This is a genomic window from Acidaminobacter sp. JC074, assembly GCF_022496765.1.
In the GTDB taxonomy this organism is placed as follows: Bacteria; Bacillota; Clostridia; order Peptostreptococcales; family Acidaminobacteraceae; genus JABXKX01.
Window position 1 is genome coordinate 1 of sequence record NZ_VANV01000008.1, and the last position, 115,343, is coordinate 115,343.

Annotated in this window: 102 protein-coding genes (1 of these 102 running past the window's edge); 87 read left to right on the top strand and 15 right to left on the bottom strand. The window is 35.3% G+C overall.

The window, feature by feature from the left end:
• Positions 1-295 precede the first annotated feature (295 nt).
• A complete protein-coding gene (locus tag EZV73_RS09450) occupies positions 296-1,504 on the bottom strand; it encodes an AAA family ATPase (protein ID WP_240840051.1) in 1,209 nt (402 codons plus the stop codon).
• Positions 1,505-1,514: 10 nt separating this feature from the next.
• Positions 1,515-3,392 carry a VWA domain-containing protein gene (locus EZV73_RS09455; RefSeq protein WP_240840052.1) on the bottom strand — a complete coding sequence of 626 codons (1,878 nt, stop codon included), beginning with the start codon at positions 3,390-3,392 and terminating at the stop codon, positions 1,515-1,517.
• 223 nt (positions 3,393-3,615) lie between these two features.
• On the opposite strand from EZV73_RS09455, the gene EZV73_RS09460 reads away from it, so the two are divergent.
• The 31 genes from EZV73_RS09460 to EZV73_RS09610 all read left to right on the top strand — a co-directional run bounded on the left by EZV73_RS09460 (position 3,616) and on the right by EZV73_RS09610 (position 37,115).
• Positions 3,616-4,443, top strand: coding sequence for a xanthine dehydrogenase family protein subunit M (locus EZV73_RS09460; RefSeq protein WP_240840053.1), 828 nt, complete (start codon positions 3,616-3,618; stop codon positions 4,441-4,443).
• Between the two features lie 11 nt (positions 4,444-4,454).
• Positions 4,455-4,922 (top strand): (2Fe-2S)-binding protein, encoded by a 468-nt coding sequence (locus tag EZV73_RS09465; RefSeq protein ID WP_240840054.1) that lies wholly within the window; start codon positions 4,455-4,457, stop codon positions 4,920-4,922.
• Between the two features lie 9 nt (positions 4,923-4,931).
• A complete protein-coding gene (locus EZV73_RS09470; protein WP_240840055.1) occupies positions 4,932-7,238 on the top strand; it encodes a xanthine dehydrogenase family protein molybdopterin-binding subunit in 2,307 nt (768 codons plus the stop codon).
• Positions 7,239-7,266: 28 nt separating this feature from the next.
• Positions 7,267-8,481 carry a uracil-xanthine permease family protein gene (locus EZV73_RS09475; RefSeq protein WP_240840056.1) on the top strand — a complete coding sequence of 405 codons (1,215 nt, stop codon included), beginning with the start codon at positions 7,267-7,269 and terminating at the stop codon, positions 8,479-8,481.
• A gap of 155 nt (positions 8,482-8,636) precedes the next feature.
• Positions 8,637-10,337, top strand: coding sequence for a PucR family transcriptional regulator (locus tag EZV73_RS09480; protein ID WP_240840057.1), 1,701 nt, complete (start codon positions 8,637-8,639; stop codon positions 10,335-10,337).
• Between the two features lie 10 nt (positions 10,338-10,347).
• Positions 10,348-11,232, top strand: a complete 885-nt coding sequence (locus EZV73_RS09485) for a DUF2877 domain-containing protein (RefSeq protein WP_240840058.1) — start codon at positions 10,348-10,350, stop codon at positions 11,230-11,232.
• Entirely contained in the window at positions 11,219-12,754 is a 1,536-nt protein-coding gene (gene fdrA, locus EZV73_RS09490; protein WP_240840059.1) for an acyl-CoA synthetase FdrA, read from the top strand. The genes EZV73_RS09485 and fdrA overlap by 14 nt, the downstream gene beginning before the upstream one ends.
• The gene (locus EZV73_RS09495; RefSeq protein WP_240840060.1) at positions 12,754-12,930 is read left to right on the top strand and encodes a fdrA domain protein; all 177 of its coding nucleotides are present in this window, start codon (positions 12,754-12,756) and stop codon (positions 12,928-12,930) included. Before fdrA ends, EZV73_RS09495 begins: the two co-directional genes overlap by 1 nt.
• 13 nt (positions 12,931-12,943) lie before the next feature.
• Complete coding sequence (locus EZV73_RS09500) at positions 12,944-14,206, top strand: DUF1116 domain-containing protein (protein ID WP_240840061.1); 1,263 nt, start codon at positions 12,944-12,946, stop codon at positions 14,204-14,206.
• 10 nt (positions 14,207-14,216) lie between these two features.
• Positions 14,217-15,011: a cyclase family protein gene (locus EZV73_RS09505; RefSeq protein WP_240840062.1), complete on the top strand. Its 795-nt coding sequence runs from the start codon at positions 14,217-14,219 to the stop codon at positions 15,009-15,011.
• 69 nt (positions 15,012-15,080) lie between these two features.
• The gene (locus EZV73_RS09510) at positions 15,081-16,262 is read left to right on the top strand and encodes a CaiB/BaiF CoA-transferase family protein (RefSeq protein WP_240840063.1); all 1,182 of its coding nucleotides are present in this window, start codon (positions 15,081-15,083) and stop codon (positions 16,260-16,262) included.
• Positions 16,262-17,080: an XdhC family protein gene (locus EZV73_RS09515; RefSeq protein WP_240840064.1), complete on the top strand. Its 819-nt coding sequence runs from the start codon at positions 16,262-16,264 to the stop codon at positions 17,078-17,080. The genes EZV73_RS09510 and EZV73_RS09515 overlap by 1 nt, the downstream gene beginning before the upstream one ends.
• A complete protein-coding gene (yqeB, locus tag EZV73_RS09520) occupies positions 17,081-17,887 on the top strand; it encodes a selenium-dependent molybdenum cofactor biosynthesis protein YqeB (RefSeq protein WP_240840065.1) in 807 nt (268 codons plus the stop codon).
• Positions 17,877-18,473, top strand: coding sequence for an NTP transferase domain-containing protein (locus EZV73_RS09525; protein WP_240840066.1), 597 nt, complete (start codon positions 17,877-17,879; stop codon positions 18,471-18,473). Before yqeB ends, EZV73_RS09525 begins: the two co-directional genes overlap by 11 nt.
• 77 nt (positions 18,474-18,550) lie before the next feature.
• Positions 18,551-19,954 (top strand): Spy/CpxP family protein refolding chaperone, encoded by a 1,404-nt coding sequence (locus EZV73_RS09530; RefSeq protein ID WP_240840067.1) that lies wholly within the window; start codon positions 18,551-18,553, stop codon positions 19,952-19,954.
• 54 nt (positions 19,955-20,008) lie between these two features.
• Positions 20,009-20,680, top strand: coding sequence for a response regulator transcription factor (locus EZV73_RS09535; protein WP_240840068.1), 672 nt, complete (start codon positions 20,009-20,011; stop codon positions 20,678-20,680).
• Positions 20,677-22,074 (top strand): HAMP domain-containing sensor histidine kinase, encoded by a 1,398-nt coding sequence (locus tag EZV73_RS09540; protein WP_240840069.1) that lies wholly within the window; start codon positions 20,677-20,679, stop codon positions 22,072-22,074. Before EZV73_RS09535 ends, EZV73_RS09540 begins: the two co-directional genes overlap by 4 nt.
• A 103-nt stretch (positions 22,075-22,177) precedes the next feature.
• The gene (locus EZV73_RS09545) at positions 22,178-23,431 is read left to right on the top strand and encodes a 4Fe-4S dicluster domain-containing protein (protein ID WP_240840070.1); all 1,254 of its coding nucleotides are present in this window, start codon (positions 22,178-22,180) and stop codon (positions 23,429-23,431) included.
• 1 nt (position 23,432) lies between these two features.
• Complete coding sequence (locus tag EZV73_RS09550) at positions 23,433-23,876, top strand: hypothetical protein (RefSeq protein WP_240840071.1); 444 nt, start codon at positions 23,433-23,435, stop codon at positions 23,874-23,876.
• Positions 23,877-23,948: 72 nt separating this feature from the next.
• Positions 23,949-24,206: a hypothetical protein gene (locus tag EZV73_RS09555; protein WP_240840072.1), complete on the top strand. Its 258-nt coding sequence runs from the start codon at positions 23,949-23,951 to the stop codon at positions 24,204-24,206.
• Positions 24,207-24,326: 120 nt separating this feature from the next.
• On the top strand, positions 24,327-25,142 hold the full coding sequence (locus tag EZV73_RS09560) for a PDC sensor domain-containing protein (RefSeq protein WP_240840073.1): 816 nt from the start codon (positions 24,327-24,329) through the stop codon (positions 25,140-25,142).
• Positions 25,143-25,277: 135 nt separating this feature from the next.
• Complete coding sequence (locus tag EZV73_RS09565; protein WP_240840074.1) at positions 25,278-26,837, top strand: diguanylate cyclase; 1,560 nt, start codon at positions 25,278-25,280, stop codon at positions 26,835-26,837.
• A gap of 118 nt (positions 26,838-26,955) precedes the next feature.
• Complete coding sequence (locus tag EZV73_RS09570) at positions 26,956-27,648, top strand: hypothetical protein (RefSeq protein ID WP_240840075.1); 693 nt, start codon at positions 26,956-26,958, stop codon at positions 27,646-27,648.
• Positions 27,649-27,650: 2 nt separating this feature from the next.
• Complete coding sequence (locus EZV73_RS09575) at positions 27,651-29,255, top strand: GH3 auxin-responsive promoter family protein (protein ID WP_240840076.1); 1,605 nt, start codon at positions 27,651-27,653, stop codon at positions 29,253-29,255.
• On the top strand, positions 29,252-30,583 hold the full coding sequence (locus EZV73_RS09580; RefSeq protein ID WP_240840077.1) for a radical SAM protein: 1,332 nt from the start codon (positions 29,252-29,254) through the stop codon (positions 30,581-30,583). Before EZV73_RS09575 ends, EZV73_RS09580 begins: the two co-directional genes overlap by 4 nt.
• Positions 30,580-31,869, top strand: a complete 1,290-nt coding sequence (locus EZV73_RS09585; RefSeq protein WP_240840078.1) for a radical SAM protein — start codon at positions 30,580-30,582, stop codon at positions 31,867-31,869. Before EZV73_RS09580 ends, EZV73_RS09585 begins: the two co-directional genes overlap by 4 nt.
• Positions 31,866-33,209 (top strand): radical SAM protein, encoded by a 1,344-nt coding sequence (locus EZV73_RS09590; RefSeq protein WP_240840079.1) that lies wholly within the window; start codon positions 31,866-31,868, stop codon positions 33,207-33,209. Before EZV73_RS09585 ends, EZV73_RS09590 begins: the two co-directional genes overlap by 4 nt.
• Positions 33,206-34,546: a radical SAM protein gene (locus EZV73_RS09595; protein ID WP_240840080.1), complete on the top strand. Its 1,341-nt coding sequence runs from the start codon at positions 33,206-33,208 to the stop codon at positions 34,544-34,546. The genes EZV73_RS09590 and EZV73_RS09595 overlap by 4 nt, the downstream gene beginning before the upstream one ends.
• The gene (locus EZV73_RS09600; RefSeq protein WP_240840081.1) at positions 34,530-35,636 is read left to right on the top strand and encodes a hypothetical protein; all 1,107 of its coding nucleotides are present in this window, start codon (positions 34,530-34,532) and stop codon (positions 35,634-35,636) included. The genes EZV73_RS09595 and EZV73_RS09600 overlap by 17 nt, the downstream gene beginning before the upstream one ends.
• Positions 35,637-35,723: 87 nt before the next feature.
• Positions 35,724-36,092: a GntR family transcriptional regulator gene (locus tag EZV73_RS09605; RefSeq protein WP_240840082.1), complete on the top strand. Its 369-nt coding sequence runs from the start codon at positions 35,724-35,726 to the stop codon at positions 36,090-36,092.
• A gap of 15 nt (positions 36,093-36,107) precedes the next feature.
• The gene (locus tag EZV73_RS09610) at positions 36,108-37,115 is read left to right on the top strand and encodes an aminotransferase class I/II-fold pyridoxal phosphate-dependent enzyme (RefSeq protein ID WP_240840235.1); all 1,008 of its coding nucleotides are present in this window, start codon (positions 36,108-36,110) and stop codon (positions 37,113-37,115) included.
• A gap of 117 nt (positions 37,116-37,232) precedes the next feature.
• On the opposite strand, the gene EZV73_RS09615 is transcribed toward EZV73_RS09610, so the two are convergent.
• The gene (locus tag EZV73_RS09615) at positions 37,233-37,925 is read right to left on the bottom strand and encodes a B3/4 domain-containing protein (protein ID WP_240840083.1); all 693 of its coding nucleotides are present in this window, start codon (positions 37,923-37,925) and stop codon (positions 37,233-37,235) included.
• A gap of 208 nt (positions 37,926-38,133) precedes the next feature.
• Between EZV73_RS09615 and EZV73_RS09620 the strand changes: the two genes are divergently transcribed.
• Positions 38,134-38,508, top strand: a complete 375-nt coding sequence (locus EZV73_RS09620) for a cupin domain-containing protein (RefSeq protein ID WP_240840084.1) — start codon at positions 38,134-38,136, stop codon at positions 38,506-38,508.
• A 374-nt stretch (positions 38,509-38,882) separates the two neighbouring features.
• The gene (locus EZV73_RS09625) at positions 38,883-39,782 is read left to right on the top strand and encodes an oxidoreductase (RefSeq protein ID WP_240840085.1); all 900 of its coding nucleotides are present in this window, start codon (positions 38,883-38,885) and stop codon (positions 39,780-39,782) included.
• Positions 39,783-39,796: 14 nt separating this feature from the next.
• Here the strand turns inward: EZV73_RS09625 and EZV73_RS09630 are convergent, their stop codons facing one another.
• Positions 39,797-40,636 (bottom strand): alpha/beta hydrolase fold domain-containing protein, encoded by an 840-nt coding sequence (locus EZV73_RS09630; protein ID WP_240840086.1) that lies wholly within the window; start codon positions 40,634-40,636, stop codon positions 39,797-39,799.
• 143 nt (positions 40,637-40,779) lie between these two features.
• Here EZV73_RS09630 and EZV73_RS28780 point away from each other — a divergent pair, with 143 nt between their 5' ends.
• The 21 genes from EZV73_RS28780 to EZV73_RS09735 all read left to right on the top strand — a co-directional run bounded on the left by EZV73_RS28780 (position 40,780) and on the right by EZV73_RS09735 (position 65,334).
• The gene (locus tag EZV73_RS28780) at positions 40,780-42,726 is read left to right on the top strand and encodes a sigma-54-dependent Fis family transcriptional regulator (RefSeq protein ID WP_305037112.1); all 1,947 of its coding nucleotides are present in this window, start codon (positions 40,780-40,782) and stop codon (positions 42,724-42,726) included.
• Positions 42,727-42,878: 152 nt separating this feature from the next.
• On the top strand, positions 42,879-44,126 hold the full coding sequence (locus EZV73_RS09640) for an MFS transporter (protein ID WP_240840087.1): 1,248 nt from the start codon (positions 42,879-42,881) through the stop codon (positions 44,124-44,126).
• A gap of 46 nt (positions 44,127-44,172) precedes the next feature.
• Complete coding sequence (locus tag EZV73_RS09645; RefSeq protein WP_240840088.1) at positions 44,173-45,504, top strand: amidohydrolase; 1,332 nt, start codon at positions 44,173-44,175, stop codon at positions 45,502-45,504.
• Positions 45,497-47,365 carry a S9 family peptidase gene (locus tag EZV73_RS28875; RefSeq protein WP_240840089.1) on the top strand — a complete coding sequence of 623 codons (1,869 nt, stop codon included), beginning with the start codon at positions 45,497-45,499 and terminating at the stop codon, positions 47,363-47,365. Before EZV73_RS09645 ends, EZV73_RS28875 begins: the two co-directional genes overlap by 8 nt.
• Before the next feature lie 61 nt (positions 47,366-47,426).
• The gene (locus tag EZV73_RS09655) at positions 47,427-47,693 is read left to right on the top strand and encodes a DUF1292 domain-containing protein (protein ID WP_240840090.1); all 267 of its coding nucleotides are present in this window, start codon (positions 47,427-47,429) and stop codon (positions 47,691-47,693) included.
• 210 nt (positions 47,694-47,903) lie between these two features.
• On the top strand, positions 47,904-49,541 hold the full coding sequence (locus EZV73_RS09660) for a sigma-54-dependent Fis family transcriptional regulator (protein WP_240840091.1): 1,638 nt from the start codon (positions 47,904-47,906) through the stop codon (positions 49,539-49,541).
• A 210-nt stretch (positions 49,542-49,751) separates the two neighbouring features.
• A complete protein-coding gene (hutH, locus tag EZV73_RS09665; RefSeq protein ID WP_240840092.1) occupies positions 49,752-51,305 on the top strand; it encodes a histidine ammonia-lyase in 1,554 nt (517 codons plus the stop codon).
• Between the two features lie 35 nt (positions 51,306-51,340).
• A complete protein-coding gene (locus EZV73_RS09670) occupies positions 51,341-52,939 on the top strand; it encodes a BCCT family transporter (protein WP_240840093.1) in 1,599 nt (532 codons plus the stop codon).
• Positions 52,940-53,884 (top strand): 4Fe-4S binding protein, encoded by a 945-nt coding sequence (locus tag EZV73_RS09675; RefSeq protein ID WP_240840094.1) that lies wholly within the window; start codon positions 52,940-52,942, stop codon positions 53,882-53,884.
• Between the two features lie 175 nt (positions 53,885-54,059).
• On the top strand, positions 54,060-54,593 hold the full coding sequence (locus EZV73_RS09680; protein ID WP_240840095.1) for a hypothetical protein: 534 nt from the start codon (positions 54,060-54,062) through the stop codon (positions 54,591-54,593).
• Between the two features lie 195 nt (positions 54,594-54,788).
• Positions 54,789-55,076: a hypothetical protein gene (locus tag EZV73_RS09685; RefSeq protein ID WP_240840096.1), complete on the top strand. Its 288-nt coding sequence runs from the start codon at positions 54,789-54,791 to the stop codon at positions 55,074-55,076.
• A 1-nt stretch (position 55,077) separates the two neighbouring features.
• Positions 55,078-55,827: a hypothetical protein gene (locus EZV73_RS09690; RefSeq protein WP_240840097.1), complete on the top strand. Its 750-nt coding sequence runs from the start codon at positions 55,078-55,080 to the stop codon at positions 55,825-55,827.
• Positions 55,828-55,947: 120 nt separating this feature from the next.
• Entirely contained in the window at positions 55,948-57,189 is a 1,242-nt protein-coding gene (locus EZV73_RS09695) for a DUF2807 domain-containing protein (RefSeq protein ID WP_240840098.1), read from the top strand.
• A 63-nt stretch (positions 57,190-57,252) separates the two neighbouring features.
• A complete protein-coding gene (locus EZV73_RS09700; RefSeq protein ID WP_240840099.1) occupies positions 57,253-57,972 on the top strand; it encodes a sigma factor in 720 nt (239 codons plus the stop codon).
• Entirely contained in the window at positions 57,965-59,545 is a 1,581-nt protein-coding gene (locus EZV73_RS09705; RefSeq protein WP_240840100.1) for an anti-sigma factor domain-containing protein, read from the top strand. The genes EZV73_RS09700 and EZV73_RS09705 overlap by 8 nt, the downstream gene beginning before the upstream one ends.
• Before the next feature lie 61 nt (positions 59,546-59,606).
• On the top strand, positions 59,607-59,924 hold the full coding sequence (locus tag EZV73_RS09710) for a hypothetical protein (RefSeq protein WP_240840101.1): 318 nt from the start codon (positions 59,607-59,609) through the stop codon (positions 59,922-59,924).
• 75 nt (positions 59,925-59,999) lie between these two features.
• Positions 60,000-60,152 (top strand): hypothetical protein, encoded by a 153-nt coding sequence (locus EZV73_RS09715; RefSeq protein WP_240840102.1) that lies wholly within the window; start codon positions 60,000-60,002, stop codon positions 60,150-60,152.
• Positions 60,153-60,298: 146 nt separating this feature from the next.
• A complete protein-coding gene (locus tag EZV73_RS09720) occupies positions 60,299-61,063 on the top strand; it encodes a MerR family transcriptional regulator (RefSeq protein WP_240840103.1) in 765 nt (254 codons plus the stop codon).
• Positions 61,064-61,159: 96 nt separating this feature from the next.
• On the top strand, positions 61,160-62,680 hold the full coding sequence (locus tag EZV73_RS09725; protein ID WP_240840104.1) for an HD-GYP domain-containing protein: 1,521 nt from the start codon (positions 61,160-61,162) through the stop codon (positions 62,678-62,680).
• Entirely contained in the window at positions 62,674-64,389 is a 1,716-nt protein-coding gene (locus EZV73_RS09730) for a methyl-accepting chemotaxis protein (RefSeq protein WP_240840105.1), read from the top strand. The genes EZV73_RS09725 and EZV73_RS09730 overlap by 7 nt, the downstream gene beginning before the upstream one ends.
• A 51-nt stretch (positions 64,390-64,440) precedes the next feature.
• On the top strand, positions 64,441-65,334 hold the full coding sequence (locus EZV73_RS09735) for a proline iminopeptidase-family hydrolase (protein ID WP_240840106.1): 894 nt from the start codon (positions 64,441-64,443) through the stop codon (positions 65,332-65,334).
• Between the two features lie 20 nt (positions 65,335-65,354).
• Here the strand turns inward: EZV73_RS09735 and EZV73_RS09740 are convergent, their stop codons facing one another.
• Positions 65,355-65,993, bottom strand: coding sequence for a hypothetical protein (locus EZV73_RS09740; RefSeq protein ID WP_240840107.1), 639 nt, complete (start codon positions 65,991-65,993; stop codon positions 65,355-65,357).
• 143 nt (positions 65,994-66,136) lie between these two features.
• Here EZV73_RS09740 and EZV73_RS09745 point away from each other — a divergent pair, with 143 nt between their 5' ends.
• The 3 genes from EZV73_RS09745 to EZV73_RS09755 are packed head-to-tail and all read left to right on the top strand — an operon-like array spanning position 66,137 to position 67,609.
• Complete coding sequence (locus EZV73_RS09745; protein ID WP_240840108.1) at positions 66,137-66,628, top strand: hypothetical protein; 492 nt, start codon at positions 66,137-66,139, stop codon at positions 66,626-66,628.
• Entirely contained in the window at positions 66,625-67,083 is a 459-nt protein-coding gene (locus tag EZV73_RS09750; RefSeq protein ID WP_240840109.1) for a hypothetical protein, read from the top strand. Before EZV73_RS09745 ends, EZV73_RS09750 begins: the two co-directional genes overlap by 4 nt.
• A gap of 1 nt (position 67,084) precedes the next feature.
• On the top strand, positions 67,085-67,609 hold the full coding sequence (locus tag EZV73_RS09755; protein ID WP_240840110.1) for a DUF402 domain-containing protein: 525 nt from the start codon (positions 67,085-67,087) through the stop codon (positions 67,607-67,609).
• A 14-nt stretch (positions 67,610-67,623) separates the two neighbouring features.
• On the opposite strand, the gene EZV73_RS28880 is transcribed toward EZV73_RS09755, so the two are convergent.
• The 4 genes from EZV73_RS28880 to EZV73_RS09775 form a co-directional block, all read right to left on the bottom strand.
• Complete coding sequence (locus EZV73_RS28880) at positions 67,624-68,352, bottom strand: response regulator (RefSeq protein ID WP_330637024.1); 729 nt, start codon at positions 68,350-68,352, stop codon at positions 67,624-67,626.
• Between the two features lie 2 nt (positions 68,353-68,354).
• Positions 68,355-70,676 carry a response regulator gene (locus EZV73_RS09765; RefSeq protein ID WP_240840111.1) on the bottom strand — a complete coding sequence of 774 codons (2,322 nt, stop codon included), beginning with the start codon at positions 70,674-70,676 and terminating at the stop codon, positions 68,355-68,357.
• Between the two features lie 121 nt (positions 70,677-70,797).
• Positions 70,798-72,480 (bottom strand): RnfABCDGE type electron transport complex subunit D, encoded by a 1,683-nt coding sequence (locus EZV73_RS09770; protein ID WP_240840112.1) that lies wholly within the window; start codon positions 72,478-72,480, stop codon positions 70,798-70,800.
• A complete protein-coding gene (locus EZV73_RS09775; protein ID WP_240840113.1) occupies positions 72,480-72,908 on the bottom strand; it encodes a CoA-binding protein in 429 nt (142 codons plus the stop codon). The genes EZV73_RS09770 and EZV73_RS09775 overlap by 1 nt, the downstream gene beginning before the upstream one ends.
• Before the next feature lie 171 nt (positions 72,909-73,079).
• Here EZV73_RS09775 and EZV73_RS09780 point away from each other — a divergent pair, with 171 nt between their 5' ends.
• The 13 genes from EZV73_RS09780 (at position 73,080) to pepI (ending at position 85,629) form a co-directional block, all read left to right on the top strand.
• The gene (locus EZV73_RS09780; RefSeq protein ID WP_240840114.1) at positions 73,080-76,739 is read left to right on the top strand and encodes a helix-turn-helix transcriptional regulator; all 3,660 of its coding nucleotides are present in this window, start codon (positions 73,080-73,082) and stop codon (positions 76,737-76,739) included.
• A 23-nt stretch (positions 76,740-76,762) separates the two neighbouring features.
• Positions 76,763-77,206: a GNAT family N-acetyltransferase gene (locus tag EZV73_RS09785; RefSeq protein ID WP_240840115.1), complete on the top strand. Its 444-nt coding sequence runs from the start codon at positions 76,763-76,765 to the stop codon at positions 77,204-77,206.
• Between the two features lie 949 nt (positions 77,207-78,155).
• On the top strand, positions 78,156-78,524 hold the full coding sequence (locus EZV73_RS09790; protein WP_240840116.1) for a hypothetical protein: 369 nt from the start codon (positions 78,156-78,158) through the stop codon (positions 78,522-78,524).
• A gap of 13 nt (positions 78,525-78,537) precedes the next feature.
• Positions 78,538-80,058, top strand: coding sequence for a hypothetical protein (locus EZV73_RS09795; RefSeq protein WP_240840117.1), 1,521 nt, complete (start codon positions 78,538-78,540; stop codon positions 80,056-80,058).
• A 275-nt stretch (positions 80,059-80,333) separates the two neighbouring features.
• Positions 80,334-80,720 (top strand): hypothetical protein, encoded by a 387-nt coding sequence (locus EZV73_RS09800; protein WP_240840118.1) that lies wholly within the window; start codon positions 80,334-80,336, stop codon positions 80,718-80,720.
• 25 nt (positions 80,721-80,745) lie between these two features.
• Positions 80,746-81,219 (top strand): hypothetical protein, encoded by a 474-nt coding sequence (locus tag EZV73_RS09805; RefSeq protein WP_240840119.1) that lies wholly within the window; start codon positions 80,746-80,748, stop codon positions 81,217-81,219.
• 113 nt (positions 81,220-81,332) lie between these two features.
• Complete coding sequence (locus EZV73_RS09810; protein WP_240840120.1) at positions 81,333-81,791, top strand: N-acetyltransferase; 459 nt, start codon at positions 81,333-81,335, stop codon at positions 81,789-81,791.
• 35 nt (positions 81,792-81,826) lie between these two features.
• Positions 81,827-82,375 carry an AAA family ATPase gene (locus EZV73_RS09815; RefSeq protein WP_240840121.1) on the top strand — a complete coding sequence of 183 codons (549 nt, stop codon included), beginning with the start codon at positions 81,827-81,829 and terminating at the stop codon, positions 82,373-82,375.
• The gene (locus EZV73_RS09820; RefSeq protein ID WP_240840122.1) at positions 82,366-82,806 is read left to right on the top strand and encodes an NUDIX domain-containing protein; all 441 of its coding nucleotides are present in this window, start codon (positions 82,366-82,368) and stop codon (positions 82,804-82,806) included. Before EZV73_RS09815 ends, EZV73_RS09820 begins: the two co-directional genes overlap by 10 nt.
• Before the next feature lie 11 nt (positions 82,807-82,817).
• A complete protein-coding gene (locus EZV73_RS09825) occupies positions 82,818-83,624 on the top strand; it encodes a bifunctional 2-polyprenyl-6-hydroxyphenol methylase/3-demethylubiquinol 3-O-methyltransferase UbiG (protein ID WP_240840123.1) in 807 nt (268 codons plus the stop codon).
• A 10-nt stretch (positions 83,625-83,634) separates the two neighbouring features.
• Entirely contained in the window at positions 83,635-84,393 is a 759-nt protein-coding gene (locus EZV73_RS09830; RefSeq protein ID WP_240840124.1) for a class I SAM-dependent methyltransferase, read from the top strand.
• Between the two features lie 21 nt (positions 84,394-84,414).
• Positions 84,415-84,714, top strand: a complete 300-nt coding sequence (locus EZV73_RS09835; RefSeq protein ID WP_240840125.1) for a hypothetical protein — start codon at positions 84,415-84,417, stop codon at positions 84,712-84,714.
• A 27-nt stretch (positions 84,715-84,741) separates the two neighbouring features.
• Positions 84,742-85,629 (top strand): proline iminopeptidase, encoded by an 888-nt coding sequence (gene pepI, locus EZV73_RS09840; protein WP_240840126.1) that lies wholly within the window; start codon positions 84,742-84,744, stop codon positions 85,627-85,629.
• A 30-nt stretch (positions 85,630-85,659) separates the two neighbouring features.
• On the opposite strand, the gene EZV73_RS09845 is transcribed toward pepI, so the two are convergent.
• From EZV73_RS09845 to EZV73_RS09855, 3 genes are all read right to left on the bottom strand, one after another.
• Positions 85,660-86,169, bottom strand: a complete 510-nt coding sequence (locus EZV73_RS09845; protein ID WP_240840127.1) for a hypothetical protein — start codon at positions 86,167-86,169, stop codon at positions 85,660-85,662.
• A gap of 147 nt (positions 86,170-86,316) precedes the next feature.
• The gene (locus EZV73_RS09850; protein ID WP_240840128.1) at positions 86,317-87,231 is read right to left on the bottom strand and encodes an NAD-dependent epimerase/dehydratase family protein; all 915 of its coding nucleotides are present in this window, start codon (positions 87,229-87,231) and stop codon (positions 86,317-86,319) included.
• Between the two features lie 9 nt (positions 87,232-87,240).
• Complete coding sequence (locus EZV73_RS09855) at positions 87,241-88,635, bottom strand: aminotransferase class V-fold PLP-dependent enzyme (RefSeq protein ID WP_240840129.1); 1,395 nt, start codon at positions 88,633-88,635, stop codon at positions 87,241-87,243.
• An 87-nt stretch (positions 88,636-88,722) separates the two neighbouring features.
• Between EZV73_RS09855 and EZV73_RS09860 the strand changes: the two genes are divergently transcribed.
• The 11 genes from EZV73_RS09860 to EZV73_RS09910 all read left to right on the top strand — a co-directional run bounded on the left by EZV73_RS09860 (position 88,723) and on the right by EZV73_RS09910 (position 103,012).
• Positions 88,723-90,111: a PLP-dependent aminotransferase family protein gene (locus EZV73_RS09860; protein ID WP_240840130.1), complete on the top strand. Its 1,389-nt coding sequence runs from the start codon at positions 88,723-88,725 to the stop codon at positions 90,109-90,111.
• Between the two features lie 32 nt (positions 90,112-90,143).
• Positions 90,144-91,121 carry a YafY family protein gene (locus EZV73_RS09865; RefSeq protein ID WP_240840131.1) on the top strand — a complete coding sequence of 326 codons (978 nt, stop codon included), beginning with the start codon at positions 90,144-90,146 and terminating at the stop codon, positions 91,119-91,121.
• A gap of 119 nt (positions 91,122-91,240) precedes the next feature.
• Entirely contained in the window at positions 91,241-92,881 is a 1,641-nt protein-coding gene (locus tag EZV73_RS09870; protein ID WP_240840132.1) for an AAA family ATPase, read from the top strand.
• Positions 92,878-94,761 (top strand): S-layer homology domain-containing protein, encoded by a 1,884-nt coding sequence (locus EZV73_RS09875; RefSeq protein WP_240840133.1) that lies wholly within the window; start codon positions 92,878-92,880, stop codon positions 94,759-94,761. Before EZV73_RS09870 ends, EZV73_RS09875 begins: the two co-directional genes overlap by 4 nt.
• Complete coding sequence (locus EZV73_RS09880) at positions 94,754-95,179, top strand: hypothetical protein (RefSeq protein WP_240840134.1); 426 nt, start codon at positions 94,754-94,756, stop codon at positions 95,177-95,179. Before EZV73_RS09875 ends, EZV73_RS09880 begins: the two co-directional genes overlap by 8 nt.
• A 6-nt stretch (positions 95,180-95,185) precedes the next feature.
• Entirely contained in the window at positions 95,186-96,181 is a 996-nt protein-coding gene (locus EZV73_RS09885; RefSeq protein WP_240840135.1) for a DnaA/Hda family protein, read from the top strand.
• Positions 96,182-96,348: 167 nt separating this feature from the next.
• Positions 96,349-97,827: a hypothetical protein gene (locus EZV73_RS09890; protein ID WP_240840136.1), complete on the top strand. Its 1,479-nt coding sequence runs from the start codon at positions 96,349-96,351 to the stop codon at positions 97,825-97,827.
• Positions 97,828-97,871: 44 nt separating this feature from the next.
• On the top strand, positions 97,872-98,627 hold the full coding sequence (locus tag EZV73_RS09895) for a gamma-glutamyl-gamma-aminobutyrate hydrolase family protein (RefSeq protein WP_240840137.1): 756 nt from the start codon (positions 97,872-97,874) through the stop codon (positions 98,625-98,627).
• A gap of 58 nt (positions 98,628-98,685) precedes the next feature.
• Positions 98,686-99,147: a GNAT family N-acetyltransferase gene (locus EZV73_RS09900; protein WP_240840138.1), complete on the top strand. Its 462-nt coding sequence runs from the start codon at positions 98,686-98,688 to the stop codon at positions 99,145-99,147.
• A 269-nt stretch (positions 99,148-99,416) separates the two neighbouring features.
• Entirely contained in the window at positions 99,417-101,225 is a 1,809-nt protein-coding gene (locus EZV73_RS09905) for an ABC transporter ATP-binding protein (RefSeq protein WP_240840139.1), read from the top strand.
• Positions 101,225-103,012: an ABC transporter ATP-binding protein gene (locus EZV73_RS09910; protein WP_240840140.1), complete on the top strand. Its 1,788-nt coding sequence runs from the start codon at positions 101,225-101,227 to the stop codon at positions 103,010-103,012. The genes EZV73_RS09905 and EZV73_RS09910 overlap by 1 nt, the downstream gene beginning before the upstream one ends.
• A gap of 35 nt (positions 103,013-103,047) precedes the next feature.
• Here EZV73_RS09910 and EZV73_RS09915 read toward each other — a convergent pair whose 3' ends face one another.
• Positions 103,048-103,497 (bottom strand): SRPBCC family protein, encoded by a 450-nt coding sequence (locus EZV73_RS09915; protein ID WP_240840141.1) that lies wholly within the window; start codon positions 103,495-103,497, stop codon positions 103,048-103,050.
• A gap of 10 nt (positions 103,498-103,507) precedes the next feature.
• The gene (locus EZV73_RS09920; RefSeq protein ID WP_240840142.1) at positions 103,508-103,912 is read right to left on the bottom strand and encodes a DUF1801 domain-containing protein; all 405 of its coding nucleotides are present in this window, start codon (positions 103,910-103,912) and stop codon (positions 103,508-103,510) included.
• A 136-nt stretch (positions 103,913-104,048) separates the two neighbouring features.
• Here EZV73_RS09920 and hcp point away from each other — a divergent pair, with 136 nt between their 5' ends.
• The 5 genes from hcp (at position 104,049) to EZV73_RS09945 (ending at position 112,193) form a co-directional block, all read left to right on the top strand.
• Positions 104,049-105,674 (top strand): hydroxylamine reductase, encoded by a 1,626-nt coding sequence (gene hcp / locus EZV73_RS09925; protein ID WP_240840143.1) that lies wholly within the window; start codon positions 104,049-104,051, stop codon positions 105,672-105,674.
• A gap of 344 nt (positions 105,675-106,018) precedes the next feature.
• Complete coding sequence (locus EZV73_RS09930) at positions 106,019-109,831, top strand: CHASE3 domain-containing protein (protein WP_240840144.1); 3,813 nt, start codon at positions 106,019-106,021, stop codon at positions 109,829-109,831.
• Complete coding sequence (locus EZV73_RS09935) at positions 109,831-110,679, top strand: protein-glutamate O-methyltransferase CheR (RefSeq protein WP_240840145.1); 849 nt, start codon at positions 109,831-109,833, stop codon at positions 110,677-110,679. The genes EZV73_RS09930 and EZV73_RS09935 overlap by 1 nt, the downstream gene beginning before the upstream one ends.
• Positions 110,672-111,244, top strand: a complete 573-nt coding sequence (locus tag EZV73_RS09940) for a chemotaxis protein CheB (protein ID WP_240840146.1) — start codon at positions 110,672-110,674, stop codon at positions 111,242-111,244. The genes EZV73_RS09935 and EZV73_RS09940 overlap by 8 nt, the downstream gene beginning before the upstream one ends.
• Complete coding sequence (locus EZV73_RS09945) at positions 111,225-112,193, top strand: diguanylate cyclase (protein WP_240840147.1); 969 nt, start codon at positions 111,225-111,227, stop codon at positions 112,191-112,193. Before EZV73_RS09940 ends, EZV73_RS09945 begins: the two co-directional genes overlap by 20 nt.
• A gap of 38 nt (positions 112,194-112,231) precedes the next feature.
• Here EZV73_RS09945 and EZV73_RS09950 read toward each other — a convergent pair whose 3' ends face one another.
• Positions 112,232-113,518, bottom strand: a complete 1,287-nt coding sequence (locus tag EZV73_RS09950) for a DUF4317 domain-containing protein (protein WP_240840148.1) — start codon at positions 113,516-113,518, stop codon at positions 112,232-112,234.
• A 551-nt stretch (positions 113,519-114,069) separates the two neighbouring features.
• On the opposite strand from EZV73_RS09950, the gene EZV73_RS09955 reads away from it, so the two are divergent.
• Positions 114,070-115,343, top strand: partial view of a hypothetical protein gene (locus EZV73_RS09955; protein ID WP_240840149.1) — the 5' portion only. The gene runs 631 nt beyond the window's last position; 1,274 of the gene's 1,905 nt are visible here — the first part of the coding sequence; it begins with the start codon at positions 114,070-114,072; its stop codon lies beyond the right edge, outside the window.

Here is a 115,343-nt window from a genome sequence, read left to right on the forward strand (position 1 = left end):
CCCCGAGTCAGAGGTTTCAATTCAAGTTAAAGATACTAATCATGATACCAATACGACTAGTTACGATATTAGCTATAAGCTTAATGATAATGATGAACTAGTTCTAATTGTATCGATAGATTAAACATTTAAATGATATTCCATGGGTTCTCCCTAATTATACATTTCCATATTTTAACTGTTTGATTTTAAATAAACAAATGAAAAAATCAGTGGTCAATAAATGATCACTGATCTAAATTAAATAAATTTACACACTTTACTTGACAAACCCATAATTGTTATTTGAAGAAAACTAGGTGAGTGCTAGTCTTTCACTAGATAGTCTGTTGTAGGATAACTCGATGTGTTTTTTAACATTTGATATATCTTCGTATCTTTCAAAGTTTGGATATTCAAGTTCGATTTTTTCTATAAGCTTTACGACATTGTAAATGGCTTGTTCATAGATTTTGTCGATGTCGAAATCGAAGAACTCACTTTGATTGTTGATGTTTCTTTCAAGTTCTTCATCTATGGAATCCATGAGTTTTTCATATTGCTTGGCATGGATTCTAGGTAAGTCCATTTTTTCTATTATCAAATCTTTCACATGGATAATGTCTTCTTCCTTTTGCCAAAGGGTATACTGTAAAGCTTTTAAATCGTCTGTTATGCAATATTGTCTTTGGTTTAAGAGGGCATGGGCTTTGACCATATTTCTAGAGAGCTTCAACCTTCTTGGAGAAATAAAGATATGATACTTGTTTTCAAGTGTTTCTGCAATATCAATCATAAGTTTGGCTATATTTTGACTTAAAGTGATTTCACTCAAATGGTCTTGTATATAAGTGATATCTTCTAAAGAAATCTGAACATCAGGACCCTGATGATCTTCTTGTAAAATCATTTTAAGTTTGTTGTCTGGATCTTTAAGAGGTTCAACCAAGACTCTAGATAGAAAACGATCATGTAAGGCCTGAAGTTTTATATCAGTTTCTTCAACGTCTAGATCATCGATTTGTTTTGGAAAGAAGTTTGTATCTGCCATGAAGAATCTGAGTTTGGTTTTTACAGTATCCGTTCCGTTTTTAAATTCACCTTCGTTTAAGATGGTTAAAAGTCCTGAATTGGCAACTTGGTCATTGACTCTGTAAAACTCAGAACAAAATGCAATGATGGCATCTGGTAGAAAGCCTTTGTAATGACGTTTTATGATGCCATGTTTCTTAAAGTAGTCAATGTCTGGTGCACCGAATACATTATTAGGTGAGATATCAGAGCCCATTTGCACATGGAAATATGGGGTGCCTTGACTACCTGTAAAATCAATAGCATCGACAACGGTTCTGAGGATTTCTGATTTGGCAATCCCTGGTTGACCAAGAGCAATCATATTGGTTCTTGATATCATGGATAGGAGGATACAGAGTGAAAAATCTTCAACTTCATAATAGTGTTTGTTAATAAAATCGTATAGTGCTGTCATCTTTTGGCTGATGGTGTTTAACTTATCTTGGTTCATAAAACCTCCCTTATATTAAAGAGTATAACATTCTTTTAGTCGTCTTGTTCCAATTGTTAAAATCCCTATCATGAATTTCTAGGATCTCATCAGAAATATGAGCGATATCACCATAATCATGGTAGGTATGTGAATGCATGATCATGGTGTATAATTTAAAGTCTCTTGATTTTTTAGTTCTTAAAAACTTGTCCTTAAAGGACTGTCTGATCTCACACTGACCATCTGTAATAAAGAGGATGTCTGATTTCTTGTGTTTGTCCATATTGATGTAATCAATGGCCTTAGAAAGTGGCTTTTCAAAGTCTGTGCCACCGCATATAAAGGTATCCATAATGTCTAGTACGTCATCAGCTGTAATATGTTTTGGGTTGATCTCTTTGATATAAAGTGGTTCTGAAGCGGATGCAAACTGAATGATGACCATATGTCTCTTTTGTATTTTAGCGATCTCCATGATCGCGATGATATGGCTTTTGGTCTCTTCGATTTTAATGCCTTCCATTGAACCTGAGCCATCGTAGCATAAGATGATAGGACCCTTTCTTTTATCAAACTTGTTGATGAGTTCTATGGTCAAGAGGTCGTCTTTTAAGTAGCGGTCATAAAAATCATTTTCAAACGCTTCGATTTCTAGTGCTAGAGAAATGTATTCATCATCTATCAAAAGATCAATCTTATTTGAAGCAGTCACCTTATCAATGGGGATGGCATGTTTCTTTCTTTTCCTATACTGCATCTGTCTTGCAAAACTTTTATTTTTTCCAACCTTGTTTATAAATGAGACAAAGTCAGGTTTTTTATAACGTTTGTAAAGTTTGATCACTTGATCAAATGATAGGGTATTCATGGACTTCTTATGAATACCCAGTGTCTTAGTGGTCTCCTCAAACTGATCGACTTGGTTCATGGCCTTGTGTATGATGCGGTCTAGCTTTAGTTCTTTGAACAAATCACTTTTCATTTTCTGGTAGTCTTGTTCACTGATCCTGCCGGTTTTATAAGTATCTACAGGTGTATGTCCATATATCTGACCACTTTTATGGTCTAGTTGATAAGCTTCTGTATGGATAAGCTCATCGTCCTTACTGACTTGGTTATCAGAGTAGGACATATGGCTTTCTTTTTTATCATTTTCTATTTCAGACTGATACTGACCTTTTTTAAAGTTGTTAGCTTTTGTTAAAAGCTGTTTGTTCATATATGAAGAGAATCTTTTTTCCATCTCTTCTTTGATCTGACCATGTTCGATGGATTCTGCATTTGAATCCTGATAATCGTCTTGTTCTGTAGGATCGTCTAGTTTATCTAAAAGATCATCAAAAGATTTCGGAGACTGGTTTAAAGCCTTTGAAACAGATTTTGAAAAATCAGAGTCGTCACCATAATCAAGCAGTCTATTTATTTCCTTGACCAGGTCGGCTCTATTTGCTTCTTTGACATTTTCCTTATTAAGCAGTTTATCTAAAAGATCTTTTTCTTTTTCAGTTAAGACTGCATCTAAGTTATTTTCTTCATGTTCTTGAATGAGTTTTGTAATATCATCAATGATGGATTTACCTCTTATGGATTCAAAAAGGTTATCTAAAATAAGTTTCAGACAAAGATATGTATTTGTTATAGAACCAGCTGTTCTGAGTCTTATCCGGTCTACTTGTCTTAACTTTATAAGTTCTAAGATAAGTTCCAAATGAAAGTTCGAATGTTTTGGTTTATCTATAAGGAGGACATGCTTAAAAAGCATAAAGTTCAAGTCTTTAAGCAGCTCTGAGAAGTCATCAAAATGATGGTAGCCTTCCTCTAAATATCTTTGTAAATAGACAGACTCATCAATGACTTCATTTATCCTTAGTTGGTCTAGTAAGTTGTGTTTGATATAGGTTGTCATTTCATCCTCCATCTACTTTATACCCAAAAAAAATGATCTATAGTATTATTTTTGCTCATAATGTTTATAGAGGCATTGTTTGTGGGTAACAAATGAATGGCAGAATTAAAGGAAATATTTATTTTCTAATAACAAACAGACAATTTATATTTCATATTATAATTAAATTGTATAAAAATAACGGAAAATTCTGAATATTGTATATGGATAAAGGAGTGAGTCGATGAACGTTTTTGAATATCATGCCCCAAAGAGTTTAAAAGAAGCAGTAGATTACCTATTAGAAAAAGGCGAGAATACCATGATTCTCAATGGTGGTACTGATTTAATTGTTCGAATGCGTGATTGTCATATCAAGCCAGACTATGTGATGGACATTAAAAAGATCGATGGCCTTACAGACATTAAGTTTGAAAATGGCAAGGTTTTTATAGGGGCTTGCGTGACTTTAAACGACTTAGGCTTGCATCCTAGAATTCAAAAGTCTTATCCATACCTTGCTCAGGCTGCTTTATCAATTGGTTCTAGACAGGTAAGAAATAGAGCCACATGTATCGGAAACATATGTAATGCTTCACCTTTAGCAGATACAGCAACACCACTTTTATCGTTAGATGCCAAGGTTCATATTTATTCTAAATCAGGTGAAAGAGATGTCGCTCTATCAGATTTCTTTGTATTTGTTAGAAAGACTATTTTAAAACATGGTGAAATTGTAACAGGCATTACCTTTGATGATGTAAAGTCTTTAGGTATATTTACAAAGGTATCTAGAAGAAAAGAAGTAGACCTGTCAACAGTTTGTGCAACTGTAATTAAAACAGATGATACCTATGCCATTTCATGTGGTGCTGTGGCGCCTACACCCATTCGATTACATGAAACAGAAGCACTTTTGAATAGTAAAGAACTAACGGAGGAACTGATTAAAGAAGCGAGTGAACATGCTTATCATGAAGTCACACCAATTAGTGATATTAGGGCAACAGAGGACTACAGAAGAGAAATGGTAAAAGTACTCTTGAAACATTCTTTGAATGAGTGGTTATAGGAGGAGAGATTATGAAGACATTAATAACATTTACCCTGAATGGTGAAGAAATAGAATATGCAGTTGACAACCATAAGACTCTTTTAAAGATGATCAGAGAGGATTTTGATTTAACAGGGGCCAAAGAAGGCTGCGGTGCAGGTGAGTGTGGTGCATGTACCATCATCATTGATGGTCAAGCTGTCAATGCTTGTTTGATCTTAGCAGTGGAAGTTGATGGCTGTGAAGTGACAACCATCGAAGGACTGGCAAAAGACGGTGAACTTCACCCACTTCAAGTATCCTTTATAGAAAATGCAGCCTTACAGTGTGGTTATTGTACACCAGGCATGATTATGACTGCAAAAGTATTGTTGGATGAAAATCCTCATCCTACTGAAGAAGAAATCAAAGAAGGCATCAGCGGCAACTTGTGTAGATGTACAGGCTATAAAAAAATAATTGAAGCCATACAGTTTGTTGCTGATCAGAATGAGTAGGAGGTGGCTATGAAATTTGTAGGAAAAAGTGTGAAACGTGTAGATGGCATCAAGAAGGTAACAGGTGCTCTAAAATATGTAGATGATATCAAACTGTCAAGAATGCTTTATGCTGCAGTTGCAAGGAGCCCTCATGCTCATGCTAAAATTCTAAACATCAATGTAGATAAGGCCCTGGCCTTAAAAGGTGTAAGAGATGTTATAACAGGTGATGCCTATAAAAAAAGAGGCGGCTTGTATCTTGAAGATAAAAACTTCTTAGCTGTTGGTAAGGCAAGGTATTTAGGCGAAGCAGTAGCTGCTGTACTGGCTGACTCTGAGGAACTGGCTAAACATGCGGCTGAACTGGTTGAAGTGGAATATGAAGTACTACCGGCTGTTACCAACGCCATAGAAGCCATGAAACCTGGGGCACCACTTGTTCATCCAGACCTTGGTGATTATTACTGGGTACCTGTCTTTATGCCTAAACCAGGCAGTAACATTTCAAATCACTATACCTTAAGAAAAGGCAATGCACCTGAGGCCTTTAAAGAGGCTGACTTTGTCGTGGAAAACAAGTTTTTTGTTCCTCATGTACAGCATGCGCCAATAGAAACACATACAGCTATCGCACAGATGGACTTAGATGGCGTTTGTACAGTATGGGCATCGTGTCAGTCGCCATATGCAGTTAGACAGGCTTTGTCGGAAGCTTTTGACATACCCCTTAACAAGCTGAGGGTTTTATCGCCAGCAGTTGGTGGTGGCTTTGGATCTAAGGCGGGTACAACTTTAGAAGGCATCATTATACCTCTTGCCATGAAACATCCAGGTAGACCTATAAAGCTGACTTACTCCCGTGAAGATGAGTTCCAAAATGCCTATGTAAGACAAGGTCTCCATGCAAGTATTAAAACAGGCGTTAACAAAGAAGGGAAGATCATTGCCGTCCAGAATGAGTTTGTATGGGATGGGGGTGCTTATAACGAGTATGGCGTAAATATAGCAAAAGCAGCTGGTTATGCTTCTGCAGGACCATACGATATAGATAATGTTTGGACAGATTCATATTGTGTTTATACCAATCATCCAGTAGGTGGCCCTTATAGAGGCTTTGGTATGTGCGAAATGCATTTTGGTATAGAGCAAAATATGGACATGATCGCTAAAAAACTAGGCATTTCTCCTGTAGATATCAGAAGAATCAACGGTATGAAACCAGGTGGTACAACTGCTACTGGAGAAGTAGTAGATGTGTCGGGTTTACAGGAATGTTTAGAGCAGGTTGTTAAAGACATTGATTTTGGTAAAAAATCTGTAAGTGATAAGCCACATAAGGTCATCGGTAAAGGGATAGCTTGTGGATGGAAAGCGCCATCTATGCCTAATAACGCTGCATCATCAGCTGTTATAAAGCTTAATGAAGATGGATCGGCTCATTTACTTGTATCCGCACAAGATATTGGTCAGGGGTCTGATACAGTTATGACCCAGATTGCTGCAGAAGTCTTGTCTATATCACCGGAAAAGATCACCATTAAAACAGGCGATACAGACCATACACCATATGAGTGGCAGACGGTTGCTTCTAGAATTACTTATTCAGCAGGACGTGCAGTTTATGAAGCGGCTATGGATGCTATGAATCAACTTCTAGAACTTTCTCAAATCAAGCTAGGTATTTATAAGAGGGACCTAGAGTTGAGAGACGGTTACATTGTTTCAAAAATATATCCTGATAAAAAAGTCTCGATAGCTGAACTGGCTCTTGGTCTTACCATGGAAGATGGTTCTGGTATTCACGGACCAATCATTGGTAGAGGCTCTTTTATACCACCGAATATTAGAAATGCTGACAAGAAAACAGGTCTTGGAGATCATCCAGTTGTATTCTGGACATACGGTGTTCAAGGTGTAGAAGTAGAAGTAGATACGGATTCTGGCCAAGTTAGGGTCTTAAGGGTTGCCTCATGTTTTGATGTGGGTAAGGTTATGAATCCTCAACTTCTTGAAGGTCAAATAGAAGGGGCTATCGTTCAGGGCATGGGTACTGCCTTATTTGAGGAACTTATTTTAATAGATGGTAAAGTTATGAATCCTTCTTTTGTAGATTATAAGATTCCGACAGCAGAGGATATGCCTGAAATGATCATTAAGTTTGTAGAAAATCCTGAGGAAACAGGTCCATTTGGTGCCAGAGGTGTTGCAGAACCTGCTATGGTACCATCAGCTCCAGCAATTGCGAATGCCATTTATGATGCGATTGGTGTTCGTTTAAATACAATGCCTTTAACAGCTGAAAAAGTTTTAAATGCCATAAAGTTGAAGGAATAGGTGTGCATCGTTAGGTAAGGAGGGGTTTATGGAAAAGAACACAAATGCTGTAGTTAACGCCAGAGAACTTGGTTTGGCCAAAATGTCTACACTTGGTTTACAGCATGCATTTACAATGTTTGGTGCAACAGTTCTTGTACCGATCATTACAGGCTTAGATGTTTCTGTATCGCTTTTATTAGCTGGTATAGGTACATTGATTTTCCACTTGATTACTAAAGGAAAAGTGCCTGCATTTCTAGGGTCGTCATTTGCATTTATTGCCCCAATACTCGCTGTTGCTGAAAGTCATGGTTTGGCTTATGCAAGAGGTGGTATTGTAGTGGCAGGTCTTATTTATCTGATTTTAGCTGGCCTGATGCAAATATTTGGTACTGAAAAAGTTATTAAGTTTTTCCCACCAGTTGTAACAGGACCTATCATCATCGTTATTGGTCTAAAGCTTGCACCAGTTGCTGTCGGCATGGCTTCTGAAAACTGGGCGCTTGCACTTATTGCATTTGCAGTTGTTACAGCGATCAGTGTTTTTGCTAAAGGTTTTTTAAAGGTTATTCCAGTTATAGTTGGCTTGATTGTTACATATATTGTGGCTGTCATCTTTGGACAAGTAGACTTCACTGCTGTTAAAGATGCCGCATGGATCGGTCTTCCAGCGATAGAACTTGCAAAGTTTGACTTAGGTGCTATCTTAACTGTTGCCCCTATCGCACTTGCTACAATGGTAGAGCATGTGGGTGACGTTATTGCCATTGGTGCGACAGTTGATAAAAATTTTATGGAAGATCCAGGCTTGACTAGAACCTTGACAGGTGATGGTGTTGCGACTGCAATTTCAGCTATGTTTGGTGGACCTGCAAATACAACTTACTCAGAAAATACAGGTGTTTTAGCACTTACAAGAGTATGGGATCCAGTTGTTATGAGAATTGCTGCAGTATTTGCAATCTTACTTGGCTTTATTCCTAAACTAGGTGCGATTATTTCATCTATTCCTGGTCCTATTATCGGTGGTATTTCAATCATCTTATTTGGTATGATTGCATCTATTGGTGCTAGAACTTTGGTTGAAAACAAGGTGGACTTTAACAAGTCTAGAAACTTAATCATCACAGCAACAATTGTTGTACTAGGTCTAGGCGGGGCAGTATTTCCAATCGAGATTGGTGAATTCTTTGTTCAAATAGAAGGTATGGCTTTAGCGGCTATCGCTGGTATTATTTTGAATGTGGTATTACCTGAATAAAACAAGATCACAGAATCTATTGATAGATTCTGTGATGCTTTTGTAATTATATAACAACAAAACATAAAATATGATTAATTTCTTTGTAATTGGATACTAATAAACTGAAAAGTAAATTGTCGAAATATTCAGTATAATTAACTTAGGGGTGAATCATGCATACAAGTGTTGGTATTAAATTAAGTGAAATCATGTCAATGGAATACTTTAATCAGCTGACCATATTAGGTGGTCAGAGAGGACTTGATAATTACATTTCCAAAGTCAATGTAATGGAAGTGCCTGATATTATCAACTGGGTTAGACCAGGCGAGTTTTTGCTGACGACTGCCTATTCCATCAGAGATGATATTGATAAGTTAAATGACTTGATACCGACCATGAAAGAAATTGGTGTGTCTGGTCTTGGCATTAAAACCAAACGTTACGTAGACTCGCTTCCTGAAAGTGTTCTACAAACAGCCAATGCCTATGATTTTCCGCTGGTATCCATACCTATAGACATGTCTTTTGGTGATATTATTTCAAATGTCTTAACAAGTGTTGTTAACAAGCAGATGGATCTTTTGGTTCAAATTGATGAGTTTAATACCCGGCTAAAAGAAATTATGCTCAGAGGTGGCGAGTTAGAAGATATCGGAAAGATGATTCAATCTATTGTACATGCGCCTGTAGCCATTGTAGAGGAGATTTTTAAAGACTATGTCATATTGACAGACCAGTATGAAGATCAGTTTACAAGCATTGTTGAAAAACTGATCAAGAGACAGACTTTTAAGATGAAGTATTTAAAAGGAGATTCTGGTATAGAAGCAGACCAGGATATCATAAGGAATCAAACTGTTAAAAGAATGATGATTCCAATTTATTCAGATGGTGTATCTTATGGTTACGTCATTATATGGGACATTGATGAAAATATCCCTGAACGGGCCTTGATGATCATAGAAGCGGCGACATCTCTTATTGCTCTTTATTCATCTAAAAAGTTATCCATTTATGAAAATGAAAACAAACACAAGGTAGATTTTATAGAAGAACTCTTGTCTTCTGATGAAAGCCAACAAGCAAGGGCAGCTGAAAAGGCGGCTTATTTCAACTTTAACTTGTCTGATTCCTATGGCGTCTTAATGGTATCTTTAGATAAGGCTTATACAGACCTAGTCAGAACACCAAACAACACAGAAATGTTAAAGCAGCTTAATTCAAAACTTATATCTGTTGTAGAAAGAGTCCATCGCTTTTACAAAGGCAAAATGATTTATGCCAATAAGTCGGACAGAGTGGTCTTCTTAATTGGCTTTGACAAGGAAAATGATGAAATCACCATGAAGAAAGCCATGTCATCATTAGGCAGTGAACTGCTTGACTTCGCTAGACTTGAAAACTTGAACAAAAAGATATCCTTAGGACTCGGTAGAGTCTACAGAGATTACAGATACCTGCATAAATCTTATAGAGAAGCCCAAAGAGCCATCCACCAGTTAAGTCTAAAAGGCAACAAGCATATGATGCACTTTGATGATTTAGGGATTTATAGAATCTTATCCAATGCAGAAGTACTGCCAGATATCAAGCAGTTTTTCATAGAAGTGCTAGGTCCAATTGTTTTATATGATAGAGAAAAGGATGCAGAACTGCTCGCAACTTTAAAGATGTATTATGCATGTGGACAAAACCTAAAGAAGGTGTCAGAGGAGCTTTTTACCCATTACAATACAATCATCTATAGGATGCAGAGGATTAAAGAAATAGGAAACATTGACTTTTCTAATCCAGATGAATCACTGAATGTACATATGGCACTTAAAATGTTAGATGTCATTTCAATAGACCAATTGGATTTTGACAATTAAGGAGAAAAATATGATAGATAGAATGACAAAATGCCTTTATAGATATTTAGATGAACATGAAAATCTCTCAGGTGTCGTCCATTCTGTCTTCGAGAATGCCTTCAACATACTAGATGAAAATGACCGGCTGATTGGCATTATATCTCATGATAAGGACTTAGGCCCTATGAGTATGCAGTTTACTGAAGATAAGTTTTCTAAAATTGTACAAGGTGAAAAGGTACGTTTTCACCAGGGGCAATTAGAAGTTGATACAAGTTACTTTAGGTATGAAAATCTTGAGCTTGTTGATTTAAGTCTATCAAGGTATGAACTGACAGATATAAAACAGAAGTTAAAGGATCTAGAGAACTTGATCATAAACAGGGGATCTAGTGAAGGCATTTCAGGTTTGATCTACTATTTCTCAGATGAATTAAGTTTTACAGATGTTTCATTAAATGAGTACAGTGACTTTATTAAAGAACGGTTGATTCTTCTAATAGAATCCATACAAGATGAGGACTGGGATTTGTTTTTATCCATCATTCCAAAGGTTATAGGTTTTGGTCCAGGTTTAACACCATCTACAGATGACTTCTTATCGGGTATTATCACCATCATATTCTGTTTAAGTCTCGTGACGGATGACATGCTTAAGAAGATATTTCATGCCTGTAAAAACCGCACAACTAAGATCAGTGAGGAAATGCTTTATCATGCAGTTCACGGGCATGTATCAGAATCCTATAAGGAGTTTATAGAAGAATTATTTGATGATGAAAATGATGATATTTTACCTGAAGTAACAAGTGTTTTAAATGTGGGTTCTACTTCAGGCACAGATTTTCTTTTCGGTGTCTATATGATGGCATCTTTAATGATAAAAAAGGAGGCAAATAATGATCAAATATGATATTCGAAAGAATGCGTATTATGATTCTGTAACTTTAATGCTTATTTCTAAGGAAGTAAAAAACATTGAAGGGGTGACAGAAGCCCTGGTGGGTATGGGGACAGACTTAAACAAGGAGTTAACAGTCAATCTTAAGTTAAATAACGATGATTTAGATAAGATTTCTGTCAATGACTTTTACATAGCGGCTGAGGTAGATTCAGATGAAACCATGCAAGCAGTCATAGACAAAGTTAATGAGCTTTTGTCTAAGAAGAAGGCGGAATCAGGCTCTGTTTATCAGCCGGTATCATTAAAGATGGCACTTGAAATGAAAGATGATCTCAATCTAGCCATTGTATCAATTCCTGGCAAGTATGCTGAAGAAGAGGTTCATAAGCTTTTAGACAATGATTTGCATGTTATGTTGTTTTCAGACAATGTCAGCATTGAAGCAGAAGTGGCCTTAAAGAAAAAGGCAGTAGGAAAGGGCCTTTTAATGATGGGACCTGACTGTGGTACAGCTATTATCAATGGTGTGCCATTGGCCTTCGCTAATGTTGTTAAAAGAGGCGGCATCGGTATTGTTGGTGCATCAGGTACAGGTACTCAAGAAGTGACTTGCTTAATTGATCAACTAGGAGCGGGTGTCTCTCAAGTCATTGGTACAGGTGGTAGAGATCTTAAATCTCAGGTAGGTGGACTGATGATGATTCAGGCCATGAAGGCTTTGATGGATGACCCTATGACTGAGGTAATCACCTTGATATCAAAACCGCCTGCGCCTCAGGTAGCTGCCCAGATACTTGAAATGGTTAAAGAGACGGATAAGCCGGTTGTTGTAGATTTTATAGGTGGCGATCAAAAGGCAATTTTATATGCTGGCGCTTATCCTTGTTCAACCTTAGAAGAAGCGGCAAGAAAGTCCGTGGCTCTTTTAAGAAAAGAAGGTGCAGAGGACTTTATTGGTTTTGATACACATGAAAATGAAATAGGAAATTGGATCGAAAAAGGCTTAAACGACTTAAGCGATAAGCAAGTCAATTTACGTGGCTTATACACAGGGGGGACCCTAGCAGATGAAGCCATGAAAATACTAGGCGGAAAGATTTATTCTAACATTCCTCTAATTGAAGCCTATCGATTAGAAGATTTGAATGATTTAAAGGGGCATGTTGTTTTAGATTTAGGTGAAGACCAGTTTACGGTGGGTAGACCTCATCCAATGATTGATCCATCTACTAGAAATGATCACTTCATAAGTGATGTAGATGAAACAACAGCTGTGATTTTATTAGATGTGGTCTTAGGTTATGGTTCTCATGAAAATCCTGCTAAGGAGGTAGCGGATTCTGTAAGAAAACTTAAAGAAAGACTGGGATTAAATTTCTTTATTGTCTCTTCTGTGACAGGTACGGTAGACGATCCGCAGGGTTTAAATGAATCTAGAAAGACCCTAGAGGATGAAGGTATCATTGTTATGCCGTCTAATGCTCAGGCTGTAAGACTGGTAAAAATGTTTATGGAAAAGGGAGGCTTCTAATGAATAAAATAAATGAACTTTTTAACAAGAAGCTTAAAATCCTCAATATGGGCTTAGAATCATTCCATAAGGATTTAGAAAGTCAGAAGGTTGAATCACTACATATGAACTGGCGGCCTGTAGCTGGTGGTGATGAGAAAATGAGACGTCTTTTAGACCGTCTAAAATCAAAGTAAAGGAGATGAAATAGTGCAAGAATTAATTAGTAAAGCGAATAAGAAAGCTCTGGATTATCTCCAGAAAGCTGAGCCAACACTTGTGGGACTCGGACTTGCCATTGATGATATTCCTGGCATGGAGAAGAAAATGATACTTCATGCCGGTCCACCTATCAAGTGGGAAAATATGAGTGGTCCTTTAAAAGGGGCTGTTATAGGTGGCTTGATATATGAAGGTCTTGCAAAAGACGAGGATGAAGCTAGAAAACTGGCTAGCTCTGGTGATATAAAATTTGAACCATGTCATCACCATTCGACTGTAGGACCTATGGCAGGTGTTGTAACAGCATCTATGCCAGTATGGATTATAAAAAATAAGGCATTTGATAATTTGGCCTATTGTACTTTAAATGAGGGCCTTGGAAAAGTACTTCGTTATGGTGCATTTTCTTCAGAAGTTATCGAGCGACTGAAGTGGATGGAAAGCGTACTGGCGCCAGTACTCAAAGCGTCACTTAATCTAAGTGGTGAAATTGATTTGAAATCTATGATTGCTCAAATCGTGCAGATGGGAGATGAAGGTCATAACAGAAACAAGGCCGGGACATCACTTTTTATTAGAGAAATAGCACCTTATGTGGTCATGACTGATTTTTCTAATGAAGACAAGTCACAGGTACTGAAGTTTATGAACTCTAATGATCATTTCTTCTTAAACTTAAGCATGCCGGCTTGTAAATCTGCATTAGATCCGATTGCAAACATACCTTACTCAACCATTGTATCTATAATGGCAAGAAACGGTACGGAATTTGGTATCAAGGTGTCAGGTTTAGGAGACAGATGGTTTACAGCTCCTGCTGAAATTATAGACGGCCTCTTCTTCCCTGGATACGGCATGGAAGATGCCAATCCTGATATTGGTGATTCAGTTATCACTGAAACATCAGGTATCGGTGGATTTGCTATGGCGACTGCACCAGCTATTGTTCAGTTTGTCGGTGGTACACCACAAGATGCTATTATGTATACCACAAGCATGTATGAAATCACTGAAGACGAGTCAAATATCTATAAGATGCCTACCATGAACTTTAGGGGAACACCAACGGGTATAGATATTATGAAGGTCATTGAAACGCAAATACTACCAATCATCAATACAGGAATTGCCCATAAGGATCCAGGTGTTGGACAAGTTGGTGCAGGTATTGTAAGACCACCAATGAAATGTTTCGAAGATGCTCTTGAAGCCTTTGTTGAGAAGATGGCAGAAGAGGGATTAATTAAATAAGGAGGAATATATGAATTTCTGGAAAAACATTAAGATGTACGATTTAACTCAAAATACGAGTATTTTGACACCACCATGGCCAACTTACGAGCCACTTCAAGTTAAGTTCTTTAAGAGATTGTCACCTAATGGGGCCAATGGTCAGTTGATTACAACTTCCAACCATATTGGTACGCATTTAGATGGTCCTCTACACTTTGATACATCAGGTAGAGACATTGCATCACTTGAACTTGAAAAACTGTGTGGACCAGGCGTTGTTGTAGATTTATCTGATATTGCAGAAGATTTCTCTATTTATACACCTCAAGACATCATGGACCGTGTTGAAGTTAAAAAAGGCGATATCTTAATTATCAATACCGGCTATCATAAGTATGGTTGGGATCAACCGGAAGCTGATGAAAGAAGATACATGCTTCGTCATCCAGGTCCATCAATGGACTTCCCGCAGTGGTGCAAGGATATGGAAATCTCTTGGATTGGTGTAGATTGTGGTTCAGCAGACCATCCTATGAATACAAAAATAAGAGACTGGGAACCTAGAGAAGCAGAAGCTTGTGATGCTTATATGAGAGAAAAATACGGCAAAGGTTTAAATGAAATTTACGAATGGCCAAAAACTTATCAAGCTATGCATATTCATGTATTCCCACAACCAGATGAGATTATCCATGCAGAGAATGTGGGTGGTCAAATAGATGAGATTCTAAATAAGAGACTGATAATTGGTTGTTTCCCATGGAAATTCCAAGATGGGGAGTCTGCATTCTGTAGAATCGTTGCATTTGAAGAACAAGAGTAATTATGTGCTCACCCTGTGGGTGAGCCTTATTTTTAAATCGACTTTCATACTTTGTACAAGGAGGCATTTATGGGACCATTAGAAGGATTGAAAATATTAGACTTAACCAGGGTACTTGCAGGACCTTACTGTACCATGATACTGGGGGATCTAGGGGCAGATATTGTTAAAGTGGAGATACCAGAAAAGGGTGATGATTCTAGACATTTTGGTCCTTATCAAAATGGTGAGTCTGCTTATTTTATGAGTCTCAATAGAAATAAACGTTCCATGACCTTAAACTTAAAGACTGAAAAGGGCAAAGAACTCCTTAGGGCCTTTGTAAAGAAAGTAGATGTTATTGTTGAGAACTTCAGACCGGGTACTATGGAGAAACTAGGACTTGGATATGATGAACTCAAAAAAATCAATCCTAAGCTTATCTACGCTGCAGCATCAGGTTTTGGACATTCAGGTCCATATAGTAAAAAACCTGCTTATGATGGTGTGGTTCAGGCCATGGGTGGCATTATGTCCATCACAGGTCAAAAGGATGGTGAGCCAACAAGGGTAGGTCCATCTATTGGTGATATAGCAGCCGGCATGTTTACGGCTATCGGTGTTTTGGCAGCACTTAACTATAAGAATGAAACAGGTATTGGTCAGAAAGTCGATGTTGCTATGCTTGATTGCCAGGTGGCTATGCTGGAAAATGCCATTGCCCGTTATGTGGTCACCAAAGAGGTACCAAAACCAGCTGGTAACAGACATACATCCATTGTGCCTTTTGAACCTTTTGATACTAAGGATTCAAAAATAGTAGTTGCAGTAGGCAATGATGCTTTATGGAGAAAGTTTTGTCAAGTAACTGGTCTTGAGATTGTGGATGATGAAAGATTTAAGTCAAATCCAGATAGGAACAAGAATTACGAGGCACTAAGGCCTATTATAGCTGATTTGATGTTAAGTAAGACCACAAAGGAGTGGCAGGTCATTTTAGATGAAGCAGGCGTACCTAATGGCCCGATCAACTATGTGGATAAGGTTCTGGAAAATGAACAAGTCATAGCAAGAGAGATGATTGTAGATGTAGACCACCCTGTAGCTGGCAAGCTCCAGGTACCTGGGGTTGTTGTCAAGTTAAGTGAAACGCCTGGTCAAATCTTAACACCTGCTCCTCTACTAGGCCAACATACACATGAACTTTTAAAAGAATACTTTGAGTTTAGCGATGAAGAAATAAACAAGATGATTGAAGAAGGTGTTTTGTAATGATGGATCAAATCTTAATAAAAAAGCTAGGTAAATATTTAGAAGACCATAATGAGGTTGCCCTTGTGACGGTAACCTCCAAAGCTGGTTCAAGTCCAAGAGATACTGGTTCCATGATGATTGTTGATAAGTCAGGCAACTTACTAGATGGCACCATTGGTGGTGGCGGTATTGAAGAACAAGCCAAAAAAGATGCTGCCAAATGTCTGAAACACAACCTGTCAAAGAGCTTTCACTATGAACTGACTTTAAAAGACACAAAAGATTCACTGCATATGGCATGTGGGGGTGTTATGGAAGTCTTTGTAAAGGTCTTTAAAAACCGTGACCAGCTGATTATTTTCGGCGGTGGTCATATTGGTCTTGATTTATGTGACTTCGGTAAAAGATTGGGTTATGAAGTGACTGTTCTTGATGAAAGAAAAGACTATGCCAATACAGAGCGGTTCCCAAATGCAGATAGGGTACTTGCAGGTAAGTTAGATGACTTGATGAAGGAAGTGACCATTGATGAAAAAACATCAGTTGTGATTGTGACCCATGGTCATGAACATGATTTAGATGCCATGAGACTGGTTGTAGGAAAAGGTGCCAGATATGTAGGGACCATTGGCAGTCATTCTAAAATAAGACATTGTTTTTCTGTCTTGTTAGAAGAGGGCACTTCTCAAGAGGACATTGATAAAATCTATGGACCGATTGGTATAGATATTGGTGGTGAAACACCTTCTGAGATTGCCTTATCTATTATGGCAGAAATACAGGCGGTTAAGTTTCATAAAAAGGCTTTGTTCTTAAAAGACACTTTGGAGGCTTAGATGAAGTATAAGGTTCTTGTCAGAGGTGGAGGCGACCTTGCAAGTGCAGTTATTCAAAAATTTTATCGTACGGGTTTTAATCTTGTGGTTTCTGAACTCCCTACACCGATTGTTGTTAGAAGAACAGTCTCTTTTTGTAATGCTGTTTATGAGGGAACCTTTAGTGTAGAAGGTATCAAAGCGGTTCATATAGAGTCTTGTGATGAAATCGATAAGTGCCATCAAGAAGGTTCTATTCCTGTGCTTACAGTTGATGAGGCACTTATTAAAGAAGCTTTTCAGCCTCATATTTTTGTTGATGCGACACTATCAAAAAAACAGGTTGACTACCATATTGGAGATTATCAAATTATGATTGGTCTTGGACCTGAAATTGAAGCAGGTGTTAATGTGGACACAGTTATTGAAACCTGTAGGGGTCATGATTTAGGCCGATTGATTACAAATGGCTTTGCAAAGAAAAACACCTCTATTCCAGGCTTTATAGATGGTTATGCAAAGGAAAGAGTGTTAAGAGCACCATGTTCAGGAAAGGTAGAAAGTAAATATGAAATAGGTGACTCTGTTTCTAAAGGTGATAGGATTATGACCATTGACGGTCAGCCTGTTTATGCTAAGATAGATGGCATCATTCGAGGACTGATTCATCCAAGTATCACGGCTACTAAGGGGCTTAAGGTTGGTGATGTAGATCCAAGAGGAAAGCTTGACTACTGTTATTCAATCAGTGACAAAGGCAGAAATATTGCAGGTGCAGTCTTAGAGGCTGTTATGATACTTTTAGAGAGGAAGCCTTATGAAGGTTGATGGTATTATTTTAGCAGCTGGCCTTTCTAGTAGAATGGTAGACAATAAGCTCTTATTAGCTTTTAGGGAGTCTTTTATCATCAGACACATAGTTATGGTCCTACTTGAATCGAATCTAGATAGGCTAGTTATAGTGACTGGTAGAGATGAAGATAAAGTAAAACATACACTTGAAGGATTACCAGTAGAGTTTGTCCATAATAAGGATTATAAAACAGGTCAAAGTTCTTCGGTTTCACTGGGTGTCAAACACTTAAAAGACAGCCAGGCAATCATGTTTTTTATGGGAGATCAACCACTTATAAAAGCTGAAATAATCAATGATATGATAGGATCTTTTCTAATAAGTGATAAGAGCATTCTTGTACCTTATTATCATGAAAAAAGAGGTAATCCTGTTATATTTCAATCTAAATGGTTTGACAAGTTAATGGACTTATCTGGAGATTATGGCGGCAGGTATATCATTAAAGCTCACCCTGAAGAGCTAGAGAAGTATATAATAAAAGAAAAACATTTCTTCTTAGATGTAGATACTAAAGAGAACTATGCTTTTCTTCAAGCATTAGAAAAATCATCGGATTAACTGGTGATTTTATTTTTTCTCACATTCGTCTCACATTGGTCCTTCATAATGGACTTAACAGATGAAAGGAGAGTAGTATGAAAAGTATATTTATGATAGGTATGGCAGTAGCACTTTTATCAAGTAGCTTTTACTGGAATGAACCAAAGATCGATGAGAACTCTGGTGATGTGAACTACATATCAAGCGCTTCTATTGATGGCGTAGATAAACCACCTAGAGATGAAAGTAAGCCAGGCGATAAAGATAAGAGACCACCAAGAAGAGAGGATGAAAACAAACCGCCTAGAAAAGAAGGTGAGCATAAACCACCTAAAGAAGGGGATAAAGAAAACATGCCTTTAGAAAATGACGGCCAGCCTAAGTATTCTATAGAGCAAGCTGTTTCTGACAATGCTCAGTTAAACACCATAGCCTTTAGTGGTCTTGCCTATTTAACAGGAACACAGGGAGCTGATAGTTTTTTACCGCCAGGCAAAGTAGCTGATTTCTTTGGATTTCAATATATGAGAGATGTAGACATAGCAGGTTATGGACACAACACAACATTTCTAACCAAAGCAGCCATGAATGTCTTAAGTATCCTAAATGAGGATCAACTTGAAAGTCTTAAGGTCTTGGCGAATGAACAGTTTGAGCTTTATGAGGATTATGGTTATGGTCGCTTAACCATCATAGATGCTTTTAGAAAGACTTTGAGTGGTAGTGAATTAGATGTAGATGCTGTATCAGCCTATTCTGGCGACTTGTTTGAAATTGATGGACAGCTTTCTTATCATAGGGCTCAAGTACTAGGAGAAATAGTGAGATCTTTTAGTGATGATCAAAAGGCTTATTTAGAAGCCATGGCATTTGATGATTCTTCTACATGGCCTGAGATTGACGAAGAAGGTATTTTAGATAAGAGATCCATGAGTCACTTAGAACACGTAGCGGTTATGACATATGCCAGTGAACTTTTTTCATGGTACAAGGGTTCTTTAGAAGCGGACAGCTATTTCTGTCCTGAAAGACATGGGACTTACTTTGGTGGCTTTTACATGAAAGATTATCCAGCCATGAACAATCCGGACTATTTCATTTCTACAAGCCTTACTGGCAACAGTGGCAAGGAGTTCTTAGAAATTCTAAATGACAATCAAAGACAACTTATTGAAAGTATTATTGAGGAACAAAGGAATGAGATGAATAGGATTGTTGAAATCAGAGGACAAGTATCGAGACTGTTAAGGGATTTTATGATAAAAGATGATGTGGATGAAGCTGAAGTTATGGCCTTGATGGAAGAATACGGGCAAGTAGAAGGTAGGCTATCGTCTTTATATGCTGAAAGATTTGCAGCAGTAAGTGAGAGTTTAACTGAAGATCAGTTTGATGCCCTTTATACATTAAGAAACCAATATGTATTTCCTGATGGTGATTATTTGTACTCTCAGCCAATAGAGTCATACAATGCTGATGGTTCATCTTTATTAAAGTAGGATTATAAGTCATTATTTCTGGTATACTTATATTATAAATAGAAAGGTGATTGAATGGCTAAGATACTATATGCTGAAGATGAAATGAAATACAGAAGACTTATTGAACTATTTCTAAGAGGGGAGGGTCATGACGTCATGACCGCCCCAAATGGTCAAGAGCTTTTGGACCTGTATTCAAAACACCCAGATACTGATATGATCATATTAGATGTTATGATGCCTGTTTTAGACGGCTTAGAGACCTTAAAGATTATAAGGACTTATTCATCAGTACCGATCTTAATGTTAACGGCTCTGGGACAAGTCCAAGATGAAGTGACTGGTTTGAAGATTGGTGCGGATGACTATATCTCAAAACCCTTTTCCAATGAAAAACTCATTGCAAGGGTGACAGCGCTTCTAAGAAGAAATAAGATAAAAGAGTTAAAGAGACTAGAAGATGGAAACCTTGCTTTTTCAGATCCTAATTATACAGTGACATATGGTAGTCTTTCTATTGTACTGACACAAAAGGAATATCATTTGTTTAAAGTTTTAGTCCTTAATAAGAATCAGGTAATGGAAAGAGACAGTCTTTTAGACAAGGTATGGGGTTATGCTTATGAAGGTGACCCAAGGACCTTAGATACCCATATTAAAAGTTTGAGAAACAAGTTAGGTAAGATGGCCAAACAGATTGTTACCGTCAGAGGCAAGGGCTACTACTATAGGAGTGAACTATGAAGATCAAATCAAAACTCATTATCATCATGTTTACTATCATAGTCAGCTTTTTAGGTATCCTGCTTTTACTTAATAGATTTTTTTTAGAAGACTATTATGTTTTATCTATTCGAGATGATTTTGAAAGTGATGTTAAAGCCATTAAAGAGATTGACCAAGATGACAAGCGCCTGGCTTATTTAAAAGAACAGAATAATCTTAAGGGCTACAAGTACCAGATTGCAAATGATAAGGGCAAGGTCATATTGTCTTCTGTGCCTGAGTTTAGAGCAAACCAAGACATGAGACTACCCAACAGTCAAGTCGATTATATACGAAAGAACAAGGCCCTGCTTGATGATGGGGTTATGACTTATTTTATCATGGAACATGAGGATGATATCAACAGGCAGGTTTTGTCCTATAGCAAGCTTTCAAAAGATAGGTTCCTTATTATTTCAAACCAACTAAGGCATGTAAGATCAAGTGCTCATGTGGCAATTGAGTTCTTTATGATGACTGGCTTACTGGTATCTTTGGTCATTTTGGTAATCACATTCTTCTTATCGAAAAAAATTGTCGATCCAATTCTGATGATCAACAGAGAAACTAAAAAGCTATCAGAACTGAACTTCGATATAGATGTCCATCTTGATTCAAAGGATGAACTTGGACAGCTTTCAAATAGCATTCAAATTGTGGCGGCTGCACTTGATGAAAAAATTACAGCACTTAATTTGGCAAATGATCGCCTTAAAAATGACATGGTTCACCAAAGACAGTTCTTGGCCAGTATAGCACACGAGTTTAAGTCGCCAATTGGTATAATTAAAGGTTATACGGAAAGTGTAAAACTCAAGTATTATAAATCTGATGATGAGATGCAGACCTTTCTTAACTATGTACTAGAGGAATCAGACCAGCTGACAGGTCTTGTTGAAGATATTGTAGATCTAGCAAAGCTGGACAAAAGAGATTTTGTCCTAGACATGCAAACCATTAACTTAAAAAAGCTTCTTGAAAAGGAAGTTAACAAATACAAACACCTTTTTGATGATAAGGACATTGAAGTTATTTCAAGCTTAGATAATCTTGAAATACAAGGTGATATAAAGAGGCTTGAACAAATCATTGATAATCTTCTTTCTAATGCATATCACTATACAAAGCCACAAGGTCAAATCTATGTGAACCTCCATAAGGGACTTGTCATAAAGAACACTTGTGATGTTATTGAAAAAGATAAGCTAGACCTTCTGACCAATCCTTTTTATAGGTTAGAGGCATCTAGGAGTAAGGAGACCGGTGGACATGGTCTGGGTTTATCCATTGTTGATGGCTTGGTTAAAGCCCACCATGGAGATATGGAACTGGACTATGATGGAAATATGTTCATCGTCAAAGTAAACTTCTAAATGACAGCTCTTAGGGGCTGTTTTGTTTTAGTGGAGACGAATAATTGGCCATAAGTTTGGGTAAGTATAGATAAAATGTAGAAAAATTAACAAAGGAGATTTTATGTCACATGTAACTGCAAAAAAGTCTTATCAAGATCTTGTTGGTCGTTTGAACAAGTACCCTCAAGGTGCACCGCCATCTGAAAGTCTCTATCAGATTTTAGAACTTTTATTTTCTGAAAGAGAAGCCAAGCTAGTTGCACAACTGCCTATCAGACCTTTTGAAATAAAAAAGGCAGCCAAGATCTGGTCCATGCCATTTGGTCAAGCGGCTGACATTTTAGAGGAACTGGCAAGTCGAGCTGTTCTACTTGATATCTATAAAGAGGGTAAAGTCTTTTACGTTTTACCACCACCCATGGCAGGTTTCTTTGAGTTTTCAATGATGAGAACAGGAGGAAAACCTGACCGTCAAGCATTAGGGAAACTATATTACGAGTATTTAAACGTAGAAGAGGATTTTGTTAAAGAGCTTTTTACTGGTACAGATACCAACATGGTAAGGGCCTTTTGCAATGAAAGTGTGATAAAGACTGATGAGACAGTTTCCATACTTGATTTTGAAAAAGCTTCTCATTTTATTAAAACTTCCGAACATATGGGAATAAGTATGTGTTACTGTCGTCATAAGATGAGTCATATGGATAAGGCTTGTGACGCGCCTATGGATATATGTATGACATTTGGTGTTGTTGCAGATTCACTGATCAGACATGGTCATGCCAGACGTGTAGATTCAGTGGAAGGGATGGAGCTATTACACCAGGCCTATGAAAATGACCTGGTTCAGTGTGGAGAAAACTTTAAGAAGAATATTTCCTTTATTTGTAACTGCTGCGGTTGCTGTTGTGAAGCTTTACTGGCAGCAAAAAGATTTGGCAATTTACATCCTGTTGAGACATCTCGCTTTATCGCACATGTTGAAGATTCCTGTAAAAACTGCGGCAAATGTGAATCTATATGTCCTGTAGATGCTATAGAAGTTAAAGATGGAAGAACTCAAGTAATCGAAGAACTTTGCTTGGGATGTGGTGTTTGTGTTAAGCATTGTCATTTTGAAAGCCTTTCATTTAATGAAAGAGAAAAAAGAATCATCACACCTGAAAACTCAGTACATAGGGCTGTTTTGATGGCTATAGAAAAAGGTAAACTTCAAAATCTTATTTTTGAAAATCAGGCCATGTATTCTCATAGGGCTATGGCTGCTATTTTATCAGCTATTTTAAAACTTTCACCAGTTAAAAGAGCCATGGCATCTGAACAGATGAAATCTGTTTACTTGGTAAAAATACTTGAAAGGTTGGGTTATAACTAAGATGAAAAGGTTAATGATACTGGTTTTATGTATCATGCTGATAGCATGTCAACAAGAAGTAGTTGAGGTAAAAGATGTAGACTTTAATGGTCTCGATGACTTTATACAAGCACTTGACCAGGCTGAGATTGACTATGAATCTTCTGATGCCATTTCTGACTTGCTAAGAGGAGACAATGTTAACTACCAGATCTATCATGGACAGATCCTTCAGATTTATGTCTATGACGATATAGAGGTCTTAGAAGAAGATGCCAATTCTATCAGTCCAAATGGTTCTACCATAACGCTTGTAGATGATGATGCGACTCAGTCTACTTCAATTTCATGGGTAGAAAAACCTCACTTTTTCCTTTATAAAAACCTTATCATTTTGTATGCAGGAAGCCACCAGGAAACACTTTCTTTTCTGGATGACATTAAAGACGCAAAACTTAATAATTAATTAAGACATTCAAAACATCTTTATGCTAAAATATACCAGAAATGATGATTCTAAAGGGCATGGGGTGATAAAATGAAATTTATATTGATTGTGATTTTAGTTGTTATTAATTTTCCACTCTACAAAAGAGTATTTAATTTTATGTTTGAGTCAATGGAAGACTTTAACGAAAGCCTGAGATATGTCTTTACACCAGATATTTTTTCCTTATTTAAAGGGGAGTACATGAGAGACTATTTAGGCGAACTTAAAATAGGGATGTTTTTAATGATTTGTGGTGTCCTAGTATTTCTTGAGTACTATCTAATCTCATTATTATTTGGATTTTAGAACCTCTCTTACATAAGAATGAGAGGTTTTCTTATTTGCTTTGTAGTACGTCTATGAAGTTAATAGATTTCAAGATAAACTATATGTAGGATATTTGCTTATATATCAATGGGAGGGTTCATGAAGAAACTGGCTTTACTAATGTCTGTGATAATCTTAGTCCTTGGTGGCATAAACATTAAAATGAATATGGATAAGAACCACAGACAAGTGGAAAAGGAAAATACCCAAACCTTAAATCGGTTTGTTGCCAGCATGGACATGATTGAAAGTCGTGCAAAAGAGCTTGTTGACCTAGCATCAGAAGAAGAGGCAGTCAAATTATACTTAGATGGCAACTTTAGCAGAGAGGAAATTGTTGAGACGCTTAGTCTTTATGAAGAAGATGGGTCAGTTGATTTTATATATTATGCCAATATTCAAGATGAGATAATCTCTGTACCTCATTTTGATCCACCATCAGATTACAAGCCTACGACTAGAGGCTGGTATAAGATGGCCATGGCATCTTTAGATGTCATCATAACAGATATTTACATTGATGCTTTTACTGGTGATAAAATCATGACTCTTGCAAAAGCGCTTAATGATGAATCGGTCCTTGGTTTAGATTATAATTTAAAGGCCTTAGATGATACCATTTTAACACTGGAAAACGTTCAGATATTTAATAGTGACGGTTCTAGGGTGATTGAAGAGTTCACAAGTGTACCCATGGATGTGGAAGTAGATGATTTTGATCAAGGTATATTTGAGACAGAGCATTACAAGTATTACAAGGCTTCGGCAAAGATATCTGACAAAGTGTTAGTTTATGGCGTTGATAAGATAAGTCAAGAAAAGCTTTTGACATCGAGTACGGTTCAAAGGACAATTGTTTTTCTTCTACTGAGTAGTTTTGTTTATTTGGTTTTAAGTAAAATTGCAAAAACATAAAATATTATGTATCCTATTTCAGGATGCATTTTTTTGTAATCACGATTGATAGTTTTAAGATAAAAACACTTTGCCATGAATTTACTTTTGAATCGCTGGATGATAAAATAGATTATAGAGATTAAAGGGGGATACATGTTAAAAAAGAATCATAAGTCGTTTTACTTATTGGTTATTTTTATTTTGCTTTTAAGTAATGTTGTTTCCGTTATGCATATAAGGTTTGTAAAGAAACAGGAGTTCATTGAAACCAGTGAACAGTATGTTCAGCAAACAACATCCATGTTGGCTTTTTGGATAGAAGATCAAATAAGAATTGTAGAGCAAGTTGCTTCAGATGACAGGATTGTCTCATTATGCCTTGATCCTGAAGATGAAGTCAAGCAGGTACTTGCAGAGCGTTTCTTAAAAGATTTACACGGCAAGTATCCTTATTATGAAAATCTTCCAGTTAGCATTATGTTAGATGAAACCATCACTAGAGAAGTTGATGGTGAGCTAGTAGAAATTGCTAATGGGCATTTTCTAGTAGACACTGTAAATGGAGAAACCGTTGGTAAGGGGGGACCTGAATACTCTTATATTAGAGAGATTATGAAGGGGAAGCCTTATTATGTAAGTGAAATATATAGGTCCATATGGAGAGAAAATCCTATATTTGTTATCAGTGCACCTGTTCAAGTTGAAGATGAACTTAAGGGAATTGCCTTTGTTTCGCCGCAAATGGATTACTTTACTGAGATATTTGTAGATCCATTAACACTGGGAAAGACCGGCTATATGTTTTTAGTGGATTCTTCAGGAGCTACCATTGCTCATAATAATAGAGACCTGATTCTATCGGATGCTGGTGATAGCAAAGAGACTGTAGACAATATTGTTTCTAAAATAGAATCTGGTGAGAACTTCTTTGAAGCAAAGTATAATGATACTAAAAAATATTACTATGGTATGAAACTGAATATTAACTCTGATAACAGTGAAAATGATATGTATATTGTTTTTACTCAAGAAAAAGTGGAAATCTATAGGAGTGTTCATGGCTTTGCCTTGGCGTCTTTAATAGTCATCTTGATTGCATCTATGCTGATTTATCGTTTGTTTTCATTATGGAGTCAGTACCAATATCAAAAGTTACGTGAACAGCACTTAATTGATGCCAATAATAATCTTGAAATTGAAGTCAAAAAGAGAACACGAGAGCTTGAAGATATGACCAAACGTGATTCCATGACCAGACTTTATAATCATGCCTATATCTATGAATACTTGAATCAAAAGCTAGAAGGTGCGGTCCAGTCTAAGAATATAGTTGTTGCTATATTAGACATAGATGACTTTAAGGCCATCAATGACAGTCATGGTCATCAGATAGGAGATGAGGTCATCAAGTCGGTATCTGATGTCTTGATGTCGAGTTTAAGAGGTCATGATTTGATAGGCAGATACGGTGGAGAAGAGTTTCTTGTTGTCTTATGTGACTTAGACTTTAACCAGTGTTTAAATATCTTTGAACGCATCAGAAAAGACATTCATGCTAAGACCTTTGATGAAATAGACCATCATATCTCTGTTTCTATAGGTATGAGTAAGTGGCAGGGAGAAAGTGCGACAGATCTTATCAAACGTGCAGATAAGATGATGTATAAAGCCAAGTTCTTTGGTAAAAACCAGATTGTTCATGATAATATTTAATAATAGCCAGCTGTCAGATGACAGTTGGCTTTTTAAGATTTAATGTTAAGTTAATTGTGGTCAGATTTTATTAATGATACTATAAATATATAGATAATTTTATTTCAAAGGAAAGACTATGGATATTATAAATATAAAAGTAAAAGACGTAAAACAAGCACTAAAGGATGACATGTTTCGCTTGATGAGTACTTATTATGACAACCTATCTAAGATGCAGTTTGATAAAGATTTAAGTAACAAAGACCATGTAATCATCATGGTTGAAGGCGGTCTCGTTAGAGGATTTACGACCATAGAACATCTTCATCTAAAGATTGAAGACAAGGAGATTCTTGGAGTGTTTTCAGGCAATACCATTATGGACTTATCCATACCACCTAGCTTGCACTTGCAGCAAGCTTTCGTCAGGTATATAGAAGACCTAAAGAAGACATCTGACAAGGCCTTATACTGGTTTTTAATATGTAAGGGCTATAAAACCTACAGGTACTTAAATGTTTACTGTAAAAAGTACTACCCTAGTTATATGGCAAAAACGCCTGAAATGGAACAAAAGATAATGGATGCTTATGCAAAGTTTAAGTATCCTGACAACTACGATCTTCATACTGGTATCATCAAACACGATGACAGTATGGACTATCTGAAAGATGATGTTGCGCCTATTACAGAGAGACTGTTAAGAAAGCCTGAAGTTGCCTATTTTGCAAAGAAAAATCCGGGACATATACATGGAGATGAGCTGGTCTGTTTGGCAAGCTTTTCTGACGATAATTTAAAGCCAGGTTACTACAGGGCCTTGAGGTAATTATGATTGCTAACAGATTGATAAAGTTATCCAACTTAAAAGCTTTTAAAAGTTTTGTAAAGGACAGTCATAATCCAATGTTTCATCAAGAAAAATACTTGATGGCTCTTATTAGGTCAAACGAATCAACTGACTTTGGAAAATTACATGATTTTTCTTCTCTTAAGGGAATAAAGGACTTTCAAAAGCATGTCCCTATTTTAGATTACGAGGATCACCAACCCTACATTCAAAAGCATATGGATGACAGGTGTCAGGCCTTGGTTAATGAGACCATAGACTTGTTTGAGTTGTCGTCAGGTTCAACGTCTGCTTCTAAGTATATTCCTTATACAAGTGGTCTTCAGTCTGATTTTATGGCAGGCATAAAACCTTGGTTGTATGATTTATACCACCACTATCCAAAACTGATGAAGGGTAAGGCCTACTGGTCTGTTTCACCTATTGCAAGTGAAAGAACATTTACAAAATCAGGTATTCCTGTTGGTTTTCAAGATGATACAGGTTACTTTGACTGGGTACAAAAACATCTTTTTAATAGACTCTTTATCGTACCAAGTGATATTAAGTTTATATCTGATATTGGGGATTTTAGATATATAACCATGTTCTATTTGATAAGAGAAGAAAAACTGTCTTTGATTTCTGTCTGGAATCCTACATTTTTAGAGAACTTACTAAAGACTTTTTTAACTTATAAGAATCAAATCATTGAAGATATAAATCAGGGCTCTATCAGGCCACCTAATGGATCTAAACTTCCAAAATCTATGCTAAAGATAAAGGCAAAAGAGAAGAGAGCTAAGACAATAGAAAGTCTTTTAAACGATTCTGAGACTTGTGTTTTTCATAAGATTTGGCCTGGTCTTGAAATCATTTCTTGTTGGGACCAGGGGAACTCAAAAGGTGCTTGTGATAGACTTAATCAATATTTTTTGGATGTGACCATACAAGGTAAGGGACTACTGGCAACAGAAGGCATAGCCTCTTTTCCCCTACATAAGATTGGTTGCGTAGTCAGTTATAAATCGCACTTCTTTGAGTTTATGGACTTAGAAAGTGATGACATAAAGCTTTTAGATGAATTAGAAGATGGTAAGTCATATAAGCTTATCATGACAACAAGAGGGGGGCTTTATAGGTATCAACTCCATGATATCGTTAAAGTAGATGGTTTTTACAATCAAGTCCCTTGTATTGTCTTTATGGGGAAGTCTTCTAATGTTTCGGACTTTTTTGGAGAAAAAATCAATGAAATGCATGTAAAAAGCATTTTAGAGGAAATGAAGCTTGATGATTCTTTCTCATTCTTAGCGCCAATCGAGGATGAGACTTTCTACTATACCTTGTTTACAAATAAAAGTGTATCACCTCAAATCTTTGAGGCTCAACTTAGAAAGAACTTTCACTATGACTATGCCAGAAATCTAGGTCAACTAGATAGGCTCAGAGTTTTTAAGCTTTCTGGTGATTATGAGAAAGCTTACTACGATTTTTTAGTGAAGAAAAAGCAGATGAAACTAGGAGATATTAAGTTTCAAACCCTTATTAATATCACAGGCATTGAACAAGCCTTTCAAGGCGATTATATGAAGGATGATTTATGAAGATAGCAATCATTTCACCAGCAGGTGCCATGCACCGTTATACGGGGTCATTTAAAAAGCCCATACATTACGCACCTTTAACCTTGACGACCATAGCAGGTATTTTGTCAAAATATGATATTGAAACTCAGATATACGATGAGACCATTGAAGCTATACCTAAGGATATTGAAGCAGATATGATCATCATTACTGTTATAACAGGTACGGCGCCAAGATCCTATGCCTACGGTGACTATTACAGGTCAAGGGGCATCAAGGTGGTTATGGGTGGGGTTCATCCATCTATTTTACCTCAAGAGGCAAAAGCCCATTGCGACAGTGTTTTAATCGGTTTAGGTGAAGTCGTGATCCCTAAGATGTTGATTGATTTTAAAAACAAGGATCTAAAGGCCTTTTATAAAGATGATAGAAGTCAGCCTTGGTCATTTTCTTTACCGGATAGGACTTTACTTCCCAAAAAGAAGTACATCACTAATTCTTCATTAGAAGCCAGTCGAGGCTGTACAAATGATTGTTCCTTTTGTGCTGTTAACGCCATGCATGACAAACACTATTATACAAAAGACTTAAAAGTATTGGTTGAGGAAATAGAAGCTTTAGACACCAAAGGCATCCTCTTTGTTGATGTTAATTTAGTAGCAGATAGAGACTTTGCAATCAGGCTTTTTAAGGCCTTGATTCCGCTTAAAAAGTGGTGGTTTGGTTTGGTGACAGCTGATGTCTGCAATGATGATGAGCTTTTTAACCTCATGGTGAAAAGCGGTTGTAAAGGTCTATTGATAGGCTTTGAATCGATTTCCGAAAAAGGCCTTCAAACCATCAACAAGTATAAGAATCATGTGACCGATTATTCTGAGTTGATGAAAAAGATGCACAGTCATGGCATCTCCATCAATGGCACTTTTGTTTTTGGTACGGACGAGGACAAGTTAGATGTCTTTGATAGGACTGTTGAGATGGTTCAAAAGCTTAAGATTGATTTGCCTAGGTACTCAATTTTAACGCCTTTTCCAGGAACAAAACTTTATGACCAATTATTAAGTGAAAATAGAATTACAGATGACAACTGGGCCATGTTCGATGTTCAGCATGTGGTACATCAACCTAAACATATGACTAGAGATCAGTTGACCGAAGGTTTTATTAAAGCCTGGCGAGATACTTATTCGAACTCAGGCATCATTAAGAGGATTTTTAGACCAAGCATCTTGTTTCCCCTAGCTGTGATGACCAATCAAGCCTACAGGCATTACGCTGATAGACTTGAGACCTTTGACAGGAATCGAATGATTGATAACTCAGATATATTGAGGTGGTCAGAGTGAAAATAACATTTGTAGAAGTAGCTATGGGTGGAAAAAAGTCATCTGATGCTATGGAACCTTTGGCTTTTGCTGTACTAAAAGGTCTTACTCCAAATGATATTTCTTTAGACTTTATAGATGAACGATTAGAATCATTACCTGAAAGTATAGATAGTGATTGGCTGATTTTTTCAGCCAACTCCTTTACCATAAAAAGAGCCTATTCACTTATTAGAAAGTTTAGGTCTAAAGGGATAAAGACGGGTATCGGTGGTGTCCATGTGACCTTGATACCTGAAGAGGCTGGCATATATGCTGATACTGTGTTTATAGGTGATGCCGAAGAAGTTTACAAGTCTTTTATACATGATCTTAAGAATGATTGTGTGAAAGCATATTATAAAAGTGATACTTATCCAGACATATCAAGAACCTACTTTGATGAGACCATATTTGATGGTAAAAAATACGCATCCATTACGCCTGTTCAGTACTCTAGAGGGTGTAAGTTTTCATGTGATTTTTGCTCTATTCACGCCTTGTATAAAGATTCACGACGCTATAGAGATCTGAATCTATTGGTAGAGGAAATCAAAAGAAGGAAGTTAAAGATAATCTTCTTTGTTGATGACAATCTCTTTATGGAAAAGTCCAAAACTCTAGAGCTTCTAAAGGCTATAAAACCTTTAAAGGTCAAGTGGGTCTGTCAAATTTCTATAGATGTTGGCATGGACATGGAACTTTTAAAGAGGATGTCTGAAGCTGGTTGTATGGCTGTTTTAATAGGCTTTGAAACCACCAATATCCTAAGCCTTAAGCAGATGAATAAAGGCATTAACATCAAACATGACAACTATGAGAAAATTATTAAGAACATAAAATCACATGGACTAATGGTTTATGGCACCTTTGTTATTGGCTATGATGGGGATACAAAAGAAACCTTTGACCAGCTCTTAAAGTTTGCAATTGATAATAAGCTTATGCTCGCCAACTTTAATCCTTTGATACCAACTGTGGCTACACCACTTTATAAACGATTAGAAGATGAAGGCAGACTTCTTTATGACAAGTGGTGGTTAGAAAAAGACTATAAGTATGGTGACACTGTATTTATTCCTAAGAACATGACACCAGATGAACTAAGAGATGGTTGTTTCAAAATTAGAGAAGCATTTAATACTTATAAAAGCATCAATGAACGGTTGATAAAAGAGCCTGTGAATTTAAGAAACATGGGTATATATCTTGCAGCCAATCTGATATCAAGGCGTGAGATAAAGAAAAAGCAAGGAAGAATTTTATGAAGTTAACCCTAATAAAACCCAATATGGGCAGGATGATGACTGGTTCTTATGTGGATGAAGGCCGGATGGAACCATTACAAATTGGTATACTGGCTGCACTTACACCTTCAGATGTGGAAGTGGTCTTTTATGATGACAGGATGGAAGACATTCCTTTTGAGGACCAGACAGATTTAGTGGCTATTACGGTAGAGACCTTTACTGCTAAAAGAGCTTATGAAATTGCTGCAATTTACAGAGAAAAGAAGGTACCTGTTGTCATTGGCGGTATGCATCCAACACTTTTGCCTGAAGAAGCAATGAGGTATGCAGATGCCATTATGACAGGTGATGCAGAAAATGTTTGGACGCTTATGATTGAAGATGCAAAGTCAGGCCTTTTAAAGAAACACTATAAAGGTGACTTTTCTTGTAAACCTCAAAAGAATGTTTTTCCAAGAAGGGACTTGTTTGAAAACAAGGGCTATCTACCCATTTCCTTGATGCAGTTTTCAAGAGGGTGTACAAATGGTTGTCATTTCTGTGCAACCAGCGTTTATTTCAACAAGACCCACCATTGTAGGGATATTCAAGCAGTTGTAGATGAGATTAAAAGTCAGAAGTTAAAGCTTGTCTTTTTTGTAGATGACAACATTGTTTCAGATCATGAAAGAGCCAAAGACTTGTTTAGGGCCTTGATACCACTAAAAATAAAATGGGTCAGCCAGGCGAGTATCGATATGACGGAAGATGAAGAGCTTATGAGACTTATGATGAAATCAGGCTGCCTTGGTAATGTCATTGGCTTTGAATCTATCAAGGCAGAAACCTTGTCTGGTATGAACAAGGGCCATAACATTGGTGAGAACTTTGATGCTTATAAAGGCCAACTACAAATCCTGAGAAAGTACGGTCATCAAACATGGGCAGCCTTTACAATTGGACACGATGAGGATACCTTAGATAGCATTTATGAAACACTAAAGTTTGCTAAGAAAAATAAGTTTGCCTTTGCTGCTTTTAATGTTTTGATGCCCTATCCATCTACTAAACTCTATGAGGATTTAAAGAGTCAAAACAGACTGCTTTATGATGGTAACTGGTGGCTACATGATGACTTTAGATTTAATCATGCACCTTATATGCCACAAAACATGACAAGTGACGACTTAACTCAGATTGGTTTTGAATGCCGAAAATCATTTAATTCAATTACTTCTATCATCTATAGGGCAACAGATTTAAAGACAAATATGAGAACACCTTATAAGTTCATCACTTATCTGATATACAATCCTTTGTTTAGAAAAGAAGTTTATAAAAAGCAGTCCATGATACTTGGAAATGGAGAGAAATCGTGAAAATAACATATATACTGCCGGCCATTGGTAAGAAAAAAGGCCAGAAGTACATCAAGACATGGCGTCTAATGGAACCTTTAGTTATCTCAACCTTAAAAGCAATGACGCCTGACGATATAGAAACTGAGTTTTTTGATGACCGTATGGAGTTAATTGATTATGACACAAAGACCGATTTGGTTATCATCAGTGTGGAAATGTATACATCTAATAGGGCTTATAAGATTGCCCATGAGTTTAGAAAAAGAGGGATAAGAGTAGTTGGTGGCGGCTATCATCCTACTTTAATGCCTGAAGAATCCTTAAAGCACTTTGACTGTGTTGTACAGGGTAATGCTGAAGGATTTTGGCATGAACTCTTAGAAGATGCAAAAAACAATCAATTGAAGAAAACCTATCAAGGATCCAATGGTTTTAAAAAAGGTTTATACCCGGACCGGTCTATTTATGGTGATAAAAAGTATTCTATACTCGGTCTTGTAGAAACAGGCAGAGGGTGTGTTTTTAATTGTGAATTTTGTACCATCACATCAGCTTATGAAAAAAAATACTACAGACGGTCAGTTGAAGATGTTGTAGAAGACATCAAGCAGTCTGGTAAGAAGTATTTCTTCTTTGTAGATGATAATATTGTTGCTGATGAAGACTATGCCATTGAGCTTTTTAAAGCCTTGATACCTCTAAAGATTAAATGGTCGGGACAAGGTTCTCTTACCATGGCTAGAAATGACCGTCTCCTTGAAGTCATGAAAGCATCTGGCTGTATGGTTATCCTTATAGGTTATGAATCTATGAACGTAGACAACCTGATTCAGATGGGTAAACAATGGACTGTCAGCATGGGAGAAAGAGACCTACTGACAGAAAAAATACATTCATATGGTATAGGCATTTATGCGACCTTTGTTTTTGGTAATGAAGGGGACTCCCATGAGGTCTTTGAGGAGAGCTTGGCCTTTTCCATGAAACACAAGTTTTTCTTTGTTGCATTTAACCACCTGCTACCTTTTCCAGGTACTAGGTTACATGACAGACTTATCAGAGAAAATAAGCTGCACGACAATGAATGGTGGCTAAAGGATGGTTATAAATATGGTGATATTCCTTATGAGCCGGTAGGTTATACACCCGAGGAATTATCCGATAAGTGTGCAGACTTAAGAAGACGATTCTTTCATATAGGCTCTATCTTAAAAAGAAGCATAGAAGCTTTTAAAAGACAGCCATCACTTTTTATTCTTTTTGTTTTTTTATCTCAGAACTTAAACTTAAGAAGAGAAGTGGATGAAAAACTGAGATTACCGGTAGGATGTGGTTTAGATGAAATCCCGAAATAAATTATATTACTTTGTAGATGCTGAAAAAAGTGACGATAAAGACATACTGGAAATACTTGAAGAAGCAGATTTTTCAGGAGACATTAGCATCATCTATACAAGAAGACCATCTGCAATTTCATCTTTTGAAAGAGAAGGCAATGCTGTTAAAGTCCTTCTTTGTAAAAGGTCGGATACACATGAGTTGGTTGGATTTGGTGTATGTGCAATAAGAGATTTTTATATGTCAAAAAAAGTTCAGCCTGTTGCCTATTTATCAGGCCTAAGGATTAAGAAATCATACAGAAAGAAGTTTATACCAATTACTAAAGCCTATGAATTTATGGGAGACTATATAAAAGATCAAGGTGTTAAATGGGTCTATACCACTGTCTTAGAAGAAAACACTCAAGTCATTAAAATGTTTTCAAAAAGACGTAAGTCCATGCCCTATTATAAGCCGATTGGTAACTATACCGTTTACAGTCCCACGACGCGGCTAAAGAGAATCAAGAGTCCTTATCAAATGAGGCCTGTAAAAGAAAGTGAGCTTGATAAACTTGTAGACTTCTTAAAGGCTCAAGGCAAAGAGAGTGATTTTTACCCTCGTATAGGACTAGAGGACTTAAGAGGTGAGACTTATTTAAATATTGATTATAAGAAATTTTACATTGTACTTGATTCGGACCAGATTATTGCATGCGGCTACCTTGGTGACAGACATGAAGACAAGCAGCACATCCTTCATGAGTACTCAAGTAGATACAAACTTCTTAAAGTTCTATCTCCTTTACTCGTTTATTTAGGCTATCCAAAGCTGCCTAAGGAAGGTTCTGTTTTAAAGTATTATAATTTAGCCTTTTTAAGGGTAAAAAACAATGATGAACATGTGATGGATTATTTTATCAGAGAACTTGCCCATCATAATAAGGCTTATGATTATTTCCTTCTTGGCATGATGGCTGATGCACCACTTAGTCATATTATGAAGAAGGTCTCAAAAGTGACCTATAAGTCTAGAGTTTATTCTGTTGACTATGAAAAATCTGAAGAAAGTGAAGATAAAGAGAAAACACTAAAAGATATGCATATAGAATGTGGTTTGCTGTAGATGGCATAATAAGTAATTATTATATATTTTTTTTAGTAAAGAAGATAGAACGATAAAATTTATGAAAGGGGCTAAATTCTAACTTATATGTATTTAAAAATCGATAGAGACAGTAAAGTCTCGTTAAAAAAGCAAATATACTCACAGATTAAGACAATGATTTTAAATGGTATTTTAAAACCTGATACAAAATTAATTGCTTCAAGAAAATTAGCTGAGGATTTAAAAGTGTCTAGGAATAGTGTCATAGAAGCTTACGATATGTTATGTTCTGAAGGGTATGCGAGAAGTGTTGTAGGCTCTGGCGTTTATGTAAATGTGTGGGTTAAGTTTGACAGACAGCAGATGAAAGAATCTGATATTAATCTTGAAGATGCTGAAGATTTTGGATATGATATTAGCTTTCGTCCAGGCTTGCCTTCATTAGAGCATTTTCCGGAACATAAATGGTTATAGTGTTATAAGGATGCAATTTTAAATCGAGAGCCTTCCGATCTTGCTTATGGTAATCATTCTGGACATGTTAAGTTAAGAAAAACACTTTCTGAATATTTGTATAGGACCAGAGGGATTGTCTGTCATGAGGACCAAATAATTATAACATCTGGTGTTGTACCAGGTCTGTTCCTATTGATACAATATTTCAGTAGATTATCAGGAAGTATTATTGTGGAGGATCCGGTCAACAATGTTGTTCGAGATATGTTAAGAATCAATGGGGTAAAAACAATACATCATCCTGTAGATAATCAAGGTATTGATCCTACAACATTACCTATGGATTCTGAGATTTCTAGTATTTTATTAACTCCTTCACATCAGTATCCAATGGGAGGCTCGCTATCTATTTCTAGACGTATACAATTAGTGAATTATGCAAGGGAAAGAAATTGCTATATTATAGAAGACGATTATGACAGTGATTTTAGATATACTAACTCTCCAGTTGAATCGATTCATGAACTTGATCCAGAAAGAGTTATATATATAAGCTCTTTCAGTAAGAATTTTATACCGAGTTTAAGGCTGGGGTATATGGTTCTTCCGACAAGTTTGGTTTCCAATATACATTATAGTAAAAGATTTGTTAATATTCACAGCCCAACTTTTGAACAGCTCGCTATGGAAAAGTTTATATCAAACGGTTATTTAGAACAATATTTAAATAAGATGAAAAAGAAGTACATTAAGAGACAGCATGTGTTGATTAAATGCTTAAAGAAAAGCTTTGGTAAACAAGTAGAAATTATTGGAGGTGAAACAGGTTTACATCTTGTAGTTTGTTTTAAGGGAGTAAGATTCACATCTAAATTGATTGAGAAGATTAAAGGCAGAGGTGTTTATATTGTGCCTGTAAGTCAGTATTCAGTCTTTCCTGAAAATCATAAATCTCAATTGATACTTGGATATGGTAATTTGGATGAGAATCAGATAAGTGAAGGTATTTCAATCATAAAATCTGTATTAAAATCTTCATAATTCTTATGTTTTAACTAATGTCTGGGGATTACAATCTACTTAACAGCAGTTGATAAAAAAACATACTGGTTAATAAAGCAACCAGTATGTGCAAATTTTTGCTTAATTGAAAAAGAATTATGTGATTATGCATTCTTTATTTTTTATATTTAGCATGTTTGTTTCGCTAATGCCTCCAAGTTCATTACAAATTAGATTTTCGAGTTCATCTAACGCAAGGAGAAAATCTTCTTTTCGATTTATATCTAATAATTCGAGGTATAATAGAACATTTGTTGTCTTATTTGTTATTTTTGTCCTATCAGACTCGCGCCATAACCAGCTTCTAACTACAGCACCATGGTTGTCCTTGTATATGAGTTCATCTGGTCTTGGTGGTTTGTTATTGGTATCACCTAAGGCGATAAATTCTTCTATCCCTGATGCAAACATTAAAGAGTAATCTCCTTCAATTTTATCTTTGTCTGCTCCACCACATGGAAAAATGTAGTTTAGAGATATCGAGTTGTAGATATCAACAGCAGGATTGATGCTTTTTATTTCCTGCCCCTTAGAGACTCTGTTAACAAGTGAGTAGATGGAAGATTTTACACCTTTTTTTCGTTTAAACTTTTTCATAGCATCTTGATATATTTCAATATTTTGATTGATTTGACTGTTTTCAGCCAAATTGTTCCTTAGACGACAACACGCCTTTTCTAGTAGGTCTTCTCTTCCTTTGTCCATATTGGTGATGTTACGAACAGATAGAATGCCAATATGTAGATTTGGAAACAAATCGAATACCCTATCTTCTATCATAAATTTCATTTTTACCTCCTTTTGTCAACTGTATTTAGATGTATTGTTGTTATGTTACCTTTAAATTTCCTCAAAAGAAAGGACCAATAAACGTAAACATATATGGAACCAAAGTAAGAATTGGTACAGAGAATATACTAAATAATTGGACCTTGAGTAATCCAATCGTTGTTATTAAAATTATAGTAAGTAAATTGTTAAATACCTAGGAGGCAAAATGAAAAAATATGATTATAATCAACAAATGAATATCAAATATGATTATCTGGAAAAAATTACTATAAAGAATATAGTAGAAGAAAATACAGATAAATGGTTTAATCAATCCTTATGTGAAGTAAATTCTTCTGTTTTGCGTTTGGGCATATTTGAAGGTGAATATCATATGCACAAGCATGAAGATGATGATGAAGTTTTTTTTGTGTTAGAAGGCACTATGATCTTAGAAACAGAAAAGAAGATTTTCACCTTAAATCAGTACGAAGGCTGTTGTGTACCAAAGGGAACGATGCACCGCCCAATTGTAGCTGAGGGGAAGGCTGTTGTGCTAATGATTGAAAACAAAGGTATTGATCCAATAGGAACAGAGTAAGAATCTTTGCTTATGCCGAAAATCAATAATTAAATGACTAAAAGGAAACCCATGAGGTTTCCTTTTAACGTGTAATAAATGACAGGAAGCATTATTAATATAATCTCGATAGATTGACAGTTATAGATAAATAGAAAGTAAGGTATGTATAAATAACTGCCTAATGCTCCTTGATCGACACTATTATTATAGATTTTTATAGTTATAGGTTACATAACATTTTGTATCTTCTTAGTTTTATATAGTCAGACATAATACTTACTCACTTTCTTAAAACTGAGTAATTTCAATGCCTTTCGTTGACAGACTTTGGCCTGCTATCTATACTGAGTTTAGAAGTTACTCATGTGTATAGTTATAATTTGGAGGATCAAATGGCAGAGAAATGGACTGTAGAAAATATACCTGATCTTAGAGGAAAAGTTGCTATAGTGACAGGTGGCAATAAGGGACTTGGCTTTTTATGTGTTAAGGAACTGAGTAAAAAGGGAGCTAGTGTTGTTATAGCATGTAGAAGTAAAAAGCTAGGTTTAGATGCAAAAAAGAAAATTCAGAGTGAAGTCAATCATGCAAAGATTCAAGTGATGGAATTAGATCTATTAAATGACCAAATCATAGAGACCTTTGCAAAATCTTTTATAGATAAGTATGACCGACTAGATATACTCCTAAACAATGCAGGTGTTGTTAACCTAAACCAGCTTAGGAGAACAAAAGATGGACAAGAAATGCATATGGCAACCAATCATTTGGGACATTTTAAACTGACTGGCCTATTGATACCTGTCATTGAAAAAACTGAGGATGCTAGAGTTGTGACGGTTTCTAGCGGTGCTTACAGAAGTGGTGTTATTGATTTTAATGATTTTGAGTGGAGAAAGAGATCTTATAACCGTGGTAAGGCTTATGGTGATTCTAAGTTAGCCAATATCTTGTTTATGAGAGAACTTCAGTACCGATTTAATAGAGCTGGTATCAATGCTGTATCGGTATCAGCACATCCGGGATTAACTGGTACAGACAGACAACAAACCATTGGTATAGGTGGTGGTTTTAGTAAGATGATTGCTTCACCAGTCGAAGTAGGAGTTGCACCACTTTTAAGAGCAGCTACTGAAAAAAACATTGAAGGTGGCAAGTTATTCGGCCCTAAGAGATTTATATGGGGGCCTCCAGTAGCTCAGCAGATTAAGGGACTAGGAATGGACGATGGCTTAAGCAAGGAATTGTGGAAGTATACAGAAAATCTCTTAGCATTTAAATACAGCATATAAAAAATACCTAACTCTTATGAGTTAGGTATATCTTTTAGGAATTTTATGATTTCTGTAAATGTATCATCAGCAGTTTGTAGTCCCATGTTTGTAAACAAGATATAGTCATGGAACATGTTTTTACCTTCTATGTATAGGCAGTTTTCTTTGTTTAAGCGTTTCGAAAGTTTTCTTAGATCAGGTGTAAAAAGTTCTTCATCTCCAGATATCAACATGATGTTTTCGAGTGCTTCACAATCACCATAAGTTGGGCTGACCATATAATGAGTGGTCTCTTTGTCATTTGCCCATCTCTGGCCGATTTCGATTAGGGTTTCTCTATTTAATACAAAGTCCAGTGATTCCAAATGTGAAATCTCAGGTGTAGACATGGTTACATCGACCCAAGGTGACATAAGAATTGTCTTCTTTGGAAGAGGCTTATTGTTTAACTTTTGATGTAAGTGACAGCCTAGAGCTAAACCTCCACCTGCTGAATCACCGATTAGAATGTAGTTTTCAAACTGATCTAAGTATTTAAGTACTTTTTCATAAGCGACTTCATGATTCTCATCTGGTAGGAGTGGGTAGTCTAGTAAGACAACAGGAGACTTTATTATATTGGATAATGAATGACAGAATTTAAAGTGTAGTGGGTTTAGTCCGTGTAAGTATGCACCACCATGTAAATAGATGACAGGCGTAGAGTTGTATTTATTTCTATTGATGTAATACACAATCATATCACCGAAATTACTTTTATCTGCGCCGGTTATGATATGTCTTCCATGTACTGAATGACCGTTAAGTTCTCTATGGATCCTTTTAGACGAAAGTGGACCACTTTCCTTGAACCATCTTTTTATGAATTCCATTAAAATGCCTCCGTTCGCTATATACTAGCATAATGTATGCTGATACTCAAGTTTAAAGTAGCTACAAAGATTTTTTTAATAAGTTTCATTTGCTTAAAACATTTAAATCTTGTACAATGGTTGTGTTTTGAGAGGAGTTAGGTTTGAAGAAAATTGTAATTGTCACAGATTTTTTAGGACAGATGTATTATGAACTTTTAAGTAATATTAGAGACGTCTTAGGAGATAGGGTACTTATTGAGAACTGTACCATAGAATCTATGAAAGAAAATGAGAAAATCTCTGGTGATCTAATTTTAGTTATGCTTGAAAAGAGACTATCTAAACTTGCTGGTCGTATTGAAAATCCAGACAATGTTATTGTGGTATCTAGAACCATCAAGAAAGAAAATGCTGTTGGCATATTTGACATACCGGAAAATGAACCTGTTCTTGTTGTAAATGACTACTATGAAACAGCCCTTCAGATGACAACTTTATTTTATAAGTGGAAACTGAGAAACTTAAAACTCATTACTTATAAGGAAAGTGAAAGTTATAAAGACGTTAAGTATGCCATTGTATCTTGTCTTACAGAACTGGTGCCGAGCCATATAAAAAACATAGTAGATGTTGGTGTCAGATGTTTAGATACTGCTACTTTAATTACAATTATCAACAAACTTGGCTTTCATGATAGCCAGGTTCACCAAAATCTCCTCAAATATATCAACAAGATTGTGACCATAGAAGAAGGTATTTCTAAGCAATATAAGGACCTTTACTTTGAATCAGAAAGACTTAACTCTGTACTTGAAAAATCAAGTGACGGTATTTTAGTTATCAATAATAAATGGGACGTTTTATTATCAAATGATAAGGCAAAAGATGTATTTTCATGTCATATCCATGATGGTCATGTGAATGATACCTTTAAAGATGCCTTTGAACATATGTTATCAAATGGAGATCTTGATCATGAAGTCATATCTTTTGATCAGTCCTACCTTATGGTATCTGTCAAAACCTTGATGACAGATGAAAAGACTTGGGAAAAACTTTTGATTTTTAATGACATCACTTATCTCAGGAAGTTAGAGCAAACGGTTAGTAAAAAGTTGATGTCTACAGGACTTAAGGCCAAGTATCATTTTTCAGATATTATTCATAAGTCTTCTGTAATGGTCTCTTGTCTTGAAACTGCAAGGCTTTTTGCGGCGTCGGATAAGACAATTCTTATACATGGAGAATCTGGGACTGGTAAGGAGCTTCTTGCCCAGTCCATTCACAATGCTTCAAATAGAAAGAGTCAGCCTTTTGTTGCTATTAACTGTGCAGCATTACCAGAGACACTTCTTGAAAGTGAGCTCTTCGGCTATGATCCAGGTGCTTTTACAGGTGCCAACAAACAAGGGAAGTCCGGTTTATTTGAACAAGCTCATAATGGCACCATCTTACTCGACGAAATTGGTGATATGCCATATGCTTTACAAGCAAGGCTTTTGCGTGTCATTCAAGAAAGACAGGTCATGCGTATTGGAAGTGACCGGGTGATAGATATAGATGTTAGAATCATTGCATCAACAAATAAGAACTTGATGGATGAGGTGAACAAACATAATTTTAGAGAAGACCTTTATTATCGATTGGATGTTCTGCCTCTGATAGTACCACCCCTTAGAGATAGAAAAGAAGATATTATCCCAATTTTTATGAGTTTGATATCTGAGTCTTTTATCCATGATTCTGTAAAAGAAGCACTAGTTGATTATGATTGGCGAGGTAATATTCGTGAGCTGAGAAATGTTTCAGAATACTACTCTATCATGAAAAATACCAAGAGACCACTTCCGGCTCATTTTTATCTTAAAGTGAGTGAAAAGAGTCTAGAAGAAAGTCTTCTGTCTTTGATTATTGAACAGACAAGAACCTCTGGTGGTGTAGGAAGAAGCAAACTCACTAAGCTTTTGAATGAGTCTGGTGTGGAGATTTCTGAATACAAGTTAAGAAAAACACTTGAGTCACTGAGTCATAGAGGTCTTATAGAAAAGGGCCTAGGTAGAGCTGGTTGTAAAGCCAGTCAAGAGGCGATGAAAAAACTGGATGAATAATTGGATGTTTATTTTATAGGGTCATCCAATTGAATATGATAAAAGATTAGAATGGCTATTTTTAGCCATTTTTTATTTTGGCACGGCTTTTGCTCTATAGACAGACGTAAAATTCTCGAGAAAACAAAATGAATTAGGAAAAGGGGTAAAACGTGAAAAAATTTAACAAGAATTGGGTAACTTTATTGATACTTGCCTTAGCAGGTGGTTTGGTATATAAAATACCGTATTTAAAGTATTCATACTATGATGCATTAGTAGAGGCATTGAATGTAGACAACACACAACTGGGTGTACTGGTAAGTGCATTTGGTATTTCATCAATGATCTGCTACTTCCCAGGTGGATGGATTGCCGATAGATTTAGTCCAAAATCGCTATTATCATTTAACTTTATTGCACTGGGTGTATTAGGACTTCTATATTCAAGATTCCCATCATATAATGTCGTTTTAGGTATCCATATTCTTTATGGTGCAATCATCTGTTTAACTTACTGGTCAGTAGCTATCAAGGCAGTGAGAATGTTATCAACTGGTGGCGATATTGGTAAGATGTTTGGTTTCTGGGAAGGCGGCAAGCAAATCTCTGGCTTGATCATCTCATATTCTGCTTTAGCTATATTTGCCAAGTTCAATGAGGCAAAACTTGGTATTTCTATGATTATTGTTATCTATTCTGTGGTATTAATATCTGTAGGTGTTGCTTTAATGTTTATGCTAAAAGATGTTGGTAAAGGTGAGAAAACAGCAGTTAAAATCAAAGATTTATTTACAATCATTGCTGATCCTAGAGCTTGGTTATTTGGTTTATTAATCTTTACAGCTTATCACTTCCACATCGGTTTAAACATGATCACACCATACTTAACAAAGCAGTTCGGATTATCGACAACAATGGCATCAGGTATTTCTATGTTTGTGCTTTATGTTGTTGGTTTTATGGGTGCAGCGACTGCTGGTATCTTAGTTGATAAGTTTGCATCGACTTTAAAGGTTTTAAGAACATTGATGATCTTTGCAATTTTATCATTAGTTATTTATATTTTAGTACCTGCAAAACCACAATTCTTATTTATCGTTATCGGTATGTGGGCTGTTGCACAATTCATCAACTTCTCTATTAGAGGGGTATACTTCTCATCACTTAAGGACATGGGTGTTGGTGTAGAAAAAACTGGTTTATTTATCGGTTTTGCATCATTCGTTGGATTTATTCCAGATACCTATTTCCACATTGTAACTGGTGGTTTACTGGATAAATTCCCAGGAGATTTAGGATTCAAATATATCTTTATCTACATGTTGGTGATGACAATCATTTGTTTCGCAGCTATAACAAGATTACTTAAGAAGTATGGTTCAAACAAGGAAGAGACAGTAGAGAAACTGTCAGCATAAATATCAGGCATCTGTCTTTGGACGGATGCCTATTAAAGGATTAGATATGAGTTTAGATAAAAAAATGATGGCTTATATAGAGTCATCTAAAAAAGAGATTGAGGCAATTGCAAATGACTTGTACAATAGGCCTGAAGCAGGATTTAAGGAGTTTGAAACGCAGGCATACTTAGAGAACTATCTTGATAAGATGCAGATTCCTTATGAAACCTTTGAAGGTATGACAGGGGTTAAAGTGACTTTGAGTTCTGGAAAAGATGGCCCTTCAGTTGCCTTGATTGCAGAACTAGACGCTGTAATATGTCCTCAACATAAAGACAGTGCAGAGACTGGCGCTGTGCATGCATGTGGGCATAACATCATGATGTCAGATGTATTGTTTGTCATTGATTTGTTTATCAGACTTGATGTAATGAAAGAACTGACTGGAAATGTACACTTCTTATTTGTACCGGCTGAAGAGTACTTGGAAATGGATTATAGACAGTCTTTAATAAAAGATGGCATCATTAAGTATCCTACGGGAAAAGCGGAATGCATAAGTAGAGGTATTTTTGATGATGTTGATATTTCTGTTATGATTCATGCCATATCTCACGACAAGAAAATTTGTCTAGAGGGCGGATCTAATGGTTTTGTAGCTAAGAAGGCAATTTTTACTGGCAAGGCATCTCATGCAGCGTCAGCACCTGAAAAAGGTAAGAATGCCTTGTATGCAGCTAATTTAGGTTTGACTGCCATTAACGCTATTAGAGAGACTTTTGTTAATTCCGGCAATATAAGGGTACATCCTGTTATCCATACCAACCAACAGGCGGTTAATGTGATTCCTTCAGAAGTGGTTGTAGAAACTTTTGTCAGAGCCAACTCTGTGGAGACAGTACTTGATACCAACTTAAAAGTTGATCGTGCCTTAATAGGCTCTGCCTATGCAATCGATTGTGATATTAGGATAGAGAACACACCTGGTATGTTGCCACTTACTATGAACAAGGGACTGACAGATTTAGGGGAATCTGTAGGACATTTGATTGTAGGAAATGATGTTACTCATCTAGTGCCAAGTTCGGGTTCAACGGACCTTGGTGATGTATCATCCTTGATGCCAGCTATTGAGACATGTATCGGTTGTATAAAAGGTGGCTTACACAGTCCAGACTATGAAGTTATAGACAAGGAGACAGCTTACGTTTTTGCAACTCAATATCTTGCCTTAATGGCATATGAGTTATTAAAGGACCAGGCAAGTCTTGCTAAGCAGATCATAGAAGAATACGAACCTGTTTTTAAGACAAAAAAAGACTATTTTGATTTCTTAGATTCCATGTTTTCAAATAAAACTTATAAAGCTGATATTTTAGGGGGAACATGTGGTTAAAATAGATGATTTTATAAAGTATAAGTCTTTTTCAAGTCTTAAATACCATCCGACTGGTACATATGCGGTGGCAAGAGTCCATCAAGCTCAATTAGAAAGCAACAATTACTTTCATGATTTGATTAAGGTTTATCCAAACGGGGACTATGAACTTTTAACGGATAGACATGATATAGTAGACTTCTTATTTTATGAAGATGATCTGGTATACGCTATAAGAGAAGGTGAAGTGACCAAGTTCTTTAATTTAGATGGTAATCTAGTCTTCTCATTCGATGAATCTGTGAGTAACTTGTGTGTGATAGACAAATCGCATCTTCTTTATATGACTGAGGCCAAACATAAAGAAGAAAAATTAGATGGTGATTATGAGATATTCGAAGAAATTCCATTTTGGGCAAATGGCGGCTCTTTTGGTTATGGCATGAAAATCTTAAAGTTATATGACCTTAAAACACATGAAAGTAGAGTTATTTCTAGACAAGGTGAATATGTAGAGTCATTTAAGTACGACCAGGCCAGCAGGTCTGTTGTCATAAGATTCATGCCTTTTAAAGGCGTACTTGAAACTAGAAATGATCTACTTATATATGATTTGGTAAAAAAGACTTATACAGAAATCTTAAAGCCAAATAATTTTATATTCTCTTTTGCAGAAATTATAGAAGGTAAGCTTATTGTTGCAGGTAGTGATTGTAAGCTATATGGAGAAAATGAAAACCATAAGATATACAGTATCAATCTGTCTAATGCCACTTGGACACTTTTAACACCAGATCTTAAGTTCAGTCTTTGGAATTCGGTGATTTCTGATTGTAGACATGGTGGTGTTGATACATTTAAATCCCATAAGGATGCCTTATATTTCATAACGACTCAAGGTGGTTCTTCTTACTTGAATAGGGTGGATTTAAAAGGCAATCATACATGCTTTGAGACACCTAAGGGATCCATTGATGCCTATGCTATATCTGAAAACATTATGACAATTGGCATGCATGATTATGATTTACAGGACTTTTATTTATTGACTGAAGACTCTTATAAGAAGCTGACTTCAATTAATGATAAAGCAAGAAGAGCTCAAACTGAGAAAGTGTCCTTTGTATATGATGAGGACTTATCTATTGATGGTTATTTGGTAAAACCAAAAGATTATGATCCATCTAAGACTTACCCAGGCATTTTGAGTATTCATGGGGGACCAAAGAGCGCTTTTGGTGATGTATATAATCATGAAATTCAGTATTTGGCCAGTCAAGGTTATATTGTTTTTTATTGTAATCCAAGAGGATCTAATGGAAAAGACGATGCTTTTTCTGATATCAGAGGTAAGTTTGGTACCATCGATTATCAAGATATTTTAAAGTTCACGGATACTGTTTTAAAGGTTTGTCCAGCCATTGATGAAAATAGATTAGGGGTCATGGGAGGCTCTTATGGTGGTTTTATGACCAATTGGATAGTTGGTAAAACTGATAAGTTTAAAACAGCTATATCTCAAAGATGTATTTCAAACTGGATCACCATGTATGGTGTATCGGATATAGGCTACCATTGGACGGAGTATCAAAATGGTGCAACGCCATTTAATGATTACGAGAAGCTTTGGCATCATTCGCCTATGAAATATGCTGATAAAATCAAGACGCCGATTCTTTTTATTCATTCTGAAAAAGACTACAGATGTCATTATGTAGAGTCCATGCAGATGTTTACTGCTGTTAAAAAAAATGGTGTAGACACAAGATTTTGTTTGATCAAAGATGAAAATCATGAACTGTCTAGATCGGGTAAACCAAAAGAGAGACTTGTAAGATTAAGTGAAATTTCAAATTGGTTAGATAAATACTTAAAATAGACTAACATGTGGATGAGATAGTGTTATAATAGACATGAACAAATCAATGTTAGGAGAAAATATGAGTAAAGATTATGAAGAAGAATATGATGTTGTGTCATTAAACTTACAGGATGGTTCAGTATTAGAATGTCCGGTATTAGATGTATTTGAAGTGGATGGTAAAGAGTATATTGCACTGCTTCATCCAAAGGATGATGTGGCTATGTTGTATGGCTATCTCGACAATGAAGATGGCACAATTGAAGTAACTGATATTATCAGTGATGAAGAATTTGATAAAGTAAGTAAGTTGTTTGATAAGAGAATGGCAGAACTTAACGGCTAGAACGTAGATTATTCTACGTTCTTTTTAAATGTGAATCTAAAATAATATTGGTTTGAGAATCATTTTACTTATAAGTAAATAAAGATGTGTTATAATTACGATTTTATTTATAAGTGAAAAACTTGCATTGTTTGAAAAGGTCGGATAAACTTATGCTAAACTTAATGGTGGCAGAAGCATTAAAAGTTTTGTTGTAATAAAGGTGAGGATATGATTATTAACGATTTGATATTGGAGTTAGACGATGACAATAAAGTGGTGGACTGTATTGTTAATGACCAAAGTTTAGACAAAAGAAGGCTCAAGTTTGAAGGTAAACTACTTGATCTGGATTATGTTAAGAAAAAGGGGTTATATGAGCTTTTTAACATGACCTATTACTATGAAATCAACATCCTAAAGGGCGTCTCATATGTATTTTTTTCTAAGCAGGTGATAGAGTCCGTGATGACAAAACAGGCCCTAGAGACCATTGATGTAGGCATACAGATTTATAATAAGCAGGGCTATAATTTATATTTAAACCAAGTGTCTGAGCAGATGAGTGGCATAGAAAAAGAGGACTTTGTTGGCACCCACCTTGTAGATTTATACAACCTAGATGAGGACTTTTCTACTGTTTTGACTACCATTCGAACAGGTAGGCCGACAATGGATAGATGTGATTACTTTGAAACCAGGGACCATAAGGCTTTGGTTACCATCAACTCAGGTTTTCCTACATACTATGAAGATGAGCTGATAGGGGTTGTTTTAACTGAAAACTCCATAGATACCATCAACAAACAGGCTCATAAAAAACTTTATTTAAACGAATACCTGCAAAGCAAGCATACATCTTTTGAAAAGAGTAAGTACTTTCAGTTCAAAGATATTATTTATCAATCAAAGTCTATGGAGAAGACCATCAATGTGGCTAAGAAGGTTTCTATGACTTCTTCATCTATTTTAATTTACGGGGATACAGGTACAGGTAAAGAGCTTTTGGCCCAGAGTATTCATTCCTTCTCCTATGGAAATGATAGACCTTTTATAGCGGTTAACTGTGCAGCTATTCCTGAAAGTCTGGCAGAAAGCTTGTTCTTTGGCGTGGTTAAGGGGGCTTATACGGGCAGCGAGAATTCAGAAGGTTTCTTTTCTCAAGCTAATGGTGGTACCTTGTTTCTAGATGAAGTCAACTCAATGTCATTAAATATGCAGTCCAAGCTTTTAAGAACACTTCAAAATAAAACCTATAGAAAGATTGGCTCTCAAAAGGAATATCCCTTTGAAGCGCGTATCATAACTGCTTCTAATGATGATTTGAGTAAGTTAATAGAAACCAAACTATTTAGATCAGATTTTTATTACCGTATTTCAACCATAACACTTGATTTGCCAAACCTACCAGAAAGAAAGGATGATATTCCTCTATTAACGGAACACTTTATTTCTAAGTTTAACAAGAAGTATATGAAGCGTGTAGATGGTGTAAGCCTTAGGGTACAATCTGTCTTGATGAACTACCACTGGGTGGGTAATATTAGAGAACTTGAAAATGTTATAGAATATGCCTTTGCCTTGATACCAGACCATACAGAGATTATTGAGTTTGATCATTTGCCAGCTTATATACAGATGCATACCAATCATTTGATGGATAAGCCTATTGAGATCATTAAGAAGTATCAAGAACCTGTTGATTTTGGAGCTCCTTTAGGGACAACACTGGGGGCATATGAGAAGTGGCTGCTTTTGAATCATTTAGATATCAACAATTGGAATATATCAAAAACAGCAGAAATTTTAAATTTAAGAAGACAAAGTTTACAATATCGAATAAAAAAATATGACTTAAGTAAGAATTAGTGCAAAATGATTTTGCGATTCTTATAAGAGGGTCATAAATAAGTGAATAAATGCCAAATGAGTTTGCAGTAGGTGCAAACTCATTTGGCGTTTCTTGTTTTTGAAGGCTTTATATTGTATGAATTATCTGAAAATATGGGCAAAACGTTGAATTATCGTCAAAAATAATGGCACGCGATTTGCATATAGTATTTACGAGGGGGAAATAGAATGAATTTAAAACTATCATGTCCTAGTGAAATCAAACAAGTTGTACTAGGACCGGAAATAAAAATAGAACATGTCATAGCAGTTGCAAGGTACAAGGCTGAAATATCATTTTCTGATGATTTTATAAAGCGTGTGACACATGCCAGAAAGATTGTAGAAGAATTAGCCGGTGGTGAAACACCCATATACGGTATCAATACTGGACTGGGGGAAAACTGGAAAAGAAAGATTTCTAAAGAGGATAGAGAAATAGTTCAAAGAAACAACTTATTATCACATGCCTGTTCTTTAGGAGAGCCATGTAGTAAGGATCAAGTTAGGGCTATGATGTTTGTTATGATTCAGCATCTGGGTATGGGGCATTCTGGTATTCGTTTAGAAACTTTAGAAGTCTTAAAAGCACTTTTAAACAAAGATATCATACCATATGTACCTAGACATGGTTCGGTTGGTTATCTGTGTTTAGAAGCTCATATAGGTTTGGTACTTATTGGAGAAGGAAAGGCCTATGTAGATGGCAAGCTGTATCCTGCTAAAGAAGCTCTTGAATTGAAAGGTTTAGAAGCGACCGTGATTTCTAGTAAAGAGGGTTTGTCTCTTACTTCTGGGACAACATCTGTTACAGCCTTTACAGCCTTGGGCTTGTACGATGCTTTGATTCTAGCTCAAACAGCTGATCTTGTAGGCGCCATGTCTCTTGAAGTTTTAAAGGGAACTGTTATGGCTATGGATGAAAGACTGATGGCACAAAGGCCACATGAAGACCAAGCCAATACAGCTTATAACATCAGAACCATCCTTGAAGATAGTGAAATTATCAAACATTATGAAAATCACAGAGTACAAGATGCCTTGTCATTAAGGTCTATGCCGCAACTGCATGGGGCAGCAAAAAAGGTTTTAAAAGATGCCTTGGTGACTTTGGAAATAGAACTGAACTCGTCAGTAGACAATCCGCTTGTCTTTGATGAAGACGGTGTGGGCTTTGCATTGATGGGATGTAATGCAGACGGGTCTTATCTTGGTATTGCAGCGGACGCTTGCGTCATAGCTGTGGCAAACTTGATGAAGATGTCAGAAAGAAGATTAGACAGACTGGTCAATCCACTTATAAACGAACTGCCAGCCTTCTTAAACTCTAACCCAGGTCTTAATAATGGCCTGATGATACCGCAGTATACAGCGGCTGGTATTATGGGACAAATTAAGATTTTAACCCACCCGGCAAGTGTAGATAACTTTGTAACATGTGCCAATCAAGAAGATTATGTCAGCATGGGTTATAACTGTGCAAAGAAGTTAGTAGAAGTTACAGATCTTGCCAAGTACATTTTATCAACAGAGCTTTTCAATGCCTGCCAGGGTCAAGATTTTTATACAGATATAAAACCTGCATCAGCTACCAAACATGTTAGAGACAAGGTAAGAGAAGTCGCACCATTTGTACATGACGACTCTAATATGAGTCCTTACATAGAAGCCATTGCAGTTCAAATTAAGGAAAGAGTTATTATGAAAACACTTGAGGAGGTGACGAATCAACTAAAGTTTTAGCACTTATAGGTTATAATAGTATTTGAGGGGGAAAAATGAAAAAATTAAGATTAAGTATGATCAGTGTACCAATTATCATTTTCGTTGGTGTTATTATTGCAAGTATGATTAATGCAGATGTTGCAACATCTTCTATCACCAATGTTTATCTTTGGATGGCATCACAATTTGGTTGGTTTGCACAACTTGCATGTTTTATATTCTTAGTATCAGTAATGGTTATTGCATTTTCAAAAGTTGGACGTATTAAGTTTGGTGGCAGGGATGCTAAACCAGAGTTGTCAACCTGGGCTTATTTTACCATAGCACTTTGTGCAGGTATTGGTACAGGCATCATGTTCTGGGGACCTATTGAGCCACTTTATTTCTCACAAGCATTACCTGAAGGTGTTAACTTAGTGCCGGGTTCACCGGAAGCGATTCAGTTTGCTATGAACAAGGCCTTTATGCACTGGACATTCACACCATATGCATTGTACGTACTGTGCGGTTTTGGTATTGCCTATGCTATGTATAATATGAAGCTGCCACAAGCGGTATCATCTGGTATGGCACTTCTATTTGGTGAAAAGTTCTTAGAAAGTAAATGGAGAACAGTTGTAGATGCCATTGCCTTAACAGCTATTTGTTCTGGTTTAGCAGGTGGTTTAGCAAATGGTCTTATTCAACTAGGTGCAGGTTTAGAAATGATTTCTGGCATCCAGTCGGGACCAGCAATCTGGATTATGTTTGCAGTCGTTATTACAACTATTTATACGATTTCATCAGCTTCAGGTTTACAAAAGGGGATCAAATGGTTATCAGATAAAAATGCATGGATCTTTATTGTATTCTTGTTGATTACATTGTTCTCTGGTCCTACTAAGTTCCTAATGGAACTGACAGTGAATTCATTTGGTGGTTATTTAAATAATTTTGTATCGTCATCAATATTCTTAGCACCAGGTACTTCGGATATGTGGGTTGAATGGTGGGATACTTTCTACTTAGCAGACTGGTTGTCATTCTCACCAGTGATTGGTTTATTCTTAGCTAGAATCTCTTATGGTAGAACAATCAGAGAATTTGTACTAATCAACTTAATTGCACCTGCCATGTTTGGTGTATTATGGTTTGGTGTGTTCGGTGGCTTTGCTATCAACTTAATGGAGTCAGGTACATTTGACATGTTCTCTTATATGACAACAGTAGGATTTGATGGTGTTATGCTGAAATTGGCTGAGTTCTTGCCACTGGGTCAGATTATTCAACCACTTATTATTGTAACAGTTATGCTTTCATACATTACAATGGCTGACTCTATGACATCTTCAATATCTTTAATGTCTTTAAAAGACAATATTGGTGTTAAAGAAGCGCCACTTCTTGTAAAGGTATTCTGGGGCTCATTAATGGGTGCTTTAGCAGTTATCTTTGTTACAGCAGGTGGTATCAATGGTATGAAGACTCTACTTGCAATTTCAGGTTTCCCTGTACTTATTATCATGTGTTTCTTGTTTGCAGGTATCATCAAGCGACTGGTCATTGATAAAAACTACAGCATGGACGAAGTTGTGGAGCCTAAGCCAATTGGTTTAAAAGACAAGAACTTAGATAAGGTCATTATGACTGAGACTGAAATAAAAGAGGCTTAAATGAACTTTTTAGAGTTATTTGAGATTCCAAGTGAAGGAAAGATTTTAGAAAACATGATCGTCACAGATTATGAGAAAGATATCCTCATGAAAATGGAGAAGAAATCACTTGACGAAGATCAATTATTAAAGATTATAGAGGATGTTTTAAAGGATTATAACATAGAGATTTCACCTAAAAGACTCCTCATGGACATGTATAAAAGGGCCAATATCAACAAGGTGTCAGAGGATGTATATACATGTTCTAGCCTTTATACCAGACTGGCTTACTTTGCTCAGTATGAGCAAGACCTTTGGAAAAGGGTACCTGAAAAAATCAGACAAGATATCGATAAATGGTATGTCAAGAAATATGCTGATGGGGCACTTCCAAGACTTAAGGAAATTCAAGAAGGTAAAAGAGAGCTTATAGAAAACGCCTACTTTTATACTTTGGATGAAACCTTAGAACTAATAGACAGTCTCGATAAAGACATTTATGTCGTACCTTGCAACTGCAGGTCCATTCAAATGACTTGTGACAAGCATGTTAATACCTGTATGTTGTTTGAATACGACATCAACTCAGAGTACGACAGAGGTAGAGGAAAGGTTATTTCAAAAGAGGAGGCAAAGGCCATAGCCATAAAGGCAGATAAAAATGGCTTAATGCATACGTCTGAAGAAGCTCATGCCATTTGTCATTGTTGCGGAGACTGCTGTTATCCTATCAGAGCCTCAGAAGTTATAGGTACAAGAGGCATATGGCCCAAAAGAAGATATGATATAAGTTTTAATGAAGACAAATGTATTTCATGTAAGAAGTGTACAAAAATCTGTAACTTTGATGCTTTTGTATATGAAGACAGTCAGATCAAGTTTGATCCAGACAAGTGTTTTGGATGTACTATCTGTGAAAGCAATTGTCCAACTGAAGCTATTTCAATTCATAAAATAAAGTGACTTACTTTATTTACTTACAGTGATAAGAGACCATTTTTAATAAGATGGTCTCTTATCATATCCTTTTGTAGGATGTAACTTTCATAATGTATGAATTTTATCGATTTGCATAAATGATGCGAAAGTACCATATTATGGTGTATAATGAAATAGAGTGAAAAGATAAAGAGGTAAGATGAAAATGAGAATAAGTAAATCGATTGTTATTACAGCTATGGCAGTAATGGCAGTTTTTCTTGCTATAGCTTTATTTGAAGGTTATAAGTTTAGGTCCACCCAAGTTGAAGCTGCTCAGTATGCCATTACAAAAATATCTGAAACATCTGAAGTAGTCAGCCATCTGAGATATAACTGGGATGAAATGAGTGAAAGAGAGAGGCTTGAGGATATATACCGTATAGAGTCAATGATTGAGTCTACAGATGCTGTTTTGTCAATTATGCAGCTAAATACGCCCATCACCTACAGGTATAAGGCGACCTTTAGAATCTTTAGAGACCAGGCTTTTGATCAAGATCAAGAAGACGTCATTGTATTTTTAGACAAGCTGTTAAATGATTTTAGATCTGTAGAATCTTATGCAGCTGAAAATAATGTGATTCCCATGAGTCAAAAACAGTTTGACGATGATTTAAATGAGCTTTTAACAGCAATGGAAATCATCAATAAGTCAGAGCCTTGGGAATCTGTTTCAGGAGGACTGGATTAAAGGGAAATGAAGAAGGTAATAACAACATATATTCTTACATTTATAGTATTATTTTTACTCTGTTTATTATATGAATGCACTACAACATATCATCCTTCATTTGGATTTGACTTAAGTTTAATTATCAAACATTTTTCTACTTTATACTCAGCTCGGTACATCTTATATGGCATAGCATCTCTATTTGGTGCATGGATGCTTACATATATTTACGAGGCCCAAAATGATTGGTTAAAGAAGCATACATGGATACGTGTGAAAATTAGTGAGAAAAAGAAAGGTCATGCTTATTCAATAAGTCCTAGAGGTAGTGGTTCTACAGTTTTCTATTTTACACTCATTGCTTATAATGATCTTGGTGAAAGATTGCCTCTTGCTTGTACATCCTTGGAATATGGCTTAATCGATGTTGGTGAAGTTGTGGATGTAGCTGTTAGAAAAAATAGAATACTTGACTTTAGACGTGTCAATGGAGGGCAATAAGTTGAAAAAGGTACTACTATATGTTTTTATAAGTCTAATGGTAATTGCTTTATATGCCTGTGACGAAGGCGGACCAGAAAATCATATTATAGATCTTTTAAATGATGAAGAGTTAAACACTTTTTCAGAGCAAGATATTGCCATACGTCTAGAAGTAGAAGAAATTTTATTAAGACGACTTCTAATAGATTATGATACATTCAGAATAGCCTATAAGGAATTTCTTATTTATAAAGATGACCCTGATCACTTCCATGCTGGTGCATATATTTTAAGAAGTATTCCCTACGATGAGCTTTTGCTAGCAGATTTCATCGGACTGAATGTAAAAGAAATGAGAAAGCTTTTAGAAGAAGAAACAGATATGAAGAGATATTTTAGAATCTTAAACATGGATTCTGATATTGCATTTACTCTTTCTGTTACAGGCATCTATGAAGGTTATGATAAAGATGAGTCATATGTTTATGTGACTGTTGAAAAGGAGACACAGACAATATTATATGCATATACCTATAAGTATCATTTTAAAGAAGTAGATGGTATGAAAAAGATTTTACAAAAGAATTACATAGCCAATCATTTTTATGATAAGGATGGTTCAGATCAAACCAATAAGGAACCAATCTATTATTATAAAAGAACAGATCAAGGTATAAAAGAAGAACCCATTCAATATGACTACATCATTGACATGAACCACTTTTTAGAAAAGTATTATGACTATGACATAACACCATTTGTTTATTAAAAAACACATTTTCAGGATGTGTTTATTTTTTTTCAAAAAGTTTTTAAAAAGGGGACACAAAAAAATATAAAGGTCCGCATACTATAGTGAAGGTTAACACGACAGATAAAGGAGCGTAAGATGAAAAAAACAATTTCTAGAGTAATGGTCATTATGTTGGTCATCATGAATGTATTTGTAACAGGCGTATTTGCAGATGAGAATGAGCTCATTGTAAAAGACTTTGATTTAGATGGATTTGATAGCATCCTAGTAGAAGATGCTTTTGAAGTTTCTGTTAATCAAGGAGATGCTTACGAAGTAAAGGTCTCATATACAGAGTCTGTAGAAGAAAAACTTGATATTAGAGTAGATGGTGATACTCTTATATTAGGTATTAAGGACAATCAATCGGTCATGAATGCAGAATATAAAGCTGAGGTTATCTTACCAGATTTAGAGGATTTAACACTGAGATATGCATCTAGTGTAAGTGGTGAAATGACTGTTGATTCTTTAAATATTGATTTAAGTAATGCCAGTGAAGTAAGTCTCGAAGGTGCTGCTAACGAAGTGAAAATCAATGCGACTAATGCAAGTACAGTTGAAATGGAAGATTTTGAAGCAAAGAATGCAGAAGTCATCAGTAAACGTGCATCACATGTTCAACTGAGTGTTCTTGATCAAATAGAAGTTCAAGCTGAAAGTGCATCTTCAGTAGAAATCTATGGTAATCCAGAAGTAAAAACATCAGAAAGTGATATTTCTAGTTCGATTGACTTTGATCTAGAAGAGGATGAAGATTTTGACGAAGATGATTATGACTTTGATGAAGACGAAGACTTTGACGAAGATGATTATGACTTCGATGAAGATGATTATGACTTCGATGAAGATGAAGACTATGACGAGGACGATTATGATTTCGATGAAGATGAAGACTATGACGAAGATGATTATGATTTCGATGAAGATGAAGACTATGACGAAGATGATCATGACTTCGATGAAGATGAAGACTATGACGAAGATGATTATGACTTCGATGAAGATGAAGACTATGACGAAGATGATTATGACTTCGATGAAGATGAAGACTATGACGAAGATGATTATGATTTCGATGAAGATGAAGACTATGACGAAGATGATTATGATTTCGACGAAGACGAAGACTTTGATGAAGATGAATATGATTTCGACGAAGACTTTGACTTCGATGAGGACTTGAATAGTTACTTTGATGATAGTATGCTTGAAGAAGCATATGGTGAATACGCTGAAGAGGTAGAAGAAGCTATGGTAAAATTAGAAGAAGCCATGCAAGAGCTTGAAGCCTTAATGATTCAGCTAAATGATGTATTTTATAATTTAATGGACTAAGAACAAGACATTACTGTATAAGGCTATACAGTTTTTGTCGTTTAATAAATCAGGGTGTGTTATATGAAGATAGTAGCATTTAAGACAAAGAATAAGAGCATAGAAGATCGACTAATTCGTATAAAAAATGACGATAAACTAGAAAGAGAGTTGTTCATAGAAGAATACATTCCTTTTGTCGTGAAAGTAACAGCCAGGTTTTTAGGTGGTTATGTTGATCTGCATAATAGTGATGAATATTCAGTTGCCTTACTAGCATTTAATGAGGCTATTAACAAGTATGAATTGAATAAAGGCTCCTTTATCAACTTTGCATCACTAGTCATCAACAACCGTTTAAAAGATTATAAAATAAGTAATAAGAAACACTTTTCTAATGTACCAATTGATGAAAAAGTGATGAATGATGGCGGTTTAATTGAAAAAAGTGATTTTACAGAAAGACTGGATATAAAAAATGAGATTGAGCTCTTTACTGTAAAGCTTAATGCCTTCAACATTCAGATGACGGATTTGGTTGCAGAATCACCTAAACATCAGAAAACGAGGGTAAGGTCGGTAAAGATGGCCAAGTATATCATTGATGTAGAAGAGTTAAAGGCTAATTTCTATAGATTGAAACGTCTGCCTGTTTTAATACTGTCAAAGGCCTTTAAGGTAGCTGTTAAAACAATAAAGAGAAGTAGAAAGTTTACAATTGCGACCACCATCGTTTTAGACAGTGACCTGCAGTTGATTAAATCGAGGGTCTTACAGATTGAAAGAGGTGAAGAGGATGTATAAAGGAATCGTATTTGAAGTGAATACTGACTTTATTCTTGTTCACTGTGATGATGGTCGGTATTTAAAACTTAGAAAAAGAGGACAAGTCAGTGTTGGATCATACATTGCCTTTTTTGAAGAAGACATTATAAAACCTAGAAGTAGAAGGTATGTCGCTGTTAGTATAGCGGCTATTCTAATCATAGCATTAATTGTACAGCCATTTATGCTACCTACAAAAGAGGTTTATGCCATTGTATCATTAGACAATGTGTCAAGTGTTGAGTATGCAGTAGATGAAAAAGGTATTGTTGTAGATGTGAAACCTTTAAACCCACAAGGTGAGTTGATTATTGAGAAACGCTTTGTAGGCATGCTTATAAATGATGTTATCAAGACTTCTATCGATAAATCAGTAGAGCAAGGTTTTATCAAGGATAAGGCAAATGATATCTTAATTTCTGAGACTATAGTTGCTAATGGAAAAGTAGATTATCTTGTAGATGAGAAGGCACTATCAGTGATTAAATCTGATGAAAGTATTGGTAATCTGTATCTTGTAAGAACCACTGAAGAGCTTCTAGATAAAGCAGATGATGAAAAAGTGTCGGCTGGTAAAATGTATTTGGCTTCGGAAATTGCCAATCGAACTGAAGAGACTGTTAATGAGCTTCTTGAAAAATCTGTAGATGAACTGATTGAGAATGTAGAAAATTCTTTAGATGAGTTAGAGGAAATGAATGAAGTTCAAGAAGAGGTCATAGAAACCATAGAAGGTGTTCATGAGGAACTTGATCAACTTGTGGTTAGATATCCATATATGCAGGGAACTGTTGATGAAGTAAGACAAGAACTAGATATTGTTGGTGGTTCAATAGAAGACATTGAATTACCTGATTTAAAGGATATGATAGATGAAATTGAACAGTCAATTATTGAAGAAATAGATGCCTATGAAGAAGAAGATTTTGACGAAGACGATGATGAAGAGTATTTTGCCGAGGATGATGAAGACTTTAGCGAGGATGAGGACTTTGATGAAGACGAAGACTTTGATGATGACTTTGACATAGACGAAGAATTTGACCAAGATTACTTTGATCAGTTAGAAGAAGAACTGATGACATTTGAAGAAGCCTTGATAGAGGAACTCGAACAAGAAAACTTTGATATTGAGAACTTTGACATAGAAGACTTTTTAGGTCAATTTGAATTTGAAGTCTTAGATGTAGAGCTTTTAACTGAAGAGATCAGCTCAGAAATGATGGATGTGGAAACTTTTATTGAAGATCTTTATGAGGCACTTTATGAAGATGACTTCTTAGAAGATTTTGACTCTGAAGACTTGGATGCGGATGCCTTTAGGGGTGAACTTGAAAGTGAAATTGAAGAACTTGAAGTTACTATAAGAGAGCTTGAAGAGGAAATAGATGATTTAAAAGAAGAAGCTGATTCTTTAGAAGATGAGCATTTGGATGCGCACAATAAAATCATTATTGAAATGGAAGAACTTATTGAAGCCATTGATTTTGAACTAGAAGCCTTAGAGGAGCTACTTGAAGAGATTGAAGCAGAAAGTGAAGAGGAGGAGTAAGATCTACTTGAATGTAGATTAAAAGTGCACAAAATGGGTATATATAGTAAGAGGTGATTTTATGGATGTTAAGTTAGATCAAAGTTTAATTGACTACATGCATCATCATCGCCATAATGCTATCACTTTGTCAGTGGTAAAAGACATGATTAATTTCCATAATGTGGTATATACAAAATATCCATTGATTAATTACAAAATGCCTAAACACTTAGAACAATATGATGAATATCAGGTTGGCGATATTTCAGTGTATGTTTCAAAAGAAGCAGATGTAGAGGGCGAAACCATCGAATTTCATGATAAGAAAAAATGGGGACGTCATAAGTGTTACGTTGAAGGCATCAGATTTGATAAAATCGATCCATTCACACATTAAACTGGTGACATACCAGTTTTTTCTTTTGTTTACTTTTGTATCATTTGGGTATACATTTTAAAAGGAGTGATGACCATGACACTAGAAGTTAAAGACATGATGAAAACCTTAGAAGAGTATGAAGGACAACATACAAATTTTATCGGCAATAGACATGAGGATGATGAATCGCTCGATAAAGTAATTCATGATTTTCTTATAAAAGAAGCGAAAAAACAGTTGATGTAACAGTAAAGATCCTTGAAGTCTCAGGGGTCTTTTCTTTATATCCATATACTTATTTTATCAGGAATTATAAGCACTTTTGTTTCATATAAAATTGTAAAGAATTATGTCATTTTATATACTATTTTGTGAGTGAAAGAGAGGGCTATATGAGGAGTAATGAGGATTTGACAATTGGAGAATTGGCAAAAATGAATGATGTATCCACACATCAAATCAGGTTTTATGAGGAGAAAGGCATTTTAAAGCCTGCTTATATTGATGACAATGGATACAGGAAGTACAATTTAGATTCTATGTATCAAATGTCGCATGTTATGATGTTAAGGGAAATGAATATTTCTGTTGGAAAAATAAGAGAAGCTATGGAAAAGGATACATCTATTTACATTGATGAAATCGAGAAAAGCATACTTGGATTGAAGAGACAAATTAGAGAACTCGAGGAAAAAGTTGTTTTTACTGAATCAACGCTTGAGGCAATCATCGAGCTAAGAGATTCTGTAGATACTTATAGTGAAGTATATTATGAACAGAGCCAGTACGGTGCAATCGTTACCTATACTGTGGATGAGTGGCCTACGCCTAAAGAAGTCTATGAAGGCTACGTGACAAATGGGCTAATAGGTTACAAACATCCTTTAACAACTTTTGTACTAGATAGAACCTTATATTTATCTATCAAGAACTTTAGTTCAGATATAACCTTAACGAAAGAAGAAGGAAGATATCTCAAACATGTTGTCGTAATTTCTGATTTTAGCGAGTTGACTGAGGTTGTAAATGATTATCTTACCTATGCATATGAGAATGGTTATAAGCTATGCAAACAGATGGTTATAAGAGAAGAGTGTTGCAACACCTATATAGATAATCACATATATGTCATGATTATCGAGGCTAAAATAATATAGAGGCTTGACCTTAGACCCACTAGAAGGTGTATTCTTTAATGTGTTTTAAAACTGCTTAATGTAAGCAGTTTTTTTAATGACATTTTGGGAGGATATATGAGATATAGGACGGTACCGATGATTTTATTTGGCTTAGTGTGTGTCATAGTTACATCGTATGTTATTTTAACCTTTGAATTTAAATCAATTCTAAAAGAAACAGATGAATCTATGATTGAAATGCAAGCTAAACTCGAACTGCAACGTGTGAAGTTTGCAATAGAAAAACACAGAAAGATGTTGGATGATTTGATTCATGATTATGCTGTATGGGATAGTTTCTATCTAGCTTTGAAACATAATAATGGTAAATGGGTTAGAAAAACAGTTAAGAATGTTTTTGATTACAATGAGGATATAGCCTATGTAAGAGCAATTTCTACAGATGGTATGAACTACTTGCTTTCTAATCTTAATGATGATGATACTTCAAAGTTAGATATCAGTGTAGATAAGTTGATCGAAGAAGAAGCGGGTGATAAGTACATCGAGATAAATGAGGAACTCTATTACATTCGTATCAAGAAGGTTACAGATGAAAGAGAAATGAGATCAAGTGGCAATCTAGTAATCATCAGTAAGATGAAAGTTGAACCATCTATGAATTTCTTGGACTTAGGTGACAATGAACTCAAGTATAACTATGAGATTGAAGATGGCTTACTCATAAGCAGGATTTATTTGAATGAGGATATTGCCTTTAAGTCCGAGTCGAGTATAGAAGGCTTTATGAAAATAAGTCATGGCATGGTTATAAGACTGATTTCCTTGACATTTGTATTGGCTACTTTTATCCTTGGACTTTTTCTTTTTATCTTACTAAAGGCAAATAAGGCAATGAAGGTTTCAATGACTTATTTAGAAATGGTTATCAATGAGGAAGAAATAAAAGTCCTAGATGATATGAACAATGAAGAGGTCCATTGTTTCTTAAACAATATAAAAAGAATTTCAGAGAAAATACAGGACAAAATTAATCTGATCAAGAAGCAAAACAGTGATACTTTGAGTCTCTTGGTCAAGGCCATAGAAGCCAAGGATGCTTATACATGTGGTCATTCTGAAAGGGTCATGTTGCTTTCTATGACCATTGCAAGGCATTTGGATAATGTGAATCATGAAGCCTTAACCCAAGCGGCTCTATTACATGATATAGGAAAAATCGCCATTGGAGATGCCATATTAAGAAAGGCTTCTAGGCTGACTGATGAAGAGTACAGTCATATTCAAACTCATCCAAAAAGAGGGTCAGATATTCTTTCTGTATCGGATTCTTTGGGCTTTGTATCAAGAATTATTGTTGAGCATCATGAAAGATATGACGGTCAGGGCTATCCTGAAGGTCGTTTAGGTGATCAAATATGCATTGAAGCTAGAATCATCGCTGTCGCTGATGCTTTCGATGCAATGGTCTCAGACAGACCATACAGAAAAGGTATGACCTTTGATAAGGCTTTTGAAATCATTCTTGATGAGAAAGGCAAGCAGTTTGATTCAAATATAGTAGAAGAATTTATAGTAAAAAAAGCAGAGATGAAAGAAATAATAAACAAGTTTAAGGTGGGAGTAATATGTTAAAGAAAATTAAAACTCAATTAGTATTGGTACTGGTAATTACAAATCTTATAGGAATATTGACCATTGCTTTGGTTTCATATAATAGAAATCATGATTTAATTGTAAATGAGTCAAGAGAAAAGGCAAAATCTATTGTAGACCATGCCGTTCAGGTCATTGATTCAGAAATGGTGAAAAACTTATCTAGTCCTCAAGATATGAATCTTGAAGCCTATAGGCTTTTGGGGGCTGAGCTTAACAGCATCAGAACAATTGGTTCAGCCAAGTACCTTTATATCATGAGAAAAAAGGATGGCCAGTTTGAGTATATTATTGAAGCTTCGGATTATAATAGTGATGAACCGACATTACTTGGCTCAGTTGAATCAGAAATCTATGAAGGCTTTGAGCTTGCAAGCGCTGGAAATCATTTTGTTGAAGAAGATATGTCAGAATCGGAGTATGGTATTTTAATAAGTGCTTATGCACCGATTCTAGATAAGAATAATCAAGTAATAGCATTTGTTGGTGTAGATTATGACATGACGAAGGTCTATAATAATTTCCGTGAAACAGCTAAAGAAATATACCTGATTGGATTCATTTTAGTTGCACTTCTTATTTTTGTTGGTCAAGTGGTTGCTGGAAAGATTGCTAATCCGATTATTTCCTTATCTCAAAAAGCTAAGCAGGTATCAGATTATGACTATAGTTTAATTGAAAATACACAAAAAACTATTTCTGAAGAAATGGGCAATCTGCACGAAGATTTTCATACAATGATTGATAGAAACAGAGAAATGATTACAGATGTAAAACAGCTTACAAATGATGTGAACCATGTTGTAGGAGATATGCAAGCTGTGTCAAAGGAGTCGCTGCAACATAGTGAAAATGTATATGATTACGTAGAACAATTCTCTGTTGGCATCACTCAGCAGACTGAAAATAGTGAAGAAGCACTTACTAAAATGACGGATTTAGACAAGGAATTAGAGATACTTGCAGATCAAATTAACCTTGTTTCAGATAGAATGAAAGCCATAGAAGAGACATGTTCAAATGGATTTGAGACTGTCACGCTTCTTAATGATAAGTATAAGAACTATTATGGATTTAGTCATGAAATGTACGATGAGATGATTAGGCTAAAGAAGGTATCTGAAAAGATGGACCAGGTTGTCTTATGGAACAAGGATATATTTAAGAAGATTAAAATGCTGTCTCTTAATGCAACCATTGAAGCTGCTAAGGCTGGTGAAGCAGGAGCAGGATTTGCCGTTGTTGCATCTGAAATAGGTGCTTTATCTCAGCAGTCATCACAAGCGACCAATGAGATCTCTACCTACATCAATGAGTTATTGGATAGTATTTTACAAGTAGATATGAAAATGACAAGTCAGTCGAACTTGACGGATTCCATTTCTAGTGGTATTTCAAATAGTCAATCACTTTTTTCTGGCATATCAAGTAGTATTCTTGAACTAAAGGGTGACTTCCATGCTTTGAATAAAAAGACAAGTGACATGGGCCATTTGAAAAAGGAGACTTACGACATCATTTCAAATACAACAGCAACAATTCAAAACTTGTCTTCTCTAACTGAAGAGGTATGGGAGGCAACGGATGAACAAGTTAAGATTGTGACGCGTATTCAAAATCATATTGGTCATTTAAATCAAAAGAGTGATGAACTCTCTGAAACAGTTAGTGTTTATAAAATCAACTAGGTGCTTGAATCTCTCCTTTCTGGGTAGGTTAAAAATGAGAGGAGAGATATTATGCTTGATCAGGAAAGGTTTGTAGAAATTGAAGCCTTGGGCGAAAAATTAAAGGTGTGGACGAAGAAATTTGGTGACAATGAAAAGTTAAAGGTTCTTATGTTACATGGAGGACCTGGTGGTTCGTGTGAAGGTTTTGAAAACTTTATTGAGCCATTTGAAAAAGCAGGTTTTGAGTTTTATTTTTACAATCAGTTGGGTTCATATTTAAGTGATGATCCAGGAGATGTTAAGTACTGGACCTTTGACCGATTTGTTGATGAAGTGGAACAAGTGAGGAAGGCTTTAAACTTAACAAAAGATAACTTCATACTCTTTGGACATTCATGGGGCGGTATGCTTGCGATGGAATATGCCTTGAAGTATCAGGACAGAATAAAAGGATTGGTTTTATCTAGTATGGTGGCGTCAATACCTGATTACAATAGGTATGAAAGAGAAGTTTTAGCGCCAAAACTCGGACCTGATTTCTTAAGTGAAATTACTAAACTTGAGGAAAAGAAGGATTTTGGAGACCGTTACAATGAACTTATCATGCCCTTTTATGAGAGCTTTGTTTTAAGGATACCACAGGCTAAATGGCCAGAACCTATTCTTAGAATGGTCGATCATTTGAATCATCAAGTCTATAATTATATGAATGGTCCTAGTGAGTTTGGCTGTATAGGTACATTTAAGGATTGGGATGTAAAAAACAGACTAAAAGAGATTGCAGTACCAACATTGGTGATTGGTGCTAAGTACAATACCATGAATCCGGACGAAACAAAGTGGATGGCAGATGAAGTTTCGAATGGACACTATCTATTTTGTCCTAATGGCAGTCATATGTGCCACTGGGATGACTCAGATAATTACTTTGATGGTTTGGTTAATTTCATAAATACATTATAAAAAATCTCGTAAGAGATTTTTTATTTGCGTTTACCTAGTTCAGTTTCTATAAATCCAGGCAAATAGTTAGGTGTACAATTTTTAGGTACTTTTTCATCTTTATAAAGACCATTTTTTTTGCCAAGTTCAATGCACTTATCTCTGTACTTTTCCTCAAATACACCAATCCAACCAGCAGTGAAGTTCATGGTCCACTGTACTTCAGGTGTTTCTGTAGCCATTTCTTTTTCAAGAGCTTCCATGAGTTGACCTGAGTTATCTTGAATCTTACCAGTCCATCTTAGTCTTGCCTGGTAGTACCAAAAAAGTCTTCTCAGAGTAGGAGATGAGTTGTGCTGCCATGAATCCAACATGGCAAGTGTATTTTTACCTTTCATGAGTTGATTGGCTAAAAACCACTCTGTAATCCTATTTCTTTCATCTAAATCAATGTCTTCAAGGTCTATGACAAGCTGATCGACAAATGCTTGATCGACAAGTTTCTTATCCATGATAAGTGTAGAAAAAAGCATTGGATAGTAGTGTTTAGTAGACCAAAGCTCCATAGCCAAGTCATGATCTTTTTTGATTTCCTTGGCCAGTTTTTTTAGGTCTCCCATTTTAACTTCAGGTAGATCAATCTTTTCTATAATAGATGCTGCTTTATTTGATAATGTCATTTGAATACCTCCTTATTTCTATATACCCCTTTGATATATTATTAAATAGTTAATTTCTTATTAAATCCCTGGTGAACATATTTGTTTGTTGTACAATTGAATAGGATATACTTGCTTAATTGTATCACATAGAAAGGCAGTCTATGTTTGACTTGATAAAGAAAATATTAATAGGCCTCTTGGTCATCGTAATTGCTACCTATATCGGCATGATTGTCTTTTTTCAATCTTTACACAGCCCTAAAAGCTATCACCTAGAAGTTTTAGATGACTTTCTTGTTGATGTGGAAGATAGGTATCGCTATGTAAAAGACACAAGCGTAAAAGAGCTTGATGGAGAGCTTATGATCAAGGTTGAATATAATGGCAGTGATCTAGAAGTGGATGAAGCCATATATGAAGATTTTAGAAGCTTCTTTATGGATGAGGAGACTCAGATTGCAATCATAGAAAAACAGCCTGGCAGGATAAAAGACCGATATTTCCCTATTATCATCATTGAGTTTGTTGATATTACCGGTATGAAAACACATTATATACAGTCGCCAATTAGACATGAAATCTATTATGTAAGAGAAAATAGAGATGATGTTTACCATATGTGGGAAAGAAAAGTTGAAAAGAGGGATATGTGAGTAAAAAAAGATGGTTAGTACTGATCCTTACTTCAATAATTGTTCTAATTTTTGCCTACAGGCATATGGCTTTAAGAGAATTATTAGGTGACTTAAAAGAAGCTGAACATAGTCATATGTTTGTTGAAAAGATTGGTGTAGGCGTCAATGAACACCATACACTTCAAGACCCTTCTAGAATTGAAAATATACTTGAGAAGATCTATGATATTCCAAAGTTTCCAACAAAGATCAAATCAAGTTTTATGGACAATGTAAGCTATAAGGGAAGATATGATGTAGAGCTTAGGATTGCAGATGATCAATCACCTCCTAACTATACCAAAGTTATATTTATGGGTAACGAGTACCTTCAAGTTGAGGTCTTTAACAAGGCAACTAAAATGGTTGAAATATATAGAGCTAAGGTTCGTTTATCGGATGAGGAGATGAATGAACTCATAGTTGGAGATTAAGATGAAAAAGAAGTTTATGGATGGTTCTGAGATAGATAAGTCATGGTTACTTGAGCATCGTTCTGTTCTTAAAAGATTAGACAGAGCTTGTTTGTCGCTTGTACATGTCGATAAGGTGAGTTTTGATTTGCCAGTCGACTATGACGATTCAGGAAAATGTCTGATTACAGATGGTTATAAATGCATGATGTACTTGCCTGTGGACGAATACTGGTGTCTGTCGGTATTTATGGATGAAGTAGGTAGCATCATCGAATGGTACTTTGATATGACCAAAGAGAATGTTGTAAATAAGAGACCCTATTTCATTGATAGTTATCTAGATATAGCCGTTTCTGCAGATGGGTATGTTGCAGTACTCGATCAAGATGAACTAGAAGAGGCTTATATAAATCAAGTCATTACTAAAGAAGAACGTGATAGGGCCTACGAGACATGTCATATGATTCAAGAAAAAATCATACCGGATAAGGTCTTTATGCATGATTTTTTCCATGAAGAATTTCATAAAATGATAAAAAAATAGAAGGTGACAACCTTCTATTCTAATATAAAGACATTTGTCTCGAACCGCTTGTTAAGTCTATTGTCTTTGTTTGTAAGCCTTGTAATAAATGTAGGATTTTTAAGTTTGATAGAAAAAGTACCATTAGAGGACCTAATTTTATTAAGAAGTCCAACAAACTTGGTCAGGCTTTCTTCGTCTTGTATTTCATACCTGTCAAAGTCAAAGACAATGCTTGGATTGTCAAGATATAGAAAGCCTTGCACGGCATAGACCATTGAAACCGTTTTATCAAAGCTTAGGTTTTCGTTAAAGGTAACAATGAAAGCGCCTTCATCGTTTTCTATCTCAAAAGCTTTTTTATCACCTTGAGGTTTTTCGATGACTTCTTTTTTACTGACTTCCTTACTCATAACACTGTCAATGACAGTTGTGATTTTATCAGCAGTAAGAGGTTTAATGATATAATGTTTGGCACCATTTCTAAGAGCGGTATAAACCTTTGATTTCTGATCAAGTGCACTGATCATAATGACTCTTGCATCAGGATCTTCTTCTAGAATATGTTCAAGTGCTTCTAAACCATCCATATTAGGCATGGTAATGTCCATGGTCACAATATCAGGTTTATGGATTCGGTATTGTAAGTAAGCTTGAGTACCATTGCTGGCTTCGCTTACAATGGTATGGCCTGCCTCTTTTAATATTGCAGTTAGGTTTCTACGCATGATGATGGAATCATCTACAATTAAAATTCTTGCCAATGTCATTCTCCTTTTATCTCTATACCTAAAAAGGCTTCGTGGTTGCCGATATCAAATATTTTCGTGTCTTTATTTATAGCCCTGTAATCCGATTCTACTGGAAGACCGACTTCTAATAGATGTTCAGATCCTGGTAGCATTTGAAGACTGTTGCCCATGACTGTGTTTAAAATTTCCTTAAGCATTTCTGTACAGTACTCATGGCTAGAAGGCATATGAAAATCGTTCATGAGTCCATCTAATGTCTTGTGGTCCATTAAAAGGGTGATGGTACAGTCGTAAATGCCATTTAAGTCTAACTTGACACTATGAAGGTCATTGTCTAGATCATTGATGTTACAAATCCGGTAGCTCTCATTGTTTTTTGTCAGATAAAGCTCCATGGCATGTGTTAGAACTTCTGTTAATCTCTCCTTGGAGATATAGCCCTTGTAATAAGGCAACTTAAAAATATATCTGGTATGACTGTCATCTGATTCAATAAAAACTTTACCATTAAGTCTTTCTACTTCATACTTAACTGAAGCTAAACCTACACCACGACCGGACATATTGGTAACTTGATCACTGGTTGAAATATGCTGTTTAAATATGAGCATCATGATCTGGTCTTGAGTCATTTGGCTGGTATCAATGCCATTTCTTTCAGCTGTAGACCTTATCTTGTCAAGATCAATCTTTTGACCATCATTTTCTATGATTAAAACAATTTCATCTTGTCCTTCGATGACGCTTATTTGAATAGACCCTTGATAAGGCTTATTAAGTCCTAGTCTTGTATCACTTTCTTCAATACCATGATCCATCATATTTCTTATAACATGAATCAGACTCTTTGAAAAGTCCCTATAAATGTCATGATCAATAATAACCTGATCTCCTGTAATGCCTAGTGGATACATCGGTTTATTCATGCTTTCTGATAGTTCTTCTATATAAGGACCAAAAGATCTAAAGAGTTCAACTAGTGGTTTATACCTTAGTTCTTGTGCTTGTTTAAGAAGACTTGTCTTATCATCTCCTGAAAAGACTTTGACGATATTTCTTTCAAGCGCTATAAGTTTGTCTTTGTCTACAAGTATCTCATCTCTTTGATTAAGAAACTCTTTACCTAGGTAGTCATCAAACAAGTCTAAATCTTTGGTCATAACTTGGTCAAATCTAATCGCTTTGAGAATGCTCCTGTCGCTGTTGATACTCAGTATATCTTCAATTTCATGGAGTCTTTTAGCACTATGATGAAGTTTAACCTGGGCACATAAGCCTTTAAAGGTATGAATTTGTCTAAAAACTTCATTTATGGCGTCCTCAGTTTCCAGTAAAGCAGGCAGTGAACGCTCTATAAAAAAGTGATAATCGCTGACAACTTCCTTGATTTCATCTGCTTGAGAAAAAGCGCCTACTAGCATTTGTAAAACTTGCTTTTCTGACTCGAGTTTAGATTCCAGTGATTTTTTTTCGCTAATATCTGTTAAGGTGATGAAGTAAGCATAATCATCGTCCTTCATGATGTTAAAAGTCATATGAAGTGGTATATCAGAAATGACAACCTCATCAGGCAGCAGGGGAAGGTACATGTCTATTAAGTTGTCGTCTCCATTTTGAATATCCATCAGTATGTCTGATAAGAAGTCCCTTTGGTCTGTATTGTCTGGATAGACCAAATCTGGGAAGTTCAAATGTCCGATATCTTTCATAAAAAACTCGAGACATTTCTGACTGTATTCTGGATAAACAGACAAATCTTTGTTTAATAAAAGAAAACCTTGATCTGCATGGTCAAGTATTTTTTTCATGTCCATGGTTCTTCTTAAAAGGTCTCGTTGGAGATTGGATTTTTCATGAATACTTTCATTGTAATCCTCTTTAAGAAGCTTGTAGAGGTGAGAAATCTCTTGATTGGCTTTTTCGAGCTCAACGACTTTTTCTCTTAGTTCTGAGTCTAGTCTCTGTGTTTCAGTTGCATTAGAAATGACTTTTAAAAGGTCCTCATTATCCCACGGCTTTTCCAAGTAATAATAAAGGTTGAGTTCATTGATACATTTTATAGCACTTGATTTATCTGCATAACCTGTGAGAAGTATTTTCATACAAGAAGGATGGAGTGTTTGAGCTATTTTTAAAAACTCAAAACCATCTAGTTCAGGCATGATAAAATCAGATATAATCAAATCTATTTGTCTATTTTTTAAGTATTCATCTTCTAGTGCTTCTTTGGGATTGTTATAACATATAACTTCATAATCCAGCATCATTTCCAGTAGTGCAGCAAGTGTTGAGGTGATAAGCATATCATCATCCACAACCATTATTTTTTTACTCATATCTACCTCCAGATAATATATACCCATTTTACCAAAGAACATGCCCCTTAATAAACCGTAAGTCTACAAAAAAAGAAAATACCTGAGACAAAGCCTCAGGTACTTTCTGTATGTGAGTTAACTAATTAGGGGAATTGCTTAACTTATATGGGCGAATCAGCGAACAGATATCCTTGCCAGCTTTACAGTGATAACTGCAAAGACTACATGAGATGCAAGCTTTAAGATTGTATCTATCCAACTGAGATTCTAGACCTTTTTCTATAAGACCAGTCACTTTTTTTACAGGTAGGTTTGCCGGGCAGTGTACGTCACATGCGCCGCAGCCAGAGCAAAATGAATTTTTATAATGTGGGTATGACCCGATACCTATAAAGGAAAATGATTGATCAATTACATGATCGGGCTCAATAGGTTTCGCCTGCATGATACCCCCTGTAAAAAGACTATAGTCCTTGTCATCTATATAGTCTTTGACATAAGAACCTATGGTGACTTCTTTGATACAAGCATGACCAGTCGTCAAGTTACCGATTGTGATGTATCTTTTAAGGACTTTTTCTTTTAAGTAGACAGCCTTGTAAATAGCTAATACGGTCTGGACATTAAGGACAAGGATACCATTTTCACTCGGATGTTCTGTGTTTTTTATGTCTATGCCCAAGATGCTCTTGATAAGCTGTCTTTCTTCGCCAATGGGATAGGTGTCTTTTATGACCGCTTCATCATCATACTTATAAGATGTTTTACTAGCTAAGTAGGCTTTCTCTATTCCTGTACATGTCTTGAGTAGGTCAATGCCAAGACTGATTTCTTCTTTGTAGTTTTGTAAAAGCCATTTGTCATGTATAAGGCCTGGATCACATTCTACACCATTGATAAGGATGTACTTGTCACTTCTGTTTGCTGACATGAATGACATAATCTTATCGTAAGTAGAATAACCACTACCACCGTGTCCCATTATCTGGCTTTCTCGTATTCTACCCAGTATGTTGTCTGCACTTTGTTCAGGTTTCATGGCCCCATTTAATGGCGTATAAAACTCTTTATAGGGTGACCTGAGTCTTGTTTTTCTTCTGAGTATGCCAGCTGTATATGGAAATCTTATATCTATTAAGTAGCTTGTTAAGTTGATGAATAATATCATCAGACATAAGGCTTCTATGTTCCTGTAATATGAAAATACTATAAAGCTAAGGACAAAGCTTATAACGCCTATTAATGGCTTTGGTGAAACGGTTACAGGGTCTGTTATAATCAAACCACTCCATATGATGATGCCTGATGAGATATCTCCATGTTGAGATGCAATAAATCCTAAAATCATGCCTAGGCTAGAAAATGGCCTGAAAAACATAAAGGGAACCATTAAAGCTAGTCCTATGTATGTAATGGGATGACTGATAAAAACTGACTCAATGCCTAAAATCATTTTTAGAAATAAGATACCTGTGACAGCTGGATTAAAGATATTTTGTCCTGTTGTTCCAAATGCATACTTAAAGATCATAAGGGCAAGACTTATGCTTAGTAAGCCTTGTGATAAAGTTATGTTTGGATATACAGCGACAATAATGGCAACTGTCACAGCTGCTGATACACCACATTTAATGGTCTTAAGCCTAATCATGTTGGCAATTAAGTCAACAATCAGTCCGAATGTAACCAAACCAATGAAAATCATTAGACCAATAGGCCTTCTTATAAAATGTGGTATCAGATAAACTACAAGCACAAGAAAAATCAAAGTCATAAAGTGTTCGTTGGATACTTTCTTATGGTGTAGCGGAAATGATTTCATCACCTAACTCCAGCAATGAATCCATGAATTTTATGTAATGGAAAGGGGTTGATCATCATCTTTGGACAGGCAATAACTGCTTCAATATCCATGGACTTACACAAATCGAGTGTCTCTTGATCTACAGTTTTCTTACTATGAAAAAGTATTTTCTTGATGCCTCTACCTTGCAACTCCTGTACGGCATTTCTTGTGTTGTCTTTGTTTAATAATATGTAAGCACAGGCTGGTGTATGAGGTATTTGGTTTACATCTGTAAACACTTGATTGCCATCAATGTTAAACTTGCTTTTATTGACTGGATAAACTTGAATACCTGATTTGATAAAATCCTTATAGACACTTCTGCTGAAACTCTTTGGATCTCTAGAAACACCTATAAACAGTACTTGATCATCTGGGAAAAAATTCTTCTTTAAAATAGTCATAAGACCTCCTTATTTGATTGATTTGTAAGTATATCTTAACTGGCAATAGTATTTTTTACATCAACCGAAGGGTTGATTTTTGTCTGAAATAGTGGATTTAATCCTTGCAAACACTTATTATGAGTAGGCTTGTGTTATAATTAATCTGAAATGATGATGAGAGAGGCTGAAATGATAGAAAAAAATAAGATATTTGGAAGAGATGATGAAATAGGTGTCATCATGAGTCAATTTGACCATGTTATAAATGGTCAGTTTGTTTCGTGTGTCGTAACGGGAGAGGCGGGTGTTGGTAAAACCCATCTGCTTTTGCATGTTGCGAAAAAACTGAGACATCAAGAGGCAAGATATGTGTATGTTAAGTACAGTCATTCAAATACCAGTAGCTTAATGATTTTAGAGGAGATTATCCACCAGCTATGTAATTTTGTATTGATTGAAACTGAAGATAAGTTGCAAAGGGTTGTTAAGGCGGTTAAAAAGGAGAGGGCTGACTATGATGTTCTTTTAACTTCCATATGTCCTCAAGCAGAGAAACTCTTTGGTAAACATGAAAAGGTCAAAGTAGAAGATTACTATAAGTATGAATACACTTACCATAAGGCCTTCTTTACTTTCTTGGAAATTGTGTCAAAGGTCTTGTTTCCGCTTGTTTTGCATATAGATGACTTTCAATGGGCAGATGATGCGTCTGAAAGGATCGTTTCAAATGTAGGCTCATACACTAAAGATCTAAATATATTTTTGATGTTTTCACTTAGAAATGGACAAAATGATAAACTTGACCTGTTAAAGAGCTTGGAGGACAATACACTTTATCTGTCTTTAAAGCGTCTGAGCTTTGAAGACATGAAAAAATTTGTAAGGTCTGATCTATCCTACAAATTTGAAGATGAAAGCCATGTATTAGAAGAGGTCTATAGGTTAACTCTTGGCAATCCTTATTACATAAACCGCTTACTTGATCAATTTAAAGATCAATATAAGAGTAATCAGAACATACTCCAGGTTGAAAAAAAATTTTTTAGTGATAATAACTTGTCAGAAGAACTTTTAGAGTCGCTGGTTAATGATGTTTATACCAGTAGTCAAGAAGAAAAGCACTTTTTAGAGACCATGGTGTGTTTTGGTGGTAGGGTAGACTTAAAACTGATGCATCTGGCCATGGCAGATAGACAAGTCCATGTATCTAAGGTCATGAATAGATTGCAGGACTTGGGCTTTATATTTGAGAAAAACTCGGTTTTAACTTCTGAACATCATACCTATTGTTTTTCACATGACATCGTCTTTGATACGATTTTTAAAAGTATAGGCAGTGATGAGAAAGCTTGTATACATAAAAAAATTGCCTCTGTTTTAAGCGACTACTATAAAAGCAGCTATGATAAAACATATATTATTTTAACAGCTGAGCAAATCTTTTATTGTAAAGAGACGATAAAAGACCAGTACGACTTGGATATCTACATTGAAATTCTTTATGAAGCCGGAAAGATTTCTAAAGACAATACTATGATTGAAGATGCCTACAAATACCTTGAGATGTCCTTTGAACTTTTAGAAAGTAATAGACACATGCTTCAAAGAAAGAAACGTCTTGAAATCATGACACTTTATGCCGAAGCGATGTTTATTTGTGGTTATTATAGTGCTTCTGAAGATTTCTTTGACTTGATTATATCTAAGTTAAGTCATAGTCAGGATATCATAGATGTTAAAAAGAAGATGGTGATGCTCTATACAAGTACATCCTCTAGTGACAAGGTCATGGATGTATGTAAAGAGATCCTAGAAGACTTGGATTTTAAGTTAGATACCAGCCATCTTCAAGTAAAGCTTGTTAAAGAGATATTAAGGTTTAAAATGCTCTTTTCAAAGAAACGAATCGATATGATTGATTCAGATATAAAGTTTCATGATGATCAAATCAATCAGGTTGGTGAAATTTTAATACGTATGATTGCCATTGCAAATCTAACGGATGATAATCTCTTTGTATACCTTATATTAAAGTTGTGTAATTACTCTGTAAAACATGGCACATCAGAAAATGCCATTCCAGCCTATGCTGCAGGCAGCCTCTTGTTCAACAGCTTTCTTTCTAATGAAGAGTTAGCTTTAAAGCTTATGAAGAAAACAGAAGCTTTACTCGAAAAGACAGATAATAGTGGTATAAAATGTATGACAAACTTCATCCTTGGTAATTTCCTTGTTCATTGGCATAAGACGGCTGAGGAGGGAGCTAAGTACCTTCTAGATGCCATTGATTACGGCATTGAAGCGAAAGACCTCCAATATGCAGAATACTCTTATACGTCCATGATTGAAATGATGTACGCATCTGGCATTTCAATAAGTGATCTTCGACAGTACCTAAGAAAAATTGACGCTTATGATGAAAGAATGAAAAATGATATTGTCAATATCACCATAGACATGCTTGAAAATCATCTGGATGATTTGATTCATGGTGAGAAAAAAGCAATCGACCTTAAGCGCCATGATTTAATGCAAACTGTAACTCATACATATTACCGCTTGCATAAGGCCTTTCTTTTAGGTGATTACATGCATTGTCTATCTCTGGTCAAATACATAGAAAAACATAAAGACATGTATAAGGGCTATTATATGGAAGCGGATATTGAATTCTTTGTTCTTCTTACATACTTAGAAAATCATAAGGCGCTTTCAAGTAAAGAAAAAGTAATCAACAGGAGAAAAATTACAAAAGGACTAAGGAAGTTTGGCAGATGGACCACTTATTCAAGTAATCACTTCGGACGTTACATGATTTTAAAGGCAAGATACAAAGATCTATTTGGTAAAAAGGATTCAGAAAGTTTTTACGAAGAGGCTATCTTACATGCGGACAAACAAGATCAGCATATTGTATCAGCAGTAGGTAATATGCTGCTTTCCAATCATTATTCTAGAAATTCCAAGGTGGCAAATCTCTATATGAAAGAAGCCGTTTCTATCATCAACGATTGGGGTGCCTATGATATCTCTAAAAAAATATGCATAAGAGAAGGCTTAGAATTTGTATCACCATCAAATGAACATGATGAGGCTAATGATGTACAAAATCATGGTGATGTAGAAGAAGTAATCAAGAAGGAGAAAAGTCACTCAATCAACACAAAGTTGTTTGAGGCTCTTGACTTAGATGATTCACTCAAACATCTTTTAGAGGATTTGGATGTATCAGGCCATCTTAAGGCTGCCATATACATTAAAGAAAATGATTGTGTATATTTAACCCATAAGCTTGAAAACAATCAGTCTTTTAACTTAGAGAATGCCATAAAGCTTGATAATGTAGAAAATACAGCCATTAAAGTGATTCGGTATGTTGCTAGAACCAATAGTGAAGTTATGATTAAAGAGAAAGCGAAAAGTGCCTTCTTTGATTATGACGACTATCTTTCTTCTAAAGCCCATTATGCCATTATCTGTGCACCGCTTTTATATTCAAATGTTTATAGTGGCATTGTATACATTGAATCTGATAGAGACCATGGATTAGATGAAGGCCTTGTAGAGAAGATTCGATACTATTCATCTATGCTTGCTGCTAAGAATCTATCTCTTAAGAGTGGACTAGGTAAAAAACATGTTGATGAGCTTCCACTTACAAAAAGAGAATTAGATGTCTTTTTACATATCATTAAAGGGAAAACCAATAAGCAGGTGGGAGAGATCTTACATATATCACTTTCTACTGTAAAAACTCATCTTATCAATATTTACTCTAAACTAGAAATTAAAAACAGGGTTCAAGCTGTTGAAAAGGCAAAAGAGTATGACTTAGAAAAAAGCTCATAAATAAAATGTTTGAGGTAGATAAAATGATTCTGAGAAAAGCAAAAAAATATGAAGTGAATCTTTTAAACGAGTTGGCTTATGACTCTGAAGCCATTTGGGGTGAAGAGCGGGCATATATGGAAAAGTTCAGAGCCGAGTATAAGTTAACAGAAAAGATGGTTGATGAAGACTTGGTTTATGTTTTAGAGGATAAGTCGATTATTGGTTTCTTTCTAGTATTATTAGGTGAAGTACCTGAACTAGAACTCTTTTATATAGAAAAATCATTTATAGGCGATGGTTATGGAAAACTACTATGGCATATGATGCTTGATCTTTTAAGTGAAAAATCTATAAAGAGATTTGGACTGGTAGCTTCTAGTGATGTTAGAGACTTTTATCTTAAGTTAGGTGCTAAAGAGGTTGAAAGAAAAGCATCAATTTTAAAAGAGGGAAGAATGGTCTATAGACTTGAATATGATTTTTAAAATAAGCACTCAATCACAATGGATTGAGTGCTATTTCTAATTTAGAGAATCTATTTTTAGCCAAGTAGTTGCAACACTTGAAAATGGTAAACTTGTAATGTTAAGATTGGAGAGCTAAATGAGAAGTAAAATATGGCTGATATAATATTTAAGCGATAAAAATTACTAGCTAGTGAAAAATTGTACGCTATAAGTCTATTATTTTCTTTACAAGGTTTGGTTTAGCAACTCCTATAATCTGTATACTTTAAAATTAAAAAAGAAAGCGTTTACACAAACAAAAATAATAAATAGACTTGTCAAAGTATATACTTCGTGTTAATATTTTAACAAAGTGAGGTGGGTTATGAGTGAGATGATGAATAAAGATAGGTCTAAAGAGTGTAAAGCTTTCTGCCCAGAGTGCGGAAGTGACTTGTATTTTTCTAAAGAGGGATGTTACTGTAAAGGAAGTTTTCAAAAGAATTCCACATGTACTTGGATATGCACAAACTGTGCACCTAGAATGGCTGTGGCAAAATAGGAAGCAAAAAACTTAATAGAGAAAAATCAGTGTTAACGAATATATGGAATATCATTTTTTTAATAAAGAATGATATTTTTATTAGTTGCAAAAGAATGTTAAATATATAACGATTTCTATTTGATTTTCTATAATAAACGGTATCTTATGAGCATATGTGAAAAAATGTGATTATCAATCCATATATTGTATTTAGAACCGTGGTGTGGTAAAATTTAAGAAGGTATTTCTTCTTTTGAAAGAAGAAGTATTTTGTCGAAATTTGTCTAAGAGAAACATCAATAAAAGTGGCCTGTTCTTTGAACAGGTCATTTTTATTTGCCTACAATTATTAAAAATTGAGTTATTACTTGTCCAAATCTTATAGATATTTTCATTATATTGTATAATTTAATTGGTTGAATATGTAATTAAAAGGAGGTAAGCATGCATAAGTGTCCCAAGTGTGGTCATGAAAGCTTTTCAAAATCAATTAAGTTGTCTCATGGACCTGCTTTATCTAAAGAATGTGAAAACTGTCATGCACAAGTATCTGTTCCGTATTGGTCGGCATTAATTATGCCCTTGACCTTAACTAAATTATTTATACTCAATCGATTGCATTTGCCAAGATGGTTGCGTTTGCCTATACCAATTTTAGCTTTTACCTTTGCCCTATTTGTCTATTATAAATATGTACCTCTGATAGTAAAGCTTCAAGAAGGTGAAGAAGGTTATATGCGTCAGAAGATAGCTAATGCTGTTATTTTTATTCTTAGTATCAGCTTGATGTGTTCAGTATTTTACTTTTCATAAGATGGAGGATTAAATGAGAAAATTATTACTGTTATTTTGTGTTGTATGCTTGTTTGCCTGTTCAGAAAATCCATATACTGAAAAAAATTTATTAGAAGACTATGGAGCAGAATATCCTATTTTATATATCCTAAAAGAGGTATTTGTACTTGATCAGACTCCGGTAGAAGTAGTAATTTCGCAAATAGGACTGACTATTAAGTTTAAAGAAACAAATATGCAAGAGCTAGGAATTTTATCTGAAGAGATACTCAGTCAATCAGAAAACGTTGAACTTATCCAATTAAGTGAGTCTGAAATACACCTGAGTACTTTTAATCAATCATTAAAAGTGCTTAATGAAGACGATATCATGATTGTTTCCCTTTCTTCTACGACAGAGGATGAAAAAGCTTCAGCTCTCTTAACAGATCAGGATAAAAAGTCTATAGAAGAAATCTTGAAGATATTGTTTACAATTCGCGAAAGCGATTATTTCTATACACTAGAGGATTACTTCAATGCAGTGGATAGATCAGTCTTAGTAGAGGAACATTTTTTAGTAAAACCACATAGCTATACAGGCACTCATACACCAGGGGGTTCCTTTTATTTTGATGATTATTTTTGTACAACAGATGTAAAAGATGTTGAATTAGATGTAAGAGAAACTTCAAATGAAGATCAGTTGGTATGTAATTATTCATTTATGATGACTTCTAATTTTATGGCATTTGAAGATGTACCTTTTGAAGGTAGAGTTACTGGCGAAATGACTCTCGTTAGAGTTGATGATAGCTACAAAGTAAGTCATTTAAATGCGAGGACAAGAGAGTATAACAAAGGCCTTCTTGACCATATAGAAAAGCATCATATCGATAAAAGTAAAGATGGGTATTTAGAGTACTTAAAGTCGAAATTAGCTGAAAAAATCTATTTAGGTCAAGAGACTTATCAACTTTCAAATGCTGATGATGTAAATAACATCCTTGTGTTTGAGGATAAAACGATAAAGATAGGTTATAAAGATGGAGAGATTGTACATTCGTTTACTTATTCAGATCTGGATTATGATACTTTTGAAAATAGCATTGTTTTTTATATTATAGAAGAGATGGATTTATTAGATGAAAGTGAGTATAAAGTTACAGAGGTAGATTACACAAATAAGCTTTTTATCAAAAAAGGGGAAATCGTATATTATCATAAATACGGCAGTGATGACATGGTTGAAAGTCACTGGCCTTACGCCTTTGAAGGTGACTACTTTTTGATTACGGATGATGAGGGGATTGTACCTGTATTAACGATTATGGACAATAGATTTAACTTTTCATACGATCCTTTGAGCAGTTATTTTAACACAGGCTGCTACTCTATTAGGGGAGACAAACTTATCTTGAGAACAGATGATGAGAAATATCATTATTCTTTTAAAGTAGATGGGTATGACTTAAGGTTCTTAATGGACGAATCATCTTCGGTAACACCAATATCTGAGATGGGTCCTCATATTGAGAATCAATCAATATTTTCACATTTAAAACGAGATTAAATGGAGAAAGGCAAAAGGTTTATCTCTATAGATTATAATACTTTCATCTCTTGTTTTTATAGAAGAACTAAGTTTGTAACGATTCATCATTAAATAGAGATATAATGAGTTCAAATACATACTGATTGATTATATCGTATAAATGAAGCTTTAAATCAAGTGAACGTATGGATTGAAGACATACATGTGTCAAATGTACTTCTATCTCTATGTTGTGAAGAATATGATTGGACTTTAGAAGAAAATCTTATTTATCTAGGATAAAGTGAGGAAAAATGAAACGATTAATATTATTTATATTTTTGACTGTTATCATCTTAACTGGCTACTCATTCTTAGTATCTGAGTTCTCGGGTCTAGATATAAAAATCACCAATGAGACGGATCTTGAGTTGAAAAACTTGAAAGTGAAAACATTAGAAGGGAACGATTATCCTATCAGCAGTATTTTACCAGGTGAATCTTATTCCATAGAAGGATATTATTATGAGTCTCAAATAGATGATGCACTTTTGTTAGTATATGAGGATTATAATCAAAACGAACATAAGGAGATTCTCCTTGGATATTTAGGTGGAGTCTTTTCAGCTGAGTTTGATGTGCGAATAAGAAGCGTTGATAAAGATGGTATACTTGAAATTGATGTAGATATAGAGTTTTAAGAACAGTATATAATTTGGAGGTATGATGAAAGCAAGACCAAATAAAGCCCTTTTACTTATAGGAGTTTTGATACTTTTAATGACCTTTAGACCTATGATGTATAGATCTTTTGGATGGTTTGATACAGCCTATACCAAGCTTATCTATGAAGCTGAAACATCTTATACGCAGAAAGAACTGAAATTACATCTTTCTGTAATAAGTGACTTTAATGAAGATGAAATAGAGGTTACGATAAATGAGGGGACAGTCGAGTTTAAAATGCCTTATCTAGAGCCGTCTTTGTCACCTATGGTTCAGTCAAGACTTCTTGACCTACTTAAAGAACCTGTAAAAAGCAGTCATGTTATTAGGTCTCTTCCGATATATTATAAAGAAAGATCAAAACATACAACAATAGCACTTGATGGGTATTTTGTTTTATTTCTTGTGGGTGTATTAATGGTAATTAGCTATATTGTGTTAAGTCAAAAAGACAGGTATATGGAAGTTGAATAGATGATGGATATTCTCGGCAACGTGATATCATGTCATAAACCAATTAGATTATTCTTTATATTTTCTTATATTTGTGAAATGTTATAATTGTGATAGCATGCTAGGGAGGAATTATGGACTATAAGCTTATACAGGTAGGACAAGACAATTATCATCACTTTGATGACATGGTTTATTGGAGAATCAACGGGAGAGAAAGATCTCATCAAGATAAATTAGAAAGCATAAAGAATTTAATCATTCCTAAAGCGCTTTTTAATGAAAACTTTTATGTCTATGCCATAGAGATAGACAATCGTTTTGCTGGATGGATTTCTTTGATTTATTTGCCTAAGGTAGGCAGGAAGGACTTTAATGGCTTTGTTTATGTGGATGAGCTGTGGGTTCAAGAATCCTTTCGAAGGATGGGATTTGCAAAACTTCTAATGAAACAAGCAGAAGAACTATCAAGTAGGCTTGATACAGTGGGGATTCGATTAGGGGTAAATGTAAATAACCCAGGTGCTAAGGTCTTATATGAAGCATGTGGTTATGAGACTACTGGTCAAGCTTATACAATGGAAAAGAGATAGTACATAGAATAGAAGAATCATAATGGAGAAGTTAAATGCGAATACATATAGTAGGGGCTTCAGGTGCAGGTTCTACAACACTGGCTAATGCTCTTTCAAATCAGTTAAATATTAAAGCGCTTGATTCAGATGATTACTTATGGCTTAAAACAGAGCCGCCTTTTCAGACTAAACGTGACTTGTCTAAAAGAGTAAGCATGTTAGAAAATGATTTTAAAGTGTACCAGTCATATATCTTATCAGGTTCCATATATGATTGGGGAGACGAACTCCTAGAATGCTTTGATTTGATAGTTTTTCTGTGGCTACCACCTGAAATCAGGATCAAAAGACTCATCAACAGAGATTATGAGAGATATGGTGATCTGATAGAAGTGGGTAATGCACATTATGACATGCACAAGGCTTTTATAGACTGGGCTTCTATGTATGACCAAGGTGATACAAATATAAGAAGCAGAAAGTCACATGAACTGTGGCTGAAAAAAGCAACTTGTAAGGTCTTAAGAATAGAAGGGGACTTTGAAGTGGATAAAAAGATTGAGATGATACTAGACTTTATAGAAGGTGATTCATGCAAATAAGAAATGCTGTTAAAGCAGTAATAATTGAAGAGGATAAAGTACTTTTGATCAAACATCAAGGAAACTATTATACTTTTCCTGGTGGTGGACAGGACCACAATGAATCAATTCATGAAGCTTTAAAGAGAGAATGTTTAGAAGAAATCGGTGCTCAGGTAGAAGTCAATGAGCTTATTTACATCACAGAGTATATGGCTGATAGACATGAAGGTTCAATTCACCAAGCAGGTTTTCATCAAGTGGACCTTTTCTTTCGTTGTAAAAGAGTCAGTGGTTTTAATAATCCAGTAGAAATAGATGACACACAAGTAGGCTTTGAATGGGTTGATTTAGACCAGCTAGAGGCTATAGCTTTATATCCCTTAGCCATTAGGGATAGACTTATGGAAGTGGATGATGATAAAAGATTTTATTTAGGTGTTGTTAGATAAAAGGAGTTAAGATGGACTTTAATCAAATGAATAAAAGACATTGGGACAAGGCGTCTTTGGTACATTTAAATGCACCTAGGGGCTATTATGATATAGAAGGCTTTAATAGGGGTGGTTTATCTTTAAAACCCGTGCATATTAAAGAGCTTGGTGATCTTAAGGGAAAGAAAATACTTCATCTCTTATGTCATATTGGCTTAGATAGCCTGTCGTTAGCAAGACTGGGTGCTAGCGTGGTTGGCGTTGATATCTCTGAAAATGCAGTTGATATAGCCAAGGAACTTTCAGAGAAAAATAAATTAGATGCAAGATTTATTTGCACTGATGTATATGGTCTTAAAGATGTCCTTGAAGAAGATTTTGACATTGTATTTGCCAGTCATGGGGTTACTTGTTGGTTAAAAGATTTAGATGAGTTTATGTCTATGGCTTATAGTTACTTAAAGCCTGGTGGTTTCTTTTATTTAATGGACGGTCACCCTGTCAGTATGATTATGTCAAATGAACCAGACGGTGAAGATATAAGAGTTGCTGGTACTTATTTTAAAGAGAATACTGAACCGAGTTTTTATGAAGGCTCAGAAGACTATGCAGATAAGGAAGTTATTATAGATGCACCAACTTATGAATGGCATTATACAGTAAGTGATATCTTAAACTCAGTAGGACAAAGCGGCTTAAGATTGACTTCATTTAATGAACATCCATTTTGCGATGATACTTATTATGTGGGTATGAAAAAAGATTCAGATGGTTGGTACAGACTAAATAATGAAAGCAAGTTGCCGCTGATGTATTCATTAAAGGCTATTAAATAATAGAGGTGTTATGACAACAATATATGATAGAGCAGAGATATACGATTTGGCCCATACAGACAAAAAAGAACAAGTCCTAAGAGACTTTTATTCTGGCTTATTTAAAGATAAGCACATTAAAGATATTTTAGATGTATCCATAGGTAGTGGCAATTTAAGTCTTTCTTTACTTGATATCGGTTACAATCTATCTGGTTCTGATTTAAGTGAAATCATGCTAGACAGGTGTAAACAAAAGGCTAAAAAGAGACAAGTAGACTTAGATCTTAGACAAGCTGATTTTAGAAAGGTAAGCTCTGTCTTTGATAAACAGTTTGATCTAGTTATGAGTACGGGTAATTCCATTCCTTATGTCAAAGGAGATGATGTTTATACAACCTTGTGTCAGATGGACAAGCTTGTTAAGGCTTTTGGTTATATTTACATAGACTTAAGAAACTGGGACAAAATTGTGAAGGAAAAACAGAGATTTTATCTCTATAATCCATTCTTTCATAATGAGACAAGAGTGAATGTCATACAGGTGTGGGATCATCATGAAGACAAATCTATAACCTTCAATATTCTATACACCTTTGAAAAGGACAATAAGATTTATCAAAAGGAAATATTTGAAGAGCATTATCATCCGCTTTTTAGAAATGATCTGATAAAAATGATTAAAAACCTTAATTATGAAATTATTGACATGGCTATGTTTCCTAAGCTAAGAGACATGCCTGTAGATCAAGTGGATTGGTATTTTATTTTAGCCAAGAAAAACATGTGATTCTGATATTTGGAGTAAACAATGGAGTTATTATACATGATAATAATGGGCATGTTTGTAATTGTAGCGAGTATATACATGACCTATTTGGGGATAGCATCTTCTTTTCCAGAAATACTTAAAAGTAAATCTAAATCATTTAACAGAAAAAAACATCTACTAGCTTATATATTATTCGCTGGAAATACATTAGCTTTTTACTCAGTATTTACTCAAGATGTAAACTTGGCTGTGATAGCTTTTCTACAGGTTGTATTTAGTTCTATTTTGGTATGGAGATACCTTGTTTTAAAGAGAAATGATGACAAGGCTGATTATTAGGGGTATGATGTAAATAGGGGGAAATACATGAATATTAGAGAAGGCTACATGCCGTTTAAAAACCACAAGACCTATTATAGAATTGTAGGTGAAAGTAAAGAGGGAAAGAAACCATTGGTTTTACTTCATGGTGGACCAGGATCTACCCATAACTATTTTGAGACACTTGATAGGCTGTCTGAAATGGATAATAGAATGATTGTTATGTACGACCAGATAGGTTGTGGTAATTCTTACATAGAAGGACATGAAGAATATTTTAATGCTGAAACTTGGATAGAGGAATTAATCGCACTAAGACAACATTTAGGCCTTGATGATATCCACTTACTCGGCCAATCATGGGGTGGTATGCAGGCTATATGGTATGCCATAGAATACAAGCCAAAAGGTATTTCATCGTATATCTTATCTTCTACTTTATCATCAGCAAAGTTATGGGAAGAAGAGCAACACAGAAGAATAAAGTATATGTCAGAAGAACATCAGACGGCATTAAAAGAAGCGCTGGAGTCAGGGAATTATGAGAATCCTGCTTATCTAGAAGCTTTAGATGTCTTTATGGACAATCACTGTGGCCCTACAATTACAGAGGATTCTCCAGAATGCTTAACAAGAAAGAAGGTATCTGGTAAGCTAGCCTATGTAACTGGTTGGGGACCGAATGAGTTCACACCAACTGGCACGCTCAGTGGTTATGAGTTTACAGATAGACTTCATGAAATTAAAGAACCTTGTCTTATTACAAATGGCCAAAGAGACTTATCTTCACCACTTATAGCAAAAGTTATGTATGACAATATAAAAAATGCTGAGTGGGAGTTGTTTCAGTTCTCTAGACATATGCCTTTTGTAGAAGAGAATGATAAATACATTAAAGTATTAATTAAATGGCTCAATAAAAATGATAAGTAACATGAAAAAAGCTTGGTTTGCCAAGCTTTTTTATATAGAGGATGGATCATCGTTGACATAAAGTTCTGTAATAACCATATAGTACTTAAAGGATAGTTGAATGACGTATTTGACACAAAAGTTTATCCAGTCATTATTTGATATTTCTTTGTTGCCGTATATAGTTCCATCAGTAAAGCCATAGGATTTTAAATGACCAAGTGCTTGTTTGACGGTCTTAGCCTTAACAAAGGTGCATATATAAGTGGCATCCTTAAATAGATAAGCGCAGGCTAAAAACCGATTATAGTCAGGAAACTCTTTTGCATATAACTCTTTAACATGAAAGACTTCATCCAGAAGTTGCTTTTTCAAGTCTTCACTTGGTTGAAAGTTTTGCTTGAACACCTCATCTGAAAGTTCTGCTAAATGATCAAGAAACTTGAATTTCAAGTTTTTTAGTAAATAATCATTTGAAGGTATTCTACTCTTACTTATTTCGTTTCCTATATGGCTGGTTATAAATTCAAATCCAACGAAATCTAAGATGCTATCACGCATATTTGTCTCCTTTGTGCGAACTACTAAGAGAGGATAACTAGTAATGAAAATGTAGTCACTATTTATTATTTACCCTTGACGATTAAACTAAATCTTTAAATAAGTTGAAAGGACTTTATTCAAAGAAAAAAGAAGCTTGAAAGCTTCTTAGTCTAAGTCAAAACGACGCTTTGTTACATAGGATAAATCAACGGTTTGATACCATTTATAGCCCTTATTTAGTCCATCTTCTAGACTGGTGTTTGGTACGAATAGACCATCTATTTTAAGTGAGCTTGTATCGAAGAATAAATCAATGTTTGCAAAAGGAAACTTTTGTCCATTAGAGAAGGCCTCATCATCAGTGATTCTTTTAATGACCGCATTGTTTCCAACAGCTCTTTCACCTGCTTTGATCCATCTGGTCCAGTTAATCTTATCTTCATGAGCAAGGTTATAGGCTTTATTTATTGAAGCCTTATTATCTAAACAGCTGTAAAAAACTTGTGCTAGGTCGTGAACGTAAATAAATTGTACATGACACTTATCTTCTAAACTGATGATTTCACCTTTTTTAATAGATTCAAACAAGTAGGCATCTCTATAAATATCATTGAATTCACCATAAATGTAAGTTGGTCTGAAAATAGTAACAGGAACCTGGTGCTTAAGTAAATATTCTTCCGCTAAATATTTATTATAGCCATAATCGTTTGGATATACAGGATCTTTGCCTCTTGGATGATCTTCATAAATTGTCTTGCCTTGTTCAAGGTTGATGTAAACAGAACCTGTTGAGCACATAACAAATCTTTTTAAGTTGGATGTATCTATGGCATCTAAAAGCATCTGAACATCTTTTTCAAAATAAGGCGTTACATCTATGACATAATCATAAGCACCAGTGAGCTTTTTTAGATCGTGAGGATTTCTTCTGTCCCCTATAATATGTTCATGGATACCTTTATAGTCAAGAGGATGACTACCTCTTGTAAATATGTCTACTGTATAGCCTTTGTCAATACCTGTCATAGCAACAACTTTACTGACAAAACTGGTTCCACCCATAATAAGTACTTTCATGATTGCCTCCTATATTTCTTCGATTAATCTTTCTATTTCTTCTACACAAACATCTATATCTTCATAGGTGGTTTTATAGGAGCATAGACTGATACGCATGATATCTTTGTTCATCCATTTAGCACCACCTAACCACATGACACCGGACTTTTGAATGGCATCAATAAGCTTTAAGGTAGCTTCATTAGATTGATACCTTGCAATAATTTGATTAAAGTGAATATGATTTAGTATCTCAAAGCCGATTTGACTGAGTTTATTGGCAAAGTATCCAGCCTTTATATGCATTTCATAAACCATTTCACCAATGCCTTGTTTGCCTAAACCTTTTAGGGTAGACCATAAGTCAATGGCTCTAGCTCTTCTTGACATTTCAGGGCTATACATCATGCCATCTCGGTCCTTACTTTTTATGATGTAAGATCCAGACATCTGCATAGATTCTACAAAAGACCTTTCATGACGGCATATAACAATGCCATTGTCATAGGGTGCGTTAAGTGTTTTATGACCATCTACCGACCATGAATCTGCAAGTTCAATGGCTTTAGTAGAATCAGCAAATCTTTCATCTGCCATTGCCCATAAGCCAAAAGCACCATCAACATGGATCCATGCCCCTGTATTCTTTGCCTTTTCAAAAATCTTTTCCATAGGATCAAATGCCCCTGAAGAGACGTGACCTGCTTGGGCAATAATCAGCGTTAAATCGTCAATATCCTCTAAAAGTTCGGCTTGCATGCGTCCTTGATCATCTGCAGGAATTGTCCTTACCATATCTGACCCAAGTCCAGCAAGAGAGAGGGCCTTGTAAACAGTAGAATGAGCACCTGCACCGACAATCACTTTAATTCTTGGTAGTTCATTTAAACCTTGTCTAATAGGGTCATATCCTTTTTTACTGAGAAGATAGTTTCTTGCCGCACATATACCAACCAGTGTAGCTGTTGAAGAGCCACTAACATAACCTACTCGAGATTGGTCAGGCAGGCCAAGTAAATCAAGAAGCCATTTTTCGACAATAGACTCTATTTTAGATGCAATTGGAGATAAGACAAACATAGCAGGATTTTGATCCCAGGTATCTGCTAACCATTTTGTTGGCAGTGAAGATGGAATAATGGAACCGCATACAAAGCCAAAGTATCTGCCACCTGTTTGAGCGACTGTTGCAGGTGAGCCGTATTTGTTCAGTAGCTTTAAAATCTCCATTGGTTCCTCTGGATTGTCATTAAGTGGTGTATCTAGGATATTTAAATCAGCAATGGCATGTTCAGTAGGATAGACCCGTCTATCCGTAATAGATTCGTGGTAGACTTGTGCATATATCTTAGCTTGTTCTAATGTTTCAGAGATATCTTGTTTTCGTATTTTATCCATAATAGGACTGATATATTTTTCCATAGTGCCTTCCTTTCTGTTTATCTTAAGTCTATAATGAAAATATGAGTGGTACAATAGTTGTATTGTATGGCATACAAAGGAGAGAAAATGGTTGAGTATTATGGTCATCAAATAGAATGGCTACCAAGAATCGATAAAAGTCAGAAGGGCCTTTATAGACAGATTGCTGAGAGCATAAAAGAGGATATTGAAAAAGGATTACTTAAAACTGGAGACAAATTACCGCCACAAAGATTGATTGCAGATTACTTTGAAATTAATCTTTCTACGGTTACTAAAGCTTATAAGTACTGTGAAAGCAAAGGCATAATCCATGGAGTAGTTGGAAAGGGGACCTTTGTCAGCAACTCATCAGGGATTCCTTCCTATATTTTTGAAGGCCATGAATCATGCCAGCATGATCTTGGTATGCTTCATCCCTTATACTGTACAAATGACAGATTGATAGATGATATCAATCAGCTGATGCCTCATTTTGATAGGGCTTATATGTATCAGTATGCCAATGTTTCGGGTGGGCTTAAACATAGATACATTGCTGCTAAATGGTTAAGTAAGTTAAAAATTGAAGCTATCCCTGAAAAAATCGTTATAACATCTGGAGCACAGAATGCACTTTTTGTTGTCTTAATGGCTGAGTTTAACAGAGGGGACTATCTTATTGTAGACCACATGACCTATGTAGGTGTCTTAAGTACTTGTAAACAACTGGGCATTCATTTACTTGCTGTAGAAAGCGATGAAGAAGGTATAAGGATGGATACTATTCAGGACTTATTGCCTAAATATCCTGTAAAAGGCATCTATTTAATTCCAGATTGTCATAATCCAACTACACGGGTTATGACCTTAAAAAGAAGAAGAGAACTTGCAGATGTTATATTAGAACATCAACTGGTCTGCATAGAAGACAGTGAGTTTAGGTTTTCAACAGATTTATCATTGCCAACTCTATACCAGCTTGCAGGTGACTTTACTTATCATATTAATAGTTTGTCTAAACTTTTAAACCCTGGATTTAGAATTGCCTACTTGCTCATGCCTAAAAAGGCTGATATTCATCAAATAGAGCTTACAATGTCTAATGTTATCTTTATGGCTTCATCCATTACAACAGAGATGATTGCCTCTCTTCAGTCTTCTGAAAAACTAGATGAGATATTAGAAATCAGATTAGATGAATTAAAAAACAGAAATCGGATATTTGATGAAGTGTTTGAAATCACCAACAAAGAGGACAAGTGTTTTATGTATCGTTATATAAATTTAAATGACTTAGGTGAATTTGATATAGAAGGCTACCTGTTGAAAAAAGATATCAAAGTGTTTGCATCTGAGCGATTTATTGCAAGTGAGTCAAACCATAAAAAGGGCATAAGGATTTCCTTATCGAACTCTAATAATATAGAAGAGCTTAAGAAGTCACTGGAACACCTTAAAGAGTGTTTAGATGACTTTGGTAAAACGTATAAATGAGTTATACAGTGCAAATGATGAAAGGATAAATTATGAGTCGTACAACGCAATCAATTAAAATGCTTGGTTATCTACAAGCTCACAAACATGAATACAAAAGTTTATTAGAGATCAGTGAATTTCTAGAAGAAAAAACGACTAGGAATGTGCGCAATTATAAAAATGAAATTCATGATGCAGGTTATAGTATACTATCTAAAAAAAATACAGGCGGTGGTTATAAACTCGAGTCAGATTGCACCCTTTATCAACCTAATCTAACCAAGGATGAAAAACTTGCCCTTTATGATCTTCATAAAATCGTTAATTTAGATAAGGCAAATGTAGGATCGAAAGATACTTTTTCTGCTTTAACTAAAATAATTGCAAGCTTTGACAAAGAAGAGCTAGAATCTAACTTAGATGTGATTCAAACACATTCAGAAATGAAATCCAGTGTTGAGTTAAATGATTTTTATACAAAACTGCGTCTTGCTGTTGTATATGGATATAAAATAGAGGCTAAGTATAGGTCAATAAAAAATAATCACTTAAAAGATGATGAGCTTTCTAAAAAAATGATTAATCCCTATGATTTGGTTAGAGTAGATGGCAACTGGTACTGTGTAACCTTTAGCAATAAGCTTCATATGACGATAGCTTATAAACTCAATCGTTTTGTAGAAATTGAAGTTACAAATGAAACTTTCTGGCGAGATCCAAAGTATAATCTTTCTAGTGTCATTGACGAGTTGGGATTGATAGATGACAAACAGATGCAAGCCAGAGTAAAACTTGAGTTGAAAAATGAAGCCATACAAGGGATTACAGAAAATCCAGTTGGTATCGTTCATAGAATGGAACCTATGGGAGACCGTTTAATATATGAAGCCGATATTCGAGGTGATTACAAGATACAAGAACTCTGTTTAAAATATGGTCCAGATTGTACTGTGCTTGGACCAAAGAAAGTCAAAGATAGGATGGATCATTTAATTAAAGAGATGTATAAGAAGATATCAACTGATTAGTTGATATTTTTTTATTTCGAATAAATAGTGACACGTATATGGTCACTGAGTTTGATACAGTATATATAAACTTGTTCTTTGAAAACTAAATAAATCGGCGAATAAATAAAGGAGGTCAAATGTATTATAGAGTAAATGTAGGTATTGAAAGACTTTATTTTGATTATTTGGAGTTTATCCGTGATGATGATTTTTACATTATGTATGTTTTTAATAGTTTTAAGTCTACTGAGATTAAAAGGGGAGAGTTACTAAGTATTTCACCTAGAGGATCAATTGAGATGATTGTAAAGACTAGTAATCCTATCGAGGAATCTGCTGTTAGTGAAATGGTAAGAAAAACCTTATCAACATTACAGGGCAGAAAAAAGAAGAATGATATTTTAAGAAATCATGAATCGATTAGACAAATAAGTATGAAGCCTATAAAAAAAAGTGAGGCTGCCTATGTGATCAAAGAAAACCATTACAATAGGTTGAGACGATTAGAATCAGATTTAAGACATCCCCATTTAAGATATTACAGATTGATACGTTCTATGCTGAAAAGACTTGGCCCAGATCATCTTTTAAAAGTACTACCAACTTTTTCGATAGTGATGAAAAAGGACAACATGTCTGATTATTTTAAGAAAGCTTTGTTCTACTTGTTTGTAAAGAATTATTTCACCAAACATCGTTTAATCTTTAAACACAACTTGAATAGATTTGATGCAGAAATAATGATTTTTAAAAACTATGATGTTGGTAAGATTCTTATAATTGATAAGGAAAATGATTTTTTTGACAGGCATAAGGTTAAAGACCTTTTTAAAGTGAACAATCGTCATGCCTATATACTTGAGACTGATGATGTAAAAGATATAGAGAATGAGGATTTTCATTTTAGAATAAGCCAGAAAAAAGATGCTGTGACTCAGGTTCTTGAAAAACATGTTATTGATGAAACCATGAAAGAACTTAATCAAATGATTGGTCTAAATAAGATGAAGGAGACTGTAAAAAGAATTCTTGTCCATCAATATGTCAACCAAATTCACCATGATTCTGGTGAATCTATTTCAAATCACTTCGCTTTTATGGGTGGACCAGGTACAGGTAAGACAACAGTAGCAAGGCTCTTATCCTCTTATTTTTACAAGCTAGGACTTTTATCAAAAGGTCATACTGTAGAGGTGGACAGGGGACAACTGGTTGGTGGCTATGTTGGTCAAACAGCCCTTAAGACCAGTAATATATTAAAGAAGTCTCAAGGCGGTGTGCTTTTTATAGATGAAGCCTACAGTTTGTATGGTGAAGGAAGAGATTATGGTATTGAAGCCATTAATACAATTACCAAACATATGGAAGATCATCGACATGACTTTGTTACAATCTTTGCAGGTTATAAAAAGCCCATGGAAAAAATGATGACCATGAACGAAGGACTGAAAGGTCGTATCAACCACCATATCATTTTTGATGCCTATTCATCACATGAAATGTGTTTGATATTTGAATCCATGTGTGATAAAGAAGGTTTTAAATATGAAGAGAGCCTAGTAGAAAACTTACATGATTATTTTGAAACGCTAGAAGATACCATGAAAAATGGTCGTCATGTAAGACAAATCTTTGAGTCGGTTAAGGAGACATATGCTTATAGGATTTATGAGACAAATGATACAAAATCAATTAAAAACTTAAAAGTAAAAGATTTTATTAAACCCTATCATGAAAAAGCTCATGATAAAGTCATTGGATTTAGGAGGTCAGTATGAAGAAGATAATTTGTATACTTGTAATGCTTATGATGGTGTCTTTTGTATATGCAGAGGATACAGGCTTTGTTGATTTATCAGAAGAACACTGGGCTTATGATGAAATCAAACTGCTAAAGGAAATGCAAGTCTTATCAGGGTATGAAAGTAGAGAGTTTAAGCCCGATGAACATGTGACACGTGAGGAGTTCGCAGTTATGTTAAGTAAAGTGTTTGGTTTATCTAGTGACAGTTACTTGCCAACGTTTTCTGATGTAACGCCAGACAGGTGGTCTTTTGACTATATAGAAGCTTCAAAAGATTATTTAACAGGTTATTATCCATATGGAGGTAAGCCTTTTTACCAGCCAGGTATCTATACAAGCAGGGAGGATGTAACGGTTGCATTAATTAGAGCCTTAAACTTAGATAACGAGACTAATGTATCTTTAGCTTTTACTGATACAGATGAAATATCTAGAAATATGAGACCTTATATTGCAACTGCAGTTAATGAGCATTTGATATCTGGCTATGAAGATAATACTTTTAGACCGCAAAATCCTATTACAAGAGCTGAAATTGCCATACTGCTTCATAAAGCTTTAAAGCAGTCCAATTTCTCACAGAAGTTTGTATTAGAAGTTGAACTGCCAAAAGAAACACCATTTGACAAAGTTGTTGTGGTTGGTAAAACACATCCAGATGCTGACGTAAGTGTAAACGGTTATTCTGTAACCAATAACAAGGGGACTTTTTCAGGAATCTATCATTTTGATCATGGAGAGGGAGACTATGATATAGAAATCATCTCTAAGATGCCGGATGGTCGTATCAAAAAAGACCTTAGACAAGTGACTTATAAACTACCTGAAGGATACTTTGATATTGTTTTAGATGAACGTTCAGAAACGGATGAAATATATGCCAGAGGGTCTATATTCAACTTTAATTATGAACATTCGATTTACATTAATAATGAATCTGTCTACATAAAAGGTGATGGTAATTGGGATAAGAAGTTAAAGCTTGAAGTGGGTGAAAACAGTTTTAGTTTTGAAATGGTTGACCCTTTTGGTGTTAGACATAAAAAGGGAAAAATCGTTACCTTTAACCCGACTGGACCAGAGATATCTATTTATAATGTATTTGACCAAACCACACAGAAGAAGTTTACCTTGTCAGGTATGGTAAAAGATAAACTTGATAATGGTGTCAAACTTTACATCAATCAAAAACCTGTAAGTGTATCAGGAGGACACTTCTCTAAGATTTATGAGCTTAAAGAGGGAGATAATGAATTTCATCTGACAGCTGTTAACAAATATGGTGTCCAGTCTGAGGAATCCTTTACTGTAGACTATCAACTTTCTAGTACTGAGATTCTTGACTTGACTTATCCATCTTCTACAAGTAAGGATAGGATTTACTTGGAGTTTACTTGTATCAATGAATCACAAGAAGATTTTTCGCTTTACTTAAATGGAGAATATCATAATCACCTGACAAGTTTCTCTGGTGATAGGTCTGAAAAAAAGTATCAAATGAAGCTTGATCTAAAGCCAGGTGACAATACTTTTATAATAGAAGTTAATACAAACGGCAAGATTGAATCAAAAGAGATATCGATTGAGTACATGCCTCCTGTACCTAGTATAGAAATTCTAAGTGTTGACGAAGAAACCTACTATGTCAGTGTTCAAACAAGTGATGATTTAAATGCCTTTTTAAATGGTGAGAAAATACAGCAAACAAGTCGCTCGTCTGTAAACGACGACTATTATCTGTACTATTACGCACTTGCCTTAAAAGATGATGAAAATACCTTTAGAGTGATGAATGCACTGGGCTTAGAAGCAGAGATAAACTTAAGTAAGATAAAAGGAGAAGACCATGATTGATAAAATTATTAGAAAGATAAATGAGGCTGCAGATCTGGATGTTTTAAATGAACTTGTCGTTGTCATTAATGTGATGATTAGCCTCCACGAAATAGGGAAAAATGAAGGACTATTAGCTTTAGAAGAAGCTCTTTATAAACCAAATATCAAGTCTTTAGAGTGTTATGATTTTCTTGAGGAAGCTGTCATGATGATTGTAGATGGCTTTGATCCGATAGAGGTAGATGAATGCCTTCACTATCTTATGCATTCCAGTGCTAAAGAAGAAGAAGATTATCTGATTTATCATATTATTAGTACAAGTGTCTTAAAAATCCAGAAGGGATGCAATACTCGTATCTTAAAGAAGTCTTTAGTTTCACATATCAGTTTTGACAATAGAAAACTAGTTAGGAGCCCATTGTTTATAGAAAGGTAGAAAGTTATGGATGAGGAACTAAAAAGCTTTAATAAAGTCAAAGAGAACCTAAGCGTATTCATGTCCTATTTAGAGTATAAATTATGTATAGAAACTATTAGACCATTTCTTTTTGAAGGAAACACACTCTACTTAGAGGTTAAAAATGAAGATCAAAAGGATATGTTACAAGATAGGTATTTTTCACTGATTAATGAGCAAATGATACAGGTTTATAACAAAGTCTATGACATCAAATACATTTTGGCCTTAAGCAGTAAACATAGTATAAGTCATCAGATGCTCAGGTTGTACGATCAACATAAATCTAATCCTAAGAATAGTTTTCAAAACTTTATAGTAGGTGACTCTAATAAGTATGCGTTTGATGTTATAAGAAAGATTGGAGAAAATAAAGAACCTTTTGGCTATATAGTCTATCTATATGGAGACTCTGGTACAGGTAAAACTCATCTCTTAAATGCTTTAACAAGAGATTTAGAATCTGAAAAAGAAAAAGTTGTCTTGTTCCTGAATCTTGTAGATCTGATGAATGAAATAATATTGGGAGTTAAGAACGGACAGGATAAAACTGTTATGTCTCTATTGAATGGAGTAGATATCCTCTTAATTGATGATATTCACTTCATCAATGGTAAGGAACGCACTCAGCAAATATTAGTAGATTTGATAGACAAAATGATTAGAAATAATAAAGTAATAATTTTATCATCATCAATTGAGCTAAGTAATTTAAACATGCTGGATCAAAACCTGGAAAGCAGAATATTATCAAGTGTCAGACTTCATTTGAACAAACAAGATGACAGTATAAAAATGACCTACCTTTTGAAAAACTTTAATCTAAGCAAAGAATTTCAGAAAAGCTTTAGAGAAGAGATCGTAAAGAAAGATATTTCATTTATTAAAATAAAGGGCTTTGTGAATGAAATGAAGCTATTAGAGGTGACAAAAGAGAACTTAGTTTATAAATACTTTAAGTATAAGATTTGGGATATATGATATTGTGCAGTTTGCACTATAATGAATACGCTACCTTTAACTATAATAAAAGAGTAGCCTTATTATGGATGCTTTGTTTATTAGTTTAAAAGAATAGATTATAATAAAGTGATATAAACTTTTAATAAGTAAATGGATTTGCAAACACTATTGATTTGGAGGATTTAATGATCAATTATATGAAAAAATTAACGGAAGTTCTATTAGGTGTTGAGAATATGTCTGATGATGTTAGAAAATATCAGGATCAAATGACTTCTCAAATAAACTATATTAATAATGAACTTAATATTACGCATAAAGATTATCGTTTAAGAACGATAGAAAATGGTGTTTTTATGGCTCCAGTAACGATGCCATGTATTATAAACACACAAGAAAATAAGACACCAAAGTTCGATTTTGTATATTTCGGATTAAATCCAGGGTATAGTGATGAGCAGTATTTAGAAAAAGAAGCAGCTCACAAATATGACGGTGGTTACTTCAGTTTTTATAATTCTTATGGAATAAATGATTTTTTATTAAAAGGAAAGATGAATACTTATTACCAAAGAGTTATGAAAGTGATATATGCATTATTTCAGGAATCTAACAAAGAGACTGTTTCAATTCAAGATGTAAGGGCTAAGTTTGGTTATGACAAATTAACACCAGTTTATAAGAATGATCATTTAGTTTTTAGAGAGTTGACTAAGGATATGTCACTTGCATTTCCTGAGCTAATACCTTACCATTCAAGAAAATTTGGTGAAAGTCTCGATATGCTAAAAGATAAGCTTGAAAGTTTATCAGTTTATAATAACTATTTAGATGAAGTTCTTCTTTCAATTGAGAATAATCTAAGTGATGATGGTATTGTAGTAGCTAATGGGAGACCTGTACTAGAATTACTCGAGGGGCATATAATAGATAAACAGGCTCGCTTGATCCATGAAGATGTTGCTATTAAAGTCTATAAGATTAGGAAAAACTTATGGGTGATGTTCAAACGTCAACTAGGTGCACAAGACTTTGAACTTAATATATCAGAAAATATGAAGATGTTTGGGGATAAAATAAAAGAGTTAAGATCGAGTGAAAATTTTCAATCAGTTGCAAAGAATAATTATATATCTAAAAAGTGTGAGTCATCAGAAGTAATGGATGATATGATAAAAGAGACTTACAAAACGTTTGAAAAAGGGGAATCAATGGTTAAAAAATCTTCACATACATATTCCGCTCATCATATACCATTTAAAATAAACGAGGAACTAAGTATAAAAGTATATGATTACTTAATAGACAAAGGATTACATGTTCATCATGGAACGAATAAATATTTAAGATGTAATCCAAAAGAGTTGAAGAATGAATTTCCTGAGGTAAGAAAATGGCCTGCACTGCATTTCGAAATTGTACTTAGATCTGGAAAAATGAAAGTGCAGTTCTTAGTGGATGATGTCAATAATGAAAAAGTTAAACCTTTTGTTGATGAAATGATTATGAAAAATGTTGATCCTAAGTTGATAACTGCCAAAAACCAAAGAGGTGTATTCTCGAAATCGATTAAGAATGAAGAAGCAGATGAAGTTATAAAAGTTCTTGATCAGTATTTTGATACTTATACAGATAGGGTATTAAAAATTTTCAACAAGATATAATACTAAAATAAAAGGAAGAGGTAGATTGAAAGATGCGCAGTCATATGAAACCAATTATAGGCATAACATCGAACTACTCGACTCATGATTATCATGGGACAAATCTAAAGATAGGTGCACCTGAACAGGAGTGGCAACTCTTGGCAGATGACTATATTTATTCAATTAAAGAAGCTGGTGGTATACCAGTCATTCTACCTGTTTTAAGTGAGGTTGAAGATATTAAATCACTCCTTTCAAAAATAGATGGACTACTTTTATCAGGTGGTAGTGATATAGATCCTAAATACTATAATCAATCTCCAAAAGAAGGCTTAGGTGGTTTGATGCCTAAAAGAGATGCTTATGAGTTAGAACTAGCTAAGATAGCTCTATATGAAACAGACCTGCCTATACTGGGGATCTGTAGAGGCTGTCAAACACTGACAGTGGTATCTGGAGGTACTCTAAATCAGGACACTAGGTATCAGGCAGAATCTCCCTTTAAACATGCTATCGTAGAATCCCCAAAACACCTACCATCACATGATGCAAGTCTTGAGGTGGATTCTAAACTATATAAGGTATTTGGTGTTGATAAGCTAGGTATTAACAGTTTTCATCATCAGTCCATTGATAGACTTGGGAAATATTTTTTAGCCACCATGCATGCATCTGATGAAACTATAGAGGCAATAGAACTTTCAGGAGAAAGGTTTGTTATCGGCACTCAATGGCATCCTGAAATGATGGTGGAAAAGAATCCATCCTACATGAAGGTTTTTGAAGCATTTGTTGAATCATGTCAGAATGATAGATAAGTGTTTTCTACATACTTAAATAGAGTTTGTCGTGTTATGATTGATACAAGGGGGACTTATGACTGATATTAATTTAGATTTATTAACTTTAACAGAGGTAACTGCTGAGACTGTAAGAGAGGTACTTAGATTATCTGTAGCAGACAAGCAAAAACATTTTGTTGCTTCTAATGCCATTTCTATATCTCAAGCGTATTTTTCTGATACAGCATGGTTTAGAGCCATATCATATGATGGCACTTTCGTTGGATTTGTTATGCTGGATCTTAACATTAAAGATGAAGACTACTACTTATGGCGATACATGATTGATGAGAAGCATCAAGGAAAGGGCTTTGGTAAAAGAGCACTTGAACTTGTTGTAGATTTTGTAAAGAAACAGCCAGGCGCTAAAGCGTTTTATACTTCTTGTGTACCAGGAGAGGGATCGCCATCCAAGTTTTATGAAAAGTTTGGCTTTGTAGCAACTGGTGAAATTGATGAAGGTGAGCACGTGTATAAGCTTACTTTAGGTGAATAGAATGTTTTTAACCTCGTTTTGAACGAGGTTTTTCTTATGCTTAATTTTGAGTATGGCAAGTTTGGTTAAATCAATCTTATCAATTGTAATAAGATCTGTTTTCCTATAAATTATAGAGACTTACACTTTTAAAACTATCTTGGTATAACTGCGTTGTGAATATTCTTTATATTCGTTATATTTATGATTATTCTTTCTTATATTTGTGATAGAATTAAAAAGATACTTTTTAGTGTAGATTGGTTGTATTTATGTATAGAAGGGGGCTTATGGAAGAAACAAAACGAAAAAAGAGAAAACTGTTTTTGAATGTATATTATGTGTTTAAAAACATGAAAAAATGGCATCCTGAAGGCATTGTTGCTCTGATATTAAATACCATAGCTGTTGCTATTGCACCATTTGTTTGGGTAGTGGTACCTAAACTGGTTATTGATGAGCTTGAGTCTAGTGCAGATATGAACAAGATCATGTGGATACTTGGTATTACCCTTGTAGTAGCTGGTCTTGTCTACTTTACAAAAGAAGCCTGTATTGGCTATTACAGAATGAAAATGGCTAGAGTTCGCATGTTGTTTGGACTTGAGCTTCATGAAAAAGCCATGAAACTTGAATACCATCATGTGGAAAATTCAGATACTCAAACCCTTTTACATAGGGCGACACGTACCACTTCTAATCCTAATGCAGGTATGGGTGGAGTCATGAAGTATTCTTTCTCTGTATTTGGTTACATATTAGGTTTTATAGGCTACGTTGGTATTTTGATGAATCTTCATCCATTGGTACTCGTTTATCTATTAGGAAGTGTATACATCACTTACAAACTTAAACAAAGGTCAGATGCATACGAACATGAACAAGAAGAAGAAATGAGATTTTTCGGAAGAAAAGCCCAATATCTTTCAAATACCATGACTGATTTTGAATTTGGTAAAGATACACGTATCTATCAGCTAAAGGATATGCTTGTCAAAAAGATGGTCTTCAACCACGAAAAACAAGAAACGATTAGAAAACGCATTTTAAAGAAACGCTTTAATGTAAACTTCTTTGATGCGCTTCTGGTATTTCTTCGAGATGGCATTGTTTTAGGTTATATCACATACATGGTCTTAAAGGGCCAGATGGGTTTTGGTAACTTCATCTTTTATGTAACAGCTGTCAGCGGTTTTGCAGCTTGGATGCAGATACTGATGAGAGATTTTACTGAGTTAAAGTTATGTGCAAGATATGTAGATGACTACAGAAACTTTATGGACATAGAAGACTATCTAGTTCAAGGGGAGCCTGAGAAACTACCTGAAGGTGACAGGTTGTCTATAAACTTTAACAATGTGACTTTCAAGTACCCGGGAACAGATAAAGTTATATTTGATGACTTGTCTCTAGAGATACCTGCTGGACAAAAGCTTGCTGTTGTAGGGGTCAATGGTGCAGGCAAGTCTACTCTGATTAAACTTCTGACAGGATTGTATAAGCCTGATGAAGGCTCTATAACAATAGATGGTACCGATACAAGTCATTTCTCCTTAACTGAGTTGTACAAGTTGTTTTCAGTAGTATTTCAGGAAATCAAACCTTTCGCCGCTTCTATAGCAGAGAATGTGGCTGCATCTGAAGATCTAGATGAAGAACTTGTTTGGGCTTCTTTAAAAAGAGCAGGACTAAAGTCTAAGGTAGAGTCTTTAGAGAAAAAAATACAAACACCTCTTTTAAAAATCATTGAAGATGATGGTTTGGAGTTATCAGGTGGAGAAAACCAAAAACTTGCACTTGCAAGAGCTCTTTACAAGGATGGTCCAATCGTTATACTAGATGAGCCGACAGCAGCACTTGATCCAATTGCTGAAAAAGGCATCTATGAAAGTTTTGGCGATATGATTGATGGTAGAACAGCCATTTTTATATCACACAGACTATCTTCTACAAAGTTCTGTGATAAGGTGGCTTACTTTGAGGAAGGTTTGATAAAAGAATATGGGACACATGAAGAGTTGATGGCCTTAGAAGGCAAGTATGCTCATATGTTTAATACTCAGGCTAAATACTATCAATCTGAGGAGGTGAGTGCATAATGGAAAAGCAATTCTTAAACAGTAACCGACAGGTAATTACTTATTTCATTCGCTTGGTTCATAAGTTGACACCCCAGTATATACCTGCACTTGTCTTACAGTCCATATTTAAAACACTGAGACCACTTGTCTTTATATTTGGTCCCAAACTTATTGTAGATGAACTGACAAACCTGCAAAGGGTTGAGTATATGGTTGGTTTGATTGCTATGATTGCTATCTCAAACTTTATTCTTACTTCAGGCGAAAGATGGTTTGAGTATAAAACCCAGTATTATACCCAGCTTTTTAACAATGCTTTTGAAAGATATATAGCTAAGAAGACTGCTGAAATTGATTATTATAACATTGAAGATCCTGACATATTAGATTTAAAGGAAAGAGCCTTGTTTGCCATCAGAAACCATTGGTTGATGGGCTCTATGATAATGGCGCTATCAAGTGTTACCAATGAAGGAATCTTACTTTTGAGTTTGATTGGTATCATCTGGACTTTTAGTCCATGGATTTTACTCCTTCTGATAGGCGTTGTTCTTGTGAACTCTTTCTTGTTTAGAAAAGTACAGGAGTACTATTACTTTGAATCTACTGAAACAGTAGGTAACAACAGATCATTTGTATACTTTTTAAGACAGTCAGCAGACTTAGAGATTGCTAAAGATGTTAGACTCTACAATATGACCGACTTGATTCTATCTAAGATGAACAGAACAAACTTACTGATCTATAAAACTTATTTAAGAGTCTATTCAGCTATTTCTAGATTAAATGGATTTGTCAGCGTAAATGTTCAGATTCAAACAGTTATAACTTATTTCTTGTTAGCCAGAAGAACGCTTGCTGGCAGTGTCACTTTAGGTAACTTTATGATGTATGCTGGTTCCATTGGTAAGCTAGGCACAAGTATGAATCAGTTTGTTTCTAGTATCATAGAGGTCAACAGGCTGTGTAGACAATTAGAACTATTGGTTGAGTATGAAAAGATTCCAAGATCTCATGAACAGGGTGATCAGCCTATTTCTGAAGATTGCAAGTATGAAATCAAGTTTGAAAATGTTTCATTTAAGTATCCAAGAGCAGACGATTACACCTTAAAGGACTTGAATGTAACCATCAGACAAGGAGAGAAAATCTCTATCATAGGTAAAAATGGTGCAGGCAAGACCACTTTTGTTAAGCTATTAACTAGACTTTATAAACCAACTGAAGGTGTGATTACTTTAGACGGTGTAGACATTCAGGACTTAGACTATGAGACTTATATGTCTAAAGTGGCAGCTGTTTTTCAAGATTATCGATTGTTTGGAATAACTGTTGAAGAAAATATTACAGGTAAGGATAGTAATGAATATTCCTATAACATCGAACATATTATTAAAGAAGTTGGTATGGAAGAAGATGTATCAAAGCTTCAGTACGGTGCTAAAACAGCACTCGATAAAGGCTATGACAAAGAGGCTACTAAACTTTCAGGTGGTCAGTCTCAGAAGCTTGCCATTGCAAGAGCCTTGTATAAGGATGCTGAAATCGTCGTTTTAGACGAGCCGACGGCTGCCTTAGACCCTCTTGCAGAACATGATGTATACCAACGATTTGATGAACTGGTTCAAGGAAAAACAGCAATATACATATCACATAGACTGTCTTCATGTAGGTTCTGTGATAGTATACTTGTGTTTGAAAATGGCCATATCATTGAAAGAGGTTCACATGATGAACTGATAACAATAAAAGATTCTGCATATGCAGAACTCTTTAATGCTCAAGCAGAATACTATAGTGCATAATTTAAACCTCCAGTCAAGTTGACTGGAGGTTTAAATTATTTGGATTCGACAACTTTCTTTATATCTTGTAGATCAAGATCTATAGTCTTAAGAGTTGATTTTTTCATCATGCCGCTAAATATTGCGTTCATAATTTTACCTAGCATACTTTGAGGTGTGCCTTCAAATCCCATTGTGAGTTCGCAAGTATCATCTTTTTCTTTTATGGTGAATTTAGAAATGTAGACTGCTCCGTGACTTTCAGCACGAGTTTGATAATAGGTATTTTCTTCAGCATGTGTGATCCACATGGTTTCAAATGCTTCCTTACCAAACATAGTTCTAGCTTCTTTCCATTTCAGACCTATCAGAGAATCTTCTGGCTTGTTAATGATTTCAATGCTATTAATGCCTGAAATGTTTTGATCAGAATGTTCAATGTCTGTGATAACAGACCAAATATCTTTCTTACTACCAGAAATTGATATTTTAGATTCAACTTTCATAGTGGCCTCCTTATCTATTGTTTTTTACCTTTATTGCCATGGCTTCTTTGAAGTAAAGGTGAATAAGTTTTCTAAAAACGTCTTCATTGATTTTATCCATGTTGCTGATATAAAGACAGATCTTTCCACGTCTATAAGAACCTATTTTGTCTAGTAGGTCGGTATAGGGATCCAAGCCTTGTACGGCGAAATATATGGTAATATGAGCTTTTGCTGCAACAAAAGCAATAATTGGCATATCACCTTCGTTGGTTTTGTTGATATAGTGGAAGTCTCCAAAACCAATGGATTTGTCTTCCCATACTTTAGGTGGTGTATCGATTTCATCCTTCATGATGTTAAATATTCTGTAGGCATTTTCTTTTCGTCTTTCATTAGGGATTCTTTCTATCCACTCAGTAAACTTATCTTTCATTGCTAATCCTCCTATTCTTTATATACCGTTTTAGACATTATTGAAACTTAATCTCTTTATTTAGTTTACCAATTTGGTAGTTGGGTATTACGTGACTAGGAATGTAATTCACTTAAATATATTATGGGAGGTAACTATGAGCATGTTTTGTTTCCAATGTCAAGAAACCGCAAGAGGTACAGGTTGTACTGTAAGAGGTGTCTGTGGTAAGACTGAGGACATTGCAAGAATTCAAGATTTATTGGTATACACAACAAAAGGTTTGGCTGAAGTTGTTTACAAGGGTAAAATTGATGTGAATGAAATCATGAGATGTAATCATGAGCTCTTAAACTCATTGTTCATGACGATTACAAATGCAAACTTTGATGGTCCTATGCTAATCAACCAGATTAAAAAGGTGATTGCCTATCGTGAGGAAGCTAAAAAGTTAACGTCTGAAACATCTTGGTCAGATGCGGCTACATTTGAGTATACGACTGATGAAGAAATGCAGGAAAAAGCTGCTGCCATCGGCGTATTGGCTACAGAGCATGAGGACTTAAGATCTCTTAAGGAGATGGTTGTATACGGTTTAAAAGGCATGGCGGCATATAGTGAACATGCTCTTAATGGCGAAAAAGAAAATGTTGAGATTTATAGATTTATGTATGAAGCGCTTTATTTAGTGACAACTGAAATGACTGCTGATGACTTGGTTGCACTTGTTATGAAAACTGGTGAGCACGGTGTTATGTCAATGGCACTTTTAGATGAAGCCAATACAAGTAAATATGGTCACCCAGAAATCACAAGCGTGGATATCGGTGTAAGAAACAACCCTGGTATTTTGATTTCAGGTCATGACTTAACAGATTTAGAGCAGTTATTAGAACAAACAAAGGGTACTGGCGTAGATGTTTATACACACAGTGAAATGCTGCCTGCTCACTACTATCCAGCATTTAAAAAGTATGATCACTTCGCTGGTAACTATGGTGGCTCTTGGTGGCACCAAGTAGATGATTTCTTCTCATTTAACGGTCCTGTTTTATTTACAACAAACTGTATCGTGCCTCCTAGAAAAGAAGGTTACAGAGAAAGAATCTTTACAACAGGTTCTGCTGGACTACCAGGTGCTAAGCATATTTATCGTTTAGCAGATGGTTCTAAAGATTTCTCTGAGATTATTAAGATGGCCAAAGAAACTGAACCACCTAAGGAAATTGAGACAGGAACTATTGTTGGTGGCTTCGCTCATAATCAAGTATTTGCACTGGCTGATAAGGTTGTAGATGCTGTTAAATCAGGCGCAATCAAGAAGTTTGTTGTTATGGCAGGTTGTGATGGTAGAATGAACTCAAGAAAGTACTATACTGAGTTTGCTGAAGCTCTACCAAAAGATACGGTTATTTTAACAGCAGGTTGTGCTAAGTATCGTTACAATAAGCTTGACTTAGGTGATATTGGTGGTATTCCTAGAGTACTAGATGCTGGACAATGTAATGACTCTTACTCACTAGCCCTTATAGCCCTGAAACTTAAAGAAGTATTTGAACTAGAAGATGTTAATGATCTACCGATTGCTTACAACATTGCATGGTATGAGCAAAAGGCTGTTATTGTCCTCTTATCACTTCTATACTTAGGCGTTAAGAACATTCACTTGGGACCAACTCTTCCTGGCTTCTTATCACCTAATGTGGCTAAGGTACTTGTAGATACCTTTGGCATTGCTGGCATAGACACAGTAGAGAATGACATTAAAAACTTAATCTTATAATAAACTGGGGATGCTGATGCATCCCTTGTTACATGTAACATACATATTAAATTTTAGTTGGGTGGATGTAAATATTTCAATATCAAATATAATAATAAGATAGCCATCCTTGTGGAAGGGATTACTTATTATCATAAGTTCGGAACAGAAGAACTAGTAGAAAGCCACTGGCTATATGTGTTTGATTTATAACATGCTTAAACGAGAGGACTACTCTTCTTATATCATGTGATTTTAGCTTGATATTGGGTATAAGATTAATGTTGTATCAATGTGTTTAAGACTAGAAAGGCAAAGTGTTGAATGTTTGTCTTTTTTTATATCATGCATCTTGGAGGCAAAGAATGAAGTTAAGGAGTATTTTTAGAATCATAAATGCATCAGTTATTATTGTTATGGTTACCATGGCCGTCATATTGTTTGCGACTCTATCCAATCTAGATAGGGATTCTGATTGGGTCAATCATACATATGAAGTTATCCTAATGGCAGAAAAGCTCAGAGGGGACATGATAGACCAGGAAACGGGATTAAGAGGTTATCTAATTACGGGTGATGAAACTTATCTTGAGCCTTACAATCAAGCAAAAGAAACTTATAAGAGTCGTTTAAATGCCTTGAAAGTCAAAGTTTCTGATAATCCCGACCAGGTGGTTTTACTAGAGGACTTAGAGGACTTAGCTCTGTCCTGGGAAAATGAAGTTGCTGAAAGATACTTTCACATTAAAGATGAGATAGTTGAGTCGGGTCATGTCAGAGAAGAACTCATAGACCTTACTACTTCTGGCTTAGGCAAGGACAAGATGGATTATGTACGTCTGCTTGTTGAAGATATTGAAGATGAAGCCTTAAGGATGAATATCTTAATCAGCATGATCAATATGGAAACAGGTGTTAGGGCTTATATCATCAATGAAAAAGAAGTTTTTCTTGAGCCTTATTATCAAGGTAGGACTACACTAGATGTATATCTAAACACGCTAAATAATCAAGCCATCTCAAGTGCTGCATATGACTGGATTATAAATGTAGCTGAAAAAGAAATCGATTTGGTTCAAGAAGCATCTGTGTATCTGACCAATCAAGATTTGAATGATGAACTCTCAAAAGGTAGAGACCAGGCAATTATGAACCAAATTAGAAATAAAATTGATGTCTTTGAACAAGTTGAACAGGACCTACTTCTTGATAGAAGGATTCAGTCAGACTTGCAGTTTAGAATATCTCATATTGCTCTTTATATAGCTTCGGCAATCATTGTTCTTGCCGGCATCAGTCTATACTTTGCAACCAATAAGGTCACAAAACCTCTTGTTAACTTTACTAGCTTAATGAAAGACTTTGATGTGGACAATATTGATAAGCAGGTTGAAATTGAAACCTATGGTATATCTGAAATCAATACCATGATCAATGGTTATAAGTCTTTACTAGATATGCTTAGAGGTAATATAGAAGAAAGAGAAAGCAACAACTGGATCCAACAAGGGCAGATGCAGGTTGGAAAAATATCTGAAGAATCCTTAGATATAGATGATTTTTTATCACTGATTATTAAGTATGTCACTAAGAAGGTCAAAGGTCTTTACGGTAGCATTTATATCTTAGATACAACAGATAACAACAAGTACACTTTTGGGGGCGGTTATGCACTAGACAAGCTATCAGAAATCAGAAAGTCCTATCAAGTTGGTGAGGGTCTCATCGGACAAGCCGTACTGGATAAGGAACTTATAAGACTGTATGATGTTCCCGAAGATTATTTGAAGATCGATTCTAGCTTAGGCTCCACTCTGCCGAGCCTTGTGGTTATTCTACCTTGTGTTTTTGAAGGTCAAGTGATTGCTGTTCTCGAAATAGCCCTATTAGCGGCATTAAGTGATCGATCGGATCAGTTTCTTAATAAAATCGGTTCAGATATAGGTATTGTGATTAAAAATGCCATGAGCAGAGATGAGATAAAAATGCTTCTCGAGGCTGCAAACGAAGCCAATAATAAGTTAGAACTTCAAAAAGAAGAGTTAAAGGTTACCAACTCAGAACTAGAAAGTCAAAGCGCAGCTCTCATGAACTCACAGAGTGAGCTAGAAGTTCAGCAAGAAAACTTAAAGGCAATCAATGAGGAGTTAGAAGAAAATACAAGACTATTAGAATCTCAAAGAAAGGAACTTGAAACCAGGAATATTGAGTTAGAGGAGTCCAAAAAAATCATTGAAGACAAGTCTGATAAGTTAGAGCAATCAAGTCAATATAAGTCGGAGTTCTTAGCCAATATGTCCCATGAGTTAAGAACACCGCTAAACAGCATACTTCTTCTATCTGAACTTTTACGTGAATCAGAACTTTTATCTGAAGAAGAAACTGAGTACGCTGAAACCATTAACAAATCAGGTAAAGGCTTGCTTGCTCTGATCAATGATATTTTAGACCTTTCTAAGGTAGAAGCTGGCCATGTAGAAGTCTTTATTGAACCTTTAGAAATCAGACAGTTTGTTACAGATACAAGCAATCTGTTTAGACAGGTATCTGAAGAGAGTCAGTTAAACTTTTCAATTCAAGTGGAAGATGGGGTACCTGACTTTATTGATACAGATGAAATGAAACTGAAGCAAATCATCAATAACCTTTTATCCAATGCCTTTAAGTTTACAAGTCATGGTAGGGTAAGCTTAAGTATAGCAGCAAAGGAAGATAAGATTTACTTTGAAGTTGCAGATACAGGTATCGGTATTTCAGAAGACAAGCTGGAATTGATTTTCTCTGCCTTTAAACAAGAAGATGGCACAACCTCTAGAAAGTTTGGGGGTACTGGACTGGGCCTTTCTATATCCAGCGAGTATGCGAAGCTTTTAGAAGGTAGCCTAGTAGTAGAGAGTAAAAAAGATTCAGGCAGTCGTTTCATCTTATCCATACCTTTAAAACGCACTAAGCTTGATATTATAGAAAAAGCGGACAATAAAGTAGAAGAGTATGTTGAAGATGATCGAAAGCATATTGACAAAGATGATAAGGTTCTTTTAATTATAGAGGACGATCCGACTTCTGCTCAAGTCATAAAAGAAATCAGTAAGCGAAATGACTTTAAAGTCTTAATTGCTGAAACGGGTGAAACGGGCTTGCATTTAGCAGATTTTTATCTGCCATCAGGTATCATTCTAGATATAGGCTTGCCTGGTATGGATGGTTATGAAGTTATGAAGAGGCTGAAATCAAATGATAGAACCAAGGACATCCCTATTAATATCATCAGCGGCAAAGACTTAAATGACGACTTATTAGACCAAGATGTCCAGTTTTATAGAAAACCTGTTAACAAGGCGACCATTGTTGATATTCTCAACAATACCTTATCAGAAAAGAAAGAGAAGAAAAAAATACTCCTTCATAATGCAGTTGACTTGGATTTAGAAATGATAAAGGACTTGTCTAAAATCGAATCCTCTCATTTAGAGATTCTGGAATGCAAGTCTGATGAGGAGGCCATGGATATTACTGGTCAGACTATGATTGATCTTGTCATTATGGATTTAGATACAATCGGCCAACATGAAGTCTACATGATAGACCAAATGAAGTTGAGTAGTATGAACAAGTCTCTATCTATTCTTATATATACCAATGACAGCATCAGTCAACGTGATGAAGTAAAGCTTAGAAAGCAGGTCGATGATATCATCATCAAGGAGGGTGATTCTAAAAAGAGACTACTTGATGAAGTCAAACTATTTGTCAACAGAGTCAAACATCATAGGGGGCATTTAGAGTCAGATACCTATGAAAACGACTTATTTGCCGGCAAGTCGGTGCTTATTGTTGATGATGACATGAGAAATGTCTTTGCCTTATCTACTATTCTTAATAAGCTTGGCATAAAAACAGAGATTGCCAACAATGGTCAGGAGGCTTTGGATCTGATAGGTGATATAGATGATTTAGACCTTGTGCTTATGGATATCATGATGCCGGTTATGGATGGTTATGAGGCTATCAAATCCATTAGGAAGATGGACAAGTATTTAGATCTACCGATTATCGCTTTGACAGCTAAGGCTATGAAGGGGGATAAAGAGCTTTGTATTAAGGCTGGTGCCAATGAGTATTTACCAAAGCCTATAGATCGTAATAAACTAATGTCCTTATTGAGAGTGTGGTTATGATGGATGAAAAAGAATTATTAGATATAGAAAACATTGAAATAAAGCTTCTACTGGATGCAATTTATATGAGGTATGGCTATGATTATAGAGACTATACTCTAAGTCATGTGAAAAGGCGCGTACTTTATAGGCTTGAAAGAAGTGGTTGCAAGACCATCTCTGAGTTGATGTCAAAGGTCTTATATGATTATGAGACTTTTGGCCTGCTTCAAGTGGATTTGTCTATCAATGTAACAGAGATGTTTAGGTATCCTCAGTTTTTTACAGATCTTAGAGAGAAAGTCATACCTATGCTCAAGACTTATCCTTCTATTAAGATATGGCATGCCGGTTGTTCTACGGGAGAAGAAGTTGTTTCTATGGCCATTCTTCTAAAGGAAGAAGGACTATTAGGAAAATCGACTATCTATGCGACTGATATCAATGAACATGTTCTTGCTATAGCCGAGAAGGGTATTTATGATATCAAGCATGTTCAGGCATGGACCAAGAACTATCAGGAAGCAGGTGGCAATCGATCTTTTTCTGAATACTATACTGCCAAGTTTGATTCTGTTATTTTTGACCAAGACCTATATGACCATATTGTTTTTACAAAGCATAATTTGATTCAAGACAAACAGTTCATCACAGCCAATCTGATAGTCTGTAGAAATGTTTTGATATACTTTAACAAGGGTTTAAAAAACACAGTTTTAGATCTACTGGATGACAGCCTGGTGGCTGGCGGCATTTTAGGTATCGGTTCCAAGGAATCATTACAGTTTACTTCTTTAGAAGGCAAGTATGACACACTTTCTTCAAAGGGAAGAATATATAAAAAACAGTCAGGACTAGATTATGAATAATTTGATTGTCATTGGAACCTCTGCTGGAGGTGTTGATGCATTAGGAAAAGTTTTAAAGAATCTTTCGCAAATCAATTATACAATAGTTGTTGTTTCTCATATAGGCCGGTCTGTGGACGTTCTAATTAAGCTTTACAAAAGGCATAGCAATCTTGAAATTAAAGAGGCTAAAGACGGTGAATCTATCCATAAGGGGGTAGTGTATATAGCACCGGCCATGTACCATCTGTCAGTAGAAAGTGATTTTACATTTTCCTTGTCAATTGAAGATAAGGTCAACTTTTCTAGACCTTCCATTGATGTACTTATGAACTCTGCAGCCGAGGTTTATCAAGAAAAATTGACAGGTATACTTCTAACGGGTGCAAATACCGATGGTGCTAAAGGCATGAAAAGAATAGAAGTACTAGGGGGATATTGCATTGTTCAGAATCCCAATGAGGCCTATATGAAAATCATGCCTCAAGCAGCATTAAAGTTACTAGATCATCCAGTGGTAATGACATTGAATCAGATAAATGACTTTTTAAAGGAAGGCGAGTTTGATGAAAGATATAATAACTAATGTATTGATAGTTGATGACATAGAGGCAAACAGGATTTCCTTTAAGGCAGTTATTAACGCACCAAATATCAGATTGTTTGAAGCTAAAAACGGTGGAGAGTGTCTGAAAATCTTGATGAGAGAAAGCATTGACTTGGTTTTACTTGATATACAAATGCCTGATATAACAGGCTTTGAGGTCGCTGAACTTATGAGGGAAAATGACCGAACAAAAGATATTCCTATTATATTTATCACAGCCATCAACAAAGAAGAAGAGTATGTCTTTAAAGGGTATGAACTTGGTGCTGTAGATTATCTTTATAAGCCTATTAAAAAAGAGATCTTAAAGAGCAAGGTCAACGTCTTTGTAAAACTACATGTACAGGCCAAAGTTATTGAGAAAAAATCAGAGGAGCTTGAAAAGAAGATTTTAGATCTAGAAGAAGCTGAGAAGGAACTCTTGAAGTTAACTCAAATGGATCAATTAACTGGTATTAAAAACAGAAGGGCATTTGATGAAACATTAAATAAAGAAGGTAGAAGGGCCATTAGGCGAAAGACATCTCTTACACTTCTAATGATTGACATTGATTACTTTAAGAACTATAACGACACCTATGGTCATGTTGAAGGTGATGAGTGTTTGAAACGTGTAGCAGCATGTATCTCTAAGACCCTTAATAGACCATTTGACTTGGCAGCAAGATATGGCGGTGAGGAGTTTGCAGTCTTATTGCCGGATATTGAGTTAGATGGTGGTGTGGAGGTTGCTGAAAGAATCAGGCAAAATATTGAAGATCTTCAGATTGAAAACTTTAGAGAAGGCAAACCTGAGGTTATTACTGTAAGCATCGGTATTGCATCTGTTTTGCCTATTATTGATGAGGAAGTTGATCAGTTGGTGGAATATGCCGATGAAGCCCTTTATAGGGCTAAAGAAGAAGGTCGCAACAGGTGTTCTTGGTAATATAAAAGGTAGTTGATTTCAACTACCTTTAAATACGCCTATAACAAGTTATCAAGACCATTGATGGTCATTTGTTCATCGTCATCTATCGGTACAAGAATGCATCTTTGTCCATTGATGATTTCAGTCTTAATGGCATCAAGTTTTTCTGGTTTTACATGTAAAACAACATCATAATCTTTTGTTTCTTCTTGAGTTTCTTCAAGTTCCTCTTCATCATTTGCTTCAACTTCTTGGTCGTCTGAGTTCGGCGCTTCTACTTGTTCGAGTTTGGCTTCAAGTTCCTCGATTTGATTTAAAAGTCGCTCTTCTGTTTTCTTTTGCTCATTCTTTTTTAGAAGTTTGGCATCTACTAGATTTTCTGCTAGAGGCGGTTCTTCTCCAAACTTTTCTTCATAAGATTCTTCAATCCTAAGTGATATATCTTCTGAAAGACCACTTTCCACTAGAATATCTTTAACCTTTTCTTTGGTTAGTGTTATAGGTTCGTGGTCTGTATCTTCATAAATTTCCTTATGTTCTTCAATCATGGTATTTAAGTTCTCTTGGATATCAATAAATACCTTCTCAGAAACCTCTTTATCAGAAACGGTTTCTTTTACAATGGCTTCAAAAGTATTGAGTTGATTGGTTGCCGTTTGCTTAGAAAAACATCCTAAACCATTTTCCATAAAGTCAATCTGTGGTTCTTTTACGTTTTTTGTATAATACATAACCGTACCTACATCTGAAGAACGGTCGATAAAGCCTGGGAATGTAAAGCCAGCTGCAGGTACATCCACAACCCAATCTCTGATTCTTGATTTTATTTGATTCTCTTTGTTGAAGTAGCCTAAACCTGGCTTAGACAGCTTAACAGGACATATGGCACATATGATGTATTCATACACTTCTTCAGATTCATCTAATTTTCTATTATCAGAGGTTTTCACCATGACATCATAGATATCGTGGTACAAGAGGATTAAGTAATTGCCTGAATCCTCATAGTTGTCAATAATTGATTCATAGAGGATATCTAATAGACCGTCTTGATTAAGTCCTGACTTTTTTATCATCATCAGAAGTTGCTGCTTTTCATTTTCAAACTTGTCATCTAAAGGAAATGTCAGTTCAAGCATGTTGTTGCCAATCTTCCCTGATAAGGTCTTCTTGGCAATTTCTAAATACTTAAACATCTCATCATCTGGCAGACTATGAAATGTTTCTCTAAACTTTAGGACAGGTTCTTTATCACTATTTACATAACAGCCACAGACCTTTGTGAATGTATTTTCTTCTTTTTTAAATCTTTTTTTCAGTTCCAGTAAATCTTTTCTTTCCATATGACCTCACTTTTTTACCTACAATATATAGTATAATCGATAATTGAAATTAAGCAATTTAATTTTGTTAAATGATATGGAAGAAACAAATACCATTTTTCTACATATTGGATGTATATTTTGCCATAATGTTGTATAATAAAGGTGGTTGATAAGTTATATATAAGTGGGATATTAATAATGGTGTATAAAAGTAAGTATAAGTGTAAATAGAGAACTGAGGACCATTGCAGACGCGGTGGTAATCGGTTCTTTTTGATATTTAGATGGAAAGTGCAGTGACTTAAAACTAAAAGCAAGTTAGTGATGCTAGCAGCTGTGATCATACTGATAGTATGTGTGTATTTTACATTTTATATGGACCGTCAAGATCGTGCACTTGCACAAATGGAAGTCGTACTTTCATCCGTGACTGAAGTTATGGCAACTGTGTAGGTGATAAAAAAATATTGCTATGAAAGACAACATTTTAGTTTGATATTCATTTATTGGGTATAAGTTTAGAGACTGTGTTTAATGAGACATATTTTAAATAAGAATAGGGAGGATGAATGAAAAGAAAGTTAATTTTATGTATGATATTTGTCATCATAATAACGACATCAGCTTTTGCTGAAGAGGTGGATGTAACCATACCGGGCTTTGATGTGACCATTGGTGACCAATACATAGATAATGCACATAATAAGTATCCAATGATTGTCTATAAGAACATCACTTACTTTCCAATGACATGGAATTTTTCAAAATCCCTTGGATTAGAAACCAAGTGGGATGCTTCAAGCGGCTTAAGCATTGGCAAGGCCAGTGAAAAAGAAGACTTAAAGCAAGACCTATCAACAAGTAATGACTTGAAGAAGGTTTACAAGGCTTCTGTTGCAGATTTTTCGATTAACTTAAACAATAAGAAAATCAACAATGCAGAAGAAACATATCCAATACTTATTTTTAGAGACATTACATACTTTCCTTTAACGTGGAGATTCACAGTGGATGAGTTTGGTTGGCAGTCTGATTTTAATCAATCAAGTGGCTTAAGTATTGTTAGTTCTGTAAACGTTGACAATTCTATGAACAACAATACCACTGTTAGTGATATTAACAACTCCAGTGTGGTTGTGACCAATAACAATGTAGATAACAGTGTCAATAACAGTAATAATATCATTAACAATTATTCTACTACTGTTAACAATTTTATTGATAACAGCATTACCATCAACAATATGTCTTCAAGCAGCATCGATGAGTTGATAACAGCCTTATCTGGTTTAACAGGAGAAGTAAAGAACAACACCTTTATAGTGATGGATGAAAACAACAAGCCACTAGAAGGTGCTGTATTATACATCAACAATGAAATCAAAGGTGTATCAGATTTAGGTGGGAATCTTCCTTATCAAGCTAGCGGGTCCTCTTATGTCAGGATTCGAAAAAGCGGCTATAAAGAATACAATGAGCAAGTCGACTTATATAGTGGCCTTGTAAAGACAGTTAAGTTAAAGTCGAGTATTACTAAGATTGACAACACTTTTTCAAGTGACAACTACAATCTATACCATTCCTACGTTGAAGCTTCTAGGACTAATATCAATGTCAAAATGTTAGGTGATATGTTTGATTATGAAAAACACGATGTCTCTAAGTTTGAAATTATAGATCCTGATACTGGAGAAAACGTCATTGATTCATTTATGGAGAACAGCTGGGGCTCTATCAATCATGTATCTTTCTATACACCGATAGTAACCATCAAAAGATCTTATAATGGTGGTAATGGCTTAGTTCCAGGCAAGTTATACAAGCTTCTTGTAAAGAATCATTC

What these genes read in the sequence shown, in the direction of transcription:
- EZV73_RS09450 (WP_240840051.1), bottom strand. Translation starts at nt 1,504, where the DNA reads ATGAACCAAGATAAGTTAAACACCATCAGCCAAAAGATGACAGCACTA.
- EZV73_RS09455 (WP_240840052.1), bottom strand. Translation starts at nt 3,392, where the DNA reads ATGACAACCTATATCAAACACAACTTACTAGACCAACTAAGGATAAAT.
- EZV73_RS09460 (WP_240840053.1), top strand. Translation starts at nt 3,616, where the DNA reads ATGAACGTTTTTGAATATCATGCCCCAAAGAGTTTAAAAGAAGCAGTA.
- EZV73_RS09465 (WP_240840054.1), top strand. Translation starts at nt 4,455, where the DNA reads ATGAAGACATTAATAACATTTACCCTGAATGGTGAAGAAATAGAATAT.
- EZV73_RS09470 (WP_240840055.1), top strand. Translation starts at nt 4,932, where the DNA reads ATGAAATTTGTAGGAAAAAGTGTGAAACGTGTAGATGGCATCAAGAAG.
- EZV73_RS09475 (WP_240840056.1), top strand. Translation starts at nt 7,267, where the DNA reads ATGGAAAAGAACACAAATGCTGTAGTTAACGCCAGAGAACTTGGTTTG.
- EZV73_RS09480 (WP_240840057.1), top strand. Translation starts at nt 8,637, where the DNA reads ATGCATACAAGTGTTGGTATTAAATTAAGTGAAATCATGTCAATGGAA.
- EZV73_RS09485 (WP_240840058.1), top strand. Translation starts at nt 10,348, where the DNA reads ATGATAGATAGAATGACAAAATGCCTTTATAGATATTTAGATGAACAT.
- fdrA (WP_240840059.1), top strand. Translation starts at nt 11,219, where the DNA reads ATGATCAAATATGATATTCGAAAGAATGCGTATTATGATTCTGTAACT.
- EZV73_RS09495 (WP_240840060.1), top strand. Translation starts at nt 12,754, where the DNA reads ATGAATAAAATAAATGAACTTTTTAACAAGAAGCTTAAAATCCTCAAT.
- EZV73_RS09505 (WP_240840062.1), top strand. Translation starts at nt 14,217, where the DNA reads ATGAATTTCTGGAAAAACATTAAGATGTACGATTTAACTCAAAATACG.
- EZV73_RS09510 (WP_240840063.1), top strand. Translation starts at nt 15,081, where the DNA reads ATGGGACCATTAGAAGGATTGAAAATATTAGACTTAACCAGGGTACTT.
- EZV73_RS09515 (WP_240840064.1), top strand. Translation starts at nt 16,262, where the DNA reads ATGATGGATCAAATCTTAATAAAAAAGCTAGGTAAATATTTAGAAGAC.
- yqeB (WP_240840065.1), top strand. Translation starts at nt 17,081, where the DNA reads ATGAAGTATAAGGTTCTTGTCAGAGGTGGAGGCGACCTTGCAAGTGCA.
- EZV73_RS09525 (WP_240840066.1), top strand. Translation starts at nt 17,877, where the DNA reads ATGAAGGTTGATGGTATTATTTTAGCAGCTGGCCTTTCTAGTAGAATG.
- EZV73_RS09530 (WP_240840067.1), top strand. Translation starts at nt 18,551, where the DNA reads ATGAAAAGTATATTTATGATAGGTATGGCAGTAGCACTTTTATCAAGT.
- EZV73_RS09535 (WP_240840068.1), top strand. Translation starts at nt 20,009, where the DNA reads ATGGCTAAGATACTATATGCTGAAGATGAAATGAAATACAGAAGACTT.
- EZV73_RS09540 (WP_240840069.1), top strand. Translation starts at nt 20,677, where the DNA reads ATGAAGATCAAATCAAAACTCATTATCATCATGTTTACTATCATAGTC.
- EZV73_RS09545 (WP_240840070.1), top strand. Translation starts at nt 22,178, where the DNA reads ATGTCACATGTAACTGCAAAAAAGTCTTATCAAGATCTTGTTGGTCGT.
- EZV73_RS09550 (WP_240840071.1), top strand. Translation starts at nt 23,433, where the DNA reads ATGAAAAGGTTAATGATACTGGTTTTATGTATCATGCTGATAGCATGT.
- EZV73_RS09555 (WP_240840072.1), top strand. Translation starts at nt 23,949, where the DNA reads ATGAAATTTATATTGATTGTGATTTTAGTTGTTATTAATTTTCCACTC.
- EZV73_RS09560 (WP_240840073.1), top strand. Translation starts at nt 24,327, where the DNA reads ATGAAGAAACTGGCTTTACTAATGTCTGTGATAATCTTAGTCCTTGGT.
- EZV73_RS09565 (WP_240840074.1), top strand. Translation starts at nt 25,278, where the DNA reads ATGTTAAAAAAGAATCATAAGTCGTTTTACTTATTGGTTATTTTTATT.
- EZV73_RS09570 (WP_240840075.1), top strand. Translation starts at nt 26,956, where the DNA reads ATGGATATTATAAATATAAAAGTAAAAGACGTAAAACAAGCACTAAAG.
- EZV73_RS09575 (WP_240840076.1), top strand. Translation starts at nt 27,651, where the DNA reads ATGATTGCTAACAGATTGATAAAGTTATCCAACTTAAAAGCTTTTAAA.
- EZV73_RS09580 (WP_240840077.1), top strand. Translation starts at nt 29,252, where the DNA reads ATGAAGATAGCAATCATTTCACCAGCAGGTGCCATGCACCGTTATACG.
- EZV73_RS09590 (WP_240840079.1), top strand. Translation starts at nt 31,866, where the DNA reads ATGAAGTTAACCCTAATAAAACCCAATATGGGCAGGATGATGACTGGT.
- EZV73_RS09600 (WP_240840081.1), top strand. Translation starts at nt 34,530, where the DNA reads ATGAAATCCCGAAATAAATTATATTACTTTGTAGATGCTGAAAAAAGT.
- EZV73_RS09605 (WP_240840082.1), top strand. Translation starts at nt 35,724, where the DNA reads ATGTATTTAAAAATCGATAGAGACAGTAAAGTCTCGTTAAAAAAGCAA.
- EZV73_RS09615 (WP_240840083.1), bottom strand. Translation starts at nt 37,925, where the DNA reads ATGAAATTTATGATAGAAGATAGGGTATTCGATTTGTTTCCAAATCTA.
- EZV73_RS09620 (WP_240840084.1), top strand. Translation starts at nt 38,134, where the DNA reads ATGAAAAAATATGATTATAATCAACAAATGAATATCAAATATGATTAT.
- EZV73_RS09625 (WP_240840085.1), top strand. Translation starts at nt 38,883, where the DNA reads ATGGCAGAGAAATGGACTGTAGAAAATATACCTGATCTTAGAGGAAAA.
- EZV73_RS09630 (WP_240840086.1), bottom strand. Translation starts at nt 40,636, where the DNA reads ATGGAATTCATAAAAAGATGGTTCAAGGAAAGTGGTCCACTTTCGTCT.
- EZV73_RS09645 (WP_240840088.1), top strand. Translation starts at nt 44,173, where the DNA reads ATGAGTTTAGATAAAAAAATGATGGCTTATATAGAGTCATCTAAAAAA.
- EZV73_RS09655 (WP_240840090.1), top strand. Translation starts at nt 47,427, where the DNA reads ATGAGTAAAGATTATGAAGAAGAATATGATGTTGTGTCATTAAACTTA.
- EZV73_RS09660 (WP_240840091.1), top strand. Translation starts at nt 47,904, where the DNA reads ATGATTATTAACGATTTGATATTGGAGTTAGACGATGACAATAAAGTG.
- hutH (WP_240840092.1), top strand. Translation starts at nt 49,752, where the DNA reads ATGAATTTAAAACTATCATGTCCTAGTGAAATCAAACAAGTTGTACTA.
- EZV73_RS09670 (WP_240840093.1), top strand. Translation starts at nt 51,341, where the DNA reads ATGAAAAAATTAAGATTAAGTATGATCAGTGTACCAATTATCATTTTC.
- EZV73_RS09675 (WP_240840094.1), top strand. Translation starts at nt 52,940, where the DNA reads ATGAACTTTTTAGAGTTATTTGAGATTCCAAGTGAAGGAAAGATTTTA.
- EZV73_RS09680 (WP_240840095.1), top strand. Translation starts at nt 54,060, where the DNA reads ATGAAAATGAGAATAAGTAAATCGATTGTTATTACAGCTATGGCAGTA.
- EZV73_RS09685 (WP_240840096.1), top strand. Translation starts at nt 54,789, where the DNA reads ATGCTTACATATATTTACGAGGCCCAAAATGATTGGTTAAAGAAGCAT.
- EZV73_RS09695 (WP_240840098.1), top strand. Translation starts at nt 55,948, where the DNA reads ATGAAAAAAACAATTTCTAGAGTAATGGTCATTATGTTGGTCATCATG.
- EZV73_RS09700 (WP_240840099.1), top strand. Translation starts at nt 57,253, where the DNA reads ATGAAGATAGTAGCATTTAAGACAAAGAATAAGAGCATAGAAGATCGA.
- EZV73_RS09705 (WP_240840100.1), top strand. Translation starts at nt 57,965, where the DNA reads ATGTATAAAGGAATCGTATTTGAAGTGAATACTGACTTTATTCTTGTT.
- EZV73_RS09710 (WP_240840101.1), top strand. Translation starts at nt 59,607, where the DNA reads ATGGATGTTAAGTTAGATCAAAGTTTAATTGACTACATGCATCATCAT.
- EZV73_RS09715 (WP_240840102.1), top strand. Translation starts at nt 60,000, where the DNA reads ATGACACTAGAAGTTAAAGACATGATGAAAACCTTAGAAGAGTATGAA.
- EZV73_RS09720 (WP_240840103.1), top strand. Translation starts at nt 60,299, where the DNA reads ATGAGGAGTAATGAGGATTTGACAATTGGAGAATTGGCAAAAATGAAT.
- EZV73_RS09725 (WP_240840104.1), top strand. Translation starts at nt 61,160, where the DNA reads ATGAGATATAGGACGGTACCGATGATTTTATTTGGCTTAGTGTGTGTC.
- EZV73_RS09730 (WP_240840105.1), top strand. Translation starts at nt 62,674, where the DNA reads ATGTTAAAGAAAATTAAAACTCAATTAGTATTGGTACTGGTAATTACA.
- EZV73_RS09735 (WP_240840106.1), top strand. Translation starts at nt 64,441, where the DNA reads ATGCTTGATCAGGAAAGGTTTGTAGAAATTGAAGCCTTGGGCGAAAAA.
- EZV73_RS09740 (WP_240840107.1), bottom strand. Translation starts at nt 65,993, where the DNA reads ATGACATTATCAAATAAAGCAGCATCTATTATAGAAAAGATTGATCTA.
- EZV73_RS09745 (WP_240840108.1), top strand. Translation starts at nt 66,137, where the DNA reads ATGTTTGACTTGATAAAGAAAATATTAATAGGCCTCTTGGTCATCGTA.
- EZV73_RS09755 (WP_240840110.1), top strand. Translation starts at nt 67,085, where the DNA reads ATGAAAAAGAAGTTTATGGATGGTTCTGAGATAGATAAGTCATGGTTA.
- EZV73_RS09765 (WP_240840111.1), bottom strand. Translation starts at nt 70,676, where the DNA reads ATGAGTAAAAAAATAATGGTTGTGGATGATGATATGCTTATCACCTCA.
- EZV73_RS09770 (WP_240840112.1), bottom strand. Translation starts at nt 72,480, where the DNA reads ATGAAATCATTTCCGCTACACCATAAGAAAGTATCCAACGAACACTTT.
- EZV73_RS09775 (WP_240840113.1), bottom strand. Translation starts at nt 72,908, where the DNA reads ATGACTATTTTAAAGAAGAATTTTTTCCCAGATGATCAAGTACTGTTT.
- EZV73_RS09780 (WP_240840114.1), top strand. Translation starts at nt 73,080, where the DNA reads ATGATAGAAAAAAATAAGATATTTGGAAGAGATGATGAAATAGGTGTC.
- EZV73_RS09785 (WP_240840115.1), top strand. Translation starts at nt 76,763, where the DNA reads ATGATTCTGAGAAAAGCAAAAAAATATGAAGTGAATCTTTTAAACGAG.
- EZV73_RS09790 (WP_240840116.1), top strand. Translation starts at nt 78,156, where the DNA reads ATGCATAAGTGTCCCAAGTGTGGTCATGAAAGCTTTTCAAAATCAATT.
- EZV73_RS09795 (WP_240840117.1), top strand. Translation starts at nt 78,538, where the DNA reads ATGAGAAAATTATTACTGTTATTTTGTGTTGTATGCTTGTTTGCCTGT.
- EZV73_RS09800 (WP_240840118.1), top strand. Translation starts at nt 80,334, where the DNA reads ATGAAACGATTAATATTATTTATATTTTTGACTGTTATCATCTTAACT.
- EZV73_RS09805 (WP_240840119.1), top strand. Translation starts at nt 80,746, where the DNA reads ATGAAAGCAAGACCAAATAAAGCCCTTTTACTTATAGGAGTTTTGATA.
- EZV73_RS09810 (WP_240840120.1), top strand. Translation starts at nt 81,333, where the DNA reads ATGGACTATAAGCTTATACAGGTAGGACAAGACAATTATCATCACTTT.
- EZV73_RS09815 (WP_240840121.1), top strand. Translation starts at nt 81,827, where the DNA reads ATGCGAATACATATAGTAGGGGCTTCAGGTGCAGGTTCTACAACACTG.
- EZV73_RS09820 (WP_240840122.1), top strand. Translation starts at nt 82,366, where the DNA reads ATGCAAATAAGAAATGCTGTTAAAGCAGTAATAATTGAAGAGGATAAA.
- EZV73_RS09825 (WP_240840123.1), top strand. Translation starts at nt 82,818, where the DNA reads ATGGACTTTAATCAAATGAATAAAAGACATTGGGACAAGGCGTCTTTG.
- EZV73_RS09830 (WP_240840124.1), top strand. Translation starts at nt 83,635, where the DNA reads ATGACAACAATATATGATAGAGCAGAGATATACGATTTGGCCCATACA.
- EZV73_RS09835 (WP_240840125.1), top strand. Translation starts at nt 84,415, where the DNA reads ATGGAGTTATTATACATGATAATAATGGGCATGTTTGTAATTGTAGCG.
- pepI (WP_240840126.1), top strand. Translation starts at nt 84,742, where the DNA reads ATGAATATTAGAGAAGGCTACATGCCGTTTAAAAACCACAAGACCTAT.
- EZV73_RS09845 (WP_240840127.1), bottom strand. Translation starts at nt 86,169, where the DNA reads ATGCGTGATAGCATCTTAGATTTCGTTGGATTTGAATTTATAACCAGC.
- EZV73_RS09850 (WP_240840128.1), bottom strand. Translation starts at nt 87,231, where the DNA reads ATGAAAGTACTTATTATGGGTGGAACCAGTTTTGTCAGTAAAGTTGTT.
- EZV73_RS09855 (WP_240840129.1), bottom strand. Translation starts at nt 88,635, where the DNA reads ATGGAAAAATATATCAGTCCTATTATGGATAAAATACGAAAACAAGAT.
- EZV73_RS09860 (WP_240840130.1), top strand. Translation starts at nt 88,723, where the DNA reads ATGGTTGAGTATTATGGTCATCAAATAGAATGGCTACCAAGAATCGAT.
- EZV73_RS09865 (WP_240840131.1), top strand. Translation starts at nt 90,144, where the DNA reads ATGAGTCGTACAACGCAATCAATTAAAATGCTTGGTTATCTACAAGCT.
- EZV73_RS09870 (WP_240840132.1), top strand. Translation starts at nt 91,241, where the DNA reads ATGTATTATAGAGTAAATGTAGGTATTGAAAGACTTTATTTTGATTAT.
- EZV73_RS09875 (WP_240840133.1), top strand. Translation starts at nt 92,878, where the DNA reads ATGAAGAAGATAATTTGTATACTTGTAATGCTTATGATGGTGTCTTTT.
- EZV73_RS09880 (WP_240840134.1), top strand. Translation starts at nt 94,754, where the DNA reads ATGATTGATAAAATTATTAGAAAGATAAATGAGGCTGCAGATCTGGAT.
- EZV73_RS09885 (WP_240840135.1), top strand. Translation starts at nt 95,186, where the DNA reads ATGGATGAGGAACTAAAAAGCTTTAATAAAGTCAAAGAGAACCTAAGC.
- EZV73_RS09890 (WP_240840136.1), top strand. Translation starts at nt 96,349, where the DNA reads ATGATCAATTATATGAAAAAATTAACGGAAGTTCTATTAGGTGTTGAG.
- EZV73_RS09895 (WP_240840137.1), top strand. Translation starts at nt 97,872, where the DNA reads ATGAAACCAATTATAGGCATAACATCGAACTACTCGACTCATGATTAT.
- EZV73_RS09900 (WP_240840138.1), top strand. Translation starts at nt 98,686, where the DNA reads ATGACTGATATTAATTTAGATTTATTAACTTTAACAGAGGTAACTGCT.
- EZV73_RS09905 (WP_240840139.1), top strand. Translation starts at nt 99,417, where the DNA reads ATGGAAGAAACAAAACGAAAAAAGAGAAAACTGTTTTTGAATGTATAT.
- EZV73_RS09910 (WP_240840140.1), top strand. Translation starts at nt 101,225, where the DNA reads ATGGAAAAGCAATTCTTAAACAGTAACCGACAGGTAATTACTTATTTC.
- EZV73_RS09915 (WP_240840141.1), bottom strand. Translation starts at nt 103,497, where the DNA reads ATGAAAGTTGAATCTAAAATATCAATTTCTGGTAGTAAGAAAGATATT.
- EZV73_RS09920 (WP_240840142.1), bottom strand. Translation starts at nt 103,912, where the DNA reads ATGAAAGATAAGTTTACTGAGTGGATAGAAAGAATCCCTAATGAAAGA.
- hcp (WP_240840143.1), top strand. Translation starts at nt 104,049, where the DNA reads ATGAGCATGTTTTGTTTCCAATGTCAAGAAACCGCAAGAGGTACAGGT.
- EZV73_RS09930 (WP_240840144.1), top strand. Translation starts at nt 106,019, where the DNA reads ATGAAGTTAAGGAGTATTTTTAGAATCATAAATGCATCAGTTATTATT.
- EZV73_RS09935 (WP_240840145.1), top strand. Translation starts at nt 109,831, where the DNA reads ATGGATGAAAAAGAATTATTAGATATAGAAAACATTGAAATAAAGCTT.
- EZV73_RS09940 (WP_240840146.1), top strand. Translation starts at nt 110,672, where the DNA reads ATGAATAATTTGATTGTCATTGGAACCTCTGCTGGAGGTGTTGATGCA.
- EZV73_RS09945 (WP_240840147.1), top strand. Translation starts at nt 111,225, where the DNA reads ATGAAAGATATAATAACTAATGTATTGATAGTTGATGACATAGAGGCA.
- EZV73_RS09950 (WP_240840148.1), bottom strand. Translation starts at nt 113,518, where the DNA reads ATGGAAAGAAAAGATTTACTGGAACTGAAAAAAAGATTTAAAAAAGAA.